The organism is Kitasatospora sp. NPDC059648, assembly GCF_042734825.1.
Lineage (GTDB): Bacteria > Actinomycetota > Actinomycetes > Streptomycetales > Streptomycetaceae > Kitasatospora.
Genome location: NZ_JBHWDU010000021.1, coordinates 10989 through 113923, shown reverse-complemented (window position 1 = coordinate 113923; position 102935 = coordinate 10989). Strand labels below are relative to the sequence as shown.

At 74.0% G+C, this 102935-nt stretch carries 84 protein-coding genes, 1 tRNA gene and 3 pseudogenes; 44 read left to right on the top strand and 44 right to left on the bottom strand.

Annotation, left to right across the window (positions count from 1 at the left end; genetic code table 11):
* Positions 1-532, top strand: a 532-nt coding sequence (locus tag ACFV1W_RS15940; protein WP_380416886.1) for a hypothetical protein, incomplete at its 5' end; no start/stop codon positions are given.
* Between the two features lie 25 nt (positions 533-557).
* Here the strand turns inward: ACFV1W_RS15940 and ACFV1W_RS15935 are convergent.
* The gene (locus tag ACFV1W_RS15935) at positions 558-2147 is read right to left on the bottom strand and encodes a TolB family protein (protein ID WP_380416884.1); all 1590 of its coding nucleotides are present in this window, start codon (positions 2145-2147) and stop codon (positions 558-560) included.
* Positions 2148-2584: 437 nt separating this feature from the next.
* Between ACFV1W_RS15935 and ACFV1W_RS15930 the strand changes: the two genes are divergently transcribed.
* Positions 2585-2947 carry a hypothetical protein gene (locus ACFV1W_RS15930; protein WP_380416882.1) on the top strand — a complete coding sequence of 121 codons (363 nt, stop codon included), beginning with the start codon at positions 2585-2587 and terminating at the stop codon, positions 2945-2947.
* Between the two features lie 82 nt (positions 2948-3029).
* Here the strand turns inward: ACFV1W_RS15930 and ACFV1W_RS15925 are convergent, their stop codons facing one another.
* Entirely contained in the window at positions 3030-4340 is a 1311-nt protein-coding gene (locus ACFV1W_RS15925; protein ID WP_380416880.1) for an MFS transporter, read from the bottom strand.
* 73 nt (positions 4341-4413) lie between these two features.
* On the opposite strand from ACFV1W_RS15925, the gene ACFV1W_RS15920 reads away from it, so the two are divergent.
* Both ACFV1W_RS15920 and ACFV1W_RS15915 read left to right on the top strand, forming a co-directional pair.
* Positions 4414-5085 (top strand): TetR/AcrR family transcriptional regulator C-terminal domain-containing protein, encoded by a 672-nt coding sequence (locus tag ACFV1W_RS15920; RefSeq protein WP_380416878.1) that lies wholly within the window; start codon positions 4414-4416, stop codon positions 5083-5085.
* A gap of 25 nt (positions 5086-5110) precedes the next feature.
* Positions 5111-5659, top strand: coding sequence for an isochorismatase family protein (locus tag ACFV1W_RS15915; RefSeq protein ID WP_380416876.1), 549 nt, complete (start codon positions 5111-5113; stop codon positions 5657-5659).
* 18 nt (positions 5660-5677) lie between these two features.
* On the opposite strand, the gene ACFV1W_RS15910 is transcribed toward ACFV1W_RS15915, so the two are convergent.
* Entirely contained in the window at positions 5678-6304 is a 627-nt protein-coding gene (locus tag ACFV1W_RS15910) for a class I SAM-dependent methyltransferase (RefSeq protein ID WP_380416875.1), read from the bottom strand.
* Between the two features lie 162 nt (positions 6305-6466).
* Here ACFV1W_RS15910 and ACFV1W_RS15905 point away from each other — a divergent pair, with 162 nt between their 5' ends.
* Positions 6467-7039, top strand: coding sequence for a helix-turn-helix domain-containing protein (locus ACFV1W_RS15905; RefSeq protein WP_380416873.1), 573 nt, complete (start codon positions 6467-6469; stop codon positions 7037-7039).
* 103 nt (positions 7040-7142) lie between these two features.
* Here the strand turns inward: ACFV1W_RS15905 and murQ are convergent, their stop codons facing one another.
* The 4 genes from murQ to ACFV1W_RS15885 all read right to left on the bottom strand — a co-directional run bounded on the left by murQ (position 7143) and on the right by ACFV1W_RS15885 (position 9994).
* Positions 7143-8048, bottom strand: coding sequence for an N-acetylmuramic acid 6-phosphate etherase (murQ, locus tag ACFV1W_RS15900; RefSeq protein ID WP_380416872.1), 906 nt, complete (start codon positions 8046-8048; stop codon positions 7143-7145).
* A gap of 126 nt (positions 8049-8174) precedes the next feature.
* Positions 8175-8855 carry a DUF6445 family protein gene (locus ACFV1W_RS15895; protein WP_380416871.1) on the bottom strand — a complete coding sequence of 227 codons (681 nt, stop codon included), beginning with the start codon at positions 8853-8855 and terminating at the stop codon, positions 8175-8177.
* A gap of 96 nt (positions 8856-8951) precedes the next feature.
* The gene (locus ACFV1W_RS15890) at positions 8952-9260 is read right to left on the bottom strand and encodes a hypothetical protein (RefSeq protein ID WP_380416870.1); all 309 of its coding nucleotides are present in this window, start codon (positions 9258-9260) and stop codon (positions 8952-8954) included.
* A gap of 71 nt (positions 9261-9331) precedes the next feature.
* Positions 9332-9994, bottom strand: a complete 663-nt coding sequence (locus tag ACFV1W_RS15885) for a TetR/AcrR family transcriptional regulator (protein WP_380416868.1) — start codon at positions 9992-9994, stop codon at positions 9332-9334.
* 128 nt (positions 9995-10122) lie between these two features.
* On the opposite strand from ACFV1W_RS15885, the gene ACFV1W_RS15880 reads away from it, so the two are divergent.
* From ACFV1W_RS15880 to ACFV1W_RS15870, 3 genes are all read left to right on the top strand, one after another.
* Complete coding sequence (locus ACFV1W_RS15880; protein ID WP_380416865.1) at positions 10123-10596, top strand: MFS transporter; 474 nt, start codon at positions 10123-10125, stop codon at positions 10594-10596.
* 72 nt (positions 10597-10668) lie between these two features.
* On the top strand, positions 10669-11592 hold the full coding sequence (gene mca, locus ACFV1W_RS15875) for a mycothiol conjugate amidase Mca (RefSeq protein WP_380416864.1): 924 nt from the start codon (positions 10669-10671) through the stop codon (positions 11590-11592).
* 22 nt (positions 11593-11614) lie between these two features.
* Positions 11615-11788 carry a PaaI family thioesterase gene (locus ACFV1W_RS15870; protein WP_380416863.1) on the top strand — a complete coding sequence of 58 codons (174 nt, stop codon included), beginning with the start codon at positions 11615-11617 and terminating at the stop codon, positions 11786-11788.
* A 305-nt stretch (positions 11789-12093) separates the two neighbouring features.
* On the opposite strand, the gene ACFV1W_RS15865 is transcribed toward ACFV1W_RS15870, so the two are convergent.
* The 8 genes from ACFV1W_RS15865 to ACFV1W_RS15830 all read right to left on the bottom strand — a co-directional run bounded on the left by ACFV1W_RS15865 (position 12094) and on the right by ACFV1W_RS15830 (position 25696).
* Positions 12094-13092, bottom strand: a complete 999-nt coding sequence (locus ACFV1W_RS15865) for a YdcF family protein (protein ID WP_380416860.1) — start codon at positions 13090-13092, stop codon at positions 12094-12096.
* A gap of 69 nt (positions 13093-13161) precedes the next feature.
* Positions 13162-14130 (bottom strand): prolyl aminopeptidase, encoded by a 969-nt coding sequence (pip, locus tag ACFV1W_RS15860; protein WP_380416895.1) that lies wholly within the window; start codon positions 14128-14130, stop codon positions 13162-13164.
* An 816-nt stretch (positions 14131-14946) separates the two neighbouring features.
* On the bottom strand, positions 14947-15828 hold the full coding sequence (locus ACFV1W_RS15855) for a lysophospholipid acyltransferase family protein (protein WP_380416859.1): 882 nt from the start codon (positions 15826-15828) through the stop codon (positions 14947-14949).
* Positions 15825-16658, bottom strand: coding sequence for a GNAT family N-acetyltransferase (locus tag ACFV1W_RS15850; protein WP_380416857.1), 834 nt, complete (start codon positions 16656-16658; stop codon positions 15825-15827). The genes ACFV1W_RS15855 and ACFV1W_RS15850 overlap by 4 nt, the downstream gene beginning before the upstream one ends.
* A gap of 448 nt (positions 16659-17106) precedes the next feature.
* Positions 17107-18486: a serine hydrolase domain-containing protein gene (locus tag ACFV1W_RS15845; protein ID WP_380416893.1), complete on the bottom strand. Its 1380-nt coding sequence runs from the start codon at positions 18484-18486 to the stop codon at positions 17107-17109.
* Between the two features lie 140 nt (positions 18487-18626).
* Positions 18627-19970 carry a M1 family metallopeptidase gene (locus tag ACFV1W_RS15840; protein WP_380416855.1) on the bottom strand — a complete coding sequence of 448 codons (1344 nt, stop codon included), beginning with the start codon at positions 19968-19970 and terminating at the stop codon, positions 18627-18629.
* A 173-nt stretch (positions 19971-20143) separates the two neighbouring features.
* Positions 20144-24124, bottom strand: a complete 3981-nt coding sequence (locus ACFV1W_RS15835; protein ID WP_380416853.1) for a Pls/PosA family non-ribosomal peptide synthetase — start codon at positions 24122-24124, stop codon at positions 20144-20146.
* A 396-nt stretch (positions 24125-24520) separates the two neighbouring features.
* On the bottom strand, positions 24521-25696 hold the full coding sequence (locus ACFV1W_RS15830; protein ID WP_380416851.1) for an FAD-dependent monooxygenase: 1176 nt from the start codon (positions 25694-25696) through the stop codon (positions 24521-24523).
* Positions 25697-25866: 170 nt separating this feature from the next.
* Here ACFV1W_RS15830 and ACFV1W_RS15825 point away from each other — a divergent pair, with 170 nt between their 5' ends.
* The 4 genes from ACFV1W_RS15825 to ACFV1W_RS15810 all read left to right on the top strand — a co-directional run bounded on the left by ACFV1W_RS15825 (position 25867) and on the right by ACFV1W_RS15810 (position 30522).
* Positions 25867-26538, top strand: coding sequence for a TetR/AcrR family transcriptional regulator (locus ACFV1W_RS15825; protein WP_380416849.1), 672 nt, complete (start codon positions 25867-25869; stop codon positions 26536-26538).
* Positions 26539-26654: 116 nt separating this feature from the next.
* Positions 26655-26984, top strand: coding sequence for a hypothetical protein (locus ACFV1W_RS15820; protein ID WP_380416847.1), 330 nt, complete (start codon positions 26655-26657; stop codon positions 26982-26984).
* A gap of 38 nt (positions 26985-27022) precedes the next feature.
* Positions 27023-28645, top strand: a complete 1623-nt coding sequence (locus ACFV1W_RS15815; RefSeq protein ID WP_380416845.1) for an alpha/beta hydrolase — start codon at positions 27023-27025, stop codon at positions 28643-28645.
* A 356-nt stretch (positions 28646-29001) separates the two neighbouring features.
* Positions 29002-30522: an FAD-dependent oxidoreductase gene (locus ACFV1W_RS15810; RefSeq protein ID WP_380416843.1), complete on the top strand. Its 1521-nt coding sequence runs from the start codon at positions 29002-29004 to the stop codon at positions 30520-30522.
* Positions 30523-30640: 118 nt separating this feature from the next.
* Here ACFV1W_RS15810 and ACFV1W_RS15805 read toward each other — a convergent pair whose 3' ends face one another.
* Complete coding sequence (locus ACFV1W_RS15805) at positions 30641-31375, bottom strand: ABC transporter ATP-binding protein (protein ID WP_380416842.1); 735 nt, start codon at positions 31373-31375, stop codon at positions 30641-30643.
* A 410-nt stretch (positions 31376-31785) separates the two neighbouring features.
* Here ACFV1W_RS15805 and ACFV1W_RS15800 point away from each other — a divergent pair, with 410 nt between their 5' ends.
* From ACFV1W_RS15800 to ACFV1W_RS15790, 3 genes are all read left to right on the top strand, one after another.
* Positions 31786-35064, top strand: a complete 3279-nt coding sequence (locus ACFV1W_RS15800; protein WP_380416839.1) for an FtsX-like permease family protein — start codon at positions 31786-31788, stop codon at positions 35062-35064.
* Positions 35061-37889, top strand: a complete 2829-nt coding sequence (locus ACFV1W_RS15795; protein WP_380416837.1) for a hypothetical protein — start codon at positions 35061-35063, stop codon at positions 37887-37889. Before ACFV1W_RS15800 ends, ACFV1W_RS15795 begins: the two co-directional genes overlap by 4 nt.
* A gap of 67 nt (positions 37890-37956) precedes the next feature.
* Positions 37957-38943 (top strand): ABC transporter ATP-binding protein, encoded by a 987-nt coding sequence (locus ACFV1W_RS15790; RefSeq protein ID WP_380416835.1) that lies wholly within the window; start codon positions 37957-37959, stop codon positions 38941-38943.
* A 6-nt stretch (positions 38944-38949) separates the two neighbouring features.
* On the opposite strand, the gene ACFV1W_RS15785 is transcribed toward ACFV1W_RS15790, so the two are convergent.
* Positions 38950-39132 carry a hypothetical protein gene (locus ACFV1W_RS15785; protein WP_380416834.1) on the bottom strand — a complete coding sequence of 61 codons (183 nt, stop codon included), beginning with the start codon at positions 39130-39132 and terminating at the stop codon, positions 38950-38952.
* 151 nt (positions 39133-39283) lie between these two features.
* Positions 39284-40843: an AMP-binding protein gene (locus ACFV1W_RS15780; protein WP_380416832.1), complete on the bottom strand. Its 1560-nt coding sequence runs from the start codon at positions 40841-40843 to the stop codon at positions 39284-39286.
* Positions 40844-40975: 132 nt separating this feature from the next.
* Here ACFV1W_RS15780 and ACFV1W_RS15775 point away from each other — a divergent pair, with 132 nt between their 5' ends.
* Positions 40976-41614, top strand: coding sequence for an AAA family ATPase (locus tag ACFV1W_RS15775; RefSeq protein ID WP_380416829.1), 639 nt, complete (start codon positions 40976-40978; stop codon positions 41612-41614).
* A gap of 3 nt (positions 41615-41617) precedes the next feature.
* On the opposite strand, the gene ACFV1W_RS15770 is transcribed toward ACFV1W_RS15775, so the two are convergent.
* Positions 41618-41827 (bottom strand): hypothetical protein, encoded by a 210-nt coding sequence (locus ACFV1W_RS15770; RefSeq protein ID WP_380416827.1) that lies wholly within the window; start codon positions 41825-41827, stop codon positions 41618-41620.
* A 152-nt stretch (positions 41828-41979) separates the two neighbouring features.
* On the opposite strand from ACFV1W_RS15770, the gene ACFV1W_RS15765 reads away from it, so the two are divergent.
* The 4 genes from ACFV1W_RS15765 (at position 41980) to ACFV1W_RS15750 (ending at position 45311) form a co-directional block, all read left to right on the top strand.
* Complete coding sequence (locus tag ACFV1W_RS15765) at positions 41980-42555, top strand: O-methyltransferase (protein WP_380416825.1); 576 nt, start codon at positions 41980-41982, stop codon at positions 42553-42555.
* Between the two features lie 4 nt (positions 42556-42559).
* On the top strand, positions 42560-43105 hold the full coding sequence (locus tag ACFV1W_RS15760; protein ID WP_380416822.1) for a GNAT family N-acetyltransferase: 546 nt from the start codon (positions 42560-42562) through the stop codon (positions 43103-43105).
* 81 nt (positions 43106-43186) lie between these two features.
* Positions 43187-44428, top strand: a complete 1242-nt coding sequence (locus ACFV1W_RS15755; protein WP_380416820.1) for a serpin family protein — start codon at positions 43187-43189, stop codon at positions 44426-44428.
* Positions 44429-44558: 130 nt separating this feature from the next.
* Positions 44559-45311 carry a thioesterase II family protein gene (locus ACFV1W_RS15750; protein ID WP_380416818.1) on the top strand — a complete coding sequence of 251 codons (753 nt, stop codon included), beginning with the start codon at positions 44559-44561 and terminating at the stop codon, positions 45309-45311.
* Between the two features lie 78 nt (positions 45312-45389).
* Here ACFV1W_RS15750 and argJ read toward each other — a convergent pair whose 3' ends face one another.
* Positions 45390-46544, bottom strand: a complete 1155-nt coding sequence (gene argJ, locus ACFV1W_RS15745; protein ID WP_380416816.1) for a bifunctional glutamate N-acetyltransferase/amino-acid acetyltransferase ArgJ — start codon at positions 46542-46544, stop codon at positions 45390-45392.
* 360 nt (positions 46545-46904) lie between these two features.
* Here argJ and ACFV1W_RS15740 point away from each other — a divergent pair, with 360 nt between their 5' ends.
* The 7 genes and pseudogenes from ACFV1W_RS15740 to ACFV1W_RS15710 form a co-directional block, all read left to right on the top strand.
* Positions 46905-48143, top strand: a complete 1239-nt coding sequence (locus ACFV1W_RS15740) for a styrene monooxygenase/indole monooxygenase family protein (RefSeq protein ID WP_380416814.1) — start codon at positions 46905-46907, stop codon at positions 48141-48143.
* A 136-nt stretch (positions 48144-48279) separates the two neighbouring features.
* Positions 48280-48753, top strand: a complete 474-nt coding sequence (locus tag ACFV1W_RS15735; RefSeq protein ID WP_380416812.1) for an archease — start codon at positions 48280-48282, stop codon at positions 48751-48753.
* Positions 48754-48783: 30 nt separating this feature from the next.
* The gene (locus ACFV1W_RS15730) at positions 48784-50211 is read left to right on the top strand and encodes an RtcB family protein (RefSeq protein ID WP_380416810.1); all 1428 of its coding nucleotides are present in this window, start codon (positions 48784-48786) and stop codon (positions 50209-50211) included.
* A 42-nt stretch (positions 50212-50253) separates the two neighbouring features.
* The gene (locus ACFV1W_RS15725; RefSeq protein WP_380416808.1) at positions 50254-51183 is read left to right on the top strand and encodes an ABC transporter ATP-binding protein; all 930 of its coding nucleotides are present in this window, start codon (positions 50254-50256) and stop codon (positions 51181-51183) included.
* Complete coding sequence (locus ACFV1W_RS15720) at positions 51180-52013, top strand: ABC transporter permease subunit (RefSeq protein WP_380416805.1); 834 nt, start codon at positions 51180-51182, stop codon at positions 52011-52013. The genes ACFV1W_RS15725 and ACFV1W_RS15720 overlap by 4 nt, the downstream gene beginning before the upstream one ends.
* 210 nt (positions 52014-52223) lie before the next feature.
* Entirely contained in the window at positions 52224-53573 is a 1350-nt protein-coding gene (selA, locus tag ACFV1W_RS15715) for an L-seryl-tRNA(Sec) selenium transferase (RefSeq protein WP_380416803.1), read from the top strand.
* Positions 53574-53670: 97 nt separating this feature from the next.
* Positions 53671-55434: pseudogene (locus ACFV1W_RS15710) on the top strand (SelB C-terminal domain-containing protein); the annotation flags it as partial.
* Positions 55435-55487: 53 nt separating this feature from the next.
* On the opposite strand, the gene ACFV1W_RS15705 reads toward ACFV1W_RS15710, so the two are convergent.
* Positions 55488-55583: transfer RNA gene (locus tag ACFV1W_RS15705), tRNA-Sec, on the bottom strand.
* Positions 55584-55652: 69 nt separating this feature from the next.
* On the opposite strand from ACFV1W_RS15705, the gene selD reads away from it, so the two are divergent.
* Positions 55653-56660, top strand: a complete 1008-nt coding sequence (gene selD / locus ACFV1W_RS15700; RefSeq protein WP_380416801.1) for a selenide, water dikinase SelD — start codon at positions 55653-55655, stop codon at positions 56658-56660.
* Between the two features lie 21 nt (positions 56661-56681).
* On the opposite strand, the gene fdh is transcribed toward selD, so the two are convergent.
* The 3 genes from fdh to ACFV1W_RS15685 all read right to left on the bottom strand — a co-directional run bounded on the left by fdh (position 56682) and on the right by ACFV1W_RS15685 (position 61843).
* Positions 56682-59924, bottom strand: coding sequence for a formate dehydrogenase (gene fdh / locus ACFV1W_RS15695; RefSeq protein ID WP_380416799.1), 3243 nt, complete (start codon positions 59922-59924; stop codon positions 56682-56684).
* 69 nt (positions 59925-59993) lie between these two features.
* Positions 59994-60947, bottom strand: a complete 954-nt coding sequence (gene nrfD / locus ACFV1W_RS15690) for an NrfD/PsrC family molybdoenzyme membrane anchor subunit (RefSeq protein WP_380416797.1) — start codon at positions 60945-60947, stop codon at positions 59994-59996.
* Positions 60944-61843 carry a 4Fe-4S dicluster domain-containing protein gene (locus tag ACFV1W_RS15685; protein WP_380416794.1) on the bottom strand — a complete coding sequence of 300 codons (900 nt, stop codon included), beginning with the start codon at positions 61841-61843 and terminating at the stop codon, positions 60944-60946. The genes nrfD and ACFV1W_RS15685 overlap by 4 nt, the downstream gene beginning before the upstream one ends.
* Positions 61844-62373: 530 nt before the next feature.
* Between ACFV1W_RS15685 and ACFV1W_RS15680 the strand changes: the two genes are divergently transcribed.
* From ACFV1W_RS15680 to ACFV1W_RS15670, 3 genes are all read left to right on the top strand, one after another.
* On the top strand, positions 62374-63420 hold the full coding sequence (locus tag ACFV1W_RS15680) for a TIGR03617 family F420-dependent LLM class oxidoreductase (protein WP_380416792.1): 1047 nt from the start codon (positions 62374-62376) through the stop codon (positions 63418-63420).
* Positions 63421-63632: 212 nt separating this feature from the next.
* The gene (locus tag ACFV1W_RS15675) at positions 63633-64046 is read left to right on the top strand and encodes a hypothetical protein (RefSeq protein ID WP_380416790.1); all 414 of its coding nucleotides are present in this window, start codon (positions 63633-63635) and stop codon (positions 64044-64046) included.
* 89 nt (positions 64047-64135) lie between these two features.
* Positions 64136-64588: a hypothetical protein gene (locus ACFV1W_RS15670; protein WP_380416789.1), complete on the top strand. Its 453-nt coding sequence runs from the start codon at positions 64136-64138 to the stop codon at positions 64586-64588.
* Positions 64589-64607: 19 nt separating this feature from the next.
* On the opposite strand, the gene ACFV1W_RS15665 is transcribed toward ACFV1W_RS15670, so the two are convergent.
* Positions 64608-65480: a class I SAM-dependent methyltransferase gene (locus tag ACFV1W_RS15665; protein ID WP_380416788.1), complete on the bottom strand. Its 873-nt coding sequence runs from the start codon at positions 65478-65480 to the stop codon at positions 64608-64610.
* A 115-nt stretch (positions 65481-65595) separates the two neighbouring features.
* Positions 65596-66144 carry a PadR family transcriptional regulator gene (locus ACFV1W_RS15660; protein ID WP_380416890.1) on the bottom strand — a complete coding sequence of 183 codons (549 nt, stop codon included), beginning with the start codon at positions 66142-66144 and terminating at the stop codon, positions 65596-65598.
* A gap of 119 nt (positions 66145-66263) precedes the next feature.
* Here ACFV1W_RS15660 and ACFV1W_RS15655 point away from each other — a divergent pair.
* Positions 66264-67427, top strand: a pseudogene (locus ACFV1W_RS15655) (MATE family efflux transporter); the annotation flags it as partial.
* 150 nt (positions 67428-67577) lie between these two features.
* Here ACFV1W_RS15655 and ACFV1W_RS15650 read toward each other — a convergent pair.
* A complete protein-coding gene (locus ACFV1W_RS15650) occupies positions 67578-68054 on the bottom strand; it encodes a flavodoxin family protein (protein WP_380416785.1) in 477 nt (158 codons plus the stop codon).
* Between the two features lie 417 nt (positions 68055-68471).
* A complete protein-coding gene (locus tag ACFV1W_RS15645; protein WP_380416783.1) occupies positions 68472-68648 on the bottom strand; it encodes an antitoxin in 177 nt (58 codons plus the stop codon).
* A 147-nt stretch (positions 68649-68795) separates the two neighbouring features.
* On the opposite strand from ACFV1W_RS15645, the gene ACFV1W_RS15640 reads away from it, so the two are divergent.
* Both ACFV1W_RS15640 and lpdA read left to right on the top strand, forming a co-directional pair.
* Positions 68796-70355: a M28 family peptidase gene (locus tag ACFV1W_RS15640; protein ID WP_380416781.1), complete on the top strand. Its 1560-nt coding sequence runs from the start codon at positions 68796-68798 to the stop codon at positions 70353-70355.
* A gap of 267 nt (positions 70356-70622) precedes the next feature.
* Complete coding sequence (lpdA, locus tag ACFV1W_RS15635; RefSeq protein WP_380416778.1) at positions 70623-72029, top strand: dihydrolipoyl dehydrogenase; 1407 nt, start codon at positions 70623-70625, stop codon at positions 72027-72029.
* A gap of 276 nt (positions 72030-72305) precedes the next feature.
* On the opposite strand, the gene ACFV1W_RS15630 is transcribed toward lpdA, so the two are convergent.
* On the bottom strand, positions 72306-72641 hold the full coding sequence (locus ACFV1W_RS15630) for a GNAT family N-acetyltransferase (RefSeq protein ID WP_380416776.1): 336 nt from the start codon (positions 72639-72641) through the stop codon (positions 72306-72308).
* A 256-nt stretch (positions 72642-72897) separates the two neighbouring features.
* On the opposite strand from ACFV1W_RS15630, the gene ACFV1W_RS15625 reads away from it, so the two are divergent.
* Positions 72898-74076, top strand: coding sequence for a PP2C family protein-serine/threonine phosphatase (locus ACFV1W_RS15625; RefSeq protein WP_380416774.1), 1179 nt, complete (start codon positions 72898-72900; stop codon positions 74074-74076).
* A gap of 23 nt (positions 74077-74099) precedes the next feature.
* Here the strand turns inward: ACFV1W_RS15625 and ACFV1W_RS15620 are convergent, their stop codons facing one another.
* The 3 genes from ACFV1W_RS15620 to ACFV1W_RS15610 form a co-directional block, all read right to left on the bottom strand.
* A complete protein-coding gene (locus ACFV1W_RS15620) occupies positions 74100-74492 on the bottom strand; it encodes a DUF302 domain-containing protein (RefSeq protein WP_380416771.1) in 393 nt (130 codons plus the stop codon).
* 67 nt (positions 74493-74559) lie between these two features.
* A complete protein-coding gene (locus ACFV1W_RS15615) occupies positions 74560-75252 on the bottom strand; it encodes a hypothetical protein (protein WP_380416769.1) in 693 nt (230 codons plus the stop codon).
* Positions 75253-75361: 109 nt separating this feature from the next.
* Positions 75362-76033 carry a Tat pathway signal sequence domain protein gene (locus ACFV1W_RS15610; RefSeq protein ID WP_380416767.1) on the bottom strand — a complete coding sequence of 224 codons (672 nt, stop codon included), beginning with the start codon at positions 76031-76033 and terminating at the stop codon, positions 75362-75364.
* Positions 76034-76323: 290 nt separating this feature from the next.
* On the opposite strand from ACFV1W_RS15610, the gene ACFV1W_RS15605 reads away from it, so the two are divergent.
* A complete protein-coding gene (locus tag ACFV1W_RS15605; protein ID WP_380416764.1) occupies positions 76324-76692 on the top strand; it encodes an alpha/beta hydrolase in 369 nt (122 codons plus the stop codon).
* 11 nt (positions 76693-76703) lie between these two features.
* Here ACFV1W_RS15605 and ACFV1W_RS15600 read toward each other — a convergent pair whose 3' ends face one another.
* Positions 76704-77393 carry a DedA family protein gene (locus tag ACFV1W_RS15600; RefSeq protein WP_380416763.1) on the bottom strand — a complete coding sequence of 230 codons (690 nt, stop codon included), beginning with the start codon at positions 77391-77393 and terminating at the stop codon, positions 76704-76706.
* A 202-nt stretch (positions 77394-77595) separates the two neighbouring features.
* On the opposite strand from ACFV1W_RS15600, the gene ACFV1W_RS15595 reads away from it, so the two are divergent.
* From ACFV1W_RS15595 to ACFV1W_RS15585, 3 genes are read left to right on the top strand one after another with little or no spacing between them, the layout of a single operon-like run.
* Positions 77596-78990 (top strand): MFS transporter, encoded by a 1395-nt coding sequence (locus ACFV1W_RS15595; protein ID WP_380416760.1) that lies wholly within the window; start codon positions 77596-77598, stop codon positions 78988-78990.
* 24 nt (positions 78991-79014) lie between these two features.
* On the top strand, positions 79015-79692 hold the full coding sequence (locus tag ACFV1W_RS15590; protein WP_380416758.1) for a response regulator transcription factor: 678 nt from the start codon (positions 79015-79017) through the stop codon (positions 79690-79692).
* Entirely contained in the window at positions 79689-81104 is a 1416-nt protein-coding gene (locus ACFV1W_RS15585) for a sensor histidine kinase (RefSeq protein WP_380416756.1), read from the top strand. The genes ACFV1W_RS15590 and ACFV1W_RS15585 overlap by 4 nt, the downstream gene beginning before the upstream one ends.
* An 85-nt stretch (positions 81105-81189) precedes the next feature.
* Here the strand turns inward: ACFV1W_RS15585 and ACFV1W_RS15580 are convergent, their stop codons facing one another.
* The 3 genes from ACFV1W_RS15580 to ACFV1W_RS15570 form a co-directional block, all read right to left on the bottom strand.
* Positions 81190-82137 carry a TAXI family TRAP transporter solute-binding subunit gene (locus ACFV1W_RS15580; protein WP_380416753.1) on the bottom strand — a complete coding sequence of 316 codons (948 nt, stop codon included), beginning with the start codon at positions 82135-82137 and terminating at the stop codon, positions 81190-81192.
* Positions 82138-82239: 102 nt separating this feature from the next.
* A complete protein-coding gene (locus tag ACFV1W_RS15575) occupies positions 82240-84069 on the bottom strand; it encodes a phospholipase C (protein ID WP_380416751.1) in 1830 nt (609 codons plus the stop codon).
* 235 nt (positions 84070-84304) lie between these two features.
* A complete protein-coding gene (locus tag ACFV1W_RS15570; protein ID WP_380416748.1) occupies positions 84305-84967 on the bottom strand; it encodes a TetR/AcrR family transcriptional regulator C-terminal domain-containing protein in 663 nt (220 codons plus the stop codon).
* Positions 84968-85037: 70 nt separating this feature from the next.
* Here ACFV1W_RS15570 and ACFV1W_RS15565 point away from each other — a divergent pair, with 70 nt between their 5' ends.
* A complete protein-coding gene (locus ACFV1W_RS15565; protein ID WP_380416746.1) occupies positions 85038-86471 on the top strand; it encodes an FAD-dependent oxidoreductase in 1434 nt (477 codons plus the stop codon).
* On the opposite strand, the gene ACFV1W_RS15560 is transcribed toward ACFV1W_RS15565, so the two are convergent.
* The 5 genes and pseudogenes from ACFV1W_RS15560 to ACFV1W_RS15540 form a co-directional block, all read right to left on the bottom strand.
* On the bottom strand, positions 86396-87913 hold the full coding sequence (locus tag ACFV1W_RS15560) for a SufS family cysteine desulfurase (protein WP_380416744.1): 1518 nt from the start codon (positions 87911-87913) through the stop codon (positions 86396-86398). The genes ACFV1W_RS15565 and ACFV1W_RS15560 overlap by 76 nt on opposite strands.
* Positions 87900-89315 (bottom strand): family 2B encapsulin nanocompartment shell protein, encoded by a 1416-nt coding sequence (locus ACFV1W_RS15555; RefSeq protein ID WP_380416742.1) that lies wholly within the window; start codon positions 89313-89315, stop codon positions 87900-87902. Before ACFV1W_RS15555 ends, ACFV1W_RS15560 begins: the two co-directional genes overlap by 14 nt.
* Before the next feature lie 292 nt (positions 89316-89607).
* Positions 89608-89856 (bottom strand): hypothetical protein, encoded by a 249-nt coding sequence (locus ACFV1W_RS15550; RefSeq protein WP_380416740.1) that lies wholly within the window; start codon positions 89854-89856, stop codon positions 89608-89610.
* A 243-nt stretch (positions 89857-90099) separates the two neighbouring features.
* Positions 90100-90561, bottom strand: a complete 462-nt coding sequence (locus ACFV1W_RS15545) for an aminotransferase class V-fold PLP-dependent enzyme (RefSeq protein ID WP_380416738.1) — start codon at positions 90559-90561, stop codon at positions 90100-90102.
* A gap of 91 nt (positions 90562-90652) precedes the next feature.
* Positions 90653-91213, bottom strand: a pseudogene (locus tag ACFV1W_RS15540) (aminotransferase class V-fold PLP-dependent enzyme); the annotation flags it as partial.
* Positions 91214-91382: 169 nt separating this feature from the next.
* Here ACFV1W_RS15540 and ACFV1W_RS15535 point away from each other — a divergent pair.
* On the top strand, positions 91383-92783 hold the full coding sequence (locus tag ACFV1W_RS15535; protein WP_380416737.1) for a PLP-dependent aminotransferase family protein: 1401 nt from the start codon (positions 91383-91385) through the stop codon (positions 92781-92783).
* Positions 92784-92828: 45 nt separating this feature from the next.
* On the opposite strand, the gene ACFV1W_RS15530 is transcribed toward ACFV1W_RS15535, so the two are convergent.
* Together ACFV1W_RS15530 and ACFV1W_RS15525 are read right to left on the bottom strand one after the other, a co-directional pair.
* Positions 92829-93326: a signal peptide protein gene (locus tag ACFV1W_RS15530; protein ID WP_380416736.1), complete on the bottom strand. Its 498-nt coding sequence runs from the start codon at positions 93324-93326 to the stop codon at positions 92829-92831.
* A 200-nt stretch (positions 93327-93526) separates the two neighbouring features.
* Positions 93527-95443: a glycoside hydrolase family 5 protein gene (locus ACFV1W_RS15525; RefSeq protein ID WP_380416889.1), complete on the bottom strand. Its 1917-nt coding sequence runs from the start codon at positions 95441-95443 to the stop codon at positions 93527-93529.
* A 250-nt stretch (positions 95444-95693) separates the two neighbouring features.
* Between ACFV1W_RS15525 and ACFV1W_RS15520 the strand changes: the two genes are divergently transcribed.
* The gene (locus ACFV1W_RS15520) at positions 95694-97112 is read left to right on the top strand and encodes an APC family permease (RefSeq protein WP_380416887.1); all 1419 of its coding nucleotides are present in this window, start codon (positions 95694-95696) and stop codon (positions 97110-97112) included.
* A 37-nt stretch (positions 97113-97149) separates the two neighbouring features.
* A complete protein-coding gene (locus ACFV1W_RS15515; protein WP_380416735.1) occupies positions 97150-98787 on the top strand; it encodes an amidohydrolase in 1638 nt (545 codons plus the stop codon).
* A gap of 60 nt (positions 98788-98847) precedes the next feature.
* Here ACFV1W_RS15515 and ACFV1W_RS15510 read toward each other — a convergent pair whose 3' ends face one another.
* Positions 98848-99552 carry a TetR/AcrR family transcriptional regulator gene (locus ACFV1W_RS15510; RefSeq protein ID WP_380416733.1) on the bottom strand — a complete coding sequence of 235 codons (705 nt, stop codon included), beginning with the start codon at positions 99550-99552 and terminating at the stop codon, positions 98848-98850.
* A 476-nt stretch (positions 99553-100028) separates the two neighbouring features.
* On the opposite strand from ACFV1W_RS15510, the gene ACFV1W_RS15505 reads away from it, so the two are divergent.
* Positions 100029-102800 carry an SdrD B-like domain-containing protein gene (locus tag ACFV1W_RS15505; protein WP_380416731.1) on the top strand — a complete coding sequence of 924 codons (2772 nt, stop codon included), beginning with the start codon at positions 100029-100031 and terminating at the stop codon, positions 102798-102800.
* Positions 102801-102935: the final 135 nt, after the last annotated feature.

Sequence of the window (102935 nt, the reverse complement as noted above, 5' to 3'; positions counted from 1 at the left end):
GGTCAACGTCACCGAGCAGGACGGGGAGAGCTATGTCGACTGGATCTGCTACTGGCCCACCGACCGGGCCGAGTTCCGCGAGTACCCGAGGCCGGCCAACGGGCGCCCCGGGTACGACGGACTGGTGCTCTACCACATCCACCGGGTGCCCCTGCGGGCGGTGCAACTGCCCGACAGGATCCGGGAGGCGATGCTCAACCTGGTACGGGCCCGCCTGCGTCCGGCTCCGCTCGGGCCCACGCCGGTACCGGAGTTGGCGGTGACGATCGAGCGCGACCGGCGGCTGTTCAGCCGCGAGGGCGAGCTGTTCCTGGCCGGGCTGGGCGCGGTCGGGCTGCTGGCCCTCGGGGTATGGGCGGCGGTGGGCACGGGGGGGGTGCCGGTTCGGGGGTTGGTCCCCTTGGGCGGCGTGGACGCCGCGGACACCGGCCGCGAGCTGTTCGTCGGGGCGGTCGCCGCGGCGGCCCGGTTGGCGGAGCAACTGTGGTCGGTGTTGCCGCAGTTGGGGTACCTGCTGCCGTCCTTCGGTTAGCGGTCGGGCGGCGCGGGCGCCGGGGTCAGTGGGGCAGTCGGTGGGCGAACACGTCCGGGGCCTCGTTGGTGTCGCCCGGGACGAGGGTGCCGTCCTCCGAGGTGAACACCACCGTGGTGCCGCGGGCGTCGACGTACGGGTCGTACGAGGCGCCGGCGGTCTGGGACCCGTCGGCCGCCAGGCTGACCCGCTCGGTGAGGCCGGTCCGCAGGTCGCGCCGGAAGACGTCGCCGGCGCCGTTGGTGTCGCCGGGCACCAGGCTGGCGGCCGTGGAGTCGAAGTACACCCAGCGGCCGTCGGCGGTCATCCGACCGTTGAGGGAGTCGCCGGTGGTCGTCGTCCCGGGCAGGCCGGCGCTGACCAGGGTCTCGGTGCCCTTCGCCAAGTCCCGGACGTACACCTCGAAGTGGTGGTCCGACCAGTTGTCGCCGTGCTGCACCCAGGCCGAGTAGACGGCGAAGCGGCCGTCCGCGCTGAGCGAGGGGTAGTCCGCTCCGCGCCAGCCTCCCTTGCCGTCCGGGCTGGCCAGGGTGGTCTCCTCGGAGCGCAGGTCGCGGACGTACAGCGGGTAGAGACGGGGCTTGAGCAGCTGCGGGTGGTCGGCGGACCCGGGCTGTTCGGCGGCGCGGGATGACCCGGGGAGCCGGAGCGAGTCGCGGACGAACTGCTCGTCGGACTCCTGGTCGGACTCAACACCGAGCCGGGTGGCGGCGTCCGGCGAGAGCGCGTCGCCGGGCTGGTCGGGGGCGATGATGTTGGTCGCCTTGGAGATGAAGGCGACGGTTCCGCCGTCGGCGCTGATCACCGGGGAGGCGGAGGAGCCGTTCGCCTCCTTGCCGTCCGCACCCGTGCTGACCAGGCGGTTCTCCCCGGTCCGAAGGTCGTGGACGTAGATGTTGGCGCCCTGCCAGGTGACCGTGCCCGGGGCCAGGTCGGAGCGGTTGGACTGGAAGGCGATGTAGCGGCCGTCCCGACTGATCGAGGGGTGGCCGGAGAACTTGTCCTTCTGCGGCTGGCCCGGTTCCTCGCCGACGGAGACCAGGGCGGTCTCGCCGGTCCGGCGGTCGTGGACGTAGACGTCGTCGTACCCGGTGTTGGCACCGGGCGCGAGGTTGGTGGCGGAGGAGCTGAAGGCGACGTAGCGGCCGTCGGCGCTGATGGCGGCCTCGAAGGAATCGCCGTCGGCCTGGGCGCCGTCCGTGCCGGTGTCGACCCGCTCGGTGCGGCCGGTTCGCAGGTCGCGGACGAAGACGTCGCTCCTGCCGTTGGTGTCACCGGGAACGAGGTTGGTGGCGGTCGAGGTGAAGACGGCGTAGCGGCCGTCGGCGCTCAGGCCGGCGGCGCGCGAGGCGCCGTCGGGCCGGGCCTGGCCGAGGCCGACGGACACCCGCTCGGTGGCGGGCGCGCGGTGAGGGCCGGGGTCGGCCTGGGCGGCCCGGGCGCCGGTCAGCGCGAGGGCGGCGGACGCGGCGAGTGCGCAGGCGGAGCGCAGCAGCTGGCGGGCCGTTCGGCGGAGCGGTGCGGTGGGGGTCGGGGTGCGATCGGTGGCTGTGCGATGGGTGGCTGTGCGATGGGTGGGTGTGGTGCGGGTCGGTGCGGTGTGTGCGTGGGTCATCGGATCCCCTCCCCTGGGAACGGCCGGGCCGCGCCGACGGTGGCGCCTGGTGGCGCCTGACGGCGTCGAGGGCCGGTGCGGGCCGGTGGCGTCGACCCCCCGGCGGCCGGCTCGTGGGTGAGCCAACCGTCGGGCGGGGCGGGTGGTCAACGGCGGTCCGTACGGAACGACGTATTCACGTCAAAGGGAGCGGGCGTGCGGGTGCGTGCCCCGTCGGACCGGATGGGTCGGCGCTTTGCTAGCATCCCTCGGAAAATGCCTGGTGAGAGGGTCGTTCGGATGGGTTCGGGCGGCCGGACGGAGACGGTGGAGGTCCGCTTCACGCCGACGGCCGAGGACTTCCGGGCGGCCTTCGCGGCCCGCGACCGGGGACCGTCGCGGGTCGGCGGGCGTGGCGCAACACCTACCTGATCGCAGGCGGTTCGGCGCTCGGCGGGGTGCTGTGCTCGTTCGAGGCGGGGACCCTGAAGCCGCAGTCGGTGCTGTTCGCCCTGATCGTGCCGGCGGTGCTCGGGGCGCCCCGGTGGCAGGTGCGGCAGGCGGTGCGGGCGGTGGCGGACCGCGGAGAGTTCCGGGTGGTGCCGGACGGCGCCGGGCTCACCGTCGCCAACGCGGAGTCCGTCACGACGCTCTCCTGGTCGGAACAGCGCTATCACCTGGAGACTCCGGAGCTGTTCCTGCTGCTGGGCGGTGACGAGGAGACCGGAGTCATGACCCTGCTGCCCAAGCGCGGTACGGACGAACCCGCCCGGCTCGGCGAGCTGACAGCCCGGCACACCTCGGCGCTTCCGGGGGGCTGAGAAAGCGGGTGGTCACGGGGTGGCCTTCGGAACGGTCGGGAGCGGGCTCCGCAGCGGTCACGGGGGGCGGGCTTCGGAGCGGTCACCGGGCGGGCTCCGGGGCAGCGTCCGGTCGGTGCTCGCGCTGGTCGTAGCGCCAGAGTGCCGGGAGGGCGGCGGCCAGGACGGTGCTGCCGCCCAGGCAGAGCAGGCCGCCGGTGCGCAGCGCGGCCCGGATGCCCTGGCGGGCGGCGAGGCCGCCGGCCCGCAGGTCGCCGAGGGCGGGCCCGGCGGAGCCGATCATCAGTTCCAGACCGGCGGCGCGACCACGGAGTTCGTCCGGAATGGACTGGTTCCAGATGGCGCCGCGGAAAGTGTCGCCGATCCAGTGCCCGCCGCCCGCGACGGCCAGGCAGAGCAGCACGGCCCACAGGCCGGGGGCGAAGGCGGCAGCCCCAGTGGCCGCGCCGACCAGGGCGGCGGAGAGCAGGACCAGCCGTCCGTGCCGGTGCACCCGCTCGGCCCAGCCCCCGGTGGCGGCCGCGACCAGGCTGCCGGCGGCGGACGCGGAGTAGAGCAGACCGAGCGCCCAGGTCGCGTCCAACTCCTCGGCCAGGAAGGGGAACAGCGCGGTGGGCAGGGCGAACGCGGTGGCCGCGAGGTCGGCCAGGTAGGTGCCCAGCAGGTCGGGCCGGCGCGCCACGTACCGGGCGCCCGCGGCGAACTCGCGCAGCGGCGGCGCCTCGGCGTCCCGCTCCGAGGGGACGGGGCGGACGCGGGCGAGCAGGGCGATCGACAGCAGGAAGGTGCCGAGGTCGACGAGGTACGCGGCCGGGACGCCGGCGGTCGCGATCAGCAGCCCGGCGGCCGCGGGTGCGGCCACCCCGCCGATGCTCCAGCGCAGCGAGAGCAGCGCTCCGGCCGCCACCAGCTGATCCGGCGGCACCAGTCGCGGGACCATCGCCTCCACGGAGGGCTGCTGGAGACCCTGGATCGCGGCGGCCAGGCCGGCGGCGAGGTAGAGCGGCCAGACGGCGGGCGTGCCGAGCAGGGCGTTGGCCAGCAGCAGGGCGCTGAGCGCGGCGAGTGCGATCTCGGCGGCCAGTGCGACGGTACGGCGGTCGGCGCGGTCGGCGAGCACCCCGCCGTAGAGGCCGAACAGGACGGTGGGCACGAGTTCGACCGCGCCGACGGCGCCCACCGCGAGCGGCGAGCCGGTGAGATCGGCGATCTGCAGCGGGATCGCGGTCATGGTGAAGACCGAGCCGAGCAGGGTGACGGTGCCGGAGGCCCAGGTGAGCCGGAAGTCCCGGGAGGAGCGCCAGGGCGTGGTGTCGGGCAGCAGGCGGAGGAGGAGGCGGGGGAGGAGGCGGGAGCGGGGTCGGGACCGGGAGCGGTCCGTTCCTGAGGTCATGACGGGGTCCTTGATCGCCGTTTCCTTATCGCTGATAAAGTCCGGGTCGGAACTTAGCGGCGATAAGGTGGCCATGCAAGCGGATTACCGGGAGGCCGAACGGATGGCGCTGCAACGCGACGAGGTGGTGCGCACCGCGCTGCGCGTGCTCAACGAGGAGGGCATCGACGGACTCAGCACCCGGCGGCTCGCCCGGGAGCTCGGCGTGCAGTCACCGGCGCTCTACTGGCACTTCAAGAACAAGCGGGAACTGCTCGACCTGATGGCCGAGGCGATGCTCGCCGAGGCCCTCCCGCCCGACCGCCAGCCGGACCCGGAGCACTGGCCCGAGTGGATCGCCGCCGACGCCCGGGCCAAGCGCACCGCCCTGCTCGCCTACCGCGACGGCGCCCGGGTGCACGCGGGCACCCTGCCCACCGAGGAAGAACTCCCGGCCGTCGAAGCCCAGTTGAGCGCACTGTGCCGGGCCGGGCTGCGCCCGCGCACCGCCCTGCGGCTGCTGTTGACCGTCGACCGGTACGTCATGGGCTGGGTCACCGAGGAGCAGGCCTGGCGGCAGGACGCCGCGGAGCGCACCCGGCCGCCGTTCCCGGACGAGGCCCTGCGCGACCTCCCGCTGCTCGGCGAGGCCGCCGACGTGCTGCGGATGACCGACCACGACGCCGACTTCGACTACGGGCTGCGGGTGCTGATCGTGGGGTTCCGGGCGGAGATCGCGCGGGAGTCGGCGGAGGGTTCGGGGTGACGGGGGATGGGCTAGCGTGTGCGCCATGGCCACCCTTGGTCCCCTTGGCTCCCTGGACCGCCTTTACCGCCTTGACCCCCGCAGGACGGCCCTGGTCCTGATCGACCTGATGGACCGGATCGTCGCCCACCAGCTCGCGCCGCACACCGGCCCGGAGGTCGTGACGGCCTCGCTGAAGCTCGCCGAGGACTTCCGGGCCGTCGGCGCGACCGTCGTCGCGGTGCGGGTCGAGCGGCCGGGCGTCACCGAACGGCCGCCCGGCAGCGAACTGCTGGCCGAGGTCGAGGCGGCGGCCGACGAGGTCGTGGTGAAGCGCACCATCGGCGCCTTCCAGGACACCGGGCTGCACGAACTGCTCCAGGCCCGGGGCGTGGAGACCCTGGTGTTCACCGGGATCGCCACCAACCTCGGCGTGGAGTCGAGCGCCCGCGCGGCCGCCGACCGCGGCTACCGGCTGGTCTTCGTCGAGGACGCGATGACCAGGCTGACCGAGGCGGAGCACCGGGCCTCGGTGGACCTCGACTTCCCGCGGCTGGGAGAGGTCGTGACGGCGGCGGACCTGCGGCTGGGTTAGCGGGGGGCCACGGGCCGCTCAGGCCGTCCGGCGCAGCGCGAGGACGTTCTCGGTGACGGTCGCGCTCTGCCCCTGGGGGCCGGTGGCGGTGCGCCGGGGAGCGTGGCAGCGCTCGGTGCGCCAGCCGTCGCCGAGCCGCAGGGAGACGAGGGCCTCCTCAGGGGTGGGGAACTCCACGTCCTGCCCGGCCTGCCAGGACCAGGGTGCCACCGAGGCGTGGTCCACCACGATCAGCAGCCCGTTCGGCGCCACCGACCGGGCGGCGCGGCGCAGGACCCGGTCGCGCGGGATCTCGACGGGCGTGTGGAAGTAGCTGGCGCTGACCAGGTCGAAACTGCCGGGAGGGAAGGACCGCGCCAGGTCGTGGCGGACGGGGTGGATCCGGGCGGACAGGCCCGCGGCCCCGGCCCGCTCCGCGACGCGGGCGAGGGCGGTGGGCGCGACGTCGACGGCGGTCACGTCCCAGCCGAGGGCGGCGAGCCGCAGTGCGTCGCCGCCGTGACCGCAGCCCAGGTCCAGCGCCGTGCCGGGGACGGGGGCGAGCGCGGCGACCAGGCCGTCCAGGACGGTGTTGGGCCGGGTGCCCCACTCGGGGTCGAGGCGGGAGTAGTGGTTCTCCCAGAAGGTCGCGGAGTCGGTGTGCATGGGGCGCCCTTTCGGGGATCCGGGGTGTCCGGAGGTGGAGGCGGTTCGCGTCGACGGCTTCGCGGGGCGGCCCCGTCGTCACGACGGTGCCCCGCTGCCACGACGGTGCCCGGTGCCCTGCGGCACTTGCAACGCTCCATGCCGTTTCGGCAACCTGAGGGCATGGGCAACGCGAAGAAGGACGTCCTGGAGGCGGTCGGCCCCCGCCTGCGCGAGCTGCGCCGCCGACGCGGGATGACGCTGGCGGAACTCGCCGAACGGACGGGGATCAACGAGAGCACCCTTTCCCGGCTGGAGGGCGGCACCCGCAAGCCCACCCTGGAACTGCTGCTGCCGCTCGCCGAGGTCCACGCCGTCCCCCTCGACGACCTCGTGGGCGCGCCCCGCACCGGGGACCCGCGCATCCACCTGCGCCCGGTGGCCCGGGACGGTATGACGTACGTGCCGCTCAGCCGCCCCGGTGGCGTCCAGGCGCACAAGCTGCTGATCCCGCCGCGGCCCGGTACCGAGCCGGAACTGAAGGCCCATGAGGGCTTCGAGTGGGTCTACGTCCTCTCCGGCCGGCTGCGCCTGCTGCTGGGCGACCAGAGTCTGGTCCTCCGGGCGGGCGAGGCCGCCGAGTTCGACACCCATGTGCCGCACTGGCTCGGGCCGGACGGTGACTGCGCCGTCGAACTCCTGATCCTCTTCGGCCACCAGGGAGAGCGGGCCCACCTCAGGGCGCGCACCGTCTGAGCGGCTGGTACCGCCTGAGCGGGCCGCACCGCTTGGAGCGGCCGCCACGCCTGGAGGGGCCGCACCGCCTGAGCGGCTGGTACCGCCAGAACCGTCTGAACCGTCAGTTCCTGGGCAGTTCCAGGGCGTCGCGCAGACGGCCGCCGGCGGCGGCGAGGAGCCGGGCGGCGGTGGGTGCGTCCACGTCGGCGAGCAGGACCAGGACGGCGTCCTTCGTACGGCCGTCGGTGGCGGTGAGGGCGCGGCGGACGGCGGCCTCGTCGGCGCCGGTGGCCTCCGCGACGATCCGTCGGGCGCGGTCGCGGAGCTTGGCGTTGGTGGCCCGCAGGTCGACCATCAGATTTCCGTACGTCCGGCCGAGGCGGACCATCACGGCCGTGGACAGCAGATTGAGCACCAGCTTCTGAGCGGTGCCCGCCTTCAGCCGGGTGGAGCCGGCCAGCACCTCAGGTCCGACCTCGACCTCGATCCCCAGCTCCGCCGCCGCCACCAGCGCCGACCCCCGGTTGCACGCCAGCCCGACGGTCAGCGCCCCGGACGCCCGCGCAGCGCGGACGGCGGCCAGCGGGTACGGGGTGCGGCCGGAGGCGGAGACGCCCACCAGGGTGTCGGCCGGGGTGAGGCCGAGCGCCGCGATATCGGCCTCGGCGAGGTCGGTGCGGTCCTCGGCGCCCTCGACGGCCTCCGTCACGGCCGTCCGGCCGCCCGCGATCAGGCCGACCACCAGGGACGGTTCGGTGCCGAAGGTCGGCGGGCACTCGGCGGCGTCCAGCACCCCGAGCCGTCCGGCCGTGCCCGCTCCGGCGTAGACCAGCCGCCCGCCGCGCGTCATCCGGGCGGCCGCGGCGTCCACCACGGTGGCGATCGCTGCCAGCTCCCCGGCGACGGCGGCCGGGACGGTGCTGTCCTCGGCGTTCATCAGGCGGAGCAGGTCGAGCGTGGGCAGCCGGTCGATCCCGGCCCAGTCGGCGCGGACCGTCTCGGTGGTGGGTACGGCGTCCTGGGTCATCGCGGCCTCGGGGTGTCCAGGGGGCCAATGGCTGTTCCCTGTGATCCTACGGGCGCTGCCGGTCCTGCGGGGGCTGTGCCGGTCCTACGGGCCCTGCCGGTCTTGCGGGGGCTGCCTGTTCGTTCGTCAGGCCATCCAGAAGAAGACCGCCGTCATCCGACGGTCCGCCAGGTCGGCGCCGTAGTAGTTGGTGGCGCTGTGGATCAGGTTGGCGTGGTAGAGGAGCAGTTGGTTGTAGCGGTTGGGGACGCGGACGTCCTCGGTGAAGTGGTCGGCGGGGACGTGGCGGGTGCCTAGGGCCTCGACCAGGTTGTTGTGCGGGGCGTTGACCAGGTTGCCGCCGAGGCGGCCGCCGGGGAACTGCTGCCGGTAGAAGCTGGTGCCGGCGTCCTTGGGGGCGCCCGGGCTCAGGTAGAGCACGGCGGCGTAGCGGCAGAGCGCGCGGGAGTCGGTGTGGGGACGCGACTCCGACTCGCCGGCGCCCACGACCTGGACGCAGTTGTGGTTGAGGGTGCCGCCGCCCGGGGTGCTCTGCACCCAGAGCCGGGAGGCGCCGGTGGCCTTGCGGACCCGGGCCTCGACCCGCGCCAGTTCGTCCGGCTCCAGGCCGGGCATGGTGCGCAGGCCGGGCCACGTCTCCGGGCGGTGCGGGTAGCCCTCGGTCCAGTCGCCGCGAGCCAGGACGCGCTCGCGGACCGCATCCGGGTCGGGCAGGACGTTGTCCAGGACCCAGTAGTCCCGCCCGCGAGTGGGCTTGCGGTAGGGCAGGACCGGCAGTGCGGTTGGCCTGATGGGCTGTGAGGGCATGGGCCGACCATAGGGGCGTCCCGCGTCAACGATCTGCCGTGAACAGGTCAACCTTTCGTCAAGGGAAGCGCAAGCGGAGGGGGTTCCGACGGCCCTTCACCGGCGGATGCGGAGGAAGGCCGCCGTCAGGACCAGGAGGGTGAGTGCCAACAGGATGCCCGCCTCGACGAGTTGGACCGGGACGAGGTGCGCGGAGAGGTGGTGCTGAAGCCAGGTGCCGGTGGCCCCGTCGCACCGGTGGGTGCCGATGCACGTGTCGGAGCCGATGCGGCTGCCGTCCGGCATGATGGCTTCGCGGTTGATCGGCCACGCGTTGGTGGGCTGCGCGGTGTTCAGGGGCGCCGTCTCGTCGACGGTGGGGTTGAGAGCCGGGCGGGCCCAGCGGATCGGGCCGTGGGTGATCATGACGGGCGGCCGTGCGGGCCGATGCGTGGGTGTCTGGCGGGTCGGCCGGGTCGGTCGGTCGGGTCGGTCGGTCAGATCTTGCGGACGGCGTAGGAGCCGAGTGCGCCCTCCAGTCGGTCGAAGGCCTGGGCGGCGGAGGGGCGGACGGCGGTGGCGATGGCGGCCTGCTCCTCGCCGGCCAGGGTGCGGCGGAAGACCTCGGAGAGCACCGCCCGGTCGACGGCGGCGAGCAGGGCGGCGGCGACCCGGCTCTCGAAGTCGACGCCCCGGGGCTCGTCGGGATCCGTGTGCACGGCCTCGGCCAGCGCCTCGGCGAGTGCGGCCTCGCTCTGCTCGTTCAGCTCGCGCAGCCGGGCGCCGAGGGCAGGGCTCTCGGCGATGGTGCGGGCGAAGTCGGGGCCGGAGAAGCCGAGTCTCGGATCGCGCCGGTCCAGGCCGGCCAGGCAGTCGCGGCGCAGCGCGGCGAGGGCGGACTCGCCGGGGGCGCGCTCGGCGACGGCGTGGGGGAGCCGGCCGACGATCTCCTCGTGCAGGTCGAAGAAGAGGTCCTCCTTGCGCGGGAAGTGGTTGGTGACGGTCATCTTGGCGACCCCGGCGGCGGCCGCCACCTCGGCGATGGTCGTGCGGTCGAAGCCGCGCTCGATGAAGAGCCTGGTCGCGGCGTGCGAGATCGCCTCGCGGGTGCGGCGCTTGTTGAGCTCGCGCAGGTTCGGGGTGGTGCCGGTGCCGGTCATGGCCCGAGCCTAGCGCAGTCCGCTGGGTCCAGCACAGAAATTAGGCTTGACCCAATCATTGTGTCCGTCCTAAATTCTCTCCGGGTGGTCGGAGCGACCGCCGGAGGAACGACCCTGGGGAGGGCGCATTGGCGCCCCAGGCGCTCGGTACGGCGGTCACCTCGCTGCTGTCCGGCCGAATAGCCGACCGCTTCGCGCCGCGCCCGCTGATCCTGATCGGCATCGGCTGCTCCCTGCTCGGCATGCTCGTCTTCACCCGGCTCGGTGACGGGTCCGGCCCGGCCGACTGGCTGGTCGTCGGTTCCCTGGCCCTGCGCGGGGTGGGCATGGGGATCACCGTGATCCCCGGGATGGCGGCGGTGTACGGGAGCGTGGAGAAGGCCCAGGTGCCTGCGGCCGCAGGCGTGGTCAATGTGCTCAACCGGCTCGGCGGGGCGCTCGGCACGGCGGTGCTGACGCTGGTCCTCCAGCGGGTTCAGGCGGGGCACCCGGGGCACCCGGGGGCGGCTTTCGCCATGACCTTCTGGTGGGTGCTGGCCCTGTCGGTGCTCTCGATCGCACCGGCCCTGCTCTACCCGGGCTCCGCCCGTACGACAGACTGACCGGCCGCCCGTCCTTGACCACCCATCATGTCCGCTCGACCGTCTCGACCCTGTTCGAGCTTGGAGGTACCCATGTTCACCAAGCACCCCGGCGGCCTGCGACTGCTCACCGTGCACGCCCACCCCGACGACGAATCCAGCAAGGGTGCGGGCACCCTCGCCCGGTACGCGGCCGAGGGCGTGGACGTCCTGGTCGCGACCTGCACCGGTGGCGAGCGCGGTTCGGTGCTCAACCCGGCGCTGGACCGGCCCGAGGTACGGGCCGACCTCACCCGGATCCGGCGGCAGGAGATGGACGCCGCACGTGAAATCCTCGGTGTGCGCCAGCAGTTCCTCGGCTTCGTCGACTCCGGGATGCCGGGCCCGGACGAGCCGCTGCCGGAAGGCTGCTTCGCCGCCCAGCCGTTGGAGGTCGCGGCGGCACCGCTGGTCGCGCTGATCCGGGAGTTCCGTCCGCACGTCGTGATCACCTACGACGAGACGGGCGGGTATCCGCACCCGGACCACGTGATGACCCACAAGGTCGCCGTCGAGGCCTTCGATGCGGCTGCCGATCCGAAGCGCTACCCCGAGGCGGGCGAGGCCTGGCAGGTGGCGAAGCTCTACTACCACCTGGCGCTCTCCCGGGCCTGGTTCCAGACGCTGCACGACGCCATGACGGAGCGCGGAATCGCTTCGGAGATGGGCGAACTGCTCGCCGGCTGGCCGGACACCCCGCCCGCCCTCGTGACCACCACCCGGATCGAGTGTGCCGACCAGTTCGCCGTACGGGACGCGGCGATGCTGGCTCACGCCACCCAGGTCCAGCCCGGCGTCGCGTTCATGGCGCACCCACGGGAGATCGAGCGCGAGGTCTGGCCGACCGAGGACTACCACCTGGTGCGGAGCCTCGTGTCCGGTCCCGGCAGCGCGGCGGAGGCGAGAGGGTCGGTCGGGTCGGCCGACGCGGTCGAGAACGATCTGTTCGCGGGGGTGAGGGCTGTGCAAGGGGCTTGAGCAAGCCGTTCGAACACGGCACATGACCGAGGTGAAGCCCGGAACGGTGGTGTTCGAGGGGGAGGCCGGGGACCACCTGTTCAACCCCATGAACACCGTTCACGGCGGGTACCTGGCCACCCTGCTCGACTCGGCGCTCGGCTGCGCCATGCTGAGCAAGCTGCCGGCCAGGGTCGATACACCATCACCCAGCTGAACGTCCAGATGCTGCGCCCGCTCTTCGCCGACTCGGAGCCGCTGCGCCGCGAGGCTGTGGAGCTGTGCACCGGGGCCGGACGATGGCGACCGCCGAGGCCAGGGTGGTGGGCGCGGAGAGCGGCAGGCTCTATGCGCACGCCACCACCGCCTGCGCGATCCTGGCGCCCCGGCCCGCGGCCTGACCCCACGGTCCCCGAGGCCGGTGGACGCACCTGCCGCAGGTGCTGCGGCCGTTCATGCTGCGGCGGCGCCCGCGGCAGCCGAGCCCGACTCGCACACTCCCAGAACCGGGGGAGGGGGCGCTCAGAGCGCCGCCAGCACCCCGCAGAGCGCAAGGAGGCCGCAGATCCCGAAGTTGACCAACTTGTGCGAGAGGAAGATCGCCGCGAACTCGCGGATGGTCGCGCTCGGCCAGTAGTAGCGGGCGGTGGGTGAGCCGAAGACGTGCCCGTTGACGCCGGTCTTGCGGGCGGTCAGCGCGGCTCGGAAGGCGTGGAAGTTGTTGGTCACCACGACGCAGCGGTAGTCGGGCTTGGCCCGCTCCATGATGGCCCTGCTGAAGAGCAGGTTCTCCTCAGTGGTGCGCGAGCGGTCCTCGCGCTCGATGTGCTCGGTCGGGAAGCCGCACTCGATCAGGTAGTCGGCCATGGCGTCGGCCTCCGGCAGCTTCTCGTCCGGACCCTGGCCGCCCGAGGTGATCAGCACCGGAGGGTTGCCGCGGGCGGCCTGCTGCTCGTACACCTCGCGGCCCCGGTTGAGCCGGCTGGCCAGCAGCGGCGGGACGCGCTCGCCACCGATCAGGCCGGAGCCGAGCACTACCACGAAGTCCACGTCCCCGCGCGGCCGGTGGCGGCCGTACAGGAACGCGTAGCCGACGAAGCAGACGAACAGGAAGGAGATGTACCCGACCACCAGCACGGCGGTGCCGGCCAGGATGCCGAGCCGCGGTGAGCGGGTGGCGATGGCGGCGAAGAGCAGCGCGATGACGGCGACGATGCCCAGCCCGGCGAGCAGGGAGAGCAGGTTGGCCGGGCGCCTCCCCTCCTTGCGGATCATGGTCACGCCGTTGGCGAGCAGGAACCAGACCAGGGCCACCGTTCCGGCGGTCGGCAGGAGGATGATCGCCACCGCCGCGAGCTCCGCCACCAGCGTGGGCGCCCTGCGGAGTTCGGTGAGCAGGGCGAGGGCGAGGAGCGAGACGGCGATGCCGAGCAGGACGGCGTTGCTGAACCGGCGGCGGTCGCGCAGTACCCCGATCCCGCACAGCAGGAAGAACAGGGCGGCTGGGGCATAAGCGAGCATGAGTCGTATCGTAGGGGGAAATGGACTTCTAGATCATCTGTACGAACGGCCCGTTGGTGCCAGGGGCGTTCACCCTCGGGCGAACCGTTCGACGGCGGCGCGGAGCGCCTCCGTCATCCGCGGACTTCCGGTGTGCCCGGCCTCGTCGATCACCGTCAGCCGGGCGTCCGGCCAGGCACTGGCCAGTTCCCAGGCCGTGCGGAGCGGCCCGCCGAGGTCGAGTCGGCCGTGTATCAGTTCGCCGGGGATGCCGGCCAGTCGCCCGGCGTCGCGGAGCAGTTGGCCGTCCGCCAGGAAGGCCCGATGCGAGAAGTAGTGAGCCGTGATCCGGGTGAAGGCCATCAAGGCGTCGGAGGGGCGGTCGGAGTAGGCGTTCGGCTTGCCCAGCACCTCGTGCGAGATGACCGCGTCCTCCCAGGTGGACCAGGACCGGGCGGCGGCCCGACGAACGTCCTCCTCCGGGCTGTCGAACTGCCGGCTGTAGGCGGCGAGCAGGTCGAAAACGTCACCGTCCCGGTCTGCGGCTGGCAGGAAGTCGCGGAACTCCTCCCAGGGCCCGGGCAGGAAGCGGCCGACGCCCCGGTAGAGCCATTCGATCTCCTCCGGGCGCGTCATGGTCACCCCGCAGATCACGATCCCGGAGACCCGCTGCGGGTGGGCCTGCGCGTACGCCAGGATCAGTGTGGATCCCCAGGAGCCGCCGTACATCAGCCACTTGTCGATGCCCAGGTGCTCGCGCAGCCGCTCCAGGTCGGCGACCAGGTGGGCGGTGGTGTTGTGCTCCAGCCCGGTCGACGGGTCGGCGGCGTGCGGCAGGCTGCGCCCGCAGCCGCGCTGGTCGTACTGGACGACGCGGTAGCGCCGCGGGTCGAAGTACCGTCGGGAGCCCGGGTTGTGGCCCGAGCCGGGGCCGCCGTGCACCACCACGGCAGGCATTCCGGCCGGGTGGCCGGAGGTGTTCCAGTGGATCCGCTGCCCGTCGCCGACGTCCAACAGGCCCTGCGCGTACGGCTCGTTGTGGTGGTACAGCTCGGACATCGGTGACTCCTCCGTGGACGTTCGGACGGGCCGCCGGGTGAGCCTACCCGCCCTCGGGCCCGCGCGGCCGCCGGTTGTTGAGCAGAGCCCGATGTCCAGCCCGAAGGCGGTGCCGAAGGAGGCGTAGAGGACGCAGAGGAACAGCCAGAAGCCCAGCGCACCCGTGACGCCGGCGGTGATCCGGCCGAGCCGGCTGCGCTGCTCCTTCGGTCGGCGCCGGTGGCGGAGGCCGTGGGCCAGCCCGAGCAGACCGAGTGCGGCGAGCCCGTAGGCGCCGACCGGGCTGGCCCGGTGGAGCACCCGGGCGAGCAGGAAGGCCGCCGCGAGTGAACCCGTGGTGAGGACGATCGGCAGGGCGCCGCCGACGAGTTCGAGGACCAGCTCGCCCAGGCAGCCCGTCGACTCGCGGGCGACGCCGGTGAACAGCCCGACCTGGCCGCCGGGCACGGGTGTCGGGTCCCCCGGCTGCTGCCCGGCCGGCTCCTGCGTCGTTCGTTCCCCGTCCACGCCCACCATCCTTTTGCCAATGCTTTGGCTCCCCTTTGCCTGTGGCGATCCTGGCCGATCGCCGTGGTGACGTCGCAGGTCAGCGACGTTCCGGCGGCAGCAGGGCAGTCAGGCCGTCGAGGACTCGGTTGAGGCAGAAGTCGAAGCGGGCGTCCATGTCCGGCCCGGTGAGGTGGTCGGCCAGGTGCGGGAGGTCGGGGTACTGGTCCGTGGGCAGGCCGCGGAAGAGGAGCGCAGCCGAGCCGAGCGGGGTCGAGCCGCGTCGGGTCGAGCCGAGCAGGACGGCCGGGCGGCGTGGGTACGACGGCCTCAGCGGATCCCCTCCACTGCCGCCTGCGCCGCCCGGGCCAGCTCACGGCGGGCCCCCGCCCGGGCGGGCTGCGGCCCGGGCGGCGGGATCGGCGGCAGGAAGGTGACGTCCGCGACCAGACCGCGCACCGCGACCACCCTGGCGAGCGAGGTGAGCAGCCCGTCGTCGCCGATGAAGGCGGGCGCGCTGGTCGGCCGTCCGTCCGCCAGCCGGTAGCGGATCGTCACCGGCTGGACGTAGGCACCCGCCTCCACCGCCGCCTGGAACAGGGCGGGCCGGAACCGTCCGCTCTCCCGCCCGCACCAGGTCGACCCCTCCGGGAAGACGATCACCGGGTGTCCGGAGCGCAGCACCTCGGTGACCGCCGCGACGGTGTCCGGGAGCGTGCGCAGCCGATCGCGGTCCAGGAACACGGTGCCGCCCCAGGCGACGAGCGGTCCGAGCACCGGCCACTTGCGGACCTCGGTCTTGGCCAGCGCGCGCCCAGGCCGCCCGGCGGCGAGCAACGGGATGTCCAGCCAGGACACGTGGTTGGCCACCACGAGCGCCCCGTCGGCGCCGGCCGCCCCGCCGCCGACCGCAGCGCCGGCCGCCCCGCCGCCGCCCGTGCTGTCCGCTCCGGCCGTCCCGGGCGCTCCGGGTGTCCCGAGGTGGACGGTCACCCCGAGGGTACGCAGCAGCACCCGGGCCCAGAGCCGGATCAGCCGGTCCCGGGCGCCGTACGGCAGCAGCCGCACCGGCAGGCTGAGCAGTACGCCCGCGAGCACCGCGACCAGGCAGGCACTCAGCCGCAGCGCCCTCCGGGGGTGCGAGACCTCCGGCGCGCGCTCGCCCAGGCAGGTTTCCGGCCGGCAGGGCGCGGTCGGGAGCCAGACGCTCATGACGAGGCGCCCAGCGCGGGTGCTCCGGACAGGAAGTGCCGCAGGTAGCGCGGGTCGGTGCGCTCCAGCGACAGCAGCACGTACAGGTCGGCGCAGTCGAAGTCGGGGTCGTAGGCGGGCTCTCCGCAGACCCAGGCGCCGAGCCGAAGGTAGCCGCGGAGCAGGGCGGGCAGGGCGCCGCGGTTGGCGCGTGGCACGCCCGTGGCGTCCCAGCGGCGGTGCGGGGTGACCCGGTACCGCTCGGGGGCCAGGTACTTGGCGCTGACGGTGTCCCAGACGCGGGCGGCGGTGGCGCCGCCGTCCTCCAGCCCGATCGAGCAGCAGCCGCCGACCCAGGTGTTGCCGGTGTCGGCGAGGTAGCGGGCGATGCCGCCCCACATCAGGTTGATGACCGCGCCGTTGCCCCGGTGGTCGGGGTGGATGCAGGAGCGGCCCAGCTCGACCAGGCCGGGCCGGGCCGGCGCCAGCGCGGAGAGGTCGAACTCGCCGTCGGAGTAGAGCCTTCCGGCCCGGCGGGCGGCCTCGGGACGCAGCAGCCGGTAGGTGCCGACGACGGCGCCGTCCTCGCCCTCGCGGACCAGCAGGTGGTCGCAGTACTCGTCGAAGGGGTCGATGTCGAGTCCGGCGACCGGGCTGTGGAGGTCGGCGCCGAGTTCGGCGGCGAAGACCTGGTGGCGCAGCCGCTGGGCGGCGCGCACGTCGTCCTCGTCGCGGGCGAGGGACACGGTGTAGGCGGCGGCCGGGGCCGGCTGGTGGCGAGGGGCGGGGATCGCCGGGGCGTTGTGGGTGGGGGCGACTGCGGACGGAGCGTACGTGGGGGCGGTGGTCATGGCGGACCCTCCAGGGCAGCACGATCGGCGGTGCCGTGGATCGCCAGGGCACCGTCCGGCCCGCAGGTGTTGGGCATGGACGCGAACCGGTCCCCGTATGTGTCTCCAAGCCGGTTGGCATTCACGTTGCGGCCCGGCGGAGCGCAGATGTGCACCTGTTGAATGGGACCCTTCGCAGTCTGCCGGTCATCTGCCCGGCACCGGGCGGTCGTTCGACCGGGGTGGACAACGGGGGCGCGCATCTGCCTCGCGCACCCCCGCGGTCGCAGCTCCGCCGTCACGCCCCGGCGATCGCAGCTCTGCCGTCACGCCCCGGCGATCGCAGCTCTGCCGTCACGCCCCGGCGATCGCAGCTGTGCCGTCACGCCCCGGCGATCGCAGCTCTGCCGTCACGCCCCGGCGATCGCAGCTCCGCCGTCACATCCGGGCGTCACGTCTCCGCCACTGCTCAGAACGCCCGCCAGCCCTGCGGGTCGACGCCCCCGGGAACGGCGGTGGCCGGTCCGTACGGCTCACGGGTGTAGACGAAGGAGCCGACGTCCAGGTGGCTGACCGTCCCGTCGGGCTGCCGGACCACCCGCAGGGTCTCGCCCGCGTAGTAGTTGTCCAGGCCGAGCCAGCTGCCGTCCGGCTGGGGCCGGAAGCGCGAGCCCCGGCGGCCGCCCACGAGCTCGGTGAGTTCCAGGACGCCCTCGGCCCGCAGCCGCAGGACGTTGGGCGTGGCGCCCCAGTACCAGGGCCCGGTGAGCGCCAGCAGTTCCTCGTCCACCTCGGGCAGCGGGCGCCAGGGCGCGGGCAGCCGGGGCTCGTGGGCGGCCGTGATGCCGATCAACTGGGCCGCCAGCAGTGCGGTGCCGGCGCCGCTGGTGGCGTTGGACAGGGCGAACGCGGCCAGCCCGTCGTCCGTGCTGACCCACAGCCCGGCCGTGAAGCCGGGCATCGAGCCGGAGTGTCCGTACAGCAACCGGCCCTCGTGGCGGCGCAGTTGCAGACCGAGGCCGTAGCCGGAGGTCCACTCGGCGTCATCCGGGCCGACGGCGGGGCGGCGCATCTCGGCGAGGGTGTCGGCCGCGAGCACCTTGTCGTCGCCGGCGGCGAGGAAGGCGGCCCAGCGGGCCAGGTCGGCGCCGGTGGACCAGAGCTGGCCGGCCGGGCCCATCAGGCCGGTGTCGGTGAGCGGTTCGGGCAGCATGACGTCGGCCCACGGGTGGACGGCGAAGCCCCCGGCGTGCGGGTGCTCGGGCAGCAGGGTGGTGCGGTCCATGCCGAGCGGGGCCAGCACCTCGCGGCGCAGCGCCTCGCCCCAGGGTTCGCCGCGCAGCTCCTCGACCAGGGCGCCGAGCAGTGCGTAGCCGGGGTTGGAGTAGTGGTGGCGGCGCCCGGCCGGGTGCTTGAACGGGCTCTCCTCCTCCAGCAGGTCGGCGAGTTCGGGCCGCACGGCGCCGTCCGTCCGCTCCCACCAGGGCTCGGGCGTCTCGGCGGCGAGCCCGCCGGAGTGGGCGAGCAGCTGGGCGACGGTGACATCGTCGGCCGGGGTGCCGGGCAGGTGGCGGCCCAGCGGATCGGCGAGGTCGAGCAGACCCTCGTCGCGCAGCCGGAGCACCAGCACCGCGACGAAGGTCTTGGTGAGCGAGCCGATCCGGTACTGGACGTCCGCGTCCGGCGCGTGGCCGTCGACCATGCTGCGGGCGCCGCTCCACACCAGCCGGCCGTCCCGCACCACCCCGGCCACCAGGGAGGGGGTGCGGCCCTCGGCCTGGGCGACGGCCACGCGGTGCAGCAGGGCGCGGCGGGTGGTGGGCAGCAACTGGTCGGGCTGGTCGGTCATCCGACCGTCTGGGCTCATCGGCATGGACGGACAGTAGCCCAGTCGCGCCCCGGACCGGAGTGAATGAGGCCGTCGGCCCAGCCCGCCAGCCCGCCAGCCCCCAGCCCGACAGCCCGTGGTCCCGCCGGCCCGTGGTCCCGTCAGCCGGGCAGCGGCGGCAGCTCCGGCCGCTCCAGCCACGCCTCGAACAGCGGGCCGAGCGGGACGGCGGTGTACCGGGAGGCGTGCGCGAGCAGGTCGGAGGTGGCGACCACACCGTGCCGGTTGACCTCCGTCCAGTCCCGCAGCACCGCGAAGAACGCGTCCTCACCGAGCGCCAGCCGCAGCGCGTGCACCGCCAGGCCGCCGCGCTGGTACAGCCGGTCGTCGAACATCAGCCTGCGGCCCGGGTCGCCGAGCCGGAGGTCCTGTGGCAGCCCGGCCAGCAGCCGGTGCGCGGCGGCGGCGTGCACGGCCGCGCCCGGGCCCCCCGCGTGCTCGGACCAGAGCCACTCCGCGTACTTGGCGAAGCCCTCGTTGAGCCAGATGTGCCGCCAGTCGGCGATCGAGACGCTGTTGCCGAACCATTGGTGGGCCAGCTCGTGGGCGATCAGCCGCTCGCGCTCCCAGCCGCCGCCGAGGTGGTTGGTGCCGAAGGTGGCCACGCCCTGCGCCTCCACCGGGACGTCCAGCTCCTCGTCCGCGACCACCACCGCGTACTCGCCGAACGGATAGGGCCCGAAGACGTCGGTGAAGTACGCCATCATCTCCGGCTGCCGGGCGAAGTCCCGGGCGAAGGCCTCGGCCAGCCGCTGCGGCACGTACCCGGTCTGCGGCACGAAACCGGCCCGGGGGGTGTCGGGGCGGGCGGTCAGCGGCACCGGCCGGTAGTGCCCGATGGAGACCGTCACCAGGTACGGCGAGGTCGGCGCGCTCTGCTCGTACACCCAGGTGGTGCTGGAGGCGCGGGTGGTCCGGGTGAGCAGCCGCCCGCCGGACAGCACCGTGAACGGGGACGGCGTGGTCACCGCCACCTGGTACGTCGCCTTGTCCGCGGGCCGGTCGTTGCAGGGGAACCAGGACGGCGCGCCGACCGGCTGACTGGCCACCAGCGCGCCCTCGGTCAGCTCCTCCCAGCCCAGCCCTCCCCACGGGCTGCGCACCGGCCTGGGGTTGCCGGTGTAGTGCACCTCGACGGTGAAGGCCGCACCCGCCGCGAGCGCCTTCGCCGGGCGGACCCGCAGTTTGCCGCCGCGGTGGGTGTAGCGGGCCGCCTTGCCGTCGACCAGCACCCGCCCGATCCGGAACTCGGAGAGGTCGAGCGCGAACTCGGCCAGTGCCGCGTTCGCCACGGCGCTCAGCCGGGCCGAGGCGGCCAGCCGGTTGGGCCCGGGCCGGTAATCCAGGGCGAGTTCGTAGCGGTGCACCCGGTAGCGGTGGTCGCCGCTGTTCGGGAAGTAGGGGTCCGGACCGCCGGCGGCCGGCGGGGTGTGGTGGGGCTTCACGGGGCGGGTGCTTCCTGGGGGCCGGGACGGGTGGGGTCATGGGCGGGTGGGCGGTCGTACCCGGACGGGTGGACGGGCCCGGACGAGTGGTCGCGCCCGGGCCGGTGGTCGTGCCCGGGCCGGTGGTCGTGCCCGGGCGGTCGGTGCTGCCGGGGCGGTCGGTCGGAGGGTGGTCACGACGTGGTCTGCCAGGCCTCGATGGGGTTGCCCAGCCACCGCGTGTCCGCGGGGACGGACTCGGCGCGCATCACCAGCGAGGCCGGTCCCAGCGTGCTGCGCGCGCCCACCGTGCTGCCGGGCAGCACGATCCCGCCCGGGCCCAGGGTGGCGCCCTCGCGGAGGACCACAGTATCCATCCGCATGATCCGGTCGTGGAAGAGGTGCGTCTGCACAACGCAGCCCCGGTTGACGCTCACTCCGTCGCCGAGGGTGACCAGGTCCGCCTCCGGCAGCCAGTAGCTCTCGCACCACACGCCGTGCCCGACCTTGGCACCGAGCGCCCGCAGCCACAGGTTCAGCACCGGGGTGCCCGGCACCGCGCCGACCAGCCAGGGCACCGCCAGCACCTCCACGAAGGTGTCGGCGAGCTCGTTGCGCCACACGAAACCGCTCCAGAGCGGGTGTTCCACCGCCCGGAAACGCCCGACCAGCAGCCACTTCGCGGCCACCGCGACCAGGCAGGCCACGCCACCCGCCGCCAGCAGCACCGGTCCGGAGAACAGCGCGGCGAGCAGGGGGGACCCAGCGGCCAGCCAGGACAGCGCCGCCCCCGTCGCCAGGCCCAGCGCCCCCGAGGCGAGCACCGGCACCAGCCGGCCCAGCTCGACCAGTCCGCGCGCCCACCGCAGTCGGGCCGGCGGCTCGTAGGTCAGGCTCCGGTCCGCCCGGTCCGCCGCGCGGGGCAGCCGCACCGGCGGCATGCCCAGGTACGATCCGCCCTTCTTCGCCTTCGCCGGCGTCGCCGAGAGCACGCCCACCAGACCCCGCTTGGGCACCGAACGGCCCGGCGCGGTCATCCCCGAGTTGCCGAGGAACGCCCGGTCGCCGACCTTCGCCTCGCCCAGGCGCATCCAGCCGCCGCCCAGTTCGTACGGCGCGATCAGGGTGTCGTCGGCGAGGAACGCGCCGTCCCCGACGGTGGTCAGGCTGGGCAGCGCCAGCACCGTGGACACCTCGGCGCCCCGGCCGACCCGCATCCCCAGCGCCCGCAGCCACAGCGGGGTGACCAGCCCGGCGTACAGCGGGAACAGCACCTCGCGGGCCCGGTCCATCAGCTGGCTGACCGTCCACGCCTGCCAGCTGACCCGGCCGTGCAGCGGGTGCACGCCCGGCACCAGACCGGTGCTCAGCAGCCGGACCAGCACCATCAGCTGCGCCGCGTACAGCGCGCCGTACGCCAGGGTGGCGGGCACCAGTCCGAGCAGGGCGCCGCCGAGAGCCGGACCGAGGTCCGCGCCCCGGTCGACGAAGCGGGAGAGCACGGCGAGGGCGGCCGCGGCGGGCAGCACCGGGAGCAGGCCGAGCAGGGTGTCGCCGGCGCCGTACAGCGCGGCCCAGGCGGGCCGGCGGGCCGGTGGCTCCGCCGGCCAGGACCACTCGGCCCGGCCCAGCTTGACGGCGGGCGCGCCGCCCCAGCGCTGGCCGGTCGGCACCTGGCCCGTGACGCTGGAGCCGGGCAGCACCTGGGCGCGCTTGCCGACCCGGGCGTCGGGCAGCAGCGTCGAACGAGTGCCCACCACCGCGTCGGAACCGACCTTGATCTGGCCGACCTCCAGCCGGTCGCCGTCCAGCCAGTAGCCGGACAGGTCGACCTCGGCCTCGACGGCGCAGCCCCGGCCCAGCTTGAGCATCCCGGTGACCGGCGGAAGCGAGTGCAGGTCCACCTCGCGGGCGATCTTCGCGCCCAGCACCCGGGCGTAGGGGACCAGCCAGGCGCCGGACAGCCCGGTCGCGCCGCTCAGCTCGACGAGCCGCTCGGCCGTCCACAGCCGTAGGTGCACGGCGCCGCCGCGCGGGTAGCTGCCCGGGCGCAGCCCGCGCAGCAGCAGCCGGGCGCCACCGGCGCCGATCGCGAGCCGGCCCGGCGAGCTGTACAGCGCGAGCGCGCCCGCGCCGACCGCCCACCAGGAGGCGGTGGGAGCCCACGGGTAGTCACCGAAGTGGGATAGCAGGTTCCCGGCGGCCAGCAGCGCGACCGTCCAGCGCAGGCCGACGACGGTGAACAGCGGCACCAGCAGGACCAGTTGGAGCAGTTTGGCCCGGGTCGGCACCAGGGTGACGGTACGGGCCTCGCCGCCCTCGGCGGCGCCGCGCTCCAGGTGGCGGGCGAGCTTGCGCAGCGTCGGGTGCTGGTAGACGTCCAGCACGGCGGCGGCCGGGTAGCGGGCGCGCAGCAGGGTGGTCAGCCGGGCGGCGGCCAGGCTGCTGCCGCCGATCGCGAAGAAGTCGTCGCGCGCGCCGCTCACCTGCACCCCGAGGATCTCGGCCCACTGCTCGGCGAGCCAGGCCTCGGTGCCGTACAGCTGCTCGCCCGGCCCGGCGGCCTCGAACTCGGGCAGTGGCCAGGGCAGGGCGTTGCGGTCGACCTTGCCGGAGGTGCGGGTGGGCAGGGTCTCGACCGGGGCGAGCAGCGGCACCAGGGCGGCCGGCAGCTCGGCGCGCAGCCGCTCGACGGCCTGAACGCGGTCGAAGCCGTCCTGCACCACCAGGTAGCCGACCAGCAGCTGGTTGCCGCCGCGCGCGGTCCGTACGGCGGCGGCCGCGCCCACGACGCCCGGCAGGGCCTGCAGGGCGGCGTCCACCTCGCCGAGTTCGATCCGGCGGCCGCCGAGCTTGACCTGTTCGTCGGTGCGGCCGAGGAACAGCAGGCCGGCCGGGTCGGCCTGGACCAGGTCGCCGCTGCGGTAGGCGCGCTCCCAGCCCAGCGAGGGCAGCGGCGCGTACTTCTCGGCGTCCTTCTCCGGATCCAGGTAGCGGGCCAGGCCGACCCCGCCGATCACCAGCTGCCCGGTGCCGCCGGGGGCGACCGGCCGGCCGGCCTCGTCCACCACGGCGAGGTCCCAGCCGTCCAGCGGCAGGCCGATCCGGACCGGGCCCTCGCCGGTCAGCAGGGCGGCGCAGGCCACCACGGTGGCCTCGGTCGGGCCGTAGGTGTTCCACACCTCGCGGCCCTCGGTGACCAGGCGCTGCACCAGCTCGGGCGGGCAGGCCTCGCCGCCGAAGATCAGCAGCCGGACCTCGTTCAGCGCCTCGGCCGGCCACAGCGCGGCCAGGGTCGGGACGGTGGAGACCACGGTGATCTCCTGCTCGGCCAGCCAGGGGCCGAGGTCGGCGCCGCTGCGCACCTGGGAACGGGGGACGGGCACCAGGCAGGCGCCGTGCCGCCAGGCCAGCCACATCTCCTCGCAGGAGGCGTCGAAGGCGACGGACAGTCCGGCCATCACCCGGTCGCCGGGGCCGATCGGCTCCTCCTGGAGGAAGAGCGCGGCCTCGGCGTCGACGAAGGCGGCGGCGTTGCGGTGGGTGACGGCGACGCCCTTGGGCTTGCCGGTAGAGCCGGAGGTGAAGATGATCCAGGCGTCGTCGGCCGGGGTGGGGCGGCGCATGCTCGCGGCCGGGCGCGCGGAGGTGGCGCTCAGGGCACGCCCGGCGCCGAGCACGGCGGCGACGGCGGCCTCGCCGAAGACCAGCTGGGCCCGCTCGTCCGGGTCCTCGGCGTCCACCGGGACGTAGGCGGCGCCGGAGGCGAGCACGGAGAGGATCGAGACGTACAGGTCGTTGGTGCCGGAGGGCACCCGGACGCCGACCCGGTCGCCCGGGCCGATCCCGGCGGCGGCCAGCCGGCGGCGCAGCTGCTCGACCTCGGCGGCCAGGGCGCGGTAGCTGAGCACGGTGCGGCCGTCGTCCAGGGCCGGTTCGTCGGGGTGGGCGCGCACGGTGGCGTCCAGCACGTCGACCAGGGTGCGGGGGGCGGCGGCCGGGCGGCCGGGGAACAGGGCCCGCGCGGTCCGGGCGGTCCTCGGGGGTGCTGGCCGGTCCGGGGAGGCGGGTTCCTGGTAGGCCTGCTCCGGGCTGGACCGTTCCGGCGCGGCCTGGTCCGGCGCGGGCCGCAGCGGCGTGGCGTACTGCTTCGGGTGGCTCGGTCCAGCTGTCATGGCAGCCCGTGCGCTCCTCGTCCTCGCCCCGTTCCGACCGATGTCCGGCCCTTGGGGCGGTGGGAGCACTCGCCTGACGGGTGACCCCACTCCGGGGCCGGAGCGGACAACCCGACCGATGGTAGCCCCGGCTTTCCGGGTCGGCAGGAGCTGAAACTCGGCCCAACTGGCGCCGGATTGACCGGATCTGATGCATCGTCAGTCCACAACTTATGCTTCTGGGCCCCGATGTGACGATGTCTCAGTCGAATTGACGGTACGTCAGCTCAGGAAACCGATCGTGATCCATGCCACAGGAAATGCTGCTCCCTTCGGGTGACGGGCCGGGCGGGCCAGGGGGTTCGGCGGTGTTCTCCCCTGTCCGCCCGGCCCGCGGCGCTGCGCCGGATCGAGCTTCTAGGCGGCCCGGGGAGCGATCCGGGGCGGGGTCCAGTCGGCGTGCTTCAGGACGGTCCGCATCATCGCGCCGGGCGGGGTGAGGCGGATCGCGGCGTTGCGCAGGCCGACCGCCAGAGGGTTGGCCAGCTGCTGGCCCATCCGGCCGGCCCGGCGGGCGTCGCGGGCCACGGTCTGGCTGCGCGGACGGCGGGCGGCGTCGTAGCCGGCGAGTGCGGCCTCGACCGTCGGGCTCCCGGCGACCGCCGCCGCGAGGGTCGCGGCGTCCTCCAGGGCCTGGCAGGCGCCCTGGCCGAGGTGGGGCGTCATGGCGTGGGCCGCGTCGCCGAGCAGGGCGATCCGGCCCGAGACGTACGAGGGGAGAGGGGTGACCAACTCGTTGACGTCGTGGTGCAGCACTGCCTCCGGGCTGGTCGCGGCCAGCAGTGCCGGGATCGGGTCGTGCCAGCGCGCGAAGCGGCGGCGGACCTCGCTCAGTGGGTCCCGGTAGCGCACCCCGGCCGGGGAGTTGAGTACGGCGTGCCACTCGGCCCGGCCGTCCGGGAAGGCGATGTGACCGAACTCGGCGCCGTGGCCCCAGGTCAGCTCGAAGTCGGCGGTCAGCCCGTCGACCGGGCGCTCGGTGATCGCCCGCAGCACCGTCGAGCCGCTGTAGACCGGCCCGGGGTGGGCGGGGAAGAGGCGGCGCCGGATCCGGCTGTTGACGCCGTCGGCCGCGACGACGAGATCGGCCTCCAGGGTCGTGCCGTCGTAGCCGACCGCGACCCGGGCGGGGTCGGTGGTGTCGATCTCCGTCGCCTCGGCGCCGATCACCAGGGACTCGGCGGGCAGTGCCTCGCGCAGGATGCGGTGCAGGTCGGCCCGGGGGATGCCGACGATCGGCGCCCCCAGCTCGCGCTCCAGCGCCCTGCCGTCCATCAGGGCGAGCCGGCGGCCGTCCGGTGTCCGCGTCCCGCCGGTGTACTGACGCCGCGACGCCGCCTCGACGGCGTCGCCCACCCCGAGGATCCCGAGCGACCGCATGCCGTTGGCGTGGAGCGAGATCCCGGCTCCGGCGTCGTCCAGTACGGCCGCCCGCTCGATCACGGTGACGTCCCACCCTGCCAGCCGGAGCCCGATCGCCGTCGCCAATCCGCCGATGCCGCCCCCGACCACCACCGCGCTGTTGTCGCTCATGCCCGGTCCTTCCCCTGTTGCCGTGCTGCCTTCTACAGCTGTAGAAGGAGCGTACTACGGGCATGCGGGGGCGACCGGAGGGGAGGGGCGGGCTCCCGGCGCCGCGGGGGTGGCTGCTCCGGCGGCGGCCGGATGCGCGGGATGGAAGCCCGGCCCGGTAGAAAGGGGGGATGCGGCGAGACCAGGACCAGAAGCAGGGCGGCACGGAAGGGGCGGGGAAGCCGGACCGGCGGACCGTGCTGGCGGATGCCGCGATCGGCGTACTGGCGGACGCGGGCGTCCGGGGGCTGACCCATCGGGCGGTCGATGCGGCGGCCGGGCTGCCGGTCGGCACCACCTCGGCCTACCTGCGCACCAGGCAGGCGCTGCTGACCGCACTGGTGCGGCGCCTGGTCGAGCTGGACCAGGGGGAGCTGCAGGCGATGGGGGAGCGGGTGGTGATCCGCTCGGCGGACGAACTGGTCGACGGCATCGCCGAGTTGATGCGGCACCGGTTGACCGGCGAGGGGCGGCGGCGGTCGCTGGCGCGGTACGCCTGTGCGGTGGAGAGCGTCCGTGACCCCGAGTTGCGGGAGATCCTCGTACCGCGCGAGAACGCCGGCCGGGCCGTCGTCCGGACCTTCCTCGCCGGCCAAGGGGTCGCCGACCCGGACGGGCGGACCACCACGCTCCTCGCCTGCATCGACGGACTGGTCTTCGACCGTCTGGTCGGCGGGGGAGAGACCGGAGTCGACGAACTCCAGGGCCTGGTGGCAGCTGCCCTGCGCGGCGCGACCGGGGTTCGGGGCTCCGGCCGTGGTCGCCGTCATGGCGCTGCGGTTGAGTCAGCGGATCACGCCTGACGGGCTCACCTGCTGCATGCGGGGCGGCCTGCGGGCGGCCCGCCGCCACTGGCAGACCTTCGTTCGTCGACACGACTCACGATGATCGACCACGGTCGGAGTCCATCGGGGAGCGGATGGAGCGCCTCGCCCCGGTGGAGGAGCGCCGCTTCGAGCGGATCAAGGACCTGGTCGGCCCGCCGACCCTGAACGCCGTCTACCGGGTCGTCGCCGAGGACCACCTGTCGCAGCCGATCGCCGAATTGCGGTCGCCCCCGGGCCGTGGGCACCGCCGGAGCCCACGGCCCCGGCCGATGCCCGGCCGTTCCACAACCCCGGTGGCTGAACCTCCGTCGGGTCAATTAACCGTCAAGTCGGCTCATTCACAGAATGTTCCGACCGGCTACGGCACGGAACTCGAAAGATTTCCGCTGCTTCGAGGTCTTCACACGGAGTTCTCAGACTGACAGGCTGGGGCCGCCCTTTCAGGTACGGAGGAGGTTCCTTGTCCCGCATATCCACGTTGGCCGGAGCGGTCACCTGCGCGCTCGCTCTTGTCACCGGAACCGCCGTGGCCGCGTCGGCCGCGCCGTTCGACCAGGCCCCGGGTGCGGCGGCCGCCGAGGCGAAGGTCGACCCCGTCGACTGGAAGCCGTGCAACCCCGACCCGAGCAAGCCGGACCCGGGCATCTACGACTGCGCCGTCTACCCCGTGCCGCTGGACTACGACAACCCGTCCGGTGAGAAGGTCGGCATCGCGATGATGCGGCGGCGCGCGAGCGACCCGTCGAAGCGGATCGGCTCGCTGTTCCTCAACCCGGGCGGCCCCGGCGGCAGCGGCTACATGTGGGCGACCACCACCCGCTTCGGCGCCGAGGTGCAGTCCAAGTTCGACCTGGTCGGCTTCGACCCCCGCGGGGTGGCCCGGAGCAATCCGCTCAAGTGCTTCAAGACCCAGGAGGAGGCCGACGCGGTCAACAACCGCATGGTGGGCGTGCCCGTCACCAAGACCGAGGTCGACGAGACCCTGGACGCCGACCAGGACTACACCGACGCCTGCAGCAAGAACGCCGGCCCGCTGATCGAGCACATGTCGACCATCAACGTGGTGCGCGACCTCGACCGGATGCGCCGTGCCGTCGGCGACTCCCAGCTCACCTTCGCCGGCTTCTCCTACGGCACCCTGATCGGTTCGACGTACGCGAACATGTACCCGAACAAGGTGCGCGCGATCATCATCGACGGCAACGTCGACCCGAACCTGCGCCTGCACAACGGTCTGGAGTACGACCGCCAGCGGGCGGGCGGTTTCGAGCTGGCCCTGGACGAGTTCCTGAAGCGCTGCCAGGCCGCCGGCGCCCCGCGCTGCGCCTTCGGCGACGGCGACACCCGGGCCAAGTTCGACGAGCTGCGCGACCACCTGCGGACCAGCCCGATCACGCTGGCGAACGGCTCCAAGGTGACGCTGAGCAGCTTCACCAGCGAGGTCGCCAGCGCCCTGTACTCGCAGGCCAAGCTGGCTCCGCTGGCGAAGTCGCTGCAGGCCACCTACCAGGTGATGCGGAAGCCGGCCGCGGCCGCCCTACTGGCGCCGAAGGCGAACGTCCCGGACGACGAGGCCGGCCAGCTCACGGTGAACGTCCCGCGCGCGCTGCGCGAGGCCCCGGCCGACTCCGAGTACGCCGGTGACGACTCCTACATGGGCGTCAACTGCCAGGACAAGCCGTACCCGTCGAACGACCGGGTGTTCGCCAACGCCGCCCGGGCGTGGGAGAAGGAGTCGCCGACCTTCGGCCGCTACCAGGCCTTCGACGCCCCGGCCTGCGCGAGCTGGCCGGCCCCGGCCCGGGACGCCGAGCGCTTCAGCGGCCCGTGGAACAAGAAGACCTCCAACACCGTGATGGTCATCGGCAACCTCTACGACCCGGCCACCCAGTACAAGTTCGCCCAGCGGATGCAGCAGGAGCTGGGCAACGCCGTGCTGGTCAGCGTCGACTCGATCGAGCACTGCGCCGTCGGCCGCAGCACCGCGCTGAACACGATGGTCACCCGGTACCTGGTGGACGGGACCGCGCCGAAGCCGGGCCAGCTGCTGAAGCCGGACGCCGAGATCTTCCCGGCGGTCTGAGGGGTCCAGCCCCGAACGCCCGGCCGCCGAGGCCGGGGCTGTGGTGGTCGGCGTGTCCGCCGGCCACCACAGCCCTGTTCCCCGCCGCGTCCCTCGGCGCAGCGCCCGGAAGCTGCGGAGAATGCGATGGAAGATCGTCATCGAACCTCCTGTTGAGCGGATTCTTCGGAGTTGTCGTGGACGGTAGTCGACGCCACTGACAATCTCCCTCTGGACGGGGTCCTGAAGAACTCCCCGACCGGCCGAGGAAATGACGTACAGTCACATTAATTCGTAAATGAATTCACAAAGCCGAACGAGGGTGTTAGCGTGCGGCCCGCCAGGCTCTCTCGGACCTGAGAAAGTGAGGGAAGGGCATGCGAGACGAATTCTCCGGACGGACGGTCCTGCCGGGCGATCCCCGCTACCGGACGCTCAGCCAGGGCTTCAACCAGCGCTGGCACAGCAGTCCCGCCTACATCCGGCTGGTGGCGGACGACGCCGACGCGGTGGCGGAGTTGAACCGGGCGCTGGACCGCGGACTGCGCCCGACCGTGCGCGGTGGCGGGCACTGCTACGAGGGCTTCGTCGACAACGACGGGGGCGTGATCCTGGACCTCAGCACGATGCGCGGGGTGGCCGCCGGGAGGGACAAGTTCGGCCGGCCCACGTACTGCGTGGAGGGCGGCGCCACCAACTGGGAGGTCTGCACCACGCTGTTCCGGGAGCACGCCGTCACCCTTCCCGCCGGGTCCTGCTACTCGGTGGGCGCGGGCGGCCACATCTGCGGGGGAGGGTTCGGCCTCCTGTCCCGTCGGCACGGGCTCACGGTCGACCACCTCGTCCAGGTCGACGTGGTCACCGTCCGAGGCGGCCGCGCCGAGGTGACGAGGGCGAACCGGGAGGACGCGAGCGGCTCGCCCGAACAGGACCTCTTCTGGGCCCACACCGGTGGCGGGGGCGGGAACTTCGGGGTGGTGCTGCGCTACCACTTCGCGGCCGACGCACCCGAGCCACCGCCGCGGGTGTGGATCAGCAGCGTGGCCTGGCCCTGGAGCGAACTGATCGACCGCCCCGGCGACTTCGAGGCGCTGCTGACCAACTTCGGCGCTTTCCTGGCCGAACACAGCGGTCCGCGGGAGCCGGTCTACGACGGGCTGTTCGCGATCCTCAAGCTGACCCACCACTCCAACGGGAACGTCGTGCTGTTCAGCCAGTGGGACGGCGACGACCCGGCGCCCCTGGACGAGTTCGTGGCGGCGGTCGAGCAGGGGATGGCGACCCGGTCGATGGTCCAGACCCACAGCGTCACCGGGCTGTTCCTGCCGCTCCCGGAGCGGCGCCGACAACTTCCCTGGTTCCAGGCGACTATGACGCTCAATCCGTCGGGCGACAACCAGCGCGGCAAGTACAAGTCGGCCTACCACCGGGAGCCGTTCGACCGGGCGCGGATCGCCACCCTCTGGGACTGGCTGACGCGGGACGTGGAAGGGGTGGACCTCACCAAGACACTGGTGCAGATCGACTCCTACGGCTGCCGGATCAACGCCCGCCGTCCCGATGAGACCGCCGTGCCGCAGCGGGACTCGATCATGAAACTGCAGTACCAGACCTATTGGACCGACCCGGCCGAGGACGCCGGTCACCTGGCCTACCTGAGCGGGCTCTACCGGGAGATGTACCGGGAGACGGGAGGCGTCCCGGAGGTCGACACCGCGACGGACGGCGCCTACGTCAACTACCCGGACGTGGATCTGGGCACGGTCGACCAGCCCGACCCGGCGTATCCGAGGCTCTACTACAAGGAGAACTATCCACGACTGCAACGGGCGAAGGCCTACTGGGACGGAGAGGAGGTGTTCCACCATGCCCAGTCGATCCGGCCGCTCCGGGCCTGAGTCGCGACCGGCGCTGCGCTGAGCGGGGCGGCGGTCCCGCCGACCGCCCGCCCCCGCCCGGCCCGGCCGCTCCGGTCCTGCCGTCCGCCCCCGCCCGGCCGCTCCGGCCCCGCCGTCGTTACGCGGCCTGATCCGCGTCCTCGTCGACGATCCGGCCGTCGTGGAGCTCAATGACCCGGTCGGCGAGCCCCATCAGCGTCGGATCGTGGGTGGCGACGAGGACGGTGACGCCCTCGCTGTGGACCACCGCGCGTAGCAGCTCCATGATCGAGCGGCCGGTCTCGGAGTCCAGCTGGCCGGTGGGCTCGTCGGCGATGATCAGACCGGGGTCGTTGGCCAGTGCGCGGGCGATCGCGACGCGCTGCTGCTGGCCACCGGAGAGCTCGCCGGGCCGCTGGTTGGCGTGGTCGGCCAGGCCGACCAGCGCCAGCAGGGTGTGAGCGCGCTCCTCGCGCTCGGCCGGCGGAACCTTGCGCAGTCGCATCGGCACGCCGACGTTCTCGGCGGCGGTGAGCATCGGGATCAGTCCGAAGGACTGGAACACGAAGCCGATCCGCTCGCGGCGCAGGGCGAGTCGGCCGTTCTCGTCCAGCCCGCCGAGGTCGATGCCGTCCAGCGCGATACTGCCGCCGGTCGGTGCGTCCAGCCCGCCGACCAGGTTGAGCAGGGTGGTCTTGCCGGAGCCGGACCGTCCCTTGAGTGCGGTGAGTTCACCTCGCTCGACCGAGAAGCTGATGCCGCGCAGGGCGTGGACGGTCCGCTCGCCGGTGCCGAAGCTGCGTCGGAGGTCGGTCACGGCCACCATCGGGCCGGAGGCCGTCGGGGCTGTGTCGGCGGCCTGGTGTCGTGTCATGCGGCGTCCCCCTGTGGGCGGTGGATACCCGGTTCTGGACGGGTCAACGGTTGAGGTGGCTTCGTGGGTTCACCGCTCCGAGCAGAGAATTCGCGAACGGGAAGTCCCTGGTCAAGGGCCGTGCGGTGAAACCGGCGCTATGAAGTGTGCATGGCATTTCAATGGCTCGTTGCCGGCGGGGATCGTATCAATGCAAGGAATTTGCTCATTGCTTACTTGATTCGCGCAAGTCCCTTCCGTTTCCGGATCGGATCTGACAGCATCGTCCGCTATCCGGTGACCGATTGCCGGTGATCACTGCGCCGGTGTGCCCGTGAAGCCTCTATCTGTGGCCAAGATGTGCCCGGATGGCGTCGGATCGACGGGTGGGGCTGGGGCGCGACCGGGGACGTGTCCGGGGGAGGAATGTGATGCTCGGCTTCGTCGTGCGCAGGTTGCGTGGGCGACTGCCGTTGGCTGCTGCGGTCCTGTTGACGGTGTTGGTCGCGACGGCGGTGTTGACCGCGTTGGTGACGTTCAGCGGTGGTGTGGAGCGGGCGGGTCTGCGGCAGGCCCTTCAGGGGTCGGGTCATGCCCGGACGACGGTGGTGGTGACGGCTGAGCACGGCCTGGAGCAGCGGGAGAAGGACGAAGCGGCGCTGGCGTCCTACCGGGAGGGGCTGTTCGGTGGTCTGCCGGTGCGCACGGACAGTTTGTTGCGCAGTCGTTCCTATGGTCTGCCCGGGGGCGGCGACGCGGCGAGCGGCCAGAGCGGTTCCGCCAAGGTCGATCTGACGGTGTTGGCTGATCTGGATCGTGGCCGGGTCAGCTTGGTTTCCGGGGCGTGGCCGGGTGCGGTGAGTGGGCCGGTGGGGTCGGTGGTGCCGCAGGTGGCGGTGCCGCAGGCACTGTTGGCGCGGTTGGGCGTGTCCGCGGGGGCGCTGCCGGTGGATGTGCGGTTGGCGGACCGGTTCGACGGCAGGCCGCTGGGGGTGCGGGTCACGGGCGTCTACCGGGCGGTGGATCCGTCCGCGCCGTACTGGCGGATCGATCCGGTGGGCGGTCGTGAGGTCGAGGTGGGCGGGTTCGCCACCTACGGTCCGATGATGGTCGATGCGAGCGTCTTCACCACGGGTGGTCTGGCGCAGAGCGGTCGGGGTTGGCTGCTGGACGCGGATTTCGCGGGGGTGGGCCAGGACACGGTCCGAGCGGTCGGCGACCGTGCCCAGGGCCTGTCCGAGGACCTGCGCAAGAGCGCTGCCCTGAATGCGACGACCGAACTTCCTCAGGTCGTACGTGAGTTGACGCAAAGCCTGACGGTCGCCCGCTCCACGCTGCTGATCGGTGCCCTGCAGTTGGCCGTCCTGGCCGCGGCGGCGCTGCTGCTGGTGGTGCGGCTGGTCTCGGCGCGTCAGGAACGCGAGGACGAACTGCTGGCCGCCCGCGGTGCCTCCGGTGCCCGGCTGGGTGCGTTCACCGCTGTGGAGTCGGTACTGCTCGCTCTCCCGGCCGCGGTCCTGGCCCCGTTGCTCACGCCGTTGCTGGTCCGTGTCCTGGCCGGTCTCGGTCGTTCCCACCAGGTCGCCCTGGACGCCCGGGTGAGTTGGACGCTGTGGCCGGTGGCCGTGGGGTGTGCGCTGGTGTGCGTCGCGCTGGCGACCGTGCCCGGCCTGCTGCGCGGTGCCGGTGGCGCGCTGCGCCGGCGGGTGGGGCGTCGTCAGGCGGTGGTGTCGGGTGTCGCCCGCAGCGGCGGTGACCTGGCGGTTCTGGCATTGGCGGTTCTGGCGTACCAGCAGTTGGAGCAGTACGGGGGTGGGCTGTCCGTCGATGCTTCGGGCAGGCTCGGTGTCGACCTGTTGCTGGTGGCCACCCCGACGCTGGCGTTGTGTGCGGGTACTTTGGTGGTGCTGCGTGTGCTGCCGTTGGTGGCCCGGTTGGGTGCGAGGGTGGCGGCGCGGGGCAGTGGTCTCGGTCCGGCGATGGTCGGCTGGCAGCTGGCCCGTCGGCCGGCGCGGGCTACGGGGCCGGTGCTGTTGCTGGTGATGGCGGTGGCCACGGGCGTGCTCGCGCTGGGTCAGCATGCCACGTGGAGTGCTTCCCAGCGTGACCAGGCGGCGTTCGCGACCGGCGGGGGTCTGCGGATCTCCGGTTCGCATGGTGCGCTGATGGGTCAGGGCGGGCGTTACGGTGGCCTGCCGGGCGGGGACCGGCTGGTTCCGGTGGCGCGCGAGGATCAGGTGCTGCCGAACGGCACGGGGCAACTCCTCGCGCTGGACACCACCGCCCTGGCCGACCGCGTCCCGGTCCGCCCCGACCTCCTCGACGGGGCCGACCGGGCGAAGACGTTCGGCGCGCTCGCCCAGCCCGCCCCGGCCGGGGCCGCGGCAGGCGTCACCCTGCCCGGCCACCCGCTGCGGATCGACGCCGACCTCTCGATCCGGCAGGCCTTCCGCGGACAGGTCCGGCTGCCCAACACGGTGCACATGATGGCCGACGCTCCCCCCGAGGTGGCACTGCTGCTGCGGGACCGCTTCGGCTACGTCCACAAGGTGCCGTTCGCGGGCCTGCCGGTCACCGGTGACCTTCGTGCCTCGGCCCCGCTGAGCACCCTGGTCGACGCCCCGATGGGTTCCGCCGCCGCACCGCTGACCCTGGTCGGGGCGACCGTGTCCTACAGCGACCGTGCCGACGGTGAGGTCACCGTGCGCCGGCTGGCCGTCTCGGACACCGCCGACGGACCCGCGACCGACGTCGCGCTGCCGGCCGGCCTCTCCTGGACGGTCGGGCCGGGCCAGTCCGGGCCGCCGGCCACCGTCCGCTCCGAACAGGACGACGCCGAGCGGCTGTTCACCGTCGGCTACAGCGCCGTGAACGGCACCGGAGAAACCTTCCGTGCTGTTCTCAGCCCGGTCGGGGCGACTGCGCCGACCGCCTTGTCCGGCGTCGCCACCCGTGACTACCTGAAGCTCGTCGGTGGCTCGGTCGGCGGCATCGTCCGGGTGCCGTTCGCCGGGGCCGTCGTGCAGGTCAAGGTGACCGGGGTGGTCCAGGCGCTGCCGGTGGCGGGGCGTGCCGCGCTGGTCGTCGATCTGGCCACCGCCGCGCGGCTGTTGGCGGCGCAGGGCCGTTCCCTGCCCGGCCGTGCCGAGTGGTGGCTGCCCGCGACCGGCCCGGGTGACCGCACCCCCGCCCAGGCCGCGGCCGCGCTCCGGTCCGCCCCCGGCTCCCAGGACGTCCAGCTCTACGACGAGGTCGCCGAGGGCATGCTCAGCGACCCGGTGGGCGCGGCCCCGCAGAACGCGCTGATGGCCATCGCGGTCGTCACCGCCCTGCTCGCCGCGATCGGCTTCGTCGCCGCCGTGGCCGGATCCGCCCACGAACGCGCCCGCGACTCGGCCCTGCTGCTCGCCCTGGGCGCCCCGCGCAAACACGTGAGCCGCACCGTCGCGGCCGAACACGCCCTGCTCGTGGGACTCGGCGCAACCGTCGGTCTGGCCCTGGGCGCCCTGCTCGTCCACCTGATCGTGCCCTTCGTCGTCCTGACCCCCGCCGCCCGCCGGCCCATGCCCCAAGTCCTGATCGACCTGCCCGTCGGCCAGGCACTGCTGTTCGCGGCCGCGATCGCCGTCGCCCCGCTGCTGTCCGCCTTCCTGATCGGACGCCGCCGTCGAGACGTGGCCAACCGGCTGCGCCACGTGGAGGAGATGTGACCACCCAGGCCGGCACCAGCGTGCCCACCCCGGAGGGCAGCCGTGTGTCCACTCCCGAGACCGTTCACCGCCCGGCGCCCTGGGTCCGTACCCGGCTGCGGGCGAGTCCGTTGGCGGCGGTGCTGATGGCAGCGCTCGCCTTCGTCACCGTCTTCCTCGCCGCGGCCTTCCCCCGCACCGCGGACCGCGGCGCCGACGCGGCGCTCCAGGACTTCGTGACCCAGAAGGGCCTCAATCCGACCAGCCTGCAGACCACCTCCCAGACCCGGGTCCACGACAACGCCACCGAGCTCGACCGGGTGCGGCAACAGCTCACCGAGAAGACGGGACAGCAGCTGACGCTGTCCCAGCCGGGTCTGGCCTACGGCGCCCGCGCCCTGGGCGACCGCGGCATGGGCAACCCGGGGTACGCCCGGATCTCGGACGCCAACGCCCCGATGCTCAGCCTTCTCTACCTGCACGACCTGTCCGCCCGGGCCACCCTCACCGACGGCACCTGGCCGACCCCGGGCCGGGGCGACGGTCCGTTGCCGATCGTGATCAGCAAGCAGGCCGCCGAGACCATCCACATCAGACTCGGTGACGTCATCGACAACGGCGTCGAGGGCTCGGGCGCCCAGCGGAGCACCGTGGTGGTCGGCCTCTACCGGATCAACGATCCTCAGGACCCGTTCTGGGACGACCTCGGCTGCCCGGCCCGCGCCTGCCTGAACGCGGCCCCCCAGCACGAGCACTGGATGACCAGCGGTTTCGTCGACGGCAACAGCCTGGCGGCGATGGCCCGTTGGGGCTCGAACGCGGAGAACTTCTGGCGGCTGCCCGTCGACCCCGCCTCGCTGCGGGCGGACCAGCTCGACCGCACCCGCACCACGCTCAGTTCGTTCCTGACCGGTCCCGGGGCCACCGAGCTGATCGGCGCGACCGGGCGTGCGGACCTGCACACCGTCTCCGGCCTGCCCGACATCCTGACCCGGGCGGACGAGCGCTACCGGGCGGCGCTGCCGCTGAGCACGATCGGGCCCGCCGGGGTCGCGGGCGTCGCCCTCGTGGTGCTGTGCCTGGCCGCCGCCCTGACCACCGACCGGCGCGCCGCCGAGATCCAGTTGCTGCGCGCCCGTGGCGGCTCCCGAACCGGCGTGCTGCTGCGCCTGATCGGCGAGGGTGCGGCCACCGTCCTGCCAGCCGCTGCCGTCGCCACGGCCCTGGCGGTGCTGCTGCTGCCCACTCCCCGCTGGGGCCAAGCAGTGCTGGCAGGCTCGGCTGCTGCGCTGTTCGCCCTGCTGGCCTTCCCGGCCCGTGCCGCCCTGCTGTGGTCGCGCGGTAGGGCGGTCGGTGGTCGACGGCGGCTGGTCGGCGAACTGGCCGTCCTGGCGGTGACCGCCGCGGCCGTCGCGGAGGTCCGCCGCCGTGGTGTCGGTACCGGTGGCGGGCTGGATCCGCTGCTGGTGGCCGCGCCGTTGCTGCTCGCCGTCACCGGCGGGCTGCTGCTGGCCCGGGTCGAACCGCTGCTGGTCGGCCGGCTGGCCCGGCTGGCCGGACGGGGACGCGGCCTGATCGCCTTCCTCGGCCTGGCCCGGGCCGCCCGGGACAGCTCGGGGCGCCGCAAGCCCTCCGTACTGCCGCTGCTCGCCCTGCTGATCGCCGTCACCACGACCGGTTTCGGCGCCACCGTCCTCGACACCGTCGACCACGTGCGCACCCGCGCCGCGCGCATCGCCACCGGCGGGGACATCGGCGTCTCCCTCCCCGCCTACGCCACCCTGCCCGAGTCCCTCGCCGAGACCGCTGCCGCACTGCCGGGCGTCCGGGCCTCGACCGGGGCCTGGGTCGAGCCCAAGGCCCGTTTCGTCGGCGCCGACCAGGACTACACCGAGGCCTACCTCGTGGTGGTCGATCCGGCGGCGTACGCGGAGATCGCCCGCACCCTCGGGGTCGGCGGGTTCGACCCGGCGAAGCTCGCCGCGGCCCCCGGCGGCCGGGACACCCCGGTGCCCGCCCTTTTCAGCCGCGACCTGGCCAAGCGTCTGACCGCCGGCCCGGCCGAGGTGCGAACGCCCAACGGGAACGCCCTGCGCACCACGGTCGCCGGGACCATCGGCGCGACTCCCGCCCTGCCGGACCCGGGCAAGCCGTTCGTCGTGGTGGCCGCGGGCCCGGCCTGGGAACGCCTGCCGGAGGTCAAGCGGATCAACACGTGGTTCGCCGTCGGTGACATCGATCCCGAGCAGGTCAGGTCGGCCCTGCGGGACAACGGCGGGGGCCAGCCGACCGGGATGGCGGCACTCGTCGCCGAGGACGCGGCGGCTGCGGGCAGGGCCACTCATGGTCTGCCTGCCGGGTACACCGTGCACAGCAGTGGGGAGACCGCGGCCGCGCTCGCGGACGACCCGTTGCAGCGCGCCGCCGGACGGCTGTTCTGGTACGCGGCCGCCGCCGGTGCCGGGTTCGCCCTGCTCGCCGTCCTGCTGACGCTCCTGCGGGCCGCACCCGAACGCACCGCCGTCCTGGCCCGCCTGCGCACCATGGGCCTGCACCCCCGCCAGGGCCTGGCACTGATCACGACCGAAGCCCTGCCCCAGACCCTCACCGCCGCCCTCGGCGGCGGCCTGACCGCCCTGGCGGCCGTCGCCCTCCTCGGCGGCGCCTTCGACATCTCCACCCTCGTCGGCGCCAGGGTCGGCGACGCCATCACCCCCGCCCTGATGCCCGTCCTGCTGCCCACCGCCGGCCTGGCCCTGCTCGTCGCCCTCGCCGTGGCCGCCGAGACCCTCATCGCCGGACGCCGCCAGATCGCCACCGAACTACGCGCCGGAGAACAGGGATGACACCCCGACCGGCACCACAGGCCGCAGCGACGGCACAGACCGCCCCCCACGAGACAGGAGAGCAGCGGTGACGAGCACGTCCCAGCAGCGGCCGGTGGTGCAGGCCCCCAGCCTGAAGGAACTGCGGCAGCGGGCCCTGGCCGCCGCCTCGCCCGCGGCCCACGGGCAGGGCGCGGCGATCGTCTGCGACCGGCTGGTGAGGATCTTCAGCGCCGAGGGGATCGAGGTCCAGGCCCTCCAGGGGCTGGAGCTGACCATCCAGCAGGGCGACCTGGTCGCCCTGGTCGGTGCCTCCGGCAGCGGCAAGTCGACCCTGCTGACCATCCTGGCCGGGCTGGACGTGCCCACCGCAGGCACCGCGAGCGTTGCGGGCTGCGACCTGCTGGAGATGTCCGCCAAGGAGCGTCTTCGCTACCGCCGTGAGGTCGTGGGGTTCATCTGGCAGCAGACCGCCCGCAACCTGCTGCCCTTCCTGACCGCCGCCGAGAACATCGCCCTGCCCATGCAACTGCGCGGACGCCGCACGGCGGCCGGCCCGAAGGCACAGGCCGCCCGCGTGGCCGAACTGATGGACGCCCTGGAGATCGGCGGCCTCGCCCACCGCCGCCCCAGCGAACTCTCCGGCGGCCAGCAGCAACGCGTGGCCATCGCCGTGGCCATGGCCAACAACCCGCCCGTCCTGCTCGCGGACGAGCCCACCGGCGAACTCGACTCCGAGACCGCCGGCGTCATCTTCGAGTCCTTCCGCACCGTCAACCGCGAACTGGGCACCACCGTCGTCATCGTCACCCACGACCCCATGGTCGCAAGCGAGGTCCGCCGCACCGTCGCCATCCGCGACGGACGCACCAGCAGCGAAGTCCTGCGCCGCACCGTCACCGACGAACACGGCGAGGAGACCGTCAACGAACGCGAGTACGTCATGCTCGACCGCACCGGACGCGTCCAACTTCCCGTCAAATTCCTCGAAGCACTCGGCATGGAACACCGCGTCGCCGTCGACCTCGCAACCGACCACATCGAAGTCCGCCGCGACGACCACGTGGAAGGCTGACCGGCCTCAGCCGTCGCCGCCCATCCGCGGGAAGAGGCCGCTGCCCTCGGCGTCCTTCCGGAGGTCGGGCGGGGCGGTCCCGACGGCGTGCTCGCCGCGGGAAGGAGCGGTGAAGCGGGCGAAGACGAGCAGGGCACCGGCCGCCAGGGCCAGGATGCCCACCGCGGTCAGGATGCGTAGCCAGGTCAAGGTAGTGCCTCCTGGGGACGGTGCGAGGGAGCGCCGCCGAGGTGTATCGGCAGCTCGGCCCGCACGGTCGAGTGCCCACGCTCGGTCTCTTCCCGCCGTCCGCCGCGCGACAGGTGGTCCACGCGGGCGCTCGAAGCACTGATGGGGCGCGTCACACCACCTTGCGCGCCCCCAGTGCGGCGGCGGGCCGCCCGATCCGTTCCCCGGCCAGGGCGCGGAGCGCCGGCAGGTCGGGCTTGCCGAGCCCGTTCAGCGGGATCGCCGGGAGGATCAGCACGGTGTCGGGGGCGCACCGGGCATCCCCGTGCTCCCGCGCCCAGCGACGCAGTTGCTCCGCCGTCACCCGTGCGCCCGGCCCGACGGCGACCGCGGCGTGCACGCGCTCCAGGCGATCCGGGTCGGAGCCGGCGAACATCACCGCCTCGCGGACGTCCGGGTGGCTCCGCAGCGGCTCCTCGACCTCGTGAGGGAACACGTTGTGCCCCTCTACGATCGCCATCTGGTTCCGTCGGCCCGCCACCGTCAGATAGCCGGCCGCATCCAGACTCCCCAGATCACCGGTGTGCAGCCAGCCGTCCCGCAGCACCCGGGCGGTCAGCTCCGGGTCGCGCCAGTAACCGGCCATCGCGGTCGGCGTGCGGACGCAGATCTCCCCGGTACGGCCGGGCGGGAGCGGCGCGCCCTCATCGTCCAGGATCCGCACCCCGGTGTCCGGGTACGGGCGCCCGGCGGTGGTCAGCAGCCTCGGGTCCAGGTGCTCGTCGGGGCTCAGCCGCGAGATCGGCCCGGTCTCGGTGAGGCTGTACGTCTGGTGCAGGACCCGGCCCAGCCGCCGGGTCGCCTCGGCCAGCCGGCGCGGCGACGGCGCGCAGCCGGTGTAGCCGACCCGGCGCAGACTGCCGGTGTCGGCCGTGGCCAGCAGCGGGTGGTCCAGCAGCCGGTAGAGCAGATGCGGCGGCAGGTACAGCCGGGAGACCCGGTGCCGCTCGACGGCCGCGAGCACCTCCTCCGCGGCGAAGTCGTCCTGCAGCACCACGGTGCCGCCCGCCGCCAGGGCGAAGTCGGCGGTGGTGCCGCCGCCGTGGCACAGCGGGGTGCAGAGCAGGAAGCACGCCCCCGACAGCAGGGCGGGTCGGGCCGGACGGGCGAAGCGGCGCAGTACGCCCTTCGGACGCCCGGTGGTGCCGCTGGTGAAGCGTACGGCCATCACGTCCTCGGGGCGGTACCGCGGCTCCAGCGGGGCGGGGGAGCACGCCCGGGCGAGCTCCGGCAGATCCGCGCCGGGGGGCGCCCCACCGGGCACGGCCGGGCCGAGGGCGAAGAGGCCCGCGGCCGGCAGCGCCCGGGCCACAGCCCCGGCAGCCGGACCGCACCGGAGCGGGTCGAAGACGAGCGCCGAGGTCTGCGCGAACTCCGCCAGCGCCACCAGGTCGGCGATCGGGCTCTCCGGGTACGGCATCGCCACCCGGCCGCCCAGCAGGTTGGCGGCCAGCCGCACCAGCAGTGCCCCGGGGGTGTTGCCGGCGAGCAGGGTGACCCCGTCCCCGCGCCCCAGCCCGGCCCGCTCCAGTGCGCGGGCCATCCGGTACACCGCGTCCAGGCACTCCTGGGCGGTCATCGTCACGTGCCCGTGGCGTAGTGCCACCCGCCCAGGGTCCCGCGCCAGCCCGTCCAGCACCAGCTCGGTGTACGTCCCACCAGCCTCTGTCATGCCCACCCTTCCCGCGACTGACGAGGCGTCAGCCTAGTGGGTGGGGGTGCCCCGGGTGCGCCCCCGTCGGGGTCCGGGCCCTCCGCGTGCCGGACTTGTTAGGGTCTTCGGTCGGACACGGACGGAGGAGCGGTGGGCGGCGAGGCGGAGGCGTTGGTGGTGGCACCGCGTGGGCTGGTGGACCTGCGGGGAGAGGCCGGGCCAGGGATGGTGGTGGCGTACCCGGGTGACGCCGTGGTGGTGGTGTCGGGACTGCCGGGGGCGGGCAAGAGCACGCTGCTGCGGCGCTGGGCGGCGGGCGGGGCCGTCCCGACGGTGGACCCGCGCACGGTGCACGAGGCCTGTGAGGCGGTGATGCCCGCGCGCCTCCCGTACGCGGTGTACCGGCCGTGGGCACGGCTGGAGCACTTCCGGCTGCTGCGCACCTCGGTGCGGCGGGGCGGCCCGCTTCTGGTGCACGACTGCGGCAGCCGCGCCTGGATGCGCCGCTGGCTCGCCCGGGAGGCCGGTCGGCAGGGGCGCGAACTGCACCTGGTGCTGCTCGACGTCGCTGCCGCCACCGCCCTCGACGGCCAGCGGGCGCGCGGGCGGCACGCCCCCGCCCGGGTCTTCGCCCGCCACCGCCGCGGTCTGGGCCGGTTGTCGGCGGAGTTCACCCGGCACGCGCGGTCCGGCGGGCCGGTGCCGACGCCGGAGGCGGCCTCCGTTCTGCTGCTCGACACGGTCTCCCGCGCCCGGGCGGAGGCGGTCCGTTTCGGTGGGGCGGTGTGAGGCTCAGTGGCGGCGGGCCAGGCGCTCCGCTTCCGCATGCCACCAGCCCGGAGGTGAGGGCCCGTTGGCGGCGGAGGTCGGCTGGTCGGGATGGAGCCCGAGGGGGCGCAGGGCTTCGGCGTCGATCCGCACATCGAACCAGCACTGCCAGCGGCCGCCCGGACCGATGCCGCAGGGCGCGTCCCACCGGACGGCCTCCGGCGGGAAGGGCATCCAGTCGATGCCCCGGTCACGCAGTCAAGCGCGGAGGACGGCCATCGGCGTCGGGCGCCCGGTCCGGTTCCGGTAGGCGGCGATGGTGGTCCATTCGGTCATGACGGCATGATGGCACCGAGCCGCACGAAGGTGAAGGGGGTTTCGAACGGATGACGGGCGACGAGGAACGCGCGCTCCCCACAGGGGTGTTGGCGGCCGAGCGGGTCGCCGCCCGGCTGGGGTTCGGCAAGAGCTGCACCCGGGAGGTCGGTCGGCTGCTGGCGTTCGCCGCCGCGGCCAAGCCTGGTGGGACGGTAGCGGAGAGCGGCACCGGCGCGGGGGTGGGTACGGCCTGGCTGCGCAGCGGACTCGGCCCGGGCGCGCGGTTGTTCACGGCCGAGCGGAATGGCGAACTGGCCCGGAGTTCGGCGGAGTTGTTCGCCGACGACGCCCGCGTGCGGGTGCTGCACGGGGACTGGCGGCTGCTGGAGGAGCACGCGCCGTTCGACGTGTTCTTCTGCGACGGCGGCGGCAAACGCGACGACCCCGACCGGGTGGTCGAACTGCTCGCCCCCGGCGGCCTGTTGCTCATGGACGACTTCACACCCTCGCCGCACTGGCCCCCGCGCTTCGGCGGTGAGGTCGACCGGTTGCGCCTGCTTTACCTTGCGCACCCCGGCCTGGAGGCCACCGAGGTGCTGACCGCACCGGGCAGTGCGGCCGTCCTGGCCGTACGGAGGGCGTGAGCGCATGGTGACGATCGGGACGCCCCGCCTGGTGCTGCGACGCTGGCGCGAACACGACGTACCGGCGATGGCGGCCGTCAACGCCGACCCCGAGGTGATGCGCTGGATCGGCGACGGGCGGGTCCAGACCCTGGAGGAGACCCGCCGGGCCGTCGAGCGGATCGAACGGACCTGGGACACCGCGGGCTTCGGCCTGTTCGCGGTGGAGCTGCGGGAGACCGGTGAACTCGCCGGCTTCACAGGTCTGGCGGTGCCCCTGCTCCTCCCCGAGGTGCTGCCCGCGGTCGAGATCGGCTGGCGGCTCGGCCGTGCCTTCTGGGGCCGCGGCATCGCCACCGAGGCGGCGACGGCGGTGCTGCGGTTCGGCTTCGAGACCTGTGGTCTGGACCGGATCATCAGCATCGCCCGGATCGGCAACACCGCCTCCGAGCGCGTGATGGCCAAGCTCGGACTGCGGCCCGAACGGGAGACCACCGTCCCCGGCAACGGCACCGCCGTCCGCGTCCACGAACTGACCCGCTCCGACTACCCGGCCCGCCTCCGGCCCTGACCGGGAAAACCGTTCGCGCCGCGTGCGGGACGCCTCCTAGGCTCGGCGAACCGAAGAGCGAACACGGGGAGCACGCGCCACATGAGCAGGGCCGAGGCCGTACGGGCCGCCAACGCGCTGGGGGAGCGCTGGGTCGAGCAGGCGGACCCGAGGCAGGGGACGGTCCTGATGCCGGCCGGTGTCTGGCCGCTGTTGGCGCTGCTGGCCCCGGCCGGAAGCGCGGCCGTCCAGGGCGAGTTGGCGCAGGCGCTCGGGGTGCCGGTCGCGGCCGCCGCCGCGCGCGCCCGTGACCTGCTCGGCCTGCTCCGGGACATCCCGGCGGTGCGGTCCGCGCTCGGTGTCTGGAGCGACGACCGGCTGCGGCTGAGCCCGGAGTGGCTGGCCTCCGTCCCGGCGGACCTGGTCGGCCGGCTGACGGGCGACGCGGAGCGGGACCGTGCGCTGCTGGACGCCTGGGCGGTCGAACGTACGGGCGGCCAGATCGGGGAGATGCCGGTCGAACTGGACTCGAACACCCGCCTGGTGCTGGCCGCGGCGCTCACCGTCCGGACGGAGTGGATCAAGCCGTTCACGGACTACGGCGCCTTCCGGCAGGACGGCACGGACGGTTGGGGCCGGGCCGTCCACCACCTGACCCGGGCGACGTCCCTGGTGGACCGCGCCGCCCTGCTGGAGACGCCCGCCGGGCCGGTGACCGAGTTGCGGGTGCTCGGGTACGGCGACATCAGCGTCCATCTGCTGCTCGGCGAGTCCGACGCCGCACCCGGCGAGGTGTTGTCCACCGGGATCGGGGTGCTCTCGCAGCGGTGCCGCCGGACCGCCGCCGACCGGCTGCCCTTCGGCGCCGCCGGTCCCGGGCTGACGGTCGAGGCGGTGCGGTGCTACGAGCCGGAGGACCGCCTGTTCGTGAGCGTCCCGAAGTTCACCGTCGAGGCCGACCACGACCTGCTCGCCCGCCGCGGGACCTTCGGACTGGAGACGCTCGCCACCCCGTCCGCGGTCGAGGACCGGCTGCCCGGCCTCTCGGACGGTGATCCGCCACTGTTCGTCAACAGCGCGCGCCAGAAGGCCACCGCGTCCTTCTCCGCCCGCGGGTTCCGGGCCGCCTCGGTGACGGCCGTGGGGATCGCGGCCAGCGGCGCGGGAAGCACCCGGAAACCGCCCTACCTCCAGCGCTTCGTCGGTGTGCACTTCAACCGCCCGTTCGGCTTCCTGGCCGTCCACCGGCTCTCCGGGCTGGTCCTGGCAGCCGGCTGGGTCACCGCGCCGGACCCGGGCGCGGACCCGTGGGCGAGCCTTCTGGACGGGCCGGACGAGGACTGACGGGGCGTGCCCGGCTCGGGCGGCCGGAGTGCGGAAAACCGGGTAGCGCAGCGTGATCGCCCCCGGTGGCGTACGCGCACTGCGAGACTGGGGGGAGCAGAGTCCGTCAGGGAGAGAGGTCACACCCCGCATGCCCAGCAGCGCTGCCGTCGACAACCCTTGGTTCCGCAGGTTCAGCCCGTCCGACTTCGCTCCCGCCCGGATCGTGATCTTCCCGCACGCCGGCGGATCGGCGAGCTACTACATGGAGTACGCCAAGGCGCTCGCGCCGTACGCCGACGTGCTGGCGGTTCAGTACCCGGGTCGGCAGAACCGCTTCGCGGAGCCCACGATCGACTCGGTTCCGGAACTCGCCGGGCAGATCTACGGGCAGCTGCGGCCGTGGGTGGACCGCCCGATCGTCTTCTTCGGGCACAGCATGGGTTCGGCGGTCGCCTTCGAGGTCGCCCGGTGCTTCACCCGCGACGGCCTGGCGGGGCCGGAGCGGCTGTTCGTGTCCGCGGGCCGGGCGCCCTCGCTGCCCCGGGACACCGCCGTCCACAAGCTGCCGGACGACCGCCTGCTGGAGGAGGTCATCCGGCTGGGCGGGACGGACGAGCGGATCCTCGACGTGCCGGCCCTGCGCGAGCTGATCATGCCGGCGCTGCGCGCCGACTACACCGCCATCGAGACCTACCGGGCCGCGCCGGACGCCGTCGTCCCGCAGCCGATCACCGCCCTGGTGGGGGAGGCGGACGCCAACGCCACGGTCGAGCAGGCCGCCCAGTGGGAGCGGCACACCAGCGGCGGCTTCAGCCTCCGGGTCTTCCCGGGCGGGCACTTCTACGTGGCGGAGCAGATCGACGCCGTGGTGAGGCTGCTCACCGCGCACCTGCACGGCTGAGCCTCCGGTCCGCCCGCTGCCCCCGGTGAACGGTCCGGGGGCGGCGGGCGGTGACGCCCAGCCGGACGCCCGGGAGGGTCAGGTGGTGTAGTCGGCGTTGAGCTTCACGTACTCCTCGGTGAGGTCGCAGCCGTACACCGTGAACGCGCCGTCGGCGATGCCCAGGTCGATCCGGATGACCACCTCGTCGCCGCCCAGGTACGCGCGGGCCCGGTCGAGCAGTGCTTCGCCCGGCTCCTCGGGGTACATCGGGAGGTCGTCGAAGCGGATGCTGACGGCCGCCGGGTCGATGTCGGTCTCGTCCTCCAGCTTGCCGATGGCCATGGTGACGCGGCCCCAGTTCGGGTCGGCGCCGTGCACGGCCGCCTTGACCAGCGGCGAGTTGACCACGCTCTTGCCGACGCGCTTGGCCTGGGCCGCGTCCCGGGCTCCGGTGACCCGCACCTCGATCAGTTTGGAGGCGCCCTCGCCGTCCGAGGCGATCTCCCGTACGAGGTGCAGCGCGCACTCGTACAGCGCCTGTTCGAAGGCGGGGAGGTCGACCGCTCCAGCGAGCCCGTTGGCGAAGATCGCGGCGGTGTCACTGGTGGAGGTGTCGGTGTCGATGCTCAGCGCGTTGAACGTCCGGTCCATCACCCGGCGGAAGAGGGCGTCGAGTTCGGTGGCCGGGATGTCGGCGTCGGTGAAGAAGAAGGTCAGCAGCGTCGCCATGTCGGGCTCGATCATGCCCACGCCCTTGGCGATGCCGACGAGCGCGGCGTCGCCGCAGCGCACGTGGAGGTACTTGGGGCGGGTGTCGGTGGTCATGATCGCCCGGGCCGCGGCCGCGTAGTCGGCCTCCGGGAACGGCCAGGACATCGCGTCGAGCCCGGCCCGGATGCCGTCCATGGGGTAGGGGCGCCCGATCACCCCGGTGGAGCCGATGACCAGCTCCTCCGGGGCGATGCCGGCGATCTCGGCGACCCGGCGGCGGACCTCCGCGGCGTTCTCCGCACCGGTGCGGCCGGTGGCGACGTTGGCGTTGCGGGACAGCACGACCATCCCGCGGCTGCGCTGGAGCGCGGCCGCCTCGCGGCTGAGCACGACACTGGGGCCGGCGAAGCGCGAGCGGGTGAAGACGGCCGCGGACCGGCACGGGACCTCGGAGACGACCGCCGCGAAGTCGTCCTCGACGTCCTTGAGGCCCATGTTGGTGGTGACGGCCCGGAAGCCCCGGGGCACAGCAGGCTGCATGGTCGATCGTTCCCTCTCCGAACGGGTCCCGGCCCGGGCCGCGCCGAGCGGCCGAACCGTGGCAAGTGATGAATGGATTTGCGGAGATCTGAATATATCAATCATTGCAGCCGGGTCGGCGTGGATTCAAATGGCGGTCAGTACGGGCCAAGTGGAGGGCCAGCGCCACCCCTCGCATCGTCCGAAGTGCATGAGTATGCGGACGGCCGCAAACGCGCCGACCACGGCCGCCCGGGCGACGCGCGCCGGATCCCTCCCACCCGGCCCCTGCCCGCGGCCCGGCGGCTGGGCTACTGTGCCGCTTGACGCGCCGTGTCCGGGCAGCCGACGGACCGTCAGCAGACCACCGGGAGGCCACGCATGCGCCGTATCGCCGTCGTCGGAGCGGGCCAGGCCGGCCTGCAGCTCGCGCTCGGGCTCCTGGCCGACGGGTACGAGGTGACGCTGGTCGCCGAGCGCACCCCGGAGCAGGTGCGGGGCGGGCGGGTGCTGTCCACCCAGGCGATGTTCGGCCCGGCGCTGCGGATCGAGGCGGCGGCCGGGCTGGATCTGTGGGCGGACGAGACCCCGTCGGTGGCCTCGGTCGACGCGGTGCTCGTGGCGCCGCCGGCCACCCGCGTGCTGGAGTTCACCATGACCCTGGACGAGCCCGGCCGCTCGGTCGACCAGCGGGTCAAGCTGTCCCGCTGGCTGGAACTGCTCGCCGAGCGCGGCGGCCGGGTCGAGTACCGCTCGCTGGACCGGGCCGGGCTGCACGCGCTGGCCCGGCGGCACGAGCTGACCGTGGTCGCGGCCGGGCGCGGCGAGCTGGCCGGGATCTTCGAACGGAACGCCGCCCGCTCGCCCTTCGACCGGCCGCAGCGCGCGCTGTCCTGCCTGTACGCGCACGGCGTCGGCTCGCCCGACCCGGCAGCCGGGCCCCGTGCCCGGATGCACGCCCTGCCGGGCCTGGGCGAGCTCTACCTCCAGCCCGCCCTGACCCGCTCCGGCCCCTGTGACATCCTGCTCTGGGAGGCGCTGCCCGGCAGCCCGTTGGACGCCTTCGGCGACGGACCCGAGGTCGGCGTCCAACTCGACCGGATCCGCGCCCTGTTGGCCGAGTACCTGCCCTGGGAGGCGGAGCACTGGCGGGACGCCGAGCCGACCGACGCCGGGGCCGGGCTCCGGGGCGCGGTGACCCCGACGGTCCGCCGCCCGGTGGCGGAACTGGGCTCGGGCGTCGACGCCGTGCACGTCCTGGGCCTGGGCGACGCGGTGGTGGTCAACGACCCGATCACCGGCCAGGGCGCCAACGGCGCCGCCCGCGCGGCGGACGCCTACCGGCAGGCGGTCCGCGAGCACGGCGACGCCCCGTTCACGGCGGACTGGATGTGTCGCACCGCCGAGCGGTTCTGGCAGCGACACGCCCGCCACACCGTCGAGTTCACGACCGCCATGCTGACCATGCCGGACCACCTCCAGGCTGTCTTCGCGGCCGCCGCCCAGTACCCGGCGGTCGCCCGCCGGCTCGCCAACACCTACGCCGAACCGAGCGACCACGCCGCCTGGCTGGCCACGCCCGAGCTGACCTCCGCCTACCTCTCCTCGATCGGGCGGTAGGTGTTCTGTCCGGCGGATGTCGCCGGGCGCGACGCGCCCGGCGACATCCGCCGGACAGGCCCAAGAACCCCACGCCCCCGGGCCCCACTTGCCCCCGGCCCGCCCCCGGACGACGCTGGAGGAAGGACGGCAACGCGTGCGGGAGGCGTCGCTCGTGGACGGTCGTGAGCCCGCGCCGCGGTCCGACCGCGGCCACCGGAGTGTGCCGCACACGGCGGACCTGCGGGTGGAGGCATGGGCGCCGACGGCCGAGGGCTGCATCGGCGAACTGGTGCACGCCGTCGTCGGCAGCTTCGCCGACCTGTCCGGCGCCCGGATCAGCGGTGAGCGCGCCTGCACCGTGCTCGCCGCGAGCGACCCGGACCTGCTCGCGGGCGTGCTGGAGGAGGTCATCTACCGGATGGACGCCGACGGCGAGCTGCCCGTCTCGCTCACTCTCGGGCCGGTCCGCGGCCTGGACGGCGCCCGCAGCGTCGAGGTGCGCTTCCGGATGGCCGACACCTCGACCGCCGCCCTGGTCGGCGCCGTGCCGAAGGCCGTCGCGCTGTACGGCCTGGAACTGGGCGAAGGGCCGGGCGGCTGGACCTGCGCCGCCACCGTGGACGTCTGAGGCGCGCGCCGAGCGAGCGGGGTGAGCGAGGTGGAGATCGTACTGGCCGAGGCGGGCCGCCACCGCTGGCGGATCGAGCCGCGCCCGCCGATGCGGGTGCCGGGCGTGGTCTTCGCGAACGGCGCGCTGCTACCGCAGGCCGCCGGGGACCGCGCGCTGGAGCAGGTCGCCAACGTGGCGACGCTGCCGGGGATCGTCCGCGCCTCCTACGCGATGCCCGACGTGCACTGGGGCTACGGCTTCCCGATCGGCGGGGTCGCCGCCACCGACGTCGAGCGGGGCGGGGTGGTCTCGCCGGGCGGGGTCGGCTTCGACATCTCCTGCGGGGTCCGGCTGCTGGCCGCCGGGGTGGGGCGGGAGGAGCTCGACCCCGAACGGATCCGCCGCCTGATGGACCTGCTGGACCGCACGGTCCCGCGCGGTCTGGGCCGCGGCGGGCTGTGGCACCTGTCCGGGCCGGAGGAACTGGACGAGCTGCTGCTCGGCGGCGCCCGCTACGCCGTCGAGCACGGCCACGGCGTGCCGCGTGACCTGGAGCGCTGCGAGGACCGCGGGGTGCTGGCCGGCGCGGCCCCCGGCGAGGTCAGCACCCGGGCCGTCGAACGGGGCCTGCAGCAGGTCGGCAGCCTCGGTTCGGCCAACCACTTCCTGGAGGTGCAGGCCGTCGACCGGGTGCACGACCCGGAGACCGCCGCCGCCTTCGGTCTGCGGGCGGGCCAGGTCTGCGTCATGATCCACTGCGGGTCGCGCGGCCTCGGCCACCAGATCTGCACCGACCACGTCCGCGCCATGGACCGCGAACTGCACCGCTACCGGATCGAACTCCCTGACCGCCAACTGGCCTGCACCCCGGTCGACTCCGCGCGCGGCCGCGCCTACCTCGGCGCCATGACCGCCGCGGCCAACTACGGGCGGGCGAACCGGCAGCTGCTCTCCGAAGCCGCCCGGCGGGCCTTCGCCACCGCTCTCGGCGTGGGACTGGAGCTGGTCTACGACGTCTCGCACAACCTCGCCAAGCTGGAGACCCACGAGGTGGACGGCGAGGCGCGGAAGCTGTGCGTCCACCGCAAGGGCGCCACCCGCGCCCTGCCGCCCGGCGACCCGGACCTTCCCGCCGACCTGGCCGCGGCCGGGCAGCCGGTGCTGGTGCCGGGGACGATGGGCACCGCCTCGTACGTCATGGTCGGCCTGCCCGGCAACGAGGCCTTCCGCTCCGCCTGCCACGGCGCCGGGCGGGTGTGGAGCCGCCACCAGGCGCTGCGCACGGTGCGCGGCGAACACCTGAGGGGCGAACTGGAGGCGCGCGGCATCGCCGTGCGGCCCGCCTCGATGCGGGCCCTGGCCGAGGAGACGCCCGAGGCGTACAAGGACGTGGACGCGGTGGCCGCCGTCACCGAGGCCGCCGGGCTGGCCCGGCAAGTCGCCCGGCTGGTCCCGCTGGGGGTCTGCAAGGGATGAGCGGGGACGAGCGGCTGAGCCGGTGAGCGGGAGGAGACGGGCATGCCGGGCAGCACGGCCGGGCCGGTGATCGAGCTGCGCGCGCTCACCAAGCGCTACGGCAGCACGGTCGGCATCGAGGACCTCGACGTCACGGTCGAGGCCGGCGAGGTGTTCGGACTGCTCGGCCCCAACGGCGCCGGCAAGACCACCACCCTGCGCTGCCTGGTCGGCCTGCTCGGCCCCAGCGGGGGCCGGGTGCGGGTGCTCGGCCTGGACCCGGTGGCCGACCACGCCCGGCTCGCCCCCGCGCTCGGCTACCTGCCCGGCGAGCTGCGCCTCTATCCCGAGCTCACCGGACAGCAGACCCTCGACCTCCTCGCCGCCCTCCAGGGCGCCCCGGTGCCCCGTCAGCGCGAACTGTGCGAACGGCTGAGGCTCACCCCGGCCGAGCTGGCCCGCCCGGTGGGGCAGTACTCGCGCGGCATGAAGCAGAAGCTGGGGCTGGTCCAGTCGCTCCAGCACCGGCCCGCCGTGGTGGTGCTGGACGAACCCAGCGAGGGCCTGGACCCGCTGCTCCAGGAGACCTTCTTCGAACTGCTCGCCGAGGAGACCGCCACCGGGCGCACCGTGCTGCTCTCCAGCCACGTGCTGCCGGAGGTGCAGCGCACCTGCGGCCGGGTCGCGATCGTGCGCCGGGGCCGGCTGGTGACCGTGCGCTCGGTGGCCGAGCTGCGCCGGGCCCGGGGCCGCCGGGTGCGTCTGGTGTTCGAGGACGGCCGGGGCGCCCGGCCGCTCGGGGCCGCCGAGCGGTGGTCCCCGCGCTGGGAGGGTCGGCGGGTGGAGCTCCTGGTGCCGCCGGACGAGGTCGTCCCGGCCGTGCGGGGCCTGCTGGCCGGATTCCCGGTGGCCGACCTGACGGTCGAGGAGGCGGGCCTGGACGAGGCCTTCCTCGACCTCTACCGCTCCGACGGGCAGGAGGAGCGGCCGTGACCCCGGGCACCGCCAGCCGCCGCCTCCCGCTGGTCTGGCTCGCCCTGCACCGGCGGCGCCGGATGCTGCTCGCCCTGCTGACCGCCATGGTGGTCTTCGAGACCCTGATCGTGGTGATCGCCGGAACCGTCCCGACCGGTGAGCTGTTCGGCGCCCGCCGCACCCCGCCCGGCGCGTTGAGGGCCTTCAGCGGCTCCAACGGCGACGTCTCGATCGCCAGCTACCCCGGCCTGCTGGGGGCCGGGCTCACCCACCCGGTCTGGATCGCCCTCCAGCTGACCGTGATCGGCTCGCTGGGCGCCGCCGCCGTCGCGGCCGACGTCGAGTCCGGCACCATCGAGCTGCTGATGACCCGTCCGGTCTCGCGGCGGCGCCTGCTCGCCGAACGGGCCGGCGCGCTGATCGCGGCCTCGGTGCTGCTCAACGCCGCCGCAACGCTGGCCGTCGCGCTCGGGGTGGCGTTCTCCCCGAAGCTGCGCGAGGCCGTTCCGGAAGGTGGGGTGCTCACCGCCGGGCTGCTGGGCTGCGCCCTCACGTTCTGCCTGATCGGGCCGGTGCTGGCGGTGTCCGCGCTGACCCGCCGGCGGGCGCACGTGGTGGGCGCCGCCGTGGTGTTCGGCGCGGGCGGCTTCGCGCTCAACTTCATCGCGCTGGCCTGGTCCCCGGCCGAACGGCTGCGCTACCTCAGCCCGTTCCACTACTACGCGCCGGGCGACGCGCTCGCGCACGGGGGCATGCCCTGGGGTGCACTGGCGGTGCTGCTCGGGGTGGGGCTGCTCGGGCTGCTGGCGGCATTCCGGCTGCTGGAGCGACGGGACCTGGCGGTCTGACCCCGGCCCCGGGCCTCGCGCGACCAGTGCCGCCGACCCCCGGCGGCTTCCCGGTACCCCGCCCGCCTCGCACGCCCCGTGCGCAGCGCTTTCCGCGGGCCAGGGGCTCGGGCGGTTTCGCCGTTCCCCAGCGTGTCGAGCGACAACTCCCGGTGGATCGGGCCAGGGTGGGCGGGACCTGACCGCCCGCCCCGAGACCGAGGCACCGCGATGCACCGTGACCTGGCGCCCGGAGCCGCCCCACCGGCCGGGCGCTCCGACCCCCGCCGCGGGCTCCCGCGCACCGACACCGTACTGGCCGACCCCCGGCTCGCCGACGCCGCCGAGCGCCTCGGGCGTCCACTCGTCAAGGCGGCCGTCGTCGAGGCCCAGGAGCGGGCCAGGCGCGGGGAGATCCCACCGGCCGACATCACCGAGGAGGCCGTCCGGGCGCTTCCGCCGACGGCCTCCGCGCTGCGCCCGGTGCTCAACGCCACCGGGGTGCTGCTGCACACCAACCTCGGCCGGGCCGCCCTCTCCGAGGCGGCCCGGCAGGCGGTGCTGGCCGCCGCCGGCGCCACGGACGTCGAGTTCGACCTCGCCTCCGGCGACCGGGCCCCGCGCGGCCGTTCGACCGTACGGGCCCTGCTCGACCGCGTTCCCGCCGCGCAGGCCGCGCACGTGGTGAACAACGGCGCCGCCGCCCTGGTCCTGGCCGCCACCGCGCTCGCCCGGGGGCGCGAGATCATCGTCAGCAGGGGCGAACTGGTCGAGATCGGCGACGGCTTCCGCCTGCCGGACCTGCTCGCATCGACGGGCGCGCGGCTGCGCGAGGTCGGCACGACCAACCGGACGACCACCGCCGACTACGCCGCCGCCGTCGGGGAGGCCACCGGCTTCATCCTCAGGGTCCACCCGTCGAACTTCCGCATCACCGGCTTCACCGGCACCCCCGGCCTTGCCGAACTCGCCGAGCTCGGACCGCCGTTGGTCGCCGACATCGGCTCGGGCCTGCTCCGGTGCGAGCCGCTGCTGCCGGACGAGCCGGACGCCGAGGGCTGGCTGCGGGCTGGCGCGGACCTGGTCACCGCCAGCGGGGACAAACTGCTCGGCGGCCCGCAGTGCGGCCTGCTGCTGGGCCGCGCCGACCTCGTTCGCACCCTCGCCCGGCACCCGCTGGCCCGCGCCCTGCGGGTCGACAAGCTGACCCTGGCCGCACTGGAGGCCACCCTCAACTCGCCTGCCACGCCCACGCGTTCCGCCCTGCACGCCGAGGCGGGGGAACTGCGCGAGCGGGCCGGGCGACTGGCCGCGACGCTGGCGGCCGAGGGCATCCCGGCCCGGGCGGTCGACAGTCCGGCCATCGTCGGCGGCGGCGGGGCCCCCGGGGTGGTCCTGCCCAGCGCGGCCGTGGCCCTGCCCGAGGCGTACGCCGCCCCGCTCCGGCAGGGGCCGACACCGGTGGTCGGCCGGACCGCCGACGGCTCCTGCCTGCTCGACCTGCGCACGGTGCCGGCGCCGGCCGACGCCGAACTCGCCGCGGCCGTCCGCCTGGCCGCCGAGGAGCTCGCCCGACCGTGAGCACGCCCGACCGTGAGCACGCCCGACCGTGAGAACGACCCCGCCCCGAGCCCGACCACCCACCCGCCCCGAGCCCGACAACCCACCCGGAGCCCGCATGCACGTGATCGCCACCGCCGGGCACGTCGACCACGGGAAGTCGGCCGTGGTACGGGCGCTCACCGGCATGGAGCCGGACCGGTGGCCCGAGGAGCGGCGCCGGGGGATGACGATCGACCTCGGCTTCGTCTGGACCGCGCTCCCGGGCGCCGGGGACGTCGCCTTCGTCGACGTGCCCGGCCACGAGCGGCTGGTGGCCACCATGCTGGCCGGCGTCGGGCCCGTCCCCGCCGTGCTCTTCGTCGTGGCGGCGGACCAGGGCTGGCAGGCGCAGTCCGAGGAGCACCTCGCCGTGCTCGACGCGCTGCGGGTGGGCCACGGCGTGCTCGCCGTCACCCGCAGCGACCTCGCCGACCCGGCCCCGACCCGGGAGGAGGCGCTCGCCCGGCTGGCCCGCAGCTCGGTGGGCCGGGTGGAGGCCGTGGCCGTCAGCTCGGTGACCGGCGCGGGGCTGCCGGAGCTGCGCCACGCCCTGGTCCGGCTGACCGCCCGGCTGCCCGCCCCCGACCCGGCCGCCGACGTCCGGCTGTGGGTCGACCGCACGTTCACCGTCCGGGGGCACGGCACCGTCGTCACCGGCACGCTCGCGGCCGGCTCGATCGCCGTCGGCGACCGCCTGCTCGCCGTCGGCGGCCTGCGTGGAGACGGACCGGCCGCCGCACGGGCCGCCGAGGGCGAACCACTGCGGGTGCGCGGCCTGGAGAGCCTCAAGCGGCCGCTGACCGAAGCCGTCGCGACCGCGCGGGTGGCGGTCAACGTGCACGGTCCCGCCGCCGCGGCACTGCGTCGCGGCAGCGCCCTGCTGACCCCCGGCCGCTGGCTCACCGCCGACACCGTCGACGTCCTCCTGCGCGGCGACCCGGCCGCCGAGCTGCCGCGCCGGCTCACCCTGCACCTCGGCTCGGCCGCCGTCCCGGCGACCGTCCGCCCGCTCGGCCCGGACACCGCCCGGCTCACCCTGGCCGCGCCGCTCCCGCTGCGGATCGACGACACCGCCCTGCTCCGCGATCCAGGCCTGCACCGCATCGCCGCGGCGGCCACCGTCCTCGACATCCGCCCGCCCGCCTTCACCCGCCGGGGCGCGGCGGCCCGCCGCGCCCACGAACTCGAAGGACGGCGCGGCGCACCCGACCCGGCCGCCGAACTCCGCCGCCGCGGCCTGGTCCGCCGCCCCGAGTTCACCGCGATGGGCCTCACCCCGCCGCAGGAGCCCGTCACCGGGGACTGGCTGTGCGACCCGGGCCACTGGTCGCACCTCCAGCGCCGCCTCCGCGAGGCCGTCGAACGCCACGCGGCCGAGCGGCCGACCGATCCCGGCCTGCCCGTCGAAGCGGCCCGCCGACTGCTCGACCTGCCCGACCGCGCCCTCGTCACCGCCCTGCTGCGGGCTCTGGACGGCCGGCTGGAGCAACGCGACGGACGGCTCTACGGCAGCGTCACCGGCCCCGCCCTGCCGCCCGCCGTCCAGGACGTCCGGGCCCGCCTCGCCGCCCACCCCTTCCGCGCCCCCGAGGCGGACGAGCTCGCGGCCCTCGGCCTGACCCCCAAGCTCCTGGCCGCCGCGGCCGCCGCCGGCGCCCTGCTGCGGCTGCCCGACGGCATCGTGCTGCTCCCGGACGCCGACCGCCGCGCCGCCGCCCGACTCGCCCGCCTGGAACAGCCGTTCACCACCAGCGAGGCCAGGATCGCCCTCGACAGCACCCGCCGGGTGGTCATCCCGCTGCTGGAGCACCTGGACCGGCGCGGCTGGACGGAACGCGTCAACCCCACCCACCGCCGCTGCACCCCGGCGGCCCGTGGCGAAGATGCGGCCCGTGGCGGAGACGGACGGGAATCGAACCCGCCTGCCCGAGATCCTCGGACACCTCGGTTTTGAAGACCGGGAGGGCCACCAGGCACCCACACGCCTCCCCACCACCGCCCCATGCAAGCGGCCCGGCCGCCCCGGATCAACCCGCCACACCGCACCGAGGAGACGCCATGACCGTCGGCACCCCGATCCGCCTCACCGGCTACGCCCACGGCGGCGGCTGCGCCTGCAAGATCCCGCCGGGCGAACTGGAGGCCGCGCTGGCCGGGCTCCTTCCGCCCCAGGACGGCCCCGGCACGGCCGAACTGCTGGTCGGGCCGGAGAGCGGGGACGACGCGGCCGCCGTGCTCCTCCCGGACGGGGACACCGCCGTGATCGCCACCGCCGACTTCTTCACCCCAGTCGTCGACGACCCCTACGACTGGGGCCGGATCGCGGCCGCCAACGCGCTCTCCGACGTCTACGCGATGGGCGGCCGCCCGCTGGTCGCCGTCAACCTGCTCGCCTGGCCGCGCGAGGCGCTGCCCTTCGAACTGGCCCGGGAGGTGATGCGCGGCGGCCTCGCCGTCGCCCGGAAGGCCGGCTGCCACGTCGGCGGCGGCCACAGCATCGACGACCCCGAGCCCAAGTACGGCATGGCCGTCACCGGCATCGCCGACCCGGACCGGCTGCTGCGCAACGACGCCGGCCGGCCCGGCCTGCCGCTGTCGCTCAGCAAGCCGCTCGGCACCGGCGTGCTGAACAACCGGCACAAGGCGACCGGCGAGCGCTTCCCGGAGGCCGTGGAGCTGATGGCCGCGCTGAACCGCGACGCGGCGCGGGCCGCGCTGGACGCCGGGGCGCGCTGCGCCACCGACGTCACCGGCTTCGGGCTGCTCGGCCACCTGTACAAGCTGGCCCGCGCCTCGGGCGTGACGGCCGTGGTCGACGCGGCGGCGGTGCCCTACCTGACCGGGGCCCGGGAGGCCGTGCGGGACGGCTTCGTCAGCGGCGGGACGCGCCGCAACCTCGACTGGGTGGCGCCGCACACCGACTTCGGCCGGGCCGGCGAGGAGGAGCGGCTGCTGCTGGCCGACGCCCAGACCTCCGGCGGGCTGCTGGTCGCGGGCGAGGTCCCGGGCGCACCGGTGATCGGCGAACTCGTACCGCGCGGCGAGCACACCCTCGTCGTGCGCTGACGGTGCGCCGGGCCGGGACGCCTACACGTCGGTGCCGGTCCGGTCGGTGATGCCCGCGCGGCGGCAGTACTCGCGGACCAGCTCCACCGCGGCCGGGCCGCGCGGCCGCCGACCGGGCCGGATGTCGCAGGCGAGCGCCTTGGCCTCCTGGATGTGGGTGTTGGGGTCCAGCGACAGGTGCACCAGCTCGTTCGCCGCGTCGCCGGTGGTGTAGCCGTTCGGGCCCCAGTGGTAGGGCAGCCCGACCTGGTGCAGGGTGCGGCCGGCCACGGTCAGCGGCACCATCCGGTCCGTCACCAGGACCCTCGCCTCTATCACGCCGCGGGCCGTCACCACGATGGCCCAGCCCAGGTGGTCCAGCCCGCGTTCGGCGGCGAGCTGCGGGGAGACCTCGCAGAACATCGCGGGCTGGAGCTCGGCGAGGTAGGGCTGCCAGCGCGTCATGCCGCCCGCCGTGTGGTGCTCGGTGAGCCGGTAGGTGGTGGCCACGTACGGGAAGACCTCCGACCCCGGGGCGGCGCCGCTCGGCTGGTACCGGTTGTCCGGCAGCGAGGGCAGCATGTGGCGTACCGGGTTCCGCTGCTGGCCGTACAGCAGGTTGTCGAACGGGGAGTCCTGGGGCTCGTAGTGGGCGGGCAGCGGGCCGTCGGTCAGCCCGGCCGGGACGAACAGCCAGCCCTTGCCGTCGGCCTGCATGACGAACGCGTCGTCGCCGGCGAGGGCCTCGGCGGCGCGGGCACCGTCCGGGGGGCGGTGGCCGGGGGGCGTCTCGGCGGGGAAGTCCGGGACGTCGTGCCCGGTCCAGCGGGACCGCTCGGCGTCCCACCACACCAGGGCCTTGCGCTCGCTCCACGGCCGGCCGTCCCGGTCGGCCGACGCCCGGTTGTACAGGATGCGGCGGTTCGCGGGCCAGGCCCAGCCCCACTCGGGGGCGACCCAGGTCTGCTCCCGGCCGGGCTTGCGCCGGGCCGCCTGGTTGACGCCGTCCGCGTACACGCCGCAGTAGATCCAGCAGCCGCACTCGGTGGAGCCGTCGTCCTTCAGCTGGGTGTACGAGGAGAGCGGACGGCCCTCGGCGTCCCGGCCGTTGATCTCGGCGAGGACGGCCTCGGCGTCCGGCTCGTCGAGCCTGCCCCTGGTGGGGTAGTCCCAGGTGAGGTCGAGCACCGGGCGGTCCATCTCGTCGGTGGAGGCGGCGAGTTTGCGCCGGATGATCCGGCCCAGGTGGTAGGTGAACCACAGGTCGCTGCGGGCCTCGCCGGCCGGCTCCACGGCGGTGTGGTGCCACTGGAGCATCCGCTGGGTGTTGGTGAAGCTGCCGTCCTTCTCGGTGTGCGCCGCGGCCGGGAGGAAGAAGACCTCGGTGCCGACGTCCTCGGTCCGCAGCTCGCCGGTCTCGATCTCCGGCCCGTCCTTCCACCAGGTGGCGCTCTCGATCAGCGAGAAGTCGCGCACCACCAGCCACTTCAGGGCGGCCATGCCGAGCCGCTGCAGCTTGGTGGCGGCCGAGCCGACCGCCGGGTTCTCGCCGAACAGGAAGTAGCCCTCGCAGGTGCCCTCCCGCTGGGCCAGCACCGTCTCGTAGGTGCTGTGCGAGCCGGTGAGCCGGGGCAGGTAGTCGAAGCAGTAGTCGTTGTCCGCCCGCGCGGCCTCGCCCCAGTACGACTTCAGCAGGCTGACCAGGTAGGAGCGCATCTCGCCCCAGAAGCCCTTGTGGGGGGCCTCCGCCTCGACGAAGCTGTCGAGCGTCTCGTCGGGGTGGGCGTAGGGCATCGGGATGTAGCCCGGCAGGAGGTTGAACAGCGTCGGGATGTCGGTGGAGCCCTGGATGGAGGCGTGCCCGCGCAGGGCCATGATGCCGCCGCCCGGGCGGCCGATGTTGCCGAGCAGCAGCTGCAGCACGGCGGCGGTGCGGATGTACTGGACGCCGACGGTGTGCTGGGTCCAGCCGACCGCGTACGCGAACGCGGTGGTGCGCTCCCGCCCGGAGTTCTCCGTGACCAGCTCGCAGACCTGCCGGAAGAGGTCCTGGGGCACGCCGCAGATCCGCTCCACCAGCTCCGGCGTGTAGCGCGCGTAGTGCCGCTTGAGCACCTGGAAGACGCACCGGGGGTGGCTCAGCGTCTCGTCGCGCCGCGGCTCCTCCTCGCCGATCGCCGCGCCGCCTGAGCCGTGCGCCTCGCCCCGGCCCATCTCGGCCGTGCGCCGCTCGTACTGCTGGTCGCGCATCCCGGAGGCGGCCTGGACGTCGAGGCCCCGGTACTGCCAGGTCTCGCTGTCGTAGGACCGGCCCTCGCGGTCGAGGCCGGAGAACACGCCGTCGAGGTCCTCGGTGTCGCGGAAGTCGTCCCGCAGCAGTACCGGCGCGTTGGTGTACGCCACCACGTACTCGCGGAAGTACTTCTCCTGCTGCAGGACGTGGTTGACGATGCCGCCGAGGAAGGCGATGTCACTGCCCGCGCGCAGCGGCACGTGCAGGTCGGCCAGGGCACTGGTCCTGGTGAAGCGCGGGTCGACGTGGATCAGTTTGGCCCCGCGCGCCTTGGCCTCCATCACCCACTGGAAGCCCACGGGGTGGCACTCGGCCATGTTGGAGCCCTGGACGACGATGCAGTCGGCGTGCTGCAGGTCCTGCTGGAAGGTCGTGGCACCGCCGCGGCCGAACGAGGTCCCCAGACCGGGGACGGTGGAGGAGTGTCAAATACGGGCCTGGTTCTCGATCTGCACCGCGCCGAGCGCGGTGAACAGCTTCTTGATCAGGTAGTTCTCCTCGTTGTCCAGGGTCGCGCCGCCCAGGCTCGCGAAGCCGAGCGTGCGGCGGGTGCGGACCCCGTCGACCTCCCACTGCCACCCGTGCCGCCGGGAGGCGATCACCCGGTCGGCGATCATCTCCATCGCGGTGTCCAGCGGCAGCGGCTCCCACTCGGTGCCGTGCGGGCGGCGGTACAGCACGCGGTACTCGCGGGCCGGGCCGGTGGTCAGCTGGAGGCTGGCCGAACCCTTGGGGCAGAGGCGGCCGCGCGAGACCGGCGAGTCCGGGTCGCCCTCGATCTGGGTGACCCTGCCGTCCTCCACGTAGACGTCCTGGCCGCAACCGACCGCGCAGTACGGGCAGACGGACTTGACCACCCGGTCCGCCGTCCCGGTGCGGGGCGTCAGGTGCTCGCTGCGGGCGCTCTTGGCCGCCGGGCCCCGGCCCAGCGGGTCCGTGCCGGTCAGCTGACGGTAGACCGGCCAGGAGTCGATCCAGGTCCGTACACCCACGGCGGAACCTCCTCGTGCCGGGCGGCGCCGGGAACCCGGGCCGCCGTTCCCATCTTCGTCGCGGCGCGCTCAGTCCGCAGGCCGGGCCGCCAGCCGCTCCCGCTGGGGGAGCACCGTGTACTTCGGGTCCTCGGCGGAGCGGACCCCGCCGAGGAAGATCCCGAACCGCAGGGCGGCCGATCCGGCCAGCAGCGCGGCCCCCGCGGCCGCCGCGACCCGGCGGTCCCGGTGCCCGGCCGCCAGCGCGACCGCCGCCCCGGCCCCGGTCAGCAGCTCCGCCGCCTGCATCAGACGGCCCGCCCGGCCGGTGTGCAACGGCTCGGCGCTCAGGCCCATCCGGCCGGTCATCACGCGGGTGGCTCCGAGTTCGAGCGCGGCGCCGAAGGCGGCGGCGCGCCGGGCCGGGCCGTTCCGCGCGAGGGGTGCGGCCAGCAGGCCGAGGCCCGCCGCGGCCGCCACGGCCGAGCCGCCGAAGGCGAACGGCAGCTCGCGGTGGCCGTCGTGCCAGCTCGGCACGGCGGTGTCGGCGATCAGGACGGCCGTGTAGGTGCAGACGCCCGTGCCCAGCAGGGCGGCGCCGGCCCCGCAGGCCGTGCCGAGCCGCGGCAGTCTGCCGGTCACCGCGCTCGCGGCGGCGGCACCGGCGAGCGGCACGTACCCGGCGAGCAGCCAGGACCCCACGCTCATCGGCGAGGTCGGCTTGACGACGCGCAGCATGTTGACGAAGCGCCCCGGGCGGCCGAGGTCGTGGACCAGCGCCGCCAGCGACAGCCCGATCGCGCCGAAGGCGCCCACCCGCAGGGCGCGTGCCAGCTCCGGGCAGCCGCAGGCCCCGGCACCGGCGGCCAGCGCGGAGCATCCGCCCGCGAGCCCGCCGAGGAACAGGTAGCCGGCGATGTCGAGCGGCTTCCAGACGGGCCGCTTGAGCACCGGCCGGCCGTAGTACGAGTCGAACTCGGCCGGGGGAACCACGGCCCGCTCCCCGCCGCCGCGCCCGCCGCGGGTGTGCTCGGACCGGCTCATCGCGGCCTCCGCAGGCAGCACGCCGCCACTCCGGCGGCGACCGTGACGGCGGCGACGGCGGCCCGGCGCCACATGGCGGGCAGGTCGCGGGTGGTCACCACCGGGTCCGGCGGCAGGCCGTAGACCTCGGGTTCGTCCAGCAGCAGGAAGAACGCGCCGGCGCCGTCCACGCCGTCCTGAGGGTCCGCGCCGTACAGCCGGGCGCCCGGGTCGCCGGACTCCCGGAGCGTCCGGACCCGCTCGGCGGCCCGTTCGCGCAGCTCGTCGAGCGGGCCGAACTGGATCGAGTCGGTGGGACAGGCCTTGGCGCAGGCCGGCTCCTGCCCGGAGCCCAGGCGGTCGTAGCACATCGTGCACTTCCACACCCGGCCGTCGGCGGGCCGCTGGTCGATGACGCCGAACGGGCAGGCGGGCACGCAGTAGCCGCAGCCGTTGCAGACGTCCTCCTGGACGACGACGGTGCCGAACTCGGTGCGGAACAGCGCACCGGTCGGGCAGACGTCGAGGCAGGCGGCACTGGTGCAGTGCTTGCACACGTCGGAGGACATCAGCCAGCGCAGCTCGGTGCGCCCGTCGGGGGCGACGGGCGAGACCGTGCCCGGGGCCCGGCCCGGGTCGTCCAGCCGGGCGGCCGCGGCGAACACGTCGACCCGGCTGTGGTCGGCCGTCGTCCAGTCGCCGCCGGGGGGCCTGGACTGCTCGACGAACGCGACGTGGCGCCAGGAGTCGGCGCCGAGGCCCCGGGTGTTGTCGTACGACATCCCGGTCAGTTCGAGGCCGCGCTCGGGAACGGCGTTCCACTCCTTGCAGGCCACCTCGCAGGCCTTGCACCCGATGCACACCGAGGTGTCGGTGAAGAACCCGACCCTCGGCGGCTGCTCCGATCGCTGCTCCACAGCCGGTCTCCTTCCGTGGAGGTGGAGCGGCCCCGCCGCCCCACCTCCACCCAACCGCTCCGGACCCGCCCCCGCGACCCGGCCACGGCTCGGACGCTCCCCTCGCCGTCGCGGACTTCCCCTCCGGAGTCCGTCCGGACACCGGGCCTTCGCGCGCGTCGGACGCCGGGCCTTCGCGCGCGTCGGCCGTGAACGGCGGTGCGGTCGGACCGGCGGCCCGGTCACAGCGACTGCCCGGCTCAGCCGAGGCCGAAGGCGGTGGGGGCGTGCCCCGCCCAGAGGGTGCGGGAGGTCTGCTCGGAGTAGCGGGCGGTCTCCGAGCGGGTGTCCAGGACCCGGGTGAGCTGCCGCTCCGGCTCGTGGGCGGCCCCCCGGGCTCGCCGGTGGTGACGAACCGGGCCCAGGCCCGGCGGGGCGGCCGGCCCGTGACGGCATGGCAGGCTGGCCGGGTAACGCCGCCCAGCCCGTACGGCGCCCAGCCCGTACGGCGCCAGGCAGTATGACGCCGGACCTCTACCAGGAGCACCCGCATGGACCGACCCGCCGCCCTCCTTCTCGACGCCAACGCCTCCGGGCACCCGGCGGGCATCCTCGACGCCGCCGAGCAGGCCGAACGCCGGGGCATGGACCGGCTGGTGGTCGCCGAGACCGCGTACGACCCGTTCCTCCAGCTCGCCCGGGCCGCCGACCGCACCGAGTCGATCGAGCTGGCCACCGGCATCGCGGTAGCCTTCGCGCGGACCCCGATGACCCTGGCCTACCAGGCGTGGGGGCTGCACGCGGCCTCCGGCGGGCGGGCCGTCATCGGCCTGGGCTCGCAGGTCAAGCCGCACATCGAGAAGCGCTTCGGAATGCCCTGGGACCGCCCGGCCGCCCGGATGCGCGAGTACGTGCACGCGGTGCGGGCGATCTGGCACAGCTGGCAGACCGGTGAACGGCTGCGCTTCCGGGGCGAGTTCTACACCCACACGGTGATGACGCCGGTCTTCTCGCCCGACCCGGTCCCGTCCGGGGTGCCCCGGATCCTGCTGGCCGGCGTCGGTCCGCTGATGACCCGCACCGCCGGGGCGGTGGCCGACGGCTTCCTCGGCCACCCGTTCTCCTCCACCGCCTACCTGGCCGAGCAGGTGCTGCCCGGACTGATGGAGGCGCGCCGGCAGGCGGAGGCGGAGGGCGCCGATTGGACCGGGCGGCCGTTCGAGGTCGTCGGCAACGTGCTCACCGCCGTCGGCCGCACCGAGGAGGAGCTGGCGGCCAACAGGGCCGGGGTGCGGGAACGGCTCGCGTTCTACGCCTCCACCCCGGCGTACCGGCCGGTGCTGGCGCAGCACGGCTGGGAGGACCTCCAGGAGGAGCTGCACACCCACTCGGTGCGCGGGCGCTGGGCGGAGATGACGGCACTGGTCTCCGACGAGGTGTTCGACGCCTTCGCGGTCTCCGGCCCGGTCGAGGAGGCGGCGCGGGAGATCCACCGCCGGTACGCGGGGCTGGTCACCCGGCTGTCCGTCAACCTGCCGGAGAGCGCGGACCAGGCGCTCGGCCTGGACGTGCTGGCGGCGGTGCGCGCGCTGGGCTGAGCGGAACCGGTCCGAAACTCGCCGCGGGTCGGCTCGGGTCGATCGCGTCATGGCCAAGACGAGGCACATTCGGGCAAGCGATCACCGGCGGCCGGCCCTGGCGGCAGGATCACGCTGAGCAGGACGGGCGGGTGCGACCGGACCGGCCGTCCTGGCACGACCTGCGCCCCGTCATGTCCTGGCCACTCGCTGCCGATCGTGGGGGAGCCCGCGTGTCCGTGTCCGACGATCGCACCGTTGACGACGACCGACCCGACGACCCGCACGGGGCCTGGGACTTCGCCGAGGACGACGAACTCGCGGACCTCGACGAGTTCCTGCGCGTCTGCGCCGAACTGACCGGCTTCGACGTCCCCGAACTGCGCGCCACCGGCATGGCCCACGAGCACCACCGCACCACCCTGGCCCACCGCGTCCGTGACGAGCACGCCCTCGTCCACCTCTGGTACGTGGGCACCTGGCCCGGCGAGCCCCCGTCCTCCGCCCGCGCCCACGACCAGGGTCTGGTCTGGCGGACCTTCCGGACCGCCCCGCCCGGCACCGCCGCCCCCGGCCACGGCAACCGGGCCGAGACCCTGCAGGCAGGAGAGCAGCGAAGGGGCGAGCAGCGAAGGGACGAGCAGTGAACGGGAGAGCAGTGCCGCTGCCCGCCCTGCCGGACACCGCCCTCGGCCACCCCGGGGCCCGGGCCTGACCGTTGCTAGCCTGTGCCGACATGGTGCGGAAGACGCCGAAGCACTGCGACACCTCCACGATGCCGGGGACTACAGGCGGCTGGCCGAGCGGACCTCGGACCCGGACGTCCTGCGCCGACTGGCCCGGGGGGGAGTATTCGTTCGTCTGGCACGCGATCGCCCGGAACGCCGCCGCACCCGCCGATCTGCTGGTCCCGCTCGCCGCCCGGCGGCACAGCAGCTGGATCGACAACTGCCTGCTCCGGCTGGTTGCCGCCCATCCCGCCTTGACCGGCGCCGAGTTGGACGGCCTGGTGCCGTTGCTGGCCGCGCGCCTGGAGGAGGGCGAGCGCCCGTACGCGGCGGTGCTGGAGCTGGCCCGACGGCCGGAGCCGGCCGCCGGGCCGCTGCGCCGGCTGGGGCACCTGCCCGGGGCCTCGGCCCGCCTCCGGCGGGGCATCGCCAGGGCGCTGGCGGCGCGGCCGGGCCTCTGAACGGCTCCGGTTCCGGGGTTCAGGCGCTGGGTGCCGGGGGAAGGGCGCGGCGCTCGCGCAGGGTGCGCAGGACCCGGCGGGTGGCGCGGGTGGCGACCGGCGGCAGGAGGTCAAGGGCCAGGCGGCGCGGGGTGGAGCGGACCTGCGCGGGTGACTTGACCTGGTAGTTGAGCCGCAGCACGCGGTGGCCGGCGATGGTGTCCTCGTCGACGGTGTAGTCCTCGGCCCGCCAGTCGCGCTCCAGCAGGGTCCGGCGGGCGGCCCCGGCGTCGCCCCAGGTGCCGTAGAACTTCATCGGGGTGAGCAGCACCGGCCGCAGGCCGCCGGTGAACACCGCCTCCCACACCGCCGCGGATACGCCCGGGGTGTGCTCGGAGCGGTAGTCGTCCAGTGCTACCAGACCGTCCTCGGCGAGGGCGGACCTGGCGACCAGGATGTCCCCGCTGACGTGCTCGTACAGGTGCGAGGCGTCGACGTGGACGAACCGGCAGCTGCCCGCCGGGATCCGGCCGTCGGCCAGCACCGAGGTGGGCGCCTGGACGATCTCGGGCAACTCGCGGTGGAAGGCGAGGTAGTTGGACTCGAAGGCGCTGCGGGTGAGCGTCTTGCGGTAGGACATCGTCATCTCGGCGGCGTTGTCGGCGTCGCCCGCCTCCGAGTCGAACAGGTCGCAGATGGTCAGCCGTTCGCCGGGCTGGAGGTGGTCCCCGAGCAGTACGGCGCTGCGGCCGAGGTAGCTGCCGAGCTCCAGGACGTCCCCGGTGACGCCGGCCGCCGTCTGGGCGGACAGCAGGTGGGAGAAGGCGGCCCGGTCCAGCCCGAAGAACCAGCCGGGGATGTCGTCGCGCTTCTGCGGAGCGGGACGGACGGCGGCGATCGCTTCACTGGGCACGGCTGCCTCCAGGGGACGGGCGGAGCGCGGTGGTGGATCACGCCGCGGAGGGCCGAGGCGCCGTGGTCGTGAGGCCGATCATCATAGCTATGCCAGGGCTGCTCCGGATGCCCCTTCAGGCCGCCGCCGGACCGTCCGCGCCCGTCAGCCCGGTGATCGTCTCCGTCAGCCAGGCCCGCTCGGCGGCGGTGGAGGCCCGGGCGACCAGCAGCATGCCGCGCCGGAAGGGGTTCGGCTCCCGTTCGGCGGTGACCGGGCGGCCGTCCCCGTCGTAGAAGAAGCTGCTCGGCGCCTCCAGGAAGACCAGTCGGCGGCGCAGCACGGCGGCCTGCTGGAGCGGGTCGGCCAGGTGGTGGAGGAAGGCCGCGAGGGTGAAGAAGCGGATCTGGTCGGTGATCTCGGCCTGCTCCGGGTCTGCCAGCCGGCGCAGCAGCTCCGCCCGGCCCTCCCCGGTCAGTTCCAGGGTCTGGCGCGGGGCGGCCCCGGTGCCGGGCTCGGTGCGGCGGTGCAGCAGTCCGGCCTTCTCCAGCCGGGTGATCGCGGGGTAGAGCGCACCGTCGCTGACCGGCCGGACGTGACCGGTCAACCCGGTGATCCGGGACTTGAGTTCGTAGCCGTGCAGCGGCTGGTCGTAGAGGAAGCCGAGGATCGCGAGGGTCAGCACGGTCGAAGCCCTTTCGTCGGAGTGCGCCCGTGGCGCGGCCATGCTACCTCTTGCCGAGGTGCCTCTAATCGATATATATCCATTCGAGGTAAATCAAATCGAGGTGGACGTCCGCCCGGGTGCGGGTGGTGGAACGAGGGGGAAGCGTGCGCGAGCAGCTGTACCGACTGGCCGCCCTGGCCGGACCGGTCTACGTCGAACTGCTGTCCGGGGTGATCGCCATGGTGATCGGCACGTTCTGGGTGGCGAGCCTCGGCGGATCCGCCGTCGCCGCCGTCACCCTGGCCGGCACCGTCGAGAACCTGCTGCTCGGACTCGTCCTGGTGGTGGCCTCCGGCGTCAGCGTCCGGCTCGCCCGGGCCCTCGGCGCCGGCGACCGGGGCGAGGCCGCCCGCGTCACCCGGGCCGCCTGGCGCCTGTGCGCGCTCGGCGGCCTCGCCCTCGCCGCACCCGGCTTCCTGCTCCGGGAGCGCCTGGCGGCCGCCTTCCTCGCCGGCGAGGCCGCCAGCCGGGCGGCCGAGTACTTCACCGTCGCCTTCCCCGCGTTCGTCCTGTTCTTCGCGCAGCGCGTCGCCGACGAACTCTTCAAGGGCGCGGGCGACACCCGCACCCCGATGCGGATCGCCCTGCTCTCCAACGCCCTGCTGCTGGTCCTGGACCCGCTGCTGATCCTCGGCCCCGGCCCGATGCCCGCCCTCGGCGTGACCGGCGCGGCGCTCGCCCTCGGCGCCTCCCGGGCGGTCGCCCTCGCCGTCACCCTGCGGCTGCGGCCCCGGACCGGCGGGGCGGTCCGGGGCACCGGCGCCGCAGCCCTCCGCATCCTGCGGGCCGGGGCTCCCTTCGGCCTGGACTTCACCGCCCGGATGGCCGTCGGCACCGCCCAACTGGCCCTGGTCGCGGGCTTCGGGGTCGCGGCCGTCGCCGGGTACGGCATCGGCTACCGGCTCCTGCTCCTGCTCACCATGGCCTTCTACGCGCTGCGCCAGGCCACCGCCATCCGGGCCGCCCGGCTCACCGGCGCCGGGGCGGTCGCCGAGTTGGGGGCCCTGCACCGCGCCACCGCCCGCCTCTCCCTCGGACTGGGCGCCGGCGCGGCACTGCTGGCGGCCGGCTGCGCCGGCCCGCTGACCGCCCGGTTCACCGAGGATCCGGCGGTGTCCGCCCAGTCCGTCGGCTTCCTGCACCTGACGGCCCTCTACCTCCTCCCGTACGCTCCGGCCGTCGCCCTCGGCGGCTTCCACCAGGCGACCGGCGCCGGGCGGGCGCTGGTGCTGTCGGCGGTGTTCGGGCTCGGCTCCCAACTCGGGTCCGCGGTGGTGCTGTCGGGGGCGCTGGGGGTGGCCGGGGTGTGGTGGGGGCAGGTGGTGGGAGCGGTGGTGCAGTTGGGGCTGCTGACGGCTCTGACGCGTCGTGGGTCCGGTGCCGTCGGCCGTTCAGGAGTCCCTGCCGGTCCGCGGGCACAGGCCGGTGGCGAAGGCTCGCGCGGCCGCCAGGTCGCGGGCGTCCGGGCGCTGCTTGTTGATGCCGCCGACCAGTTTGAAGGGGAGCCAGGTGTCGTGGCCGCGGGCCGTGAAGCTGCCGACCACCTCGAAGCCCTTCGGCTCCAGGAGCCGGGCCAGCGGGCGGGTGAAGGGGCGGAAGCCGGGCTCGGGTAGGCCGCTGGTGGCGAAGACGAAGGCCCGGCGGGGCTGTTGGGCCGGAGGAAGCGCCCGCACGAACTCCCGCAGGCGCGGGTGCAGCCGGCCGGTGAAGACGCCGGAGCCGAAGCCGACCAGGCCGTAGCCGGCGAGGTCGGCCGGGCCCAGCTCCTCGGGCTCGACCACCGGGGCGGCCAGGGGGTGGGCCATGGCCTCGGCGACCCGCCGGGTGTTGCCGTGGGACACCGAGACGCACACGATGACGGCCTTCATGGTGATGCTCCCTTCGCTCCGCGATCGCGGTGGGTGCGGAACATCCGCGCCCACAGGGGCGACCGGGCAGCGCTCGGGAACGTGACATCGGCGCCGGGGCAGGAACCGGGGCAGGGGCGAGGACGGAACAGCACGGGGTGCGCCGGTGCCGGCCTTCTTGCGGTCGGGGCCGCCGACGGCGCGCCGGGCAGAATCGGGGGCATGGACGAAGGCGGCGAGTCGGCCTGCTGGCTGGACCGGGTGTGCCCAGAGTGCGGGCGGCTGCGTGAGCGGCCGGGCCCGGGGCCGTGCGAGAACTGCGGCGCGGACGCGGACGGCGGTGCAGAGGGGGCCGGCGGGGCAGCGGAGCGGGAGCCGGGCCGGGCCGCCGGCTGAACGCCGTGGCCCGACCCGGTGGGGCGGACCCGATCTCGGCCGCTACTGCGGCGGCGGCTCGCGGAACTGGTCCTTCAGCTTGTCCTGGGCCATGTCGGTCTGGCTGCCGTACTTGCCCTCGGTGCGCTCGTCGAAGGCGTCACCCGCCTTGTCGACGCCCTTCTCCGTCTGGTCCTCGTGGCCCTTCAGCAGGTTCTTGAGCTTATCCAGCATGGACATGTGGTCACCCTCCTGGATGGGACGCCCCCGCCCCTCCAGGATCACAGCGCGGGCCGTCCCGCGCATTTCGCGACCGCGCGGCGGCCTTGGCAAGGCGATCCCGGTCATGTCAAATCGTGAGTCCACGGTCCGTCGGAGGGAGTCGTTTTGAAGCCGCACAGCTGGAACCGCACGGGCGCCGCACTCACCGTCGCCACCCTGGCCACCCCGTTGCTGCTGGTCAGCGCCGGAAGCGCGAACGCGGATCCCGACCCGGCCCGCCGGGGCGCCAAGCTGGCGGAGCGGCTGGTCGCGGCCAGCAGTGCCGAACACGCGCACGACACGCTCGCCGCGCTGCAACGGATCGCCGACCGCAACGGCGGCACCAGAGCCGCCGGTTCGAAGGGCCACGACCAGTCGGCGGACTACGTCTACGAGCAGGCCCGGCGAGCCGGGCTCAGGGTGTCCCGGCAGGAGTTCGAGTACACCTTCTTCGAGGCCCGCGCCCAGCGCCTGGACGTGGTGTCACCGCAGGCCGAGTCGGTTCCGGTGATCGCCATGACCTACTCGGCGAGCGGCCCGCAGGCAGGCCTGGACGCCGAGTTGGGCGTCGCCCCGGTCGGCGCCGCCACCGGCTGCACGCCCGCCGACTACCCGGCGGGCTCCGTCACCGGCCGGATCGCGCTGATCCGGCGCGGCGGGTGCAGCTTCGCCGAGAAGCAGGCGGCCGCGGCGGGCGCCGGCGCCCTCGGGGCGCTGATCTACAACAACGCCGACGGCGAACTCAGCGGGACCCTGGGGGAGCCCACGGCGGGGAAGATCCCGACCGGCGGGATTACCGCGGCGGCCGGCGAGGCACTGGCCGCGAAGGCCGCCGCCGGGCCCGTGCGGGTGAACCTGGACATCCGGACCTTCATGGAGCCGCGCAAGACCTGGAACGTCATCGCCGAGACCCGCGGCGGGGACCCGGCCGACACCGTGATGATCGGCGCGCACCTGGACTCCGTGCCCGCCGGACCGGGCATCAACGACAACGGCTCCGGCGCGGCCGGCATCCTGGAGGTCGCGAGGAACCTCGGCGTCCGCCCCGTGAAGAACAAGGTCAGGTTCGCCTGGTGGTCCGCCGAGGAGTTCGGCCTCAAGGGCTCCGAGGCGTACGTGAAGTCGCTCTCCGGGGCGGACCGTGGGAAGATCCGGCTCTACCTCAACTTCGACATGATCGCATCCCCCAACTACGCGCAGTTCGTCTACAACGGCTCCGGCAGCGCGGGCGGCGACGGCGGCCCCGAGGGCTCCGCCCAGATCGAGCGGGACCTCACCGGCTACCTGGACGGCCGCGGCCTGCCGCACGACCCCTCCGCCTTCAACGGCCGCTCCGACTACGGACCGTTCATCGACGCGGGCATCCCGGCCGGCGGCACCGACACCGGCGCCGAGGTGATCAAGTCCCCCGCGCAGCAGGCCCGTTACGGCGGCACGGCGGGCACCGCCTTCGACGCCTGCTACCACAAGGCCTGTGACGACCTGGACAACATCGACATGGCGGCCTTCGACGTCAACATCGACGTGATCGCCCACGCCGTCGGCACCTACTCCTGGGACCTCTCCTCGCTGCGGCAGCCCGTACCGGCCCGGCGCCCCGCCGGTCGGGCGGCGGCCGGAGCGGGTACGAGCACCTCCGGCAGCACCGGTACGGGCGGAGCCGAAGCCCACGAGGCGGCGGCCTGACGCCCGGGTGGGCCCGCTGCCGTCCTCGGGCGGCGGGCCCGCCCGCCCGGCGGGCACCTACCGCCATCCGCGCCCGCCCTCCGTCATCGCCCCTGGTGGGGCCGGGCGCGAGCCCCCGTAGCCGACATCACTGACAATCCGGCCCCGAGCCCTGTACGGTGCCGCGCGGAGCGCATCCGCCGAGACCCGGTGGGTGCGCCGGGTCCGGTCCTGACACCATGGGACCGAGATCACGACACCGTGACACCCTCGGAGGAGTCAGCAAACATGAGCACGCACTACGACGTCGTCGTCCTCGGCGCGGGCCCCGGCGGCTACACCGCCGCCGTCCGCTCGGCGCAGCTGGGCCTGAAGGTCGCGGTCATCGAGGCCAAGTACTGGGGCGGCGTCTGCCTCAACGTCGGCTGCATCCCCTCCAAGGCCCTGCTGCGCAACGCCGAGCTCGCCCACATCTTCACCAAGGAGGCCAAGACCTTCGGCATCAAGGTCGAGGGTCAGGTGACCTTCGACTTCGGCGAGGCCTTCCGCCGCAGCCGCACGGTGGCCGACGGCCGGGTCAAGGGCGTCCACTACCTGATGAAGAAGAACGGCATCACCGAGTACGACGGCTGGGGCACCTTCGTCGACGACCACACCCTCCAGGTCGCGCTCAGCGGCGGCGGCTTCGACGTGGTCACCTTCGACCACTGCATCATCGCCGCCGGTGCCACCACCCGTCTGCTGCCGGGCACCAGCCTGAGCGAGCGCGTGGTCACGTACGAGGAGCAGATCCTCACCGAGGAGCTGCCGGAGAGCATCATCATCGCGGGCGCCGGCGCGATCGGCGTCGAGTTCGCTTACGTGCTGCACAACTACGGCGTGAAGGTCACCATCGTCGAGTTCCTGGACCGCATGGTGCCGCTGGAGGACGTCGAGGTCTCCACCGAACTCGCCAAGCAGTACCGCAAGCTGGGCATCGAGGTGCTCACCTCCACCCGGGTGGAGTCGATCGACGACAGCGACCCGAACAGCAGGGTCAGGGTCACCGTCACCAAGAACGGCGAGCAGCAGGTGCTGGAGGCCGACAAGGTGCTCCAGGCGATCGGCTTCGCGCCGCGGGTCAACGGCTACGGCCTGGAGAACACCGGGGTCAAGCTCACCGACCGCAACGCCATCGCGGTGGACGGCCGCGGCCGCACCAGCGTCGACCACATCTTCGCGATCGGTGACGTGACGGCCAAGCTGATGCTCGCCCACGCCGCCGAGACGATGGCCGTGATCGCCGCCGAGACGATCGGCGGGGTGGAGACCCAGGAGGTGGACTTCGTGATGATCCCGCGCGCCACCTACTGCCAGCCGCAGATCGCCTCCTTCGGCTACACCGAGGCGCAGGCCCGGGAGCAGGGCTACGACGTCAAGGTCGCCAAGTTCCCGTTCACCGCGAACGGCAAGGCGCACGGCCTCGGCCACCCCATCGGCTTCGTCAAGGTCATCAGCGACGACAAGTACGGCGAGCTGCTCGGCGCCCACCTGATCGGCCCCGAGGTCACCGAGCTGCTGCCCGAGCTGACGCTGGCCCAGCAGTGGGACCTCACCGTCCACGAGGTCGCCCGCAACGTGCACGCCCACCCGACCCTGGGCGAGGCGGTCAAGGAGGCCATCCACGGCCTCGCCGGCCACATGATCAACATGTGACGACCCGGTCCGCGTGACGGCGTGACGACAGGGCCCCGGCGGGCGGCGAACGCCCGTCGGGGCCCTGTGCGCTCTGCGAGGCCGGCCCGTGGTTCGCGCCCGGCCCGTGCTGAGGACTGACCGGTGATCAGGCCTGACCCACCTCGGCGTTCACCTGCGCCAGCACCCCGCCGGCCACCGCCCGCCGCGTCCCTTCGGCGGGATGGGCGACCAGGTTCGCGGCAGGCCCGGGGCGCTGTCGAGGCCCGACGGCCCCCCGGGCCGGACGGACGGGCGCTACCGCAGCTGGGTGCGCAGCCAGTCCTTGACCTCCGGGGTGACCTCGTCGGTGATGTCGGAGAACTCATCGTGCTTGATCAGGAACTTGGCCACGTACGGGCAGACCGGGACGATCCGCTTCCCGGCGGCCCGGACGTCCGTCAGCGCCTCCTGGACCAGCTGCCCGGCCAGGCCGCGGCCGGCGAAGGCGTCCTCGACCAGGGTGTGGTAGAAGACGCGCTGCCCGTCGTGGTCCAGGTACTCGGTGAAGCCGGCGAGTTCGCCGTCGACCCGGACCTCGTACCGGTGCAGCGCGTCCGCCCGCTCGACGACGGGGGTGCTGGGGGTGCTCATCGCGGAGGCCTTTCGTTCGCGGAGCCCGTGCGGGCTTTCGGTGCGGGGTCAGGTTAGCTCCCGTCAGCTGACCCCAGCGCGGCCGGGTGAGCGGGCCGGCTGGGCCGACCGGGCGACGGCCGGGAGCCCTCGACGCCGCTTCGGCTGCCCCGGCGGGCCCGGCCGCCTAACGTTGGCGGACGGCCCCGTCCCATAGCGCGGCGGGCGAACGGGACATCGGCGGAACACCGGAACACCGGAGGAGCGGAGGGGCGGGGTGCGGGTGCGGTCCGCGGAGGTGAACCGGCTGCCGCAGCCGCCGTCGGGGCCGGGCGCACAGCTGCCGGTGCTGGTCCGGTACGGGCACCGCTCATGGTTGATCCCCGCGCTGCTGCTGGTGGCGGTGGTGGTCGTGGACGCGCTGACGCCCCGTTCCTTCGCGTCCGTCAGCTGGCTGGCCCTGGTGCCGGCGGTGGCCGCCGGGCTGTGCGGTCCGGTGGCCACCGCGGTGTTCTGCGGCTTCGCCGTCGTCGCCTATCCCGCGCTGGACAGCATCTGGGCGAAGTCCCAGGGGGTCGAGGACTTCCTCCTGGTGCTGGCCGGCTGCGTCCTCGCCCTGCCGCTCAGCGTGTTCCGGGCCCAGGCCGCCGCCTACGTGCGCCATCTGCAGGGCGCCGCCGAGACCACCCGGCAGGTGGTGCTGCGTCCGGTGCCGCCCGGCTGGGGCGGGGTGGACTCGGCGGCCCGCTACCTGGCGGCGGACGTCGAGGCCAGGGTGGGCGGCGACTTCTACGACGTGGTGGCCTCGCCCTTCGGTGCGCGGGTGGTGCTCGGCGACGTCCAGGGCAAGGGGCTGCCCGCGGTCTCCACGGCGGCTGCCCTGGTCGGCTGCTTCCGGGAGACCGCCTTCCGCGAGGCGGACCTCGCGACCCTCGCCTCCCGGCTGGAGGAGCGGGTGCACCGGCAGAACCTGCTGGCCTCCCGACTGGGCGCGGAGGAGGAGCGGTTCGTCACGGCGGTGGTCATCTCGTTCCCCGACGACGCCCCGGGGGAGATCGAGGTGGTCAACTTCGGCCACGACGGCCCGCACGTCCTCGGCCCGGACGGCGTCCGGCAGCTGCCTCCGGGAGGCGGCGCCCCGCTCGGGCTCGCCCAGCTGGCCGGCGGGCTGCCCGAGGTCCGGCGGTTGCGGCTGGGCACGGACGAGACCGTGCTGATCGTCTCGGACGGGGTGACCGAGGCCCGGGACCGGCAGGGCGCCTTCTTCGGCCTCCGCGCCCAACTGGACGAGCTGGTGGGCCGGCCCGGGGCCACCGCGCCCGAGAACCTGGTGGAGGCCGTCGCCGCCGCGGTCGTCCGGCACACCGGCGGCCGCCGGACGGACGACACCGCCCTGCTCGCCGTCCGGCGCAGCGCGGTGCGGCCGCCGGCCGAGCAGGGGACGGCCGGCGGGTAGCGAGGGCCGTCCCGGGTCCGCCGTCAGGCGCCGAGGGAGGCGAGGGCCGCGGACAGCCGCCGGGCCGCCTCGTCGGCGACCTCGGCCAGGCCGCCGCCGGCCCCCGCGAGGGTGACCAGGGTCTGCGGGTCGACGGCCTCGACCACGGTCGCTTCGCCGTCCCGGCGGACCACCACGTTGCAGGGCAGCAGCAGGCCGACCCGGCGGTCGGCCGGGAGCGCGCGATGGGCGAGGGCCGGGTTGCAGGCGCCGAGGACCAGGTAGTCCTCCAGCTCCTCACCGAGCTTCTCGTGCAGGGTCGCCCGCACGTCGATGGTGGTCAGCACGCCGAAGCCCTGCTCCTTCAGCGCGGCGGTGACGTCGGCCACCGCCTGCTGGAACGGCCGGTCGAGCCGGACGCCGAGTCCGTAGTCCACGATTTCCTCCTCGGGATCCCGCCCGGTATCGGGGGTGCCGCCGACCGGCGCCCCCGGACGTCGCCGGTCAGGCCCGCAGCTGGGGCACGGCCAGGGCGGGGCGCGGGATCCGGCTGATCACCGAGCCGATCAGGGGGCCGATCGACACCCCGAACACCGCCGACACGGCGGCCAGCACCGACTGGGCCCCGTTGCCGACCTCGATCTGGGCGGTGTTGAGCAGTCCGAAGGAACCCGGCACCACGATCCAGAACGCCGGGAGGTAGAGCACCTGCCAGAGCGGCCCGCCCGGCAGCCAGTGCACCACGGTGGCCGCGACCGCCGCGCTGACCGCACCGGCCAGGCCGCCGATCGCCGCGCCGTGGACCTGTCCGACCGCCACCTGGACGGTGACGCTGACCGCGATCACCGCGACGATCCACGGGATGGCCGCGGGCGGGGTGCTGACGTTGACCACGACCCCCGCCACGGCGATCGCCAGACCGATCCCGATCACCCACCAACTCGGCTTGGCCACCTGGATGTTGGCCAGCGCGCTGGCCGGCATGCCGATCGCGCTGGTGGCCGCGGCCACCCCGGCCAGGAACAGCGCGAGCTGCACCGGGCCGGACACCAGCCGGGCCGTCCCCGCGCTGGCGGCGCCCGCGGCGACCTCCGACAGGCCGGTGACCAGCAGACCGCCGGGCAGCAGGATCGCCAGGGTGGCCACGATGGTGCGCAGCGGCCCGTCGAGCAGGCCGGCCCGGGTGAGGGAGAGCACGAGCAGCGCGACCAGGAACCCCGCCCCGGTCTGATCGGTCCCCAGCCCGGGCCGACCGGCTCCGCCGGGCCCCGGGTCGACCGGATTCGGCCGGCCCGGGGCATGCGGGTCAGTTCACGGTGACCGCCGGAGCACCGGGCAGGCTGGTGTCGGCGAGCGGGCCGTAGCCGGCCGAGAAGTAGCCGTCGGCGGGGCAGAGGCCGGAGCCGCCGCTCTTGGCGAAGTGCTCGTTGGTGAAGGTCAGGCTGCTGCCGCCGTTGTCGGCGGTGCCGGTGAAGGCTCCGCTGAGCTGATAGGTGCAGGTGATGGTGCCGAACCAGGTGTCGAGGACGGCGGTGGCCTGGATCGGTCCGGCGCTGCCGCCGGTGAGGGTGACCGGCAGGCCGGTGGCGTCGTCGACGGAGACGCCGTAGGGGAGGGTGTCGACGGTCAGGCTCTCCACCGAGGTGACGCCGGTGACGTTGGCGGTGCAGGAGCCGAAGGTGAGCCCGGTCAGCGACTCGGTCGCGACGCCGGGGGCGGCCGGATTGGTGAGCACGCCGGCGGAGAACTGCGAGGTGGCGCAGGTGACGCCGGTGGTGCTGGTCGTGGTCGAGTAGAAGGTGGCGCTGCTGCCGGCGGCGAGCGGTGCGGCGAGGGCGTCGCCCGCCGCGACGGCGGTGCCGCCGGCGGTCAGCACGGGCCCGGCGGCGTCGGCCGGGCGGGCGGAGGCGGGGGCCGCCGCGGCCAGGGCGAGCGCGGCGAGGGCGGCCGGAACGGTCCAGCGGGGGAGTGGGCGCATGGGACAGCCTCTTCCTCGGTGAGGGGGGCGAGAAGACGACCTTTCGCTGCTCCCGGGAGGTGGGGATCGGGGAGCTGACTACGTTCTAGGGTCTTGTCAGTTCACCGTCAAGACGCTGCGCGCAATCTGCTGACATCTCGTCAGCAAAGGTGATCGCGGCGTCAGCGGCGTGCCGGTGATCCGACAGCGGGCCGAGGGCGTCCTGACAGCGGAGGGCGGAAGACTGCGTGACGTCCGAGCGGATGACTCCTGAGACTCTCCAGTGCCATGCGAGTGCGTGGCCTCCTGTGATGCATCCGGCCCCTGCGACCGACGAGAGGGCCGCCCGTGCCCCGACCCCCCCGTTTCACCGCCACCCTCCGCACCGCGGCCGCCACGGCCGCGGGCCTGCTGCTGGCCGGTCTCACCCCGGCTGCGGCCTCGGCCGCCGCGGCCCCGCCGGTAGTAACACCGGTGACCCGGCCTGGCCGTACGAGGGCTCCCGGGCCCTGGCCGACACCCTCGCCCGAGGCCGGCTGCTGACCGTCGGCGGTGACGGGCACACCGTGCTCGGCAACCCGAGCGGCTGCGCGTCCGGCCACGAGGAGCGCTACCTGGTGGACGGCGAACTGCCGGCACGCGGCCGGGTCTGCGCGCCGGACCGGCGGTCCTTCCAGTAGCGGTCCCCGGTTCAGGACTCCCGTCCGCCGCGGTCGTCGGGCGTTTCGTCCGGCGTCTCGTCCGACGGCTCGTCGGGCGGCTCGTCGGACCGGGAGTGGCCCCGGCGGTGGTGGCGCCGCAGCAACCAGGTTAGGACGGCGACGGTGACGATCGCGACTAGCGTGATGGCGGTGACCCGGCCGACGGTGCCCTCCACCCTGGTGTAGGCGGCCCCGGCGAAGTAGCCCAGAAGGGTGAAGCCGACGCCCCAGACGAGCCCGCCGAGGGCGTTGTAGAAGAAGAACCGGCGGTAGGGCATCCGGGACACCCCGGACAGCGAGGGCACCAGCGGGCGGACGAAGGCGATGAACCGGCCGACGAAGACGGCGGCCGGTCCGCGTCGGCGGATCAGGTCCTGCACCGTGTCGACCTGCTCCGCATGGCGGCGCAGCGGTCGGACACGCAGGACCGCCGGGCCGAGGTGGCGGCCGATCTCGTAGCCGACGGAGTCCCCGAGGATCGCCGCGCAGACCACCACCAGGACCATCCAGCCGAGGGAGGCGCCGCCCTGGTGGGCGAGGAAGCCGCCGAGGACGGCGGCGGTCTCGCCGGGGATGAGGAAGCTGAAGAACAGGGCGTCCTCGGCGAAGACCATGCCGCCGACGGCCGCGTACACCACCGGGCCGGACAGGCCGCGCAGCCAGTCGGTGATCGTGTGCATCGGCCACACCTCATCGGGGATCGGGCCCCTTCCCGCCAATGTAACGCGTGTCGCCGCGCGGGCCCCGACGGGCGGGAGGGGCACCCCAGCCTCCGGCTTCCTTAGCGGAACGTTAGATCCGGGCGGCGTTCCTTGCCGCTGCGCGGCGGGCGGCGGCACGCTCTGGGGCACCACCCCGCCGCACCGATCCCCGGGAGCCGCCATGTCCCCGTCCACCGTCGCCGCCGTCCGTCCGCAGCCTCCCGGCGATGAGCGCGCCCGGCGGCGGCTCGCCCTGGTCGGCGGGTCGCTGGGCAACCTGGTGGAGTGGTACGACTGGTTCGTCTACGCCAGCTTCGCCGTCTACTTCGCCGACGACTTCTTCCCCGGTAGCAACTCCACCGCGAAGCTGATGAACACCGCCGGCATCTTCGCGGTCGGCTTCCTGATGCGCCCGGTGGGCGGCTGGCTGCTCGGCCGGGCGGCGGACCGGCACGGCCGCAAGAGCGCCCTCACCCTGACCGTCACCATGATGTCCGCGGCAGCCGTCCTGATCGCCGTCGCCCCGACCTACGCGCGGGCCGGCTACCTCGGCGCCGTCGTGCTGCTGCTCGCCCGGCTGCTCCAGGGGATGAGCATCGGCGGCGAGTACGCCGCGAGCGCCACCTACCTGACCGAGGCCTCCGCACCGAACCGGCGCGGCCTCGGCTCCTCTTTCCAGTACGTGTCGATGACCTGCGGCCAGCTCCTCGGCCTCGGCATCCTCATCGTCCTGCAGCACACCCTCAGCAGCGCCCAACTGCACTCCTGGGGCTGGCGGATGCCGTTCCTGCTCGGCGCCGTCCTCGCGGGCGTGGTGCTCTGGCTGCGCCGCCGGCTGCCGGAGACCGGGGCCTTCACCGCCGAGGCCCGCACCGCCGGGACCGGCGGCCGGGAGCAGACCGGCGGCCGGGAGCACGACGGCACCCGGGGCACCCTGCGCAGCCTATGGGAGCACCGGCGCCAGGCCCTCCTCGTGATGGCCCTCACCCTGGGCGGCACCGTCGCCTACTACACGTACACCACCTACCTGACCAAGTACCTGATCGGCAGCGCCGGGCTCGCCAAGAACACCGCCACCCTGGTCAGCTTCACCGCGCTCGCCGTCTTCGCCGCGATCCAGCCGCTGGCCGGCCTGCTCTCCGACCGGATCGGCCGCCGCCCGCTGCTGATCACCTTCGCGCTCGGCTGCACCGTCGGCACCTACCCGCTGATGACCGCGCTCGGCTCGGCCTCCGGCTACTGGTCCGCGCTGGGGCTCTCGCTGGTCGCCCTGGTCATCGTCACCGGCTACACCTCGATCAACGCGGCCGTGAAGGCGGAACTGTTCCCCACCCGCATCCGCGCCCTCGGCGTCGCCCTCCCGTACGCCCTCGCCAACGCGCTGTTCGGCGGCACCGCCGAGTACGTCGCGCTCTGGTTCAAGAACGACGGACACGAGTCCGGCTTCTTCTGGTACGTCTCCGGTTGCGCCCTGGTCTCCCTGGTCGTGTACGTCCTGATGCCGGACACCAGGAACGCGGTGCTCAGCCCCGGGGAGGCCCCGGCAGGGGCGGCCGTGACCGAGGCCGTACGGTAGTCCCCTCAGAGGTGGGGAGGGTCCATGCACATGCTGCTCGTCGAGGACGATGACCGCATGGCCCAGGCCCTCACCACCGCGCTCGCCCGGCGCGGCCACACCGTGCGCCGGGTGGTCCGCGCCGTGGAGGCGCTGCGGCACGCCAGGGAGGCCGAGTTCGTCCTGCTCGACCTCGGGCTGCCGGACCTCGACGGTCTCGACCTGCTGCGCAAGCTCCGCACCGTGTGCGCCCTGCCGCTGATCGTGGTGACCGCGCGCAGCGAGGAGCGGGACGTCCTCCAGGCGCTGCGGGCCGGGGCCGACGACTACGTGGTCAAGCCGTTCCGGATGGCCGAACTCATCGCCCGGATCGACACCGTGCGCCGCCGCACCGGCTCCGCACCCGAACCGGGCGGCGGCGAGCGGCAGGTGCGCACCGGCGACGTGGCGATCGACCTGGCCGCGCGCACGGTGACCGTCGACGACACGCCCGTCCGGCTCACCCGCCGCGAGTTCGACGTCCTCGCGCTGCTCGCCGCCCAGCCCGGCGACGTCCGCTCCCGGGAGGAGATCCTCGACCGGATCTGGGGTGACGCCTTCCTCGCCTCCTCGCGCTCGCTGGACGTGCACGTGGCCGGCATCCGCGCCAAGACCGGCCGGGCGGCCCTGGTCCGCACCATCCGCGGGTACGGCTACCAGCTCGGCACCCTGGACGGCCCGTGAGGCGCCGCCTGCTGGCCGTGCTCACCGCGCTCATCGGCGCCGCCGTGCTGCTGCTCGCGCTGCCGCTGGCCGACTCCTACGCCCGCGGCCGCACGGAGCACCTGCTGCTTCAGCGCCGGGCCGACGGCGTCCGCTTCGCCGAGCTCGCCGACCGGATCCGCACCCCCGCCGACCGCCGCGAACTCGACGCCGAACTCACCCGCTACGCCGAGCTCTACGGCTCCGCCGTGACCGTGGTCGACACCGCCGGCCGCACCGTCGGCCGGGCGGGGCCGGCCCCGAGCGGCAGGGCCGCTCAGCGGGCCCAGGACCGCGCCCTCACCGGCCGCTCCACCGAGGAACTGCCCACCGTCCGCCCCTGGGGGCCGGACACCGTGGTCCTGGCCGAGCCGGTCGGTCAGGACGAACGGGTGGGCGGCGCCGTCCTGTTGACCGTTCCGACCGGCGCCGCGCGCCACGACGTGCTGGTCCGCTGGGCGCTGATCGCGGCCGGGGCCGTCATCGCCTTCGGTGCCGCCGCGCTGGTCGCGGCCGGGATCGCCCGCTGGCTGCTGCGGCCCGTCCGGGAACTCGACCGCGCCGTTGCCACGGTGGCCGGCGGGCGCTTCGAACCGCGCGTCGCCTCCGACACCGGACCGCCCGAGCTACGGCGGCTACGACGGCACTTCGACGGCATGGCGCAGGCCGTCGCCGAATCCCTGCGCCGTCAACGGGACTTCGTCGCCGACGCCTCCCACCAGCTGCGCAACCCGCTGGCCACCCTGGTGCTGCAACTGGAGAACGCCGAGCCGCACCTCGGACCGGGCCCCGGGCGGCAGGCGCACGCGCTGGCGCTGGACGAGGCGGACCGGCTGGGTGAACTGCTCGACGGCCTGCTGGCGTTGGCCAGGCTGGAGGCGGCCACGGCTCCGGTCGAGGAGCAGGACGTCTCGGCGGCCGTCGCCGAGCGGGTGGCCGCCTGGGGGCCGGTGTTCGAGGCGGGCGGGCTGGAGCTGACGGCGGACGTCGCGCCCGGCCTGCGGGCCTTCGGGCTCCCGGACGCGACCGGGCGGATCCTGGACGCGCTGCTGGACAACGCGAGCAAGTTCGTCCCGGAGGGGGAGCGCGTACGGGTGGTGGCCGCCGCCCGGCCCGAAGGCGGTGCCGTGGTGCGGGTCACCGACACCGGCGCCGGTGTCCCGGCGAGCCGACTGCCCCTGCTGCTCGGCCGGTTCGCCCGGGCACCGGAGCACCAGAACATCCCCGGCACCGGGCTCGGTCTGGCCATCGCGGACGAACTCGCGCGCGCCTGCGGTGGATCGCTCACCGTGGGCGCGACCTGCCCGCACGGGTTGACCGTCGAGTTCCGGCTGCCCTGGCCGGGGCCTCACCCGTGGGCGCTGATCTCGCCGCCGGCGCCGAGCACCATGTAGACGCCGTTGGCATCGAGTCCGGCGTCGTGGCCGTTGGCCTCGACGTCACCGAACCGTCACGCTCTCCGCCGGGCCCGTTACCCGTTCACCCGTACACCGAGCGGTAGTAGGCCACCGCTCCCGGATGGAGCGGCACGGCGCCGGTGGAGACGGCGAACCGGGGCTCCAGCCGGGCGCCCGCCGTCACGGACCGCAGCAGGGTGGCCCACCGGTCGAAGAGGATGCCGAGCAGCTGCCGGACGGCGTCCTCGGGCACGCCCGGCCGGGCGGTCAGGTAGTTGCCGACGCCGAGGGTGGCGGCCGGGCCGGCCGGGCCGTACGCGCCGGCGGGCAGGGTGACCCCGGTGTAGACCGGGCCGTAGCGTTCGCGCAGCCGGGCGGCCACGGCGTCCAGCGGTACCAACCGCAGCGGCAGCTCCCGGGCGAGCGCGGACACGGCGGGCGTCGGCACGCCGCCGGACCAGAACACCGCGTCCAGCGCGCCGGCGCGCAGCGCGGCCAGTGACTCGGCCAGCCCGAGCGACTGCTGCCGCACGCCGATCCCCGCCTGCCGCAGCAGCCGCGCGGCGGTGACCTGGAGCCCGGAGCCCACCGCGCCGGTCGCCACCCGACGGCCCGCCAGGTCGGCGAGTTCGCGCACCGGGCCGTCGGCCGGGGCCAGCAGGTGCAGGTAGTTGACGTACACCCGGGCCAGCGCCGTCAGGCCGAGCGGGTGGTCGAAGGTGTCGTGGCCCAGCACCGCGTCCTCGGCGACGTCCGCCGTGGTGAGGGCGAGGTCCACCGAGCCGTCGGCGAGCTGCTGGAGGTTGTCCACGCTGGCCGCGCTGCCCACCGGGGTGAGGGTCAGCCGTCCGCCCGCCGTCACGGCCTCCGTGAAGGAGCGGCCGAAGGCGTTGTACGGACCGCCCTCGGGCCCGGTCGCCAGCCGCAGCGAGCGCACCGGCCCCGACCCGTCGGAGCAGCCGGCGGTGAGGGCCGCGGCCAGGGCGGCGCCCAGGAGGACGCGGCGGCGGAGGGCGGCGGTGGAGCTCATGGCGGGAAGGGTAGCCCGGGGCCCCGACCGGACGCTGGCACCGCCGGGTCCTGGCAGCCAGGACCCGGCGGTGCCGGGGGTGTCGCGGGTGCGGGCCGGGCGTCAGGCGCGGCGGCCGCGCTTGCGGCGGGCGAGGAGGACCGCACCGCCGCCGAGCGCCAGCAGGGCGACGGCCGCGGCCGCTATCGGACCGGTGCCGGAGTTGGCGCCGGTCTCGGCCAGCGGCGGGCCGGAGACGCTGCTGGTGGCCCCGGCGACGGCGGTGCCGCCGTCGGTGGAGGCGGAGGTCGCCGAGCCGGCCGGGGTGGTGGAGGAGCCGCCGGTGGGCCGGCCGCTCGGGGTGTCGCCGCCGGCCGGCTGACCGGTGGTCGGGTCCAGGATCAGGGTGGCCGACTGCGGGTTCTTGAAGTCGAACATGCCCTCGATGGAACCGGCGTGCTCGTCGAAGGAGTAGTCGCCGATCCGGCCGGTCTTCCAGTTGTCCTCGACGAAGCGCAGGATCGAGGTCTGGTCGGTCTGGGTGTGGTCGACGAAGTTGGACTTGGCGTACGGCGAGGCGACCAGCAGCGGCAGGCGCGGGCCGAAGCCGCAGCGGTCGGCGTAGCCGCCCGCACCGGCGTCCTTGCCGCACTGGCCCGGGCCGCTCACGCTGTCGTTGGCCGCGTCCCTGGAGCCGTTGACGGGCTCGGCGTACTTGTGGTCGTACCAGCCGTCCGAGTCGTCGTAGGCGATGACGACGGCGGTGGAGGCCCAGTCCTTGGACTTCTGCAGCTTGTTCAGGGTGTCGACGACGAAGTGCTGCTCGTCCAGCGGGTCGGAGTAACCGGCGTGGCCGTCCTGGTAGTTGGCGGCCTTGAGGTAACTGACGGCCGGCAGGTTGCCGTGCTGGAGGGCGGCGTCGAAGTCGGTCAGGTCGTACTGGTGGTTGGCCTGGCCGTCGTGGCCGATCTCGTCGACGGTCTTGGGCGCGAGGTGCTGCGGGTTCGCCGTGGACTTGTAGTACTGGAACGGCTCGTGGTGCGGGTTGTAGTCGGTCTGCGAGGCGCCGACGATGTTCTTGTGGGTGGCCTCGCAGGCCGCCTTGCCGTCCTTGGTGCCGGTCGGCTTGAAGCCGCCCTGGAACCAGCCCCAGCTGACGCCCTTCTCGTTGAGCAGGTCGCCGATGTTCCTGCCGGTCATGACCAGGTGGTTGTGCTTGGGGTCGGAGCAGTCGTCGTAGCCCGGGTCGGGGTCGTTGATGACGGTGCCGATGCCCTTGGCGTCCGGGGAGGCGACCACGTAGGCGTCGGTGGTCTGCTGGCCGGTCTTCGGGTCGACCGGGTAGCCGCCGTGCAGCTGACCGGAGACCAGGTTGATCGCGCCCGGGGTGGAGGGGCCGTAGTTGGTGCCGAAGGAGTTGTCGCTCATCGCGAAGCGCTGGGCGTAGTTCCAGTAGCCGGTGACGGTGTTGCCGTCGTAGTAGTCCATCACCAGGCCGGGCGCAGTGTACATCGGGGCCTTGCAGCTCTCGATGTCGGTGTGCTCGACGAACTTGTCCATCTTGCCGCCGTCGAAGGCGAGCTGCTCGTCCTTGTAGGTGTGGTCCTGGTCGCAGGTGACGGCCTGCGCCGGGGTCAGCCGCTGCGGGTTGTTGCGGTTCGGGTTCCTGTGCAGCAGGTCGTCGCTGAGGCCGTCCACCTTCGGGGTGTCGGGCTTGGCGGTGAACTTCACCTTGTCGTCCGCGGTGTTGGCCGCGTTCGGGTAGGTGCCGAAGTAGTGGTCGAAGGAGACGTTCTCCTGGAAGATCACCACCAGGTGCTTGATCGGGGTGGCGGTCTGCGGACCGTCGGCCGCGAAGGCCGCCGGGGCACCGCCGAAGGCGGCCAGCGAGACCGCGCCGATCAGGCCGGCACCGTAGCGGAGCCACCTGTTACGGGTGGGGACTGCGTGCATGGTCGGTTCCTCGGACGTCATCGTCATGTGTGGCAGGAGTTGGGGCCGTGACGCGCGTAGCTCTCGCGGCGCGGCGGCTAGACGCTAGAGCGTAGCGGTGAACGCGATTGACGGGAGCATGTGAACACCCGGTAAATCGCCGCCGTACGGGACTCTTCGTCAGGGCTGCCACTTGGCAGACAAGTCCGATGAATGTCTCTCGAATCCGACGATTACGGGACAGGTTTCGACGCTTTCAGGCCAGGAATGTCGCTTCTATCCCGGCCAGGATCGCCACCAGCCCCTGCTCGAAACCGTGGTCGAAGTCACGGAACATCACCCGGCCCGCCTCGGCGGCCAGCGGGTGGGCGGCCAGCCGCTCCGCGCGTGCCTCGACGTCGTAACCCTCCTCGCCGTCGAACGGGTTGGGGGCCATCGCCTGTTCCTCGATGACGTAGCCGATGGTGTAGCTGTACGCGGTGTACCAGGCGCGGGTCGCGGCGGCGGTGGTGAAGCCCGCCTCGGTCAGCGCCCGCAGTGCGGCGTCCAGGGCCGGCGCGTACGAGGTGTCGGTGAAGCGGGCGCCGCTGTAGACCCTGGCGCCGTCGCGGTGGCGCAGCAGCTCGGCGCGCAGGGCGCGCATGGTCCCGAGGTACGTCTGCCGCCAGTCGCCCGCCGGCCGGTCGGCTCCCCAGGCCCCGGCGGCCTCGGCCGTCATCCGGCGCATCATCTCGGTCGCCATCTCGTCGAGCAGCGCCTGCTTGTCCTTGAAGTGCCAGTACAGCGCCGGTGCCTTGACGTCCAGTTCGGCGGCGATGGCGCGGAGGGTGAGGCCGTCCAGGCCGACCTCGTCCAGCAGTTGCAGGGCGGTGTCGACCACCAGGGCGCGGTCGAGCTTGGGGGTTCTCTGCGGTGTCACGGTTGACAGTTTAACGCCGTTAAGTGCAAGCTGCGGGCAGCGGCTACTTAACAACGTTAAGGGGGTTGTCGTGATCTCTCACGGCACGGATTTCCACGGGACCGGTACGGACGTCCTGATCGTCGGCGCCGGGCCCACCGGCCTCGCCCTCGCGCTGGACCTCGCCCGGCACGGCGTCCGGGCACTGCTCGTCGAACGCGGCCCGGAACTCTTCCCCGGCTCGCGCGGCAAGGGCCTCCAGCCGCGCACCCTGGAGGTGCTGGAGGACTTCGGCGTGCTCGCCGACCTCCGGGCGACGGCCGGCCACTACCCGCCCAACCTGTTCTGGCGGGACGGCGAGCCGCAGGGCGAGCGCCTGATGTACGAGCCGACCGAGCCCTCCGAGGCCGAGCCCTACACCGAGACCTTGATGGTCCCCCAGTGGCGCACCCAGCAGGTGCTGTACCGGCGGCTGCGCGAGTTGGGGGGCGAGGTCGCCTTCGGGCGCGAGCTGACCTCCCTCACCCAGGACGAGGACGGCGTCACCGCCGGGTTCACCGCCGGCGGCCCGGTCCGGGCGCGCTACACGGTCGCCGCCGACGGCGGGCGCTCCACCGTGCGCCGGCTGCTCGGGATCGGGATGACGGGGGAGACGGTCGACCCGGGCCCGATGCTGGTCGCGGACGTGCGGGTCAGCGGGCTGGGCCGCGACCACTGGCACGTCTTCCGGGCCGAGCAGGGCCTGCTGGCGATCTGCCCGCTGGCCGGCACCGAGGACTTCCAGCTGGTCGCCCAGTTCCCGGAGGGGGCGGCCGTCGACCTCTCGCTGGAGGCCGTCCGCGCCGTGGTCGCCGAGCGCTCGCACCTGACCGCCGAGCAGATCGGCGCGCTGCACTGGGCCTCCGAGTTCCGGCCGCGTGCCGCGCTCGCCGACAGCTTCCGCTCCGGCCGGGTGTTCCTCGCGGGGGACGCCGCCCACGTGCACTCCCCGGCCGGCGCGCAGGGCCTCAACACCAGCGTCCAGGACGCCTACAACCTGGGCTGGAAGCTGGCCGCGGTCCTCTCCGGCCGGGCGGACACGGCACTGCTGGACAGCTACCAGGAGGAGCGCCGGGCCAACGCGGCCGCGATGCTGGAGCTGTCCACCAAGGTGCACCGCGGCGTGGTCCGGCGCGGCCGCGCCACCCAGCAACTCGGCCTCGGCTACCGGGAGTCCGCGCTCGCCGTGGACACCCGCCCGGCCCACGCGGCGGACGCCCTGCGGGCCGGCGACCGCGCTCCGGACGGCCGCCGCGGCGGCACCCGGCTGTTCGACTCCTTCCGCGGGCCGCACTGGACCCTGCTCACCGTCGGCACCGACGCCGAACTTCCGCCCCTGGACGTGCCCGTGGTGCGGATCCCGTCCTACGAGGCCTACGGGGACGGGGTGTTCCTGATCCGCCCGGACGGCTACGTCGGCTGGGCGGGGGAGACGGCCGAGGGGCTGGCGGGGTACGCGGCCCGCTGCGGGGTCGCGGGCCGGTGAACGCCCGGGGGCGGGCAGGACGCGGCGGCCTCCGCCTGGACGCCCCGGAGCGCGGTCACCAGGGAGTCGACGTCCTGCACGGTGTTGTACAGCGCCAGCGAGGCCCGCGCCGCCGCCTGCAACCCGTAGGCCGCCAGGGCGGGTTGGGCGCAGTGGTGGCCGGCCCGGACGGCGATGCCCTGCTGGTCGAGCGCCCCGGCGAGGGCGATCGGGTCCGTCCCGGCGAGCAGGAAGGTGAGCACCCCGATCTTGCCAGGCGCCTCACCGATCAGCCGGAGCCCGGGCACGGTCCGCAGCGCGGCGGTGGCGTACGCGGTGAGCTGCTCCTCGTGCGCGGTGGCGGCCTGGCGGTCCAGGCCGGACAGGTACCGCAGGGCCGCCCGCAGCCCGGCCACCCCGCCGATGTGGCCGGTGCCCGCCTCCAGGCGGTGCGGGACGGGGGCGTAACTGGTCTCCTCGAAGCTCACCGAGTCGATCATGTTGCCGCCGCCCTGCCACGGGGGCATGGCCTCCAGCAGCTCCCGCTTGCCGTACAGCGCGCCGATCCCGGTCGGCCCGAAGACCTTGTGCCCGGAGAAGGCGTAGAAGTCGGCGTCCAGGGCGGTGACGTCCACCGGGAAGTGGGCGACCGCCTGGGCGCCGTCGACCAGCACCCTGGCGCCGTAGCGGTGGGCGAGCGCGGTCATCTCGGCCACCGGCGGGACGGTGCCCAGCACGTTGGACGCGTGGGTGAGCGCCACCAGCTTGGTCCGGAAGCCGAGCAGGTCCCGGTAGGCGTCCTGGTCCAACTGCCCGTCCGGGAGCAGCGGGACGGGGACGACCCGGGCCCGGCGTTCCTTGGCGATCAGCTGCCAGGGCACCAGGTTGGAGTGGTGCTCGGCGGCGGAGACGAGGATCTCGTCGCCGACGCCGAGGTTGGCCCGCCCCCAGGTCTGGGCCACCAGGTTGACGGCCTCGGTGGTGCCCCGGACGAAGACGATCTCGTCCGGGTCCGGGGCGCCGAGCACCTTGGCGGCTTCGGCGCGGCCCTCCTCGTAGATCTGGGTGGCCTGCTTGGCGAGGGCGTGCGCCCCGCGGTGGACGTTGGAGGTGCCGGACGCGTAGTGCTCGCCGACGGCCTCGACCACCTGGCGGGGCTTGAGGGTGGTGGCACCGTTGTCCAGCCAGACCAGCGGGCGGCCGTTGACCTCGCGGTGCAGCTGGGGGAAGTCCCGGCGGACGGCCTCGACGTCGAAGCCGCCGGTGGGGGCGGAGGGTGCGGACCCGCGGTCGGCCTGGGTCGGCAGCCAGTAGTGGCCGCCGCCGGCGGCGTGGGCGAGGGCCTCGGGGAGCGGGTGCGGGGGAGAGGCGGCGCCGCGGCCCGGCAGGGTGGTCGACGTCGAGAGGCCGCCCGGGGCCCCGCTGATCCCGGTGCCGCGCCCGGTTCCGTCAGGAGTAGTCATGGTAGTTGGACACCTCGACGTTCTGGAGCACCGCGATGGCGTCGTCCACGAGAGCGGCGGTCGAGAAGTAGCCGGTCACCAGGTAGGAGGTGATGGCCTGCCGGTCGACGCCCATCGCGCGCACGGCCAGGCCGGGCTCGACCTCGTCCGGGACCTTGGACGGCCGCAGGCCCACCACGCCCTGCCGCTCCTCGCCGACGCGCATCAGCAGGATGTTGGTGGTGCCGGGCGCCGAGTTGGCCGAGCCGTTGAGGTCCAGCTTGTCGGAGGGCAGCAGCGGCACGCCGCGCCAGGTGATGAACGGGCTGCCGAACAGCTCGACGACCTGCGGCGGCACCCCGCGCCGGGTGCACTCGCGGCCGAACGCGGCGATCGCCCGCGGGTGGGCCAGGAAGAAGGCGGGCTGCTTCCAGACCCGGGTGAGCAGTTCGTCGAGGTCGTCGGGGGTGGGCGCGCCGCCGCGGGTGCGCACCCGCTGGGTCGGCGCGACGTTGTTGAGCAGGCCGTACTCGGCGTGGTTGAGCATCTCCCACTCCTGGCGCTCGCGCAGCGCCTCGACGGTCAGCCGGAGCTGGGCCTGGACCTGGTCGATGTCGGAGTTGTAGATGTCCGCGACGCGGGTGTGCACCTTGAGGACGGTCTGGGCGATGCTCAGCTCGTACTCGCGCGGGCTCTCGTCGTAGTCGACGAAGGTCTCCGGCAGGTACGGCTCGCCCTGGTGGCCCGAGTGCAGCTCGATCGGGTGCTCGGCGTCCACCGGGCTCTGGCCGGCCGCGAACTCGTCCAGCTGGGCGCGCAACGAGGGCTCCCGCTCCGCGAGTTCGACGAGCATCCGGCGGTCCAGCGAGAGCACGGTGCAGGTGGTGACGGCCCGCACCCGGTAGGTCGTCCCGGTGCCGGCGGCCCAGGCGGCGGCGTCGAAGAAGTCGCCCTCGCCGAGGACGGCCAGCAGGGCGTCCTGGCCGTAGGCGCCGGTGGCGCGCTTCTCGGCCCGGCCGAACGCGATGATGTGCAGCTGGTCGGCCGGGGCGGCGGCGTCGACGACGAGCTCGCCGGGCGCGACCTCGCGCTCGGTGAACCCGGCCGCGAGCGCGGTGAGCACCGGGCTGTCGACCTGGCTGAGGAAGGCCAGTTCGCGCAGGTCCTCGGCGATGACCCGGGTGGCGCCGCCGCCGTCGACGTACGTGCTGATCAGGCCGTCGCCGAGGATGAAGCCCCGGCGGCGGTTGACCCGGTAGACGCCCGCGTCCAGGTCCACCCAGGGCAGGGCCCGCAGGAGGTAGCGGGGGGTGATCCCGAGCATCTGCGGGACGGTCTTGGTGGTGGTGGCGAGGTTCCGGGCGGCGGAGGTGCTGAGGCTCTGCTGGCCCTGCTGGTTCTGCGGAACGGTCTCGGTGGTCACGAGTGGTCACCTCTCCGGTATGAACAACCGACGTGTCGTCAGATCGACCCGGAGAATGTTGCCGCTGGATCTCGCTCGGTGTGTCCACGTTTCAGGTCGCCGGACAGCGGTCAGTCCCTGCGGGAACATGCGAATCGCGGTCGCCAAACTCACTCGATCGGGTAGCTTTGGCATAAGCGGCGCCGATGCTTCGCAAAGCCGGACTTGGGAGCACGGGGGGCGAGTTGGGGCGCATGCCCGACCGCCCCCGTGCGCCCGTCGCGGACGGGCCCGCGGGGGCGTCGGGGCTCGGTCACCGCGACGGCGCGGCGGGCAGCGCCCGCAGCCGGCCGACCGGGGAGACGAGCAGCCCGACCACCACGGCGGCGGAGCCGACCGCCGCGACGATCAGCGCACCCCGGGCGCCGAGTCGGCCGGTGAGCAACCCGGCGGCGAGGCCGCCAAGCGACCCGCCGCCGAACAGCAGGGTCCGGAAGGCCGCCGTCATCCGCCCCATCATCGACTGGGGCGTCACGGCCTGGCGCAGGCTGACGATGACCACCCCCGCCACGCCGAGGCCGAGGCAGGTGGTGAGGGACGAGTTGCAGGAGGCGCAGCAGCCCGACCTGCTCGTCGGTCGCGCCGCAGGCGCCGATGGCGGTGAGCGGAAGGGCGAGGTTGGTGACCTGGGTGCCGAGCAGCGAGACCGTCTCGCCGACCCAGAACCTGAGGAAGTCGTGGTTGTGCCACAGGCTCTGCCGTGCGGGTTCGGTGGCCGGCGGGGACGTGAGCCGGGTCATTTGCGTCACCGGGCGCTCCTCGCCAGCTCGGCCACCGTGCCGGCCACCGCGTCGACCTCGTCCTCGGTGTTGTAGTAGTGCGGCGACAGCCGCAGGCACCACTCCACCTCCTTGTCGGCGAAGTCGAACTGCGCGAACTCGCGGTAGCTGAGCGCGGAGTTGATGCCGCGCGCGTCCATCGCCGCCTTGAACGGTCCGGCCTGCCAGCCCTCGATGGTGAAGGTGACCAGGGCGGCCGGCGCGCGACCGCCGTCGAGCGTACGGACGCCGGGGACGGCGGCCAGCCGCTCGCGCAGCCGTCCGGCCAGCGCGGGGGTGCGCCGGGCCACCGGCTCCAGCCCGACCCGCAGCGCGTAGCGGACGGCGGCGGCGCAACCGAGGACGGTGGCGTACGGGGAACTCCCACTCCTCGAACCGGGCCGCCGTGTCGACCGGCCGGTAGTAGCCGGGGGCGACCCAGCGCGCACCGTGCATGTCGATGTGGAGCGGTTCGTACCCGGCCCCCAGCACCCGGTCGGAGACGTAGAGGAAGCCCGAACCGCGCGGGCCGCGGAGGAACTTGCGGCAGGTCGCGGTGAGCAGGTCGCAGCCGATCGCCTCGACGTCGATCGGGTACTGACCGACCGACTGGCAGGCGTCGACCAGGTACAGCAGGTCGAGTTCCCGGCAGTGCCGACCGATCTCGGCGACCGGCTGGACCAGCCCGGAGTTGGTGGGCACGTGGGTCACGGCCACCAGGCGCGGCCGGTGGGCGCGCATCAGGGTGGCCATGGCCTCGACGTCGGCGCCGCTGCCGTCGGGGTGGTCGGGGGCGTGCACGATCCGGACGCCGTGGCGCCGGCGCAGGGACAGGAAGGCGATCTGGTTGGACACGAAGTCGTTGCGGGTGGTCAGGATGACGTCCCCGGACCGGAAGTCGATCGCGGACAGGGCCTTGGAGTAGGCGTGGGTCGCGCTCGCGGCGAAGGCGAGGTTGCCGGGGCGGGTGCCGAGGAGCTCGGCGAGCGCGGCGTAGAAGTCGGCGACCTCGGCGGCGCGCGCGGCGGCGGCCTCGTAGCCGCCGATGCCCGCTTCCAGGCGCAGGTGGTCGAGCACCGTCTCCAGGACCGGACGGGCCATCAGTCCGGCGCCGGCGTTGTTGAAGTGGATCACCGCCTCGCAGCCGGGGGTGTCGGCCCGGAGGGCGGCGAGGTCCAGGAGCGGTTCCCGGCTGAGGTTCGGAACCCGGTCCTGACCGGCGTTCAGGAGCGGTTCCGGACTGGAAGCGAAAGCGCTATTCTCGTTCTTCATGTCTGACGGTAGCAGTATCGAGACCCTGGTGGCGATCCTCCGGACGGAGATCGCCCGCCTCTCCCCGGGCGACCGGCTGCCCAGCAGCCGGGACCTGATCACCCGTCACGGAGTCGGGCCGGTCACCGTCTCCCGGGCGATCGCCCTGCTCGCCGCCGAGGGCGCGGTGGTGACCCGGCCCGGAAGCGGCACCTACGTCGCGGCCCGCCGCCCGCCCGCCGGCGGCGAACCGGACACCTCCTGGCAGGCGGTGGCGCTGGCCGGCCGCCCGTTCGCCCCCGAGGCGCCCGACGAGCAGCCCGGCACGGTGCCCGCCGGTACCATCCCGCTGTCCGGGGGCTACCCGCACGAGAGCCTCCAGCCCACCCGGCTGCTCGGCGGCGCCCTGGCCAGGGCCGCCCGCCGCCCGGACGCCTGGCACCGCGCCCCGGCGGCCGGCCTGACCACGCTGCGGACGATCTTCGCCCGGCAGGCGGGCGGCGACGTCGGCCCCGACGACGTGCTGGTCACCGGGGGAGGGCAGGGCGCGCTGTCACTGCTGTTCCGCGCCGTCGCGGCGCCCGGCAGCCCGATCCTGGTCGAGTCACCCACCTACGGCGGCGCGCTCGCCGCCGCGCGCTCCGCCGGACTGCACCCGGTGCCCGTGCCGATGGACGACCAGGGTCTGCGCCCCGACCTGCTCGCCGAGGCCTTCGCCGTGACCGGCGCGCGCCTGCTCTACTGCCAGCCCACCTTCCACAACCCGACCGGGACGGTCCTCTCCGGCGAACGGCGCCGCCAGATCGTCGACGTGGCCCGCGCCGCCGGGGCGTTCCTGATCGAGGACGACTTCGCCCGCCACCTCGGCCACGGCCGCCCGGTGCCCCGACCGCTGGTCGCCGACGACCGGGACGGCACCGTCGTCCACCTCACCTCGCTGACCAAGCCCGCCTCGCCCAGCCTGCGGATCGGCGCGCTGATCGCCCGCGGCCCGGTGATGCGGCGGCTGCTCGGGATGCGGCGGGTGGACGACTTCTTCATCGCCCGCCCGCTCCAGGAGGCCGCGGTCGAACTGCTCAGCACACCGGCCTGGGACCGGCACCTGCGCGCCCTGTCCGCCGCCCTGCACCAGCGCTGCGCCGTGCTGGCCGACGCCCTGGCACGGGAGGTGCCGGACTGGACGCTGCACCGGGTGCCGGAGGGCGGCCTGCACCTGTGGGTCAGGCTGCCGGCCGGGTGCACCGAGGAGGCCGTCGCGGAGGCGGCCCGGGCGCACGGGGTGGCCGTCAACCTCGGCCACCACCACTTCCCGGCCGAGCCGTCGGCCGCCCACCTGCGGCTCGGCTTCGCCGCCGCGGCCGAACCCGCCGAACTCGTCGAGGCGGCGGCCCGGCTGCGCGCCGTGGCCGCCCAGGCGTGACCGGCGCGACGGCACAGCAGCGCAGCGGCGCCGGGGGCTCGCGACTCAGGCGTAGATCGCGATCCGGGGCTCTACCGTGCCCCGAGCGGAGGAGTGGAGCACGGTGATCCGGTACCGCTCGGTGAGCGTGTGGTGGCTGTGCAGGACGGTCTTCGCCGGGATCAGCGCGGTGTAGAGCGTGCCGGTCTGGCTGCCGAGCCACAGGGTGCGCCAGTGGCCGTCGCTCCCCAGCTGTTCGAGCCGGATGTCCGACGGGCTGAGGAACGGGCCGTTCTCGGGCGACTCGACCAGGATCTGCGGGGCGATCGTCTGGTCCGTCCGTGTGTCGTTGCGGTACATGAAGGTGATCCGGTGCGGCGCCCGGTCGGTCGGCAGCGCGGCGTCGGGCAGGTCCACGAAGCGCACCGGCGCCGCGGCGGCCGCCGATGCGGCCGGGGGCGCGGAGGCCGCCTGCGCGGGCGCGGCCAGCGCCACGGTCGGCAGGGCGGTGAGGACGGCGACGGTCAGCACCAGAGCCCGACGGGGGATCGTCCTGGTCGGCATGGCGCCTCCTTCGGTCGAGGGGCGGCGGCTGGTTCCGGCCGCCTGCCGGACGGTGCCCGCAGTGCTACGGACGGTCGCCGGCCCGGCGGTTCGTTCCCCTCCACACTGCACGTGCCCGGCGGATGCCGCATCCGCCGGGCACGCCGCCCGGAGCGCCGGTCACACCGCGCCACCGGGTGCTCCCGATCGGGCGCGGCCGGTCAGCTCAGCGGACGGCAGAGCAGCGCGTCGGGGACGCCGTACTCCAGCCAGCGCCAGGTGTCCGCCACACCGGCCACGTACTCGTCGTCCGCGCACTGGCCCTTGTAGGTGCCGGGCGCCCAGTCGGCGGCGGCGGAGCCGCCGGTGGCGGGGCGGTTGTCGCCGTGGTCGAACCAGACCGTGCGGCCCGTGGTGGGCAGGGCGGTGGCGGCCGGGGCGCAGAGCAGCGCGGACATCGCGGCGTTGTGCACGCTGTAGCCCACGACGAAGGTGTTGTCGGGGCACTGGAGCTTGTCGTAGCCGGACGCCCAGTCGCCGCCGGTGACGTAGCGCTGGTCGGTGACGGTCACCCAGTCGCCGGCGCCGACGGCGGGGCCGCCGGCGTCGGTGCACAGGCCGCGGCCGCTGCTGCGGCCGAGGCCGGCCAGGCGCTGGCCGTCCGGGCAGTCGCCTTTGCGGTTGCCGGGGCTCCAGTCGGGCCGGGCCAGCATGCGGCTGGACACGTTCTGGTCCCCGTGGTCGAGGTCGAGCATGTTCCAGCGGGCGGCTGGTGCGACCCGCCCGGTGTACGAGGGGGCGTTGACCAGCTTGTTCCAGTCGGCGGCGCGCCAGTCGCCGGGGTCGTTCAGCCCGAGCTGACGGCCGGCGGTGTCGTAGGAGAGCAGCGCCCAGTTGTCGTTCGGGACGCCGTTGTTCTGCCAGCCGACCAGCGGCCAGACGGCGAAGTCGGTGTCGTTGGCGGCCAGGAGGTCGGTGAAGCGGTCGAACCAGGCCTGCTCCTTGGCGTCGGTCGAGCCTCGGCCGGCGGCGCCGAACTCGCTGACCCAGACCGGAGCGGTGAAGTGCTGCCCGGACCGGGTGACGAACAGGGCCTCCTGGTCGACCACCTGGGCGAGCTGCTCGGGGGTGAAGTCCTCGTAGCGGGGGTCGCCGGTGGATCCGGGGCCGCTGCCCGCGCCGGTGTTGGCCGGGCCGGTGTAGGCGTAGAAGTGGGCGGCGTAGACGAGCTTGTCGGACCGGATCAGGGTGTTGGACAGGGTGGCCACCGGGGTGAGCACCGGTCGGCCGTGGGAGAACCCGGCGGCCGGGATGCCGTACCAGTTGATGCCCTCCATGATGACCAGCATGTCCGGGTCGGCCTGGAGGATCCGGTTCCCGGCCTCCTCGAAGGCGGCGTACTCGTCGTGGCCGTCGCCCAGGCCCCAGTTGGGGTCGTCCCAGGTGTCACGGCGCACCTCGTTGCGCAGGTCCGCGCCGACGACCCGTTTGTCCGCCTTGTAGCGGTTCACCATGAACACCCAGTCGTCCTCCCACTGCTGGGTGCTCTGGCCGCTGTTCCAGCGCTCGTTGCCGTCCAGGCCGCAGCAGAAGCGGTAGCTGGTGGTGTGGTTGTTGAGGACGACCGCGAACCCGTCGGCGGTCAGCGCGGCCACGACGGCGTCGTAGACCTGCAGCGGGGTCTTGCCCCTGAGCTGCGGATTCGCGGCGACGGCGGCGTCCGGGACGGTGCTGGTGTCGTGGATCAGCGCGTTGGCGAACGGCAGCCGGACGGCGTTCAGGCCCAGGCCGTGGAAGCCCGCCAGGATCTGGCCGATCGGCGCCCGGTCCAGACCGAGCGGGATGTTGTACGAGACCTGGCCGGCCTGGTTGTCCGCCGGGTCGGTGGTCGAGCCACTTCCTTCCCAAGTCCCTTGGGCTCCAGCCCAGTTGCCGGCCTTGAGCTTGAACCGGTCGCCGTTCGCGTCGACCACGTACCGCCCCCGGGTGCTCAGCGGGCCGGTCCAGGAGGCGGCGAGCCGGTCGCCGCTCGGTGCGGGTGCGGCCGCCGCCGCTCGTGCGGGTGGGGCGGTGGTGACGAGGGCGGCCAGCAGGGCCGCCACCGCGAGCACGGCTCGGCGAGCCGGGCGGATGGATATCACGGATCTCTCCAGAAGGGGAGTCACAGGGGCAGGAATTGTCGACGGTACGTCAAAAGCACTGTGTAGCACGAGAGCGTCGGCCGCCTGAACCCCTTATGACAACAGCATTGACGTGAAAGGGCACCGCCGGTTTCATGGCTCGCACTTCCCCACCCCCCACCCCCACGAGCAAGGCGGTGATCCGTTGGCACCGACGGTCAAGGACGACACGGGCAGCGGTCCGAGAACGGGCGCCGGCCACGGCGCCATGCACCAGTCCATCGGCCTGCTGGACGGCGCGGCGATCGCCGCCTCCAGCACGGCCGCCACCAGCAGCATCGGCATCGGCCTGGGCCTGATGGCCGGCGTCGTCGGCCTCCACCTGCCCGCGATCATGCTGCTGGCCTTCCTCCCCGTGCTCGCCATCGCCGGCGGTTACGGGCGGCTGAACGCGGTCGAACCGGACGCGGGCAGCAGCTACCGCTGGGTCGGCCGGACGCTCAGTCCCTGGCTGGGATTCCTCACGGGCTGGGTGAACACCGTCGGCACGGTGGTCTTCATGGCCTACACCACCACCGTCACCGGCTCAGCGGTCATCCAGCTCCTCGACGAGGCGCACCTGCGCAGCATCCTCGGCCTGCGCCTGGACCCGGACTCCACCGTCCAGTGCACCCTGCTCGGTCTGGTCGTGCTGGTCGGCGCCGCCCTGGTCGCCGTCCGCGGACTCGACCTCGCCGCCCGGCTGCAGAAGGCGCTGCTGGTCTTCGAGTACGCCGTGCTGCTCGGTTTCTGCGGCTACGGGCTGTTCGCCGGGGACCAGCCGTTCTCGCTCCAGTGGTACAACCCCTTCGACATTCCCTCGTTCGAGGCGCTGGCGCAGGGCATGGTGCTGGCGGTGTTCTGCTACTGGGGCTTCGAATCGGTCTTCAGCGTCGGCGAGGAGGTGCGCGAGCCGCGCGACGCCTCCCGGGCCGGCTTCCTCGCCCTGGTGGTGATGATGCTGCTCTTCCTGCTGGCCGGCACGGCCTTCCAGCGAGTGCTCCCCCTCGACGAGTTGGCCGACAACGGCGCCCACGGGCTGACCTACTTCGGGGAGAGGCTGGCCCACCAGCCGCTGGCCGCGCTGCCGTTGATCGCGCTGACGTTCTCCGCCGTCGCCTCGCTGCAGTCCTCGGTCATCCCGACCGCCCGCGGCCTGTTCGCGATGGGCCGCGACGGCGTGCTCGGCCCGGTCTGGACCCGGCTGCACCCCCGGCACGCCACCCCCGCCGTCGGCACCCTGCTGATCACCGGCATCGCCGTCGCCCTCGCCCTGGTCTCGGTCGTCATCCCCACCGTCAACGACCTGATCTCCGCCGCCGTCAACGCGATCGGCATCATCGTCGCCCTCTACTACGCCCTCACGGCCGTCGCCGCCGCCGTCCGCTTCCGCCACCTGCTGCGCACCGCGCCGATGGAGGGCCTGCGCGCCGTGGTCGGCCCGCTGCTCGGTGCGGCGGCGCTGCTCGCCGTCGGCGGCTACCTCGCCTGGACCTTCTACGACTCCGCCGACCACTTCGAACTCTCCGCCGACAACGGCTGGTTCGAGCTGACCGTGGTGGTGCTGATGATCGTCACCGGCCTCCCCTCGGCGGCCTGGGCCCGCTGGCGGCGCCGCTCACCGTACTTCCTCGACCCGACCGCCTGACCCCGACACGCGTACCACCGAGAACGGAGCACCACCCATGACCAAGGCCGATCTGGTCCTCACCCGCGGCCCCGTCCACACCGGCGACGCCGCCCGCACCCGGGCGAGCAGCCTGGCCGTGACCGGCGGGCGGATCGCCGCCGTCGGGCACGACGAGGTCCGGGAGCTGATCGGGCCGGACACCGAGGTCGTGGACCTCACCGGCAAGCTGCTCGTGCCGGGCTTCCAGGACGCCCACATCCACGCGGTCTTCGGCGGCGTCGAGTCCGCCGCCTGCGACCTCACCGGCACCGTCGGCGTGGCCGACTACCTGGAGCGGATCCGCGCCTACACCGAGGCCGACCCCGGCCGGGAGTGGATCACCGGCAGCGGCTGGTCACTGGAGAGCTTCGAAGGCGGCCTGCCGACCCGGCAGCTGCTCGACTCCGTCGTGCCGGACCGCCCGGTCTACCTCACCAACCGCGACCACCACGGCGCCTGGGCGAACACCCGGGCGCTGGAACTGGCCGGCCTCACCCGCGACACCCCCGACCCGGCCGACGGGCGGATCGAGCGCGAGGCCGACGGCACCCCGGCCGGCGTGCTCCAGGAGGGCGCCACCGCCCTGGTCGCCCGGCTGGTGCCGCCGGTCACCGCCGCCGACCGCCTCGACGGCCTGCTGCGCGCCCAGCGCCTGCTCCACTCGCTCGGCATCACCGGCTGGCAGGACGCGCTGCTCGGCGAGTTCAACGGCCAGCCGGACCCGTCCGACGCCTACCTGGCCGCCGCCCGCTCCGGCGCGCTGACCGCCCGGGTGGCCGGCGCGCTCTGGTGGGACCGTGACCGGGGCGCCGAGCAGATCCCCGAACTCGTCCAGCGGCGGCAGGAGTTGAGCCACGGCCGGTTCCGGGCCGGCTCGGTGAAGATCATGCAGGACGGCATCGCGGAGAACTTCACCGCCGCGATGACCAGCCCGTACCTGGACGGCTGCGGCTGCCCGACGGCCAACTCGGGCCTCAGCTTCGTCGATCCGGCCGCCCTGTGCGGATACGTCACCGAACTCGACGCGCTCGACTTCCAGGTGCACTTCCACGCGCTCGGCGACCGGGCCGTCCGCGAGGCGCTGGACGCCGTCGAGGCCGCCCGCGCCGCCAACGGCCGGCGCGCCACCCGCCATCACCTCGCCCACCTCCAGGTGGTCCACCCCGACGACCTCCACCGCTTCGCCCGGCTCGGCGCGATCGCCAACATCCAGCCGCTGTGGGCGGCGCACGAGCCGCAGATGGACGAGCTGACCATCCCCTTCCTCGGCCCCGAGCGCGCCGCCCGGCAGTACCCGTTCCGCGCGCTCCAGCGCGCGGGCGCCACCCTGGCGGCCGGCAGCGACTGGCCGGTGAGCAGCCCGGACCCGCTGGCCGGACTGCACGTGGCGGTCAACCGGATGGAGCCGGGGGCCGACGACGGCCGGGTCTTCCTGCCCGAGCAGCGCCTCGACCTGGCCGCCGCCCTCGCCGCCTACACGGCCGGCTCGGCCCACGTGAACGGCCACGACGACGCCGGCACGCTGGCGGTCGGACAGCTCGCCGACCTGGTGGTGCTCGACCGGGACATCCTCACCGCGCCCGCGGCGGAGATCGCCGACGCCCGGGTGGAGCGGACCTACGTCGGGGGTGAACTGGTGTACCTGGCGGAGTGACCGCACGGCGGGGCCCGGGCCGGCGCGGTGCCGTGAGCCGGGCCCCGCCGGCGTCGGTGCTCAGCGCGGCGCCGTGAGCCGGGCCCCGGCGGCGTCGATCAGCAGGTCGAGCGCGTACGGGTACCCGCTGCGCCGCATGTCGGTGGTGAGCAGGTGCGCGGTGGCGGCGATGTGGGGGTGGGTGGTGGCGTCGAGCCGGGCGTAGGAGGCCTGCCAGACCTGCAGGTCGGCGGTGGCCGCGGCGGCCGGGAGGGCGAGGGCGGCGGCGTCGAGGGCCGCGAAGCCGAGGCTCTGGTCGACGAAGGCGTGGTAGATCCGGACCGCCTCCTGGTCCGGGAAGCCGGCCGTGCGCAGCACGGAGAGGATCGCCTCGACGGCGGCGGTCTCGTGGGTGCGGCCGGTGGTGCGGTGGGCCGCGAGCAGGGCGGCCTGGGGGTGGGCCAGGTAGGCGGAGTGGATCCGCAGGCCGATGGCGCGCAGGTCGGCGCGCCAGTCGCCGGTGGGCCGCCAGTCGGCCTGGGCGAGTCCGATGAGCTCGTCGGCGATGGCCAGCAGCAGGTCGTCCGTGCTGTGGAAGTAGCGGTAGACGGCGCTGGGGTCGGCCCCGAGCGCGGCACCGAGCCGCCGGACGGTGAGGGCGTCCGCGCCGTGCTGTTCGATCAGCCGCAGCGCGGTCCCGATGATCAGCTCCTGGGAGAGCACCACACCCTGCTTGGTGGGCCTGCGGCGGCGGCGCCGGGGCTCTGGGACTACGCGTTCGCTCATGCCCGGGAGGTTATGTCAACGCCGTTGACGGGCGACAGGGGTCGGTCGGCGGAATCTCGGGAGCGGCGGTCCGGCCCGCTGTCTGTCCGCCCCCCGGGCGAAGGTTGCCCCTGGGGCTGGTGGGTGGGAACGAATCGAGGACGGTTCTGTGCAAGCCGTGTCGGAATTCCGGGACATTCGTAGTGGTGTTCGAAGGGACGGTCACTCTCCGCGGTCGAATGTCCTTGTCGACATGGCGCTTGTTCGGTGCCCAGAGGACGGCTCGGGCCGGATCCGCGCTGGTGGGAGCGGCCCCGCCGTGAATCGCCGTGCGGGGATGACGTTACGGTGACGTCTGACTGGTCATCAAAGTTCCACGTTCCGCCACCCGGTTGGGTGAATTCCCTTTAAGCTCACGTTAATCATGGCGGTTTCAGGCCACGCTGAGGACTCTTCGGATAGTCCGGCCATGGGGCCATCGGACGATGAGAGCAGGGATGAAGACAACGAATGAACTGATGAACGGCGACGCGCGCGGGCCGTCCGGGGCACGGCCGGGCCTGCCCGGCCGCCGCGCGGTCGCCCGCGTCGCGGCGCTCGCCATCGCCGTCGGCAGCAGTTCGCTGGCGGCCGTCCCGGCGGCGGTCTCGCAGACCGGCGACGGGACGGTCACCGTCAAGGTGATCCGGGCCGTGGACAACACCGGCACGTACACGCCGGCGCTGGAACCGGGCATGGCGGGCGTCAAGGTGACGCTCACCGATGACGCCGGTGTCTCGATCGACGGGACCACGGCGGCGAACGGCACGGTGACGCTGTCGCCCGCGACCAGCAAGGCGAGCGGCGGCAAGTACCGGGTCCAGGTGGTGAATCCGAAGCCGGGCGTGCTGTTCCCGGCCTTCGCCTCCCGCCAGGGGCTGGACGGCGCACCCGACCAGCTCAGCTCCAACGAGGAGTTCGTCGACCTCGGCGGAGGGAAGAACGTCTCCTACACCACCGGGCTGTGGAACCCGGCGGACTACTGCCAGAAGAACGCACCGCTGGCGACGGCCTGTCAGACACCGACCTACCAGGGCGGGAACCAGCGCACGCTGGTCACCTTCCCGTACGGCATGCGCGGCCAGGAGGGCCCCGGCAACGCGGCGACGAACATCGCCACCGACGCCGAGACCGGCACGATCTTCGGCCTCGCCTGGAACAAGGCGGACAAGCGGCTGTTCTCCGCGGCGACGGCCAAGCGCACCACCGACTACGGCCCCGCCGGCTCCGGCGGGATCTACGTCACCGACCTGAGCGACCCGGCGAAGAAGAAGACGACCGTCTTCACCACCGTCCCGAACGCGGGCAGCACCGCGCACGGGCCGGGGACGGACGACGCCTTCCTCAACGTGCCCGGAAAGGAGAGCCTGGGCGGCATCAAGGTCACCGACGACGGCAAGGACCTGTTCGTCGTCAACCTGAACGACCGCAAGCTCTACCGCTACGACGCCACCAAGCCGACGGCCTCCGCGCCCAAGGCCTCCTACCCGATCCCGGACCCGGGCTGCCCGTCGGCTGCGGACTGGCGGCCCTACGGCCTCGGCATCCAGGACGGCTCCGGCTTCCTCGGCGGGGTCTGCTCCGGCGAGTCCACCGGCAAGCTGACCGACGTGCGCGCGCTGGTCCTGCCGTTCGACCTCGGCAACGGGGCGTTCGGCAAGCCGGTGCTGGACCAGCCGCTGGACTACCCGCGGCAGTCCACCGTCGGCGGCGGCCCCTGCGACGGGGCGGGCTGGTTCCCGTGGACCAGCACCTTCCCGGGCTCGCAGAACGGCCGCCCGTGCGGCAACACCACCATCGCGTTCCCCGAACCGGAGCTCGGCGAGATCCTGTTCGAGACCGACGGCTCGATGCTGCTGGCCTTCAAGGACCGCTTCGCCGACCGCGGACCGGGCGCCCCGGCTCCCAACTCGGCCACCGTGATGTCCGGCGGCGACCTGAACAAGGCCTGCCCGTCGAACGGCACGTACGTGATGGACGTCAACCTCGGCTGCGGCAAGACCGTCCGCGGCGCCCGGTTCTTCTCCACCGGCTGGGACGAGGTCGGCCACCACAACACGGTGTTCGCAGGCATCGCGCTCTCCAAGGTCGAGAGCACCATCGGGGGCTCCGCGTTCGACCCGGACCACACCGCGGTCGGCTACGGCACCTCCTTCATGGAGCGCAAGGACGGCGCGCACGATCCGAAGTTCGGCCTGCGGCTGACCCCGGCGGGGACCGGCTCGCCGTTCGGCAAGGGGGCCGCGATGGGCGACCTCGAAGTGCTCTGCGACCAGGCGCCGCTGCAGATCGGCAACCGGGTCTGGTACGACCCCGAGCGCAAGGGCATCCAGAACCCGGGCCAGCTCCCGGTGAAGGGCGCCACCGTCAACCTGTACGACGAGTCGGGCAAGGTGGTCGGCACCACCAGGACCACGGCGCGCGGCGAGTACTACTTCGACGACAGCAACGTCACCGGAGGCCTCAAGCCGCACACCAAGTACACCGTCCGCATCGACAACCCCGCCGACTACGCCAAGGGCGGCCCGCTGTACCACTGGGTGCCCACGGACCACGACGTCGGCGACAACCGCTTCATCGACTCCAAGGGGATCGTCCCGGCCGGCACCAAGTTCCCCGAACGGGCGCTGACCACCGGCGGACCGGGCGAGAACGACCACACCTTCGACTTCGGCTACCGCCAGCAGGAGGGTGCGCTGAAGCTGGTCAAGCACGACCAGGACGGCAAGCCGCTGGCCGGTGCCAAGTTCCAGCTGTGGCACGAGACCAACGGCACCGACGGCCTGCAGACCACGGGGACGAAGGCGGACACGCCCGTCGGTGACCCCTGCACGACCGGCGACGACGGCATCTGCCGGGGCAGCGGCGTGCCCGGCACGTACTACTGGCAGGAGTTGAGCCCGCCCGACGGCTACTCGGCGCCGGACACCACGGTCTTCGGACCGCTGGTGCTCACCGCCGACAACCTGGAGGACGGGGTCGGCGTCACGGCCGTCAACAAGCGGATCCCCGCCCCGACGCCGACCGCGTCGCCGACGCCCACCCCGACGCCGTCGCCGACGACACCGCCGAGCACGCCGGCCCCACCGGCGCCCGCTCCCGGCGGTGAACTGCCGCACACCGGTGCGAGCAGCGGGCTGCCGCTGATCGCGACCGGCGCCGCGGCGCTGATCGCCCTCGGCGCGGCACTGTTCGTGCTGGTGCGCCGACGCAGGGCCCAGCACCGGTAGTCGTCCCGCTCCGACGGGGTGACACCCGGATCGGGGGGGGGGGGGGGCCCCCCCCGCCCAGGCCACCCCCCCCCGCACCAGTGCCCCCCCCCCCCCCCCCGTGGGACGGGGGGGGTGGCGGGAGGGAAGAAGTGA

Coding starts and splice junctions, on each gene's coding strand:
- ACFV1W_RS15935 (WP_380416884.1), bottom strand. CDS start 2,147: ATGACCCACGCACACACCGCACCGACCCGCACCACACCCACCCATCGC.
- ACFV1W_RS15925 (WP_380416880.1), bottom strand. CDS start 4,340: ATGACCTCAGGAACGGACCGCTCCCGGTCCCGACCCCGCTCCCGCCTC.
- ACFV1W_RS15920 (WP_380416878.1), top strand. CDS start 4,414: ATGCAAGCGGATTACCGGGAGGCCGAACGGATGGCGCTGCAACGCGAC.
- ACFV1W_RS15915 (WP_380416876.1), top strand. CDS start 5,111: ATGGCCACCCTTGGTCCCCTTGGCTCCCTGGACCGCCTTTACCGCCTT.
- ACFV1W_RS15910 (WP_380416875.1), bottom strand. CDS start 6,304: ATGCACACCGACTCCGCGACCTTCTGGGAGAACCACTACTCCCGCCTC.
- ACFV1W_RS15905 (WP_380416873.1), top strand. CDS start 6,467: ATGGGCAACGCGAAGAAGGACGTCCTGGAGGCGGTCGGCCCCCGCCTG.
- murQ (WP_380416872.1), bottom strand. CDS start 8,048: ATGACCCAGGACGCCGTACCCACCACCGAGACGGTCCGCGCCGACTGG.
- ACFV1W_RS15895 (WP_380416871.1), bottom strand. CDS start 8,855: ATGCCCTCACAGCCCATCAGGCCAACCGCACTGCCGGTCCTGCCCTAC.
- ACFV1W_RS15890 (WP_380416870.1), bottom strand. CDS start 9,260: ATGATCACCCACGGCCCGATCCGCTGGGCCCGCCCGGCTCTCAACCCC.
- ACFV1W_RS15885 (WP_380416868.1), bottom strand. CDS start 9,994: ATGACCGGCACCGGCACCACCCCGAACCTGCGCGAGCTCAACAAGCGC.
- mca (WP_380416864.1), top strand. CDS start 10,669: ATGTTCACCAAGCACCCCGGCGGCCTGCGACTGCTCACCGTGCACGCC.
- ACFV1W_RS15870 (WP_380416863.1), top strand. CDS start 11,615: ATGACCGAGGTGAAGCCCGGAACGGTGGTGTTCGAGGGGGAGGCCGGG.
- ACFV1W_RS15865 (WP_380416860.1), bottom strand. CDS start 13,092: ATGCTCGCTTATGCCCCAGCCGCCCTGTTCTTCCTGCTGTGCGGGATC.
- pip (WP_380416895.1), bottom strand. CDS start 14,130: ATGTCCGAGCTGTACCACCACAACGAGCCGTACGCGCAGGGCCTGTTG.
- ACFV1W_RS15855 (WP_380416859.1), bottom strand. CDS start 15,828: ATGAGCGTCTGGCTCCCGACCGCGCCCTGCCGGCCGGAAACCTGCCTG.
- ACFV1W_RS15850 (WP_380416857.1), bottom strand. CDS start 16,658: ATGACCACCGCCCCCACGTACGCTCCGTCCGCAGTCGCCCCCACCCAC.
- ACFV1W_RS15845 (WP_380416893.1), bottom strand. CDS start 18,486: ATGACCGACCAGCCCGACCAGTTGCTGCCCACCACCCGCCGCGCCCTG.
- ACFV1W_RS15835 (WP_380416853.1), bottom strand. CDS start 24,124: ATGACAGCTGGACCGAGCCACCCGAAGCAGTACGCCACGCCGCTGCGG.
- ACFV1W_RS15830 (WP_380416851.1), bottom strand. CDS start 25,696: ATGAGCGACAACAGCGCGGTGGTGGTCGGGGGCGGCATCGGCGGATTG.
- ACFV1W_RS15825 (WP_380416849.1), top strand. CDS start 25,867: ATGCGGCGAGACCAGGACCAGAAGCAGGGCGGCACGGAAGGGGCGGGG.
- ACFV1W_RS15820 (WP_380416847.1), top strand. CDS start 26,655: ATGGAGCGCCTCGCCCCGGTGGAGGAGCGCCGCTTCGAGCGGATCAAG.
- ACFV1W_RS15810 (WP_380416843.1), top strand. CDS start 29,002: ATGCGAGACGAATTCTCCGGACGGACGGTCCTGCCGGGCGATCCCCGC.
- ACFV1W_RS15805 (WP_380416842.1), bottom strand. CDS start 31,375: ATGACACGACACCAGGCCGCCGACACAGCCCCGACGGCCTCCGGCCCG.
- ACFV1W_RS15800 (WP_380416839.1), top strand. CDS start 31,786: ATGCTCGGCTTCGTCGTGCGCAGGTTGCGTGGGCGACTGCCGTTGGCT.
- ACFV1W_RS15780 (WP_380416832.1), bottom strand. CDS start 40,843: ATGACAGAGGCTGGTGGGACGTACACCGAGCTGGTGCTGGACGGGCTG.
- ACFV1W_RS15770 (WP_380416827.1), bottom strand. CDS start 41,827: ATGCCCTTCCCGCCGGAGGCCGTCCGGTGGGACGCGCCCTGCGGCATC.
- ACFV1W_RS15765 (WP_380416825.1), top strand. CDS start 41,980: ATGACGGGCGACGAGGAACGCGCGCTCCCCACAGGGGTGTTGGCGGCC.
- ACFV1W_RS15760 (WP_380416822.1), top strand. CDS start 42,560: ATGGTGACGATCGGGACGCCCCGCCTGGTGCTGCGACGCTGGCGCGAA.
- ACFV1W_RS15755 (WP_380416820.1), top strand. CDS start 43,187: ATGAGCAGGGCCGAGGCCGTACGGGCCGCCAACGCGCTGGGGGAGCGC.
- ACFV1W_RS15750 (WP_380416818.1), top strand. CDS start 44,559: ATGCCCAGCAGCGCTGCCGTCGACAACCCTTGGTTCCGCAGGTTCAGC.
- argJ (WP_380416816.1), bottom strand. CDS start 46,544: ATGCAGCCTGCTGTGCCCCGGGGCTTCCGGGCCGTCACCACCAACATG.
- ACFV1W_RS15740 (WP_380416814.1), top strand. CDS start 46,905: ATGCGCCGTATCGCCGTCGTCGGAGCGGGCCAGGCCGGCCTGCAGCTC.
- ACFV1W_RS15725 (WP_380416808.1), top strand. CDS start 50,254: ATGCCGGGCAGCACGGCCGGGCCGGTGATCGAGCTGCGCGCGCTCACC.
- selA (WP_380416803.1), top strand. CDS start 52,224: ATGCACCGTGACCTGGCGCCCGGAGCCGCCCCACCGGCCGGGCGCTCC.
- selD (WP_380416801.1), top strand. CDS start 55,653: ATGACCGTCGGCACCCCGATCCGCCTCACCGGCTACGCCCACGGCGGC.
- nrfD (WP_380416797.1), bottom strand. CDS start 60,947: ATGAGCCGGTCCGAGCACACCCGCGGCGGGCGCGGCGGCGGGGAGCGG.
- ACFV1W_RS15680 (WP_380416792.1), top strand. CDS start 62,374: ATGGACCGACCCGCCGCCCTCCTTCTCGACGCCAACGCCTCCGGGCAC.
- ACFV1W_RS15670 (WP_380416789.1), top strand. CDS start 64,136: ATGGTGCGGAAGACGCCGAAGCACTGCGACACCTCCACGATGCCGGGG.
- ACFV1W_RS15650 (WP_380416785.1), bottom strand. CDS start 68,054: ATGAAGGCCGTCATCGTGTGCGTCTCGGTGTCCCACGGCAACACCCGG.
- ACFV1W_RS15645 (WP_380416783.1), bottom strand. CDS start 68,648: ATGTCCATGCTGGATAAGCTCAAGAACCTGCTGAAGGGCCACGAGGAC.
- lpdA (WP_380416778.1), top strand. CDS start 70,623: ATGAGCACGCACTACGACGTCGTCGTCCTCGGCGCGGGCCCCGGCGGC.
- ACFV1W_RS15630 (WP_380416776.1), bottom strand. CDS start 72,641: ATGAGCACCCCCAGCACCCCCGTCGTCGAGCGGGCGGACGCGCTGCAC.
- ACFV1W_RS15610 (WP_380416767.1), bottom strand. CDS start 76,033: ATGCGCCCACTCCCCCGCTGGACCGTTCCGGCCGCCCTCGCCGCGCTC.
- ACFV1W_RS15605 (WP_380416764.1), top strand. CDS start 76,324: ATGCATCCGGCCCCTGCGACCGACGAGAGGGCCGCCCGTGCCCCGACC.
- ACFV1W_RS15600 (WP_380416763.1), bottom strand. CDS start 77,393: ATGCACACGATCACCGACTGGCTGCGCGGCCTGTCCGGCCCGGTGGTG.
- ACFV1W_RS15595 (WP_380416760.1), top strand. CDS start 77,596: ATGTCCCCGTCCACCGTCGCCGCCGTCCGTCCGCAGCCTCCCGGCGAT.
- ACFV1W_RS15590 (WP_380416758.1), top strand. CDS start 79,015: ATGCACATGCTGCTCGTCGAGGACGATGACCGCATGGCCCAGGCCCTC.
- ACFV1W_RS15580 (WP_380416753.1), bottom strand. CDS start 82,137: ATGAGCTCCACCGCCGCCCTCCGCCGCCGCGTCCTCCTGGGCGCCGCC.
- ACFV1W_RS15575 (WP_380416751.1), bottom strand. CDS start 84,069: ATGCACGCAGTCCCCACCCGTAACAGGTGGCTCCGCTACGGTGCCGGC.
- ACFV1W_RS15560 (WP_380416744.1), bottom strand. CDS start 87,913: ATGACTACTCCTGACGGAACCGGGCGCGGCACCGGGATCAGCGGGGCC.
- ACFV1W_RS15535 (WP_380416737.1), top strand. CDS start 91,383: ATGTCTGACGGTAGCAGTATCGAGACCCTGGTGGCGATCCTCCGGACG.
- ACFV1W_RS15530 (WP_380416736.1), bottom strand. CDS start 93,326: ATGCCGACCAGGACGATCCCCCGTCGGGCTCTGGTGCTGACCGTCGCC.
- ACFV1W_RS15520 (WP_380416887.1), top strand. CDS start 95,694: ATGCACCAGTCCATCGGCCTGCTGGACGGCGCGGCGATCGCCGCCTCC.
- ACFV1W_RS15515 (WP_380416735.1), top strand. CDS start 97,150: ATGACCAAGGCCGATCTGGTCCTCACCCGCGGCCCCGTCCACACCGGC.
- ACFV1W_RS15510 (WP_380416733.1), bottom strand. CDS start 99,552: ATGAGCGAACGCGTAGTCCCAGAGCCCCGGCGCCGCCGCCGCAGGCCC.
- ACFV1W_RS15505 (WP_380416731.1), top strand. CDS start 100,029: ATGAAGACAACGAATGAACTGATGAACGGCGACGCGCGCGGGCCGTCC.